The following is a 112395-nucleotide window of genomic DNA, read 5'->3' on the forward strand; positions in this document are numbered from 1 at the left end:
AGACTAGGTATAGGCCCCATTCCCCGTTTTGGGAAGCCCGCAGCGGCTTTTTCAGCCGCCGCACCCTGCTTTTCGCCTCAGAGGAGAGTGGCCGGGCCTGAGTTCTCCTCGGCAACGGCCGATCTTAACCAGAGTCGTTCACGGCGACGTGACAGAGCTCCGCTGTAGGAGCGCAAGTAATTCGCCAGACACCGGGCCGCGGCGACTTTCCGGCGACTCCTTAGCCGCGGCCGCGATACGGCGCGACGCCCTGGTCCGGCAACCACAGGCCTTCCGGCGCAGGCCCGCTCTGCCAAAAAACGTCGATGGGAATTCCTCCCCGCGGATACCAGTACCCTCCGATCCGCAGCCACTTCGGCGCCAGCTCTGCGACGAGACGCCGCCCGATGGCGACGGTGCAGTCCTCGTGGAACGCCCCATGGTTGCGGAACGAGGCGAGGTAGAGCTTCAGCGACTTCGATTCCACCAGCCAGGCGTCCGGCAAGTAGTCGATGACGATGTGGGCGAAGTCCGGCTGCCCCGTCACCGGGCACAGGGAGGTGAACTCCGGCGCCGTGAAGCGCACCAGGTAGGCGGTGTCGGCATGTGGATTGGGCACGCGCTCCAGCACGGCCTCCTCCGGCGAGGCGTAGCCGCGCACGTCTCGGCCGAGCTGGGTCAGGTGGGTCTCTTCCATGCCGGGGCCTTTAGCCGCTACAGGTTGGGGCAACAACAGGAGGGGACGATATGGCCGGGCGCGACTTCGAAGGCATGGTGGTGGTTGTGACCGGCGCCTCGACCGGCCTTGGTCGCTCCATCGCCGTCCAAACCGCCGAGCAGGGTGCGCAAGCCGTCGTCGTCAACTACGCCCGCTCCGTCGACGAGGCCCAGGAGACCGCCCGCCAGGTGGAGGCGCACGGGGCCAAGGCGGTGCTGGCGCCCGGCGACGTGGCGATAGACGACGACTGCCGCCGGATCGCGGCCGCGGCCGAGCCCTTCGGCCGCATCGACGCCCTCTTCAACAACGCCGGCACGACCACCTTCGCCGCCCACGGCGACATGGACGCCGTCTCCGCCGACGACTTCCTGCGGCTCTACGCCGTGAACGTCGTGGGCGCCTTCCAGATGGTCCGCGCCTGCCGCGCCCTGTTGGAAGCCGGCGAGCGGCCCGGCGCCGTGGTCAACACCGCCTCCATCGCCGGCGTCACGGGCATCGGCTCCTCGGTGCCCTACGCGGCCTCGAAGGGCGCGCTGACCACCATGACCCTGTCCCTGGCCCGCGCGCTGGCGCCCCGGATCCGCGTCAACGCCGTCTGCCCCGGCTTCATCGACACCCCCTGGTTCGGCAAGGGCCTGGGCGAGCAGGGCGCCGACCGGGTCCGGGCGAACGCCGCCGCCTCCACGCCGCTGAAGGTGGCCTCGGGACCGGACGACATTGCCGCGGCGACCATCTTCCTCGCCTCCCCCGCGTCGCGACACGTGACCGGCGAGACCCTCCTCGTCGACGCCGGCAGCCACCTGGGCTACGCGGCCCGCGTCGCCCGCTAACTGCACAATTGCGGGGCGCCCGGCCCCGCCCCCGCCCAATTTCGGGTCACCTGCCGTCTCTTCGGACCCCGGGGGCGCCGCTTCGTTGCTCAATCCCTGCGGCCCGCGACCATTCCCTCCGCACAGGCAAGCCCAAAGGGCGCCGGATCGAAGGGGATAGACCATGAAAGCTCTGAAACTCGCGCTGCTGGGGGCTGTCGGCGCCCTGGCCATGGGCGGCGCCGCGCAGGCCCAGGAGGAAGACTCCGGTCCGGTCTCCCTCAGCTTCAACGTGGGCGCCGCCACCGAGTACGTGTTCCGCGGCATCAGCCAGACCGACGAGGAGCCGCAGATCTTCGGCGGCGTCGACGCGACCATCGGCTCGATCGGCTACGCCGGCGTCTGGGTGTCCAACGTCGAGTTCAACAACGGCACCGAACTGGAGTTCGACGTCTACGGCGGCATCAAGCCGGCCCTGGGCGCCGCCACCCTCGACATCGGCTTCATCTATTACGGCTATACGAACCAGCCCACCGGCCCGAACGAAGACTTCTGGGAAGGCAAGCTCGCCATTTCCGCCCCCGCGGGCCCGGCGACGATCGGCGCGGCCGTCTTCTACTCGCCCGAGTTCTTCGGAGAGACGGGGAACGCCACCTACCTGGAAGCCAACGCCGCCATGCCGCTCGGCGACAGCAAGTTCAGCGTCTCCGGCGCGGTGGGCCGCCAGTGGGTGGAAGTGGGCGTCGATTACACCACCTGGAACGTGGGCCTGGGCTTCGCCCTGACCGACAACATCGGCCTGGACCTGCGCTACTGGGACACCGACGAGAGCGACGCCCTGGGCTATCTGGCCGAAGGCCGGGTGGTGTTCGGGGTGAAGGCCACCTTCTAGCACACGCGGAAGACGCTGTTTTCGCGCAACAGGCGAGCCGCCGCGGCCCCCCGCGGCGGCTTTTCCCATTGCCCCCGGAGCCCGCCGTTTCTAGGGTCGAACCAAGCCCCGGCGAGGGCCAGGCTTCCGGGGCTTCGAACTCTGGGCGACCCCCGCCAAGTTTCATTGGCGGATCAGGCGCTTAAGGTCTATGTCGCCGCATCGTAACGTGACCGGAGGTCGGCCCATGGAGCGGATGGCGTTCCGCGTCCAGACCATCGTCGCCGACCTGGTGATCGCCGCGGCGGCGTTCGCGCTCGCCTATGTGGTGTCGCCGGTCGACCTGCCGACCTTCCGCCCGGACGGGCTGCCGGCGATGAATTTCGCCCAGCTCACCGTGCTCTACGCTGCGATTGCGGGCATCTTCACCCTCCTGTTCCGCCGCGAGCTTTCGCCGTGGCGCTACACCTCCATCCCCGACGCCCTGGTGCTGGCGCGGATCGCGCTGCTCAGCGTCGGCGTGTTCCTGCTCGCGGTCTTCGTGCTGAACCGCGCCCAGAGCCTGCCCCGCTCGACCCTGGTCATGGCGCCGCTGTTCCAGATGGTGGGCTCCATGGGGCTGCGGATCCTGCGCCGGGCGATCCACGAGCGCGCCCTGGTGGCCCTCTCGCCGCTGAAGGGGCCGACCGCACGGAGCCCGTCCCTGCTGCTGATTGGCCCGCCCTCGCTCGCCGACACCTACCTGCGCGACGCCTCGCGCAGCCACGAGCGCGCCTTCACCCCGGTCGGCATCGTGGGCCTCGACCCGCGCGACGTGGGCCAGCAGGTGCGCGGCGTCTGCATCATCGAAAGCCTCGAGAACCTGGACGCGGCGCTCGCCGACTTGCGCCGCTGGAACCGCTATCCGCGCGCCATCCTCTTCCTCGAGGAGCCCGCGCGGCTGAAGGGCCTCACCGCCGAGCAGCTGGGCCGTCTGAAGCAGGACGGCATCCGCCTCCTGCGCCTGCCCTCCATCGTCGAGCTCGGCCAGCACGACAGCCTCACCCCCCTGCCGATGCGAGACATCGCCATCGAGGAGCTGCTGGCCCGCGATCCGATCGAGCTGGACCGACACGCCATCGCCGGCCTGATCCGCGGTCGCCGGGTGCTGGTCACCGGCGCCGGCGGCTCCATCGGCGCCGAGCTGTGCCGCCAGGTTGCCGCCTTCGACTGCGCGCACCTGACCCTGGTGGACTATTCCGAACCCTCGCTGTTCGCGATCGAGCGGGAGATGGGCGACGAGTTCCCGCACATCTCGCGCTCCACCGTGCTCTGCGACGTGCGCAACGCCACCCGGCTAACCTCGGTCTTCCGGGAAGAGGCGCCGGACCTCGTCTTCCACGCCGCGGCCCTGAAGCACGTGCCGCTCATGGAGCGCCACCCGTCCGAGAGCGTGCTCACCAACGTCATCGGCACCCTCAACGTGACCGAGGCCGCCAAGGCCTGCGGGGCGGCGCACATGGTGCTGATCTCCACCGATAAGGCCGTCGACCCGACCAACGTCATGGGCGCCACCAAGCGCCTGGCGGAGGCGCTGATCCAGGCCCAGCAGACCACCGGCGACGGCACCCGCTTCTCGGCCGTCCGCTTCGGCAACGTGCTTGGCTCCGCAGGCTCGGTGGTGCCGATCTTCAAGTCCCAGATCGAGCGCGGCGGCCCGGTGACGGTCACCCATCCCGAGATGGAACGCTTCTTCATGACCATCCCGGAGGCGGCCCAGCTGGTGCTGCACGCCACCGCCACCTCCGCCGAGGGCGAGCGCCGCGATGCGCGCCTGTTCGTGTTGGAGATGGGCGAGCCGGTGAAGATCATGGACCTCGCCCGCCAGATGATCGCGCTGTCCGGCCGCAACGACGTGGAGATCCAGCTCACCGGCCTGCGGCCGGGCGAGAAGCTCACCGAGGCCCTGTTCGACGAGACCGAGCGGGCGATCCCCTGCGCGCCCAACGTGATGGAGGTGGTCGCCGGCGGCGCGCCGCGCATCACGCCCGACCACATCTCGCGGCTGGAGGCGCTCGCCACCCTCGGCGAGACCGGCGACCTGCGCCGCGCCCTCTTCGACCTGGTCTCGCAAATCCGCGGCGAAAAGGCCGAGAAGCCCCAGCCCAAGCCCGACCTCCGCGTCGTCGCCAGCCGTAGAGCCAGCGAGCAGCCGTAAGCGCGCTGGACGCGAGGTCTATTTGGCCACGAACGAAGAAGGGCCGCACCTTGGGTGCGGCCCCTCTCGTCATCAGGCTGAAGCTGAAACCTACTCCGCTGCCGCCATGGCCGGGGCCTTGGCCTTGCCGAGGCGTTCCACGAGGGCCTCGTACTCGGCCCAAAGCGCCTTGGGCGTGCGGTCCCCGAACTTCTCGTAGAACGGCGGGATGAGCGCCGCTTCCTGGCGCCAGATGTCGCGGTCGACGGTCAGCAGCAGGTCGAGCTGGTCGTCGGTGAGGTCCAGGCCCGAGACGTCCAGGCTGCCCGGCGCCGGCAGGCGGCCGATCGGGGTGTCCACCGCCTCGGCGCGGCCTTCCAGCCGATCGACGATCCACTTCAGCACGCGGCTGTTCTCGCCGTAGCCCGGCCAGACGAACTTACCGCGCTCGTCCTTGCGGAACCAGTTGACGAAGTAGATCCGCGGCAGCTTGGCCGGGTCCTTCGCCTTGGCGCCCATCTCCAGCCAGTGACCGAAATAGTCGCCCATGTTGTAGCCGCAGAAGGGCAGCATCGCGAACGGATCGCGGCGCAGCTCGCCGATGGCGTTCTCCGCCGCCGCCGTGCCTTCCGAGGCGACGTTGGAGGCCATGAACACGCCGTGCGCCCAGTCACGGGCCTCGTTCACCAGCGGCACGGCCGACGCGCGGCGGCCGCCGAACAGGATGGCCGAGATGGGCACGCCCTTGGGGTCTTCCCACTCGCCCGCGATCACCGGGCACTGGGCGGCGGGGACCGTGAAGCGGGCGTTCGGGTGCGCGGCGGGGGTTTCGCTCGCCGGCGTCCAGTCGCGGCCCTGCCAGTCGGTCAGGTGCGCCGGGGGCTCGGCCGTGAGGCCTTCCCACCAGACGTCGCCGTCGTCGGTCAGCGCCACGTTGGTGAAGATGCAGTTGCCATGGAGGGCGGCCACCGCGTTCTTGTTGGTCTCGTCGCCGGTCCCGGGGGCCACGCCGAAGAACCCGGCTTCCGGGTTCACCGCATAGAGCCGGCCGTCCTCCCCGAAACGCATCCAGCAGATGTCGTCCCCGACGGTCTCGGCCTTCCAGCCCTCTAGCGTGGGCTGCAGCATGGCCATGTTGGTCTTGCCGCAGGCGCTCGGGAAGGCGGCCGCCACATAGTGGGTCTTCTGCTCAGGCGAGGTGAGCTTCAGGATCAGCATGTGCTCGGCGAACCAGCCCTCGTCGCGGGCCATCACCGAGGCGATCCGCAGCGCGAAGCACTTCTTGCCGAGCAGCGCATTGCCGCCGTAGCCGGAGCCGTAGGACCAGATCTCCCGTGTCTCCGGGAAGTGGACGATGTACTTGATCTCGTTGCAGGGCCACGGGACGTCCTTCTTCCCGTCGACCAGGGGCACGCCGACCGAATGGACGGCGGGCACAAAAAAACCGTCCTCGCCGAGCTGGTCGAGGGCGGCCTGGCCCATCCGCGTCATGATGCGCATGGATACGGCCACGTACGGGCTGTCGGTCAGCTCCACGCCGATGGCCGAGATCTTCGAGCCCAGCGGGCCCATGCAGAACGGCACCACGTACAGCGTGCGGCCGCGCATGCAGCCCTTGAACAGGTCCTTCAGGTCCGACCGCATCTCCGTCGGGTCGAGCCAGTTGTTGGTGGGGCCGGCGTCTTCCGGCTTCTCGGAACAAATGAAGGTGCGGCTCTCGACGCGCGCCACGTCCTTCGGATCGGACGCCGCATAGAAGGAGTTCGGGCGCTTGGCCGGGTTCAGCCGCTTCAGCGTGCCCGCCGCCACGAGCTCGTCGGTCAGCTCGTTCCACTCGCCCTCGGAACCGTCGCACCAGCGGACGCAGTCCGGCTGCGTGAGCTCCGCGATCTGGCGCACCCACTCGACGAGTCGGGTGTGTTTCGTCGGCGCGGGCTCAAGTCCCGGGACGATCCTATCGCTCATTCAAAAAAACTCCCTGGCCCCGTGATCTGCCGGGCCCCCACCGGTCCCCCGCGCGATCCAACTCGTGAAAAGACGTCATAAATGCAGAACGCGCGCCTGCCTACCGCGCGCGCCCTGGCCCACTGCTGGGTCGTCGGCTAAACGCACGAAATCCCCTTTGGATCAGCCGTTTGTGATCACATCCGCTCGACCTTTGGGTCTCCTGGGGAACTTTTGGCCGAATCGCGGCGGCGGGACTCAGGAGCCGCTTTCATCAGAAGAACACCTTGCGGAAGCTGACCCGGACCGTGCGGCCCAGCGGGTCGAGCAGGTCCGGCTGGAAGTTCAACGGGGTCGCCCCGGTCGCGTCGCGGACCTCCTGGCGGCTGTCGAACAGGTTGTCGACGGTCAGTGTCAGGCGGGCGCCGCGCAGCCAGGTATGGCGCCGGGCGAACGGCTGCTGGCCGAGGTCGGCGAACAGCCGCAGGTTCACCCGCGTGGTCTCGGAGAACCTGAGGTCCTGCCCGCCCAGGAGGCCGCGCACCTCGGTTGCGCTCTGCCAGCGGGCGGTGAGCCGGGCGCCCAGCCCGTTGCGGTTGACCGCGGCTTGCAGGTCCACCTGGTGCCGCGGCTGACCGCCCGCGCCGCCCGCGGCCGAGCCGCCCAGGAAGTCGAGCGGCGCGAGGCCGGGTCGGATCACGATCTCGTCCTGGAGCCGCAGCGTGTGGAAGAGCCCGACCTGGATCGAGCCCCCGCCGAACCCGCCGCCGCGACCGCCAAAGCCGCCGCCGGGCCCGAAGCGGCCGCCGCCCGGGCCGCCGCCGCCGGGGAAGCGCCGACCCCCGCCCTCCGCGCCGGCGCCCGGAGGCGTCTGGCCGGCCTGCGGCGCCTGTCCGGCCTGAGCTGGCTGGGCGCCTGCCGGAGGCTGGCCCTGGGCTTCGCGCTGCCGCCGGCGATCGCCCGGCGCCGCCTGCCCACCGGCCGCGAAGCGACCCTCGAAGCCGGGCGGCGGCCGGGTGTTGCGCAAGGGCCGGCTGTAGTTGAAGCCCCAGCGGACCTCCTCGCGCGCCTGGCGGTCGAAGTTCACCGGGCGCACGTCGATACGCACCAGCTGCCCGCCCTCCCGGATGATCCGGCCGGGGAACGCCTGTTCGATCTCCGCCGTCGGCTCGGGGAAGGAGGCGATCAGGTTCTCGGTGCGCGAGCGCGTCCAGTCGGCGCGGAAGGTGAGGTCCCGCTCATCCCACGGCTTCCAGGTGAGGCCCAGCTTGAAGACGCGCCGGCTGTCGGCCTGCAGCGCCGGATTTCCGCCCTCGATCCGGGTGACTTCCACCGTCCGGCCCAGGACGTAGTCGAACACCCGCACGTTGGGCGTCTCGATCTCCGGATCGCCGAGCTGCTGGATGGTCGGCGCGCCGTCCTCCTGGGTGACCGAGGCGATGATTCGCAGGGGCTCTATCGGCGACCAGTTGACGCCTGCGCCCACCGTCCAGAGCGTCCCGAAGTCCGAGAGCTCGGCGACCTCCGCGTTGAAGTTCAGTGACAGGTTGCCGAGCGCCTCGAGCGTCCCGTTGCGCCGGCTGGCGATCGGCACGTCCACATTGCCCTGCAGCCGCCCGAGGCCCCGCGACAGCTCCACGGAGCGCTCGAGGCCGCTGCGCAACGACGAGCTCTCCACTCGCCGCGCATCGAGGCCGGCCGTCACCGAGGTGCGGACCTCTCCGGCTGGCAGCTCGAACAAGGCGCCGGTGAACAGCAGGTCCGCATCGCCCGACGTGACGACCGAGTGCGTCAGGTCCAGCGGTCGGTACAGCAGCAGGTCCGCGGGCGCCGCCGCGAACGGGTTCACCGTTCCGGCGTTCACCGCCGCCTGCAGCCCGCTCACGTCCAGGCCCCGCTCGGTGATGGTCTGGTTGTCGCTCCGGTCCGCGTTGGCGGTCAGCGTCCACTGCCAGCCGGAGACCGCCCCGCGCATCGACATGCCGAAGTGCGCGCCCCAGCTGTCCAGGGTCCGGGTCAGCGGCTCCAGCCGCGCAAAGCGCTGCACCGCCACTGGCCCCGCGAAGGGGGAGAATGGGCCGCCGGCGGGCGCGATCAGGGTGGTGCGCGGCAGGCCGAGCCAACTCTCGATCTCGCTGGCCTCCAGCGTGCCGTTGAGGGTGAGCGAGACCCCGTCGCCCAGCGGCCGGCTGAGGATGGCGTTCAGCGCCGCCTGGGTCTGCGGGCGCAGCAGGGTTCGGTACGGCGCCTCGTCGGTGGTCGTGAACGGAGTGGCGGCGAAGCCGGCCAGCGTCGGCGCCCCGGCCGGGATGCCCACGGCCGTCAGCGGCTGCCCGGCCAGCGCCGACAGGGCCGGATCGATCTCGGCGCCGAACGACGGCGCGGTGACATTGCCGGAGAGGCTGGCCGGCGCCCCGCCGGTCCGGAGCACGTCTCGCTCGCTCTCCAGCAGGGCGTTGGCGCCGCTGACCTTGAGGTCGAGCTGCAGGCGGGTGTCGCGCTGGATCCGCAACTGGTTGACGTCGGCGTCGTAGCTCTCGCGGCCGCCGGCCGTCGCGACCCGCGCCCCCGCCTCGACGGTCGTCGCCCGGAAGCGGCGGCGCAGGACGAAGTTCACCACCCGCTGGTCGGCGCGGTAGCCGTACTTCAGCGCCACCTCCTCCGGCAGGATGTCCACCCGCAGGATGGCTTCCGGCGGCAGGTCGCGGATCTCGGCGAAGGAGGAGATGCGCGCGCCGTTCACCAGCGTCACCGGCCGCCCCCCGCGTCCACGGCTGGAGCCGATTTGCGGCTCCAGGGCCTCCAGCAGCTCGGCCACCGAGCTCGCGCCCAGCGCGCGGATCTCGCGGGCGTCCAGCGTGATCTCCGGCGGGATGTCGCCGATCGCCGAGCCGATGGGAGGCCCGCCCGCGGCCACCACCACCAGCTCCTCGACCTCCACGTCCTCGGTGACCTCGACGTCCACGTCGTCGGGATCGGGCCGTGGCGCGGGCTGGGCCTGGGCCGCCCCGGCGATCAGCAGCGAACCTGCCGCGAATAGCGCCCAGCGGGCGCTTCGCCACGTGCGTTCAGCCAAGTGAGGTCTCCCCTGCCGTGGGCCGGCATTTCGGTCTGGGCTCTAACTCTCAAGCTTGCATTCGGATCACGGCGCCGGTTTGGCCCGATTGTTTCAGGCCTGGAGCAGACCCATGGACTCCAGCTGCGCCCGCAGCGGCTCCAGCCGCTCGGCGTAGGCGCGCCAGGCGCCGATCCCGCGGGTGTTGATCGGCTGCTGGAGCTGCACCATCGAGATCGAGCGGGCACGCCCCGCAGCTTCGTGCGGCCGCAGGCAGGCGGCCTCGAACGGCAGGCCGCAGGCGTCCAGCAGCCGGCGGATGTGCGGCTCCGGATCCCTCGCCAGAGCCTCGTAGTCCACATCCGCCCAGCTGTGGCCGAGCACGCTGCGCCAATGGTCCGTTAGCCGCCGATAGTGTGCGTAGTGCGCCGCCAGGTCGTCGAGGCTGTAGGACCAGTGGAAGTCGCGCTGGAACAGCTGCCGGTAGCAGCCGAACAGGTTGTCCATCGCGCCCCGGTCCAGGTGCACGATCACCGCGTCCGGGAGGGCGCGCGCGATGGCGCCTGCGTAGAGCCAGTTCTGCGGCAGCTTGTCGACGGTCACCGCGGCGCCGGGCGCGAGACGCTGCACGATCTCTCGGTAGCCCTCTCCCACCGCGCGCCAGTCGACGCGGTCGAGGCGGGAGGCGACGTCGGCGTCGACGTAGGTCTGCGGCGCCGCGCCCAGCTGACCTGCGACCAACGCGCCAAACGTGCCGAGCTCGCCCAGGGCCGACACCCGGCTGTGCGCCGAAAGGATCCGTTCCACCAGGCTGGTGCCGGAGCGCGGCAGGCCGACCACGAAGATCGGGCGCGGGACGCGGGGCTTGGCCGGGCTGCTCGTCGGCGGCTCCGGGAAGGCGCGCTGCAGGGCCGTCACCAGTTCGGCGTCCGCGGCGTCCGCCCATGGATAGACCCGCCGGGCCTCGTCGGCCGCCGCCTGCAGCGCCGCCCAGGCCTCGTCGCGCCGCTCCAGATCGTCCAGCTCCTTGAAGAGCGCATAGCCCAGCCGCGCCCGCTCCAAGCGCGGCGCCGCGCCCGCCAGCGCCGCGCGCAGGCGCTCCACGTGGTTGGCTTCCGAGGTCCAGCGCTTGAGCGTGGTCAACACGGCGTGGGCCTCGGTGAAGCCGGGGCGCAGGGCGATCGCCCGCTCGCAGGCCGCCTCCGCCGCGTCCAGCTCCCCCAGCGCCCGGCGCACGATGGCGAGGTCCAGCCAGACCTCCGGCCGGCCGGGCTCGAGCGCCGCCGCCCGCTCCGCCAGCGGCGCGGCGGCTTCCGGCGCCTCCAGCGCGTCCAGCAGGGCCGCCAGCCGGCCGGAGAGCCGCGGCTCGGCCTCAATGACGTCGGCGGCGGCGCGGGCCAGCTCCAGGGCCTTGGCGCGCCGTCCGAGCTCCAGCAGCGCCGAGGCGCGGTCGACGTCCAGGCGCAGGCCCAGCGCCGGGTCCGCGATCAGCCCGCGCGCCTTGCCGAGGCTCTTCTGGAAGTCGTCGATGTCGCCCGCCGCCCGCGCCACGTCGGCGCGCATCAGCCACGGTTGCGGCGACTTCGGCTGTGCCGCGGCGGCGGTCTTGATCGCCCGGCGGGCGTCGTCGAGCCGGCCCTGCAGCAGGGCGGCGCGCGCCTGCGCCACCGCCGTCTCGAAGCTGGGAGGCTGGGTCACGCCGCCGGGGTTAGCCGATCCCCCGCGGCCGGTCGAGCCGCAGGCCTACTGGTAGGCGACGGTGACGGGCACGTGGCCGGCGTAGGCGCCGCTCTCCACGGTGGACGGGATCTCCAGGCTGCCGGTCACCTCGATCTGCTTGGCGCCGAACTGGCCGCTCGTCCCGCTGAGCGTGTCGGTGGTGGACGCCTCGGGGCTGAGGGTCAGCTGGCGGTTCGCCCCGCCGCCGGACTTGGTGAGCGTCACCGAGGGCGGGAGGGTGATGGTGAAGGTCCGCCCGCCGTCGCCGCCCACGTCGAACCGCGCCGAGCTCGAGCCTGCGCCGATCAGCTCGCCGCCGGCCCCGCCCGAGGCGCTGCGCCCGCCGCCGGGCTCGATGGTGACCTCCAGGATGCCGGAGGTCGGCTTCAGGATGGTCCCGAACGAGATGTCCGAGACCTTGCTGACGTAGATCTCCTGCAGGTTGATCAGCTCGACGCTGGCCGTGGCCGTCGCGTCGGCCGCGGCCGCCTGGCCGCCTGCGCCCAGCAGTGCTGAGGCGGCCGCCGCCGCGATGACATGTCTATGCGCCAAGCTCTCACCCCTCCCGAAGGGACGCCCCGTATACCGGTGCAATCTCAGCAGGGAAAGGTGAACAGGTGGTCGCACGACCTCCGCGTGCGGAGGATCGCGCCCCGGTCGTGGTCCTACTCGTCGGGGCGCCGCGCGACGCGCACCCGCACCTCCACCCGCCGCCCTTCGCGCAGCAAGGTCAGCGCCAGGTCCGACCCTGGCGGCGCGCCGGCCACCGCCCGCATCAGGTCACTGGAGCCCTTCACCGGCTGGGCGCCCACCGCGGTGACCACGTCGCCCACCCGCAGCCGTCCCGTCGCCGGTCCGCCCTGCGCCACGTCGGCGATCACCGCGCCCCGCTGCCCCTGCAGCCCCAAGCGCATCGCCAGCGCCGGCGTGAGGTCGCCGACGCCCACGCCCAGATATCCGCGGGTAACCCGTCCGTCGCGGATCAGCTGGCGCACGACGCTCTCGGCGGTGTCCGCCGGGATCGCGAAGCCGATGCCCACCGAGCCGCCGGTAGGCGAGAAGATCGCCGTGTTCACCCCCACCACCCGCCCCTGCAGGTCGAAGGATGGCCCCCCGGAGTTGCCGCTGTTTATGGGCGCGTCGATCTGCAGGAAGCTGACATAGGCCTCGCCGATCTCGCGTCCCCGAGCCGAGACGATGCCGGCGGTGGCCGTGCCGCCCAGGCCGAAGGGATTGCCCACCGCCACCACCCAGTCGCCCACCTCCGGCAGCGCCTGGCGCGCGAAGCTCACGAACGGCAGGCCACCGGCGTCGATCTTCAGCACTGCCAGGTCGGTCGGCGGGTCGCGCCCCACCAGCCTGGCGGGGAACTGCCGGTCGTCGGCCAGCGTCACCACGATCTCGCGGGCGCCCTCCACCACGTGGTTGTTGGTCACCACATAGCCGTCGCCGCTGATGATGAAGCCGGAGCCGGCGCCCCGCTGCACCGGGGTGGCGCCGATCGGCAGCCCCGGGAAGGGCGAGCCGCCCTGCCCCACCGCCAGGGTGTCGATAGAGACCACCGCCGGCGAGACCTTGCGTACGATCGGCGCGAAGGAGCTGGGCGCGTCGCCCGCCGGCGTGGCGATGGCCGGGACCTCGATGGCCCCCTTCTCCAGCGGCGCGGCCGGCGCCGGTTCGCGCTGCTCGCAGGCCGCCAGCATCGTCGCCAGCCCCGCCATCACCGCCGCCGCAATCCGTCGCCTCACGGAACCCTCCGTCGCTCGCCTTCGGGTCACTTAGGACGTGGGGGGCCCGGGGACCATGGGTCGCCCGCGCGATAGGCCCAAAAGCAGTGCGGGCCGCAGCTTCCCCAGCGCGGCCCGCACGTCTCTGATGCCGCTCTCCTCGGCTTCCCCGAAGCCGCCGGCATTGTCGATGTAACGCCGCCGAGCGCGCGGACCCCCCACCCGCTGCGGCGGGTTGGCGCAGTTTTGGAAAATCGGGCACACCTTGAACCCGTGTCCGAGCCGCCACCCGAACCGCGACAGCCGCCCGACGAGAGCGATCCCCTTGTCGCGGCTTACCTTTCCCGGCGGTCCAACCTGGTGCGCTTCTTCGCCGCCCGCACCGGCTCGGCCGCTGCGGCGGAGGACCTCGCCCAGGAACTCTACCTGAAGCTCGCCGGCCGGCCGCAAGCCCCCGACGCCGAGAACCCTGTCGCCCTCATCTACCGCATCGCCACCAACCTGATGCTCGACCGCGCTCGCGGCGAGACCCGCGCGGCGGCCCGCGACGGCGCCTGGAGCCGCGAGGCCCGCACCCGCCTGGGCGCCGACGAGGTGGCCGAGGAGCCCGCCGCCGACGAGGCGCTCGCCTCCCGCCAGCGCCTGGCCCAGCTGGTCGACGCCGTCGCCGCGCTGCCGCCGCAGATGCAGCGCGCCTTCCGCCTCCACAAGCTCGACGGCCTCAGCCACGCCCAGACCGCCCAGGCCATGGGCCTCTCGGTGAAGTCCGTGGAGAAGCACATCTCCGCCGCCCTCAAGGCCCTCACCGCCAGGCTCGGCCGATGACCTTCCCTCTCGACGCGCAGCGGGAAAGTAATGCCGACCGCGTGGCGCGCAGCCTCGGAAGGTTCTACCGTGAATTGCGCGATGCCCGCTGGGGGGCTGCAGGCCACGGCGGCGTCTTACGATACGGAGAGGCGCATCTGCGCGTACGGCTAGGTGATGATCGGTAGTTCGGCACACGACGAAGCGCGGCTCGAAGCAGCCTGCGACTGGATCGTCCGGCTTCAGGCCGGAGACGCCGGGGACGCGCTCGGCTTCGACGCCTGGCTGGCCGAGCCCGCCAACGCGCGGGCCTACGACGCCGCCCTGGCCGTCTGGACCGAGTACGGCGCCAACGCCGCCGCCGTCGGCGAAGCCCTGCGAAACCGCAGCGTCCGTGCCGCCCCCACCCGCCGCGCCTGGTTCGTGGGCGGCGCCATCGCCGCGGCCCTCGCCGCCGCCGCCGTCATCCTCCCGCAGCTCCAGGCCGCTGATCCCGCCGCGCAGCCCTTCCAGACCGCCCGCGCCGAGCGCCGCTCCGTGGACCTGGCGGACGGCTCGCGGATCTACCTCAACGCCGACACCGCGCTCACCGTCACCCTGGCCAAGGACGAGCGCCGCGTGACCCTCGACCACGGCCAGGCGGTCTTCGAGGTCGCCGCCGACCGCAACCGCCCCTTCGTCATCGCCGCGGGCGACCGCCTCGTGCGCGTCGTCGGCACCCAGTTCGACGTCCGCCGCCGCGACGGCCGCCTGGCCGTCACCGTGGCCGAAGGGGTTGTCGAGGTGCGTCCCGTCGAGGGCGCCAAGGGCTCCGCCTTCCGCCTGACGCGCGGCGAGCGGCTGGAGCACCAGGAAGGCGTCGCCGGCGCCCGGGTCGTCGCCGCCGCGCCGGACGAGGTGCTGGCCTGGCGCAGCGGGCGGCTCGTCTACCGCGCCCGGCCGCTCTCTGAGGTGATCGCCGACCTGAACGCCCACTTCGACACCCCCATCCGCATCGAGGACGCCGCGCTCGCGGCCACGCCAATCTCCGGCGTGCTGATCCTCGACGACCAGGACGCGGTCATTCGTCGCCTGGCCTTGCTGGTTTCCGCTGAGCCGGTACGTTCCGGGTCGGGCGTGGTCTTGCGGCGCTAAAGACCCAAGCGGCCCTGGGGTTGGGGGCGATTCCTAAGGTTCGGCATCTGACGTCGCTAGCCGGCGGGGCGGCCCTGAGCCTGCTCGCCTGCCTGCGAGCCGAGGCCGCGGAGCCGAGATTCCGCCTCTCCATCCCGCCCAAGCCCTATGCCGACGCCCTTATCGACCTGGGCCTGCAGGCGCAGGTCTCCATCGTGGGCGTCGAGGCCTGCGGCGTCGCCGGCCAGGCCGGCCTCAGAGGGGCCTACACCCTCAGCGCGGCGTTGACCCGGCTCACGGCGGGCGCCCCCTGCACGTTCCGCATCGTGGACCCCCGCACCGTGCGGATCGGCACGCGCGCGCCCGAGCCGGCGGTGAGCGAGCCCGTGCGGCCCACCACCTTGGTCGGCGAGGTGCTGGTCACCGCCACCAAGCGCCCGGCCCTGGTGGGCAGCCTGCCCGCCGGCGTCAGCGTCATCCCGCAGGGCCAGATCGAGCTCACCGGCGCGGCGGACCCCTCCCAGACCACCGCCCAGGTCGCGGGCGTGCTCACCACCAACCTGGGGCCTGGCCGCGATAAGTTCCTGGTTCGGGGTATCTCCGACGGCGCCTTCACCGGGCGGGCGCGGTCCACCGTCTCCACCTACCTCGACGACACGCCGATCAACTACAACGCCCCCGATCCGGCCCTGCGGCTGGTGGACGTGGACCGGATCGAGGTGCTGCGCGGGCCGCAGGGGGCGCTCTACGGCTCGGGCGCGATCAGCGGCATCTACCGGATCGTCACCCGCAAGCCCGAGCTCGGCCGCCTCGGCGGCGGAGCAGCCGGCCTCGTGGCGGCCACCGACGGCGGCGACCCGAGCTACGAGGCCGAGGGCTACGTCAACGTCCCCCTCCTTTCCGACCGCGCGGCGCTGCGGCTGGTGGGCTACCACGAGGTCCAGGGCGGCTACCTCGACGACGTGAACCTGCGCATCTCCAACGTCGACCGCGTGCTGCGGGAGGGCGGGCGGGTCGCCCTGCGCCTCGACCTCTCGCCCGCCTGGCGCGTGGACCTGTCCGCCATGGGCCAGCACCTGCGCTCCAGCGACACCCAGTACACCACCGCCACCCAGACCCGGGACCAGCGCGCCAACCGGGTGCGCGAGGCCCACAAGAACGACTTCGCCCAGGCCGGGCTCACGGTGAGCGGCGAGTTGGGCGAGGTGGGGCTATCCTCCTCGCTGGCCTTCGTGCGCCACATCTTCGCCAGCCACTACGACGCCTCGGCGGCGCTGGTGAACCTGGGCTTCAGCGACCAGGGCGTGGCCATCTACATCGATCGGGCCGCGGTCGACATGTGGGTGCAGGACCTCGTGCTGCGCTCGCTCGGGACCGGGCGCTTCAGCTGGCTCGCCGGCGTCTATCTCGCCGACACCGACGAGCACACGCCCGGCACGTTCCGCCACCAGGTCTCCGGCGCCGCCACCCTGGCCACCATCTATTCCGAGGCGCGCCACAGCCGCCTGAGCGAGCTCGCCCTCTACGGCGAAGGCAGCTGGGCATTCGCCCCGGGCTGGAGCGCCTCGCTGGGCGGTCGGCTCTTCGAGAACCGCGTGCGGACATCGTCGCAGATCGTCGCGGTGGCGCCCTTCGCGTCGCGCGCCAGCGACAACAGCCGGCGGTTCCGCGGGCTGTCGCCGAAACTGTCGGTGCAGCGGACGTTCGACAACGGCGACCTGGTCTACGCCCTCTATTCCGAGGGGCACCGGCCCGGCGGCTTCAACTCCAGCGGCTTCTTCCCGATCCGGCCCAGCCGGCTGGAGTTCAACCCCGACCGGCTGCGCAACTACGAGGTGGGCGCCAAGCTGCGCCTGCTGGACCGTCGGCTGGGCGTCCGTGCAGCGGTCTATTACGACCTCTGGGACGATATCCAGACCGACCAGTACCGCGCCGTGGGCCTCTCCTATACGGCCAATGTAGGCGATGCCCGCATCCTCGGGCTGGAGGCGGAGGTGGGCTACGACTTCGACTTCGGCCTGTCGCTGCAGGCCAATGTGATGCTGGCCAATTCCGACCTGACGCGGGTCAATCCCGACTTCCCGCTGGTAAATGCCGCCGCGCCGCCGATGCCGATCATCGACGAGTTGCCCGGCGTCCCGAAGAGCTCCGGCGGCCTCCTGGCCATCTACGAGCGCGGCCTGCCCCGCGGCCTGACCCTGCGGCTGGCCGGCGAGGCGGGCTACGTCGGGGCCTCGGTGCAGTCGTTCAACGCCGCCCTGCCCACCGCCAGCGGCAACTACGTCAACGCCAAGCTCTCGGCGGAGGTCGCCAGCGAGGCCTGGAGCGCCGGCCTGTTCATATCGAACCCGGCCAACGAGGCGGGCAACACCTTCGCCTACGGCAACCCCTTCAGCCTGAGCCAGGTGCGCCAGGTCACGCCGCAGCGCCCACGCACCATCGGCCTGCGCCTCGCCGCCGCTTTCTGAAAATCGGCGTTAGCCCACTGGGGGGCGCGCCCAAGCGGCGCCGTCATACCGACAGGAGGAGCTGTTCAGTGGTGAGGCTGACCGCGCTCGTCTGCGCGCACAATCAGGAAGCCCAGCTGTCGCAGTGCCTGCGCAGCCTCTCCTTCTGCGACCAGATCGTCGTCGTCGCCGACCGCTGCACGGATCGTTCCGCCGAGATCGCGCGCCGCCACGGCGCGGTGGTCGTCAGCGGCATCTTCCCCCTGGAGAGCCAGCGCCGCGCCGCCGGCCTTGAGGCCGCCTCGGGCGACTGGATCTTCGAGGTCGCCCCGGACGAGCAGGTCAGCTCTGCCCTCGCCTGGGAAATCCGCGCCACCCTGAAGATGAAGCCGGTCGGCGACTGGTTCGAGGCCCCCATACACAACTACGTCGGCGAGGACCTCGTCCGCTGCGGCTGGACCGGCGGCCTCTCCGCCGTGAAGAGCCCCCGCCTCTACCGCCCCTGGGCCAAAGCCTGGGCCGACCGGCGCGTGGCGCAGGCGACCATGTCCGGCGCGCCCGCCGGCGCCCTGAAGGGCGCGCTGCGCCGCAACCTGGCCGACAACTCCGCCGAACTGGTCCAGCGGCTGAACGCCCTGGCGGCGCTGGCCGCCGAGGACCTTGCCGACGCCCGCCGGCCCGGCGCCCTGCCGGGCGCCCTCTTCCGCGGGCTCCGGGCCTTCGCCGCCGCCTACCTGCGTGCGCAGGCGTGGCGGGAAGGCCGTCTGGGCTTCCTGGCGGCGCTCTGCGGCGCGCTGTACCCGGTGCTCGCCCACCTGCGCGCCTGCGAGGTGATCGAGGCCCGCGCCCGCGCCGCCGCCGTTCCCGTCGAGCATCCGGAAGTGGTGGGCCTCGGCGCCCGCTGACGCTATCCTGCGCGGATGCAGAATGTCCTCCAGGACATCGAACGCGCGCTCGGCCCCGCCGCCCTCGTCACCGGCGACCTCGCCGGCAACCTGCACCTGATCGCCGGCGTCGGCCTGTCCCGCACACCGGAAGAGGTCGCCCTGATGCGGGCGCTGAACACGGCGCGCGATCCCGAAGAACATCCTCAATCCGGGCAAGGTGGTGGGCGAGCACCGGCCGGCTGATCACGAAGGGAGACCGACATGCGTATGCCCCTCATTGGAGCCCTGACGGCCGCGGCGCTGGCGGCCGCCACCGCGGCCTCGGCCCATCACGGCTGGGCCGGCTATCTGGACGAGGAGTTCGAGCTGTCCGGCACGGTGGTCGCAGCGGAGCTGGTCAATCCCCATGGCCTGGTCAAGGTGAGGGCCCAGGGCGGGGTCTGGGACGTGATGCTCGCGCCGATGCCGGCGATCCAGCGGGCGGGGCTGCGGCCGGACGCGCTGCCGGCGGGCGCCAAGGTCACGGCCCGCGGCCATCGCCATCGCGACGCGCAGCGCCTTGAGATGAAGACTGAACGGCTGGTGGTCGGCGGCAAGACCTACGACCTCTATCCCAACCGGGACTAGCGTCGGACCTGCCACTCCGTCTGCGGGAGGTCGACGACGTCGGGATCGGCGGTGCGCCGCAGGCCGAGGCCGGTCTTCGGCATCTCGGCCTTGCCGAAGCGCTTCTCGATGTCCTTCTGCAGGGCGCGCGCGGCCATGAGGTGGCCTGGGAACAGGGTGTCCACCAGCGAGCCCACCAGCCAGATGGTGGAGCTGGCGCTGTCCGCGGCCAGGTAGGCGCCCATGCGGATCAGCGTGCCCTTCGAAGCGCCGGCCTGGATGGCCTCGTGGATCAGTAGGCCCGCGGCGCCCACCGAGTAGACGGTGCCCGCGCCCGGCACCCACGCCAGCACGCCGTCGAGGCCCAGGCCGATGGGCCCCACGCCGACGATCCGGTCGGAGAGGCGGCGGATGCGCTCGGCGATGCGCCAGGCGCGGTGGGCGCGGTCTTGGGTGACGTCCATGGCGGCTTCAACGCCGCGGCTAGCCCCAGAGTTCGGATGACGGCGGTTCCAGCATCGATCCGGTCACCGTCAGGCCGGGCTCCCGGTCCCGGGCAAGCAGCAGCGGCCCGTCGAGATCGGCGACCTTCACGCCCTGCGCCAGGATCATTGCCGGCGCGGCCGCCAGCGAGGTCGCCACCATCGACCCCACCATGATCTCGAACCCGGCCGCCTGCGCCTCTCGTTTGAGGGCGAGCGCCTCGGTGAGCCCGCCCGCCTTGTCGAGCTTGATGTTCACATAGGCATAGCGGCCGCGGCAGGCGGCGAGCTCGGCGCGGGTGTGGAGGGTCTCGTCGGCGCAGAGGGGGACGGGGCTGTCGTAGCCGTCCAGCTCCGCGTCGTGGCCGGCGGGCAGCGGCTGCTCGATGAGCTGGACATCGAGGCGGGCGAGCTCCGGGGCTAGGCGCTGCAGGTCGTCGAAGCTCAGGGCCTCGTTGGCGTCGACGACGAGGCGCGTCTTCGGGGCGGCGGCGCGCACGGCTTCGACGCGGTCGAGGTCGTCGGGCCCGCCGAGCTTAAGCTTCAGCATCGGGCGGCGCGCTTCGGCGCTGGCAGCGTGCGCCATCTCCTCCGGCGAGCCGAGGCTGATCGTGAGGCAGGTCTTCACCGGGTCGAGGCGGGAAAGCCCCGCCAGCGTCCAGGCGCGGACGCCCTTCTGCTTGGCCTCGAGGTCCCACAGGGCGCAGTCCAGCGCGTTGCGGGCGGCGCCGGGCGAGAGGATGTCCTGCAGCCTGTCCCGCGAGATTTCGCGCGGGACTTCGGCCAGCTGCGCCAGCACGCCGTCGACGGTCTCCCCATAGCGGGCGTAGGGCACCGCCTCGCCGCGCCCGACGTGAGCGCCGTCGGCGATCTCGACGACGACAACCTCGGCCTCGATCTTGGCGCCGCGGGCGATGACGAAGGCGGCCGCCAGCGGCCAGCGCTCGGCGCGGGCTGAGATACGCCTCAGGCCATGTCCCCCGCGGCGGCGTCGATCAACAGGAAGAGCCGGCCGCCGGGGCTCGCCAGGAGCTCGGCCATGGCGAAGCCTTCGGGGTCCTTCACCGCCGCGTCCTGCACCAGCGGCTGGTAAGCCGAGAGGTAGCCTTCGACGCGCCGGCGCAGGTCGTCGTCGCCGGCGAGCCGGCGCGATATCCGGCGGGTGGCGGCGGGCGCCAGGCGGCGGACCACCTTGCGGGCCCCCTCCATATCGCCGGTCTGCACGGCGGCGGCGACCTCGTCCACGCGGGCCTTGAGAAGCAACTTTGCGGGGTCCACGCCCATCTCGCCGAGCTCGGCAGTGAGCTTCTTCTCCAGGGCGGCAGGATCGGCCTCGCCGCCGTCGATGGAAGCCAGCAGGTCCTTCCAGCCCCACCCTTCGTTGTCCTTGGCTGCGGCGGCGGGCGGCGGCCCGCCGGCGGCCTCGAACACCTGGCTGAACTCCTCGTCTGTGGCGGTCGGCGTGAGCTTCAGGCGCGGACGCAGACCCAGGCGTTGGGCGAGCGGGGTCTCGGCGGCGGCGGGCTTGGCCGCCTTGCCGGCCGGAGCGGGGGCCGGCTCGACAAGGTCGTCCAGTTCGAGGTCCGGCTCCTCCGCCTCAGGCTCGGGCGCCGGCGCAGGCGGCGGCTTCGGCACATAGGCGGCCGAGAAGCTGGCCATCGGTGCGCGCTGGACGGGCGGCGTGGCCGGTGGGCGCGGCGGCGGCGAGGCGGCCGCGAGCGGCGGCGGGGCGGCGGCGGCGGAGCCCATGAGCCGGACAGCCTCGCTGAGCATCTCGAAGTTGCGGCGTACGCGCTCCTGGAAGGCGACGTCGATCGCCTGCGCCTCCTCGGCGGTGCGGCGGGCGGCGTCCATCAAGGCGTCGATGCCGTGTTCCACCGCGCTCCTCACCGCGTCCACCTGGCCACGCGCGGCGACCGGCAGGCTGGCGGCGCGGGCCTCCAGTTCGCCCATCATAGCCTCGAGCTCGGTGAGCGTGGCGCGCGCCGCGGCCGCGCCCTCGTCGAGCCGCCGGGCGGTGGCCGCGCCGGCCTCGTCGACCATCTTCGAGGACTGCTCCACCAGGGCGCGCGCCTCCTCCAGCCGCTTCTCGAAGACCTCGTTGGCCTTCTGGCCAGCGGTGAAAGCGGCTTCGGAGAGCTGGTCCACCTGCTCGCGCGCGGTGGTCGCGTGGCGGGCGGCGGCCTCGCGGGTCTCCTCGGCGGCTCGGTGCAAGGCCTCGATGGCCGCGCGGGTCTGCGCCTCCAGCTCGGCGCGCTCGCGGGCGGCGGCCTGGGAGACCGCGTCCAGCGACTGCACCGTCGACTGGCCGAACTCCTCGCGCTCGGCGCGCGCGGTCTCGGCAAGGTCGCGGAACTGCTCGGCAGCGTCGGCCATCAGGCCCTTCAGCGTCTCGCCGCCCTTGGCCGCCCGGTCGCTCATCTCGGCGGCCGAGAGCCTTGCCTGGCTGATGAACTCGGAGAGCTTGGCGGCATGCGCCTCGGCCTCGGCGGCGAAGGCCTCGTGGTCGCCCCTCAGCGCCTGGGCCAAGGTGATCAGGGCCTGGCGCTGCTCGGACAGGCCGCCTTCCACAGCCCTCACCTGCTCGGCCACGCCGGTTCCGGCGCTCTCGAGGCGGGCGATGTGGCGTACGAGGTCCTCACCCGCGGTGCGGGCGGCGTCGCCAGCCTCCCCGGCGGCGGCCACGAGATCGGCGGCGCGGGCGGCCAGAGCCGATTCGGCCTCCTTCAGCTGGCTTTCGGCCACCTCGGCGGCGTCAGCGACCATGCGGGCCTGTTGGCCGATGGTCTCGGTGATCTTTGCCGCCTGCCCGTCCAGCGACTGCGACAGCGAGCCCTGGGCTTCGCGAAGGCGGGCCTCGGCGCCGGCGGCGGCGTCGGTCACCGCGCGAGCCTGTTCGGAGATGGTCTCGTTCACCTGCGCGGTGTGGGTGTCGAGGGTGCGGGCGAGGGCCGCCTCCGCCTGGCGGATCTGGCCCTCCGCGGTCTCGGTGGCCTGGACGACCGTGCGCGCCTGCTCGGCCACGGCGTCGACGACGCGAGCGGCCTGCACGTCGAGGGTCTGCGCGAGCTGGCCCAGCTCCGCGCGCTCGCGGCCGAGCGTCCCGGCAAGCTCCTGCGCGGTGCGGACGGACGAGCGGGTGGCGTCGACCAAGGTCTCGGCCTCCGCGGCGATGGCCTGGCGCAGCGCCAGCAGGGTCTCGCGGGCGGCGTCGGCGGCCTCTCCGGCGCGCTGGATCTCGTCGCGGATGCCCTGCACCACGTGGCCGCTGCGGGCCGCCGCGGTTAGCGCCGGCGCCAGCATCTCCTCGGCCATGGCTTTGGCGCGCCGGCTCTCGGCGGCGAGCTTCTGCCCCTGCCGGATCATGTAGGCGGCGCCCCAGACGAAGACCGCCGGCCCGATGGCCAGCAGGGCGAACACCCCGATCGCGAAGGCGTCGACGTTGAACGGGGCGATCGCCCGGCGGTAGCCGAATGCGTAGGCGATGGGCGCGAGCGCCCAAAGCACCGAGATCACCAGCGCCAGCAGGTAGATCGGCCAACCGGACGGGGTGGCGTAGGCGCCCTCCGGGGCGGCGGCCTTCCCGGGCCTGCGGGCTACGGGACGCGGCGGGCTGGTGGTCACCTCGCCGGCGAGCGGCGGCGGCTGCAGCGGCGCAGCCGGCGCGGCCTCCGCGGCCGGGGCGATGAGCGGCTCGGTGGGCGCAGCCTCGCGGAGAGGCTCCGCGGCGTCCCCAGACGCCCCGAAGTTCGTCGGCGCCTGGCGTCTACGGATCGTCATGCGGCCGTCCTTCCACTCCCGCGGGCGGCCGAAATGCGGCGTCCGCGCCCCCAACTTGCGCTACCGCCTAAGGATTACCCACGATGGAGGCCGACGCAAACCGGCTTGGCCGCAGGACTACAGGATCCAGTCTCCCGCGCCGATTTGCCCCGGCCCGACGCCGACCACGTGGATGATGTAGTTCGGCCAGACCGGGTTGCCGCCAGGCCCATCGTGGTCGAACAGCACCTTGGTCCCGCCGGCGTCATCCGAGATCAGCTTCAGCCAGCCGTCGGCGAAGGGGTTGGAGCCGGTGTAGCCCGCCGCGTCCAGCATGGCCGAGACGTCGATCTTGTCGGCGCCCGCCTGGAAGTCGCGGATCTCGGCCGGCGCCCAGTTCTCCGCACGGAACTCGAAGTGGTCTGCCCCGCCGCCGCCGACCAGCACGTCCGAGCCGCGGCTGGAGATGAGGGTATCGTTCCCCGCCCCGCCGTTGAGGGTGGAGCCCGGCCCCGGCGAGGTGACCACCACGCCCTCGCCTGCAGGGGGCGGCGGTGGGGGCGGAGGCGGCGGGGGCTCGCCGGACCCGCCGCCGGTGAGCTGCGCCCACGTGATGGTGCTGGGCTGGTAGCTCCGCCCGTCGGTCACGCCCTTTAGGTCGATGATGAAGGTTCCCCACTGGTCGGCCGTCCCGCGGCCGTCGCTGTCGAGGTAAACCCAGGTGTTGCCGCCGCCGCCGGTCACCAGCCGGATGTAGCCGTCAGCCACCGGGTCGGAGCCGGTGTAACCCACATCAGCCAGCGCGCCGGACAGGTCCAGCCGATCGCTCCCGAGCGCGAAATCGGTGACGGTCGCGTTGCTCCAGGGGACGTCGGCCCAAGCGAACTTGTCCGCCCCGGAGCCGCCAGTGAGCACGTCGGGCCCGCGGCTGGCGTTGAGCGTGTCGTTCCCCGAACCCCCAGTCAGTGTGGAGCCCGGCCCGGGCGAGTTGATCACCTGGCCCCCGGAGGGCGGCGGCTGGGCGGCGTCATCGTTGAGAATGTCCCCGCGCGCAGCCGACGGGCCGAGCGTGCCGCCGGTGACGTTCTGCAGGTTGATCGTGAAGCCCTCGTTTGGCTCCACCGAGCTGTCGCCCACTACGGCGATGTCGATGAACTTCGAGGTCTCGCCCGGGGCGAAGGTGAGCGTCCCGGCCGGCATGGTCCCGCCCGAGAAGTCGGCGGCGTCGGCCGGCGCGCTGCCGGCGCCAAGGACCGAGTACTGAACGGTCGTCTGGCCGCTGGTCTCGCCCTGGCGGTTCACCGTGAACCGCATCGTCGTGACGCCGCTCGAGCCTTCGTTCTGCCCGAGGTAGTTGCTCGTGTAGAAGCCGACAGACGCCTGGGGCGGAGGCGGCGGGGGCTCGCCGGACCCGCCGCCGGTGAGCTGCGCCCACGTGATGGTGCTGGGCTGGTAGCTCCGCCCGTCGGTCACGCCCTTTAGGTCGATGATGAAGGTTCCCCACTGGTCGGCCGTGCCGCGGCCGTCGCTGTCGAGGTAAACCCAGGTGTTGCCGCCGCCGCCGGTCACCAGCCGGATGTAGCCGTCAGCCACCGGGTCGGAGCCGGTGTAACCCACATCAGCCAGCGCGCCGGACAGGTCCAGCCGATCGCTCCCCAGCGCGAAGTCGGTGACGGTCGCGTTGCTCCAGGGGACGTCGGCCCAAGCGAACTTGTCGCCGCCGCCGCCGCCAGTGAGCACGTCGGGCCCGCGGCTGGCGTTCAGGGTGTCGTTTCCCGCACCGCCGGTGAGGGTGGAGCCCGGACCCGCGGAGTTGATCACCTGGCCCAAACCGCTCGGGGCCTGGGCCACCTGTATGCGCAGGAAGGCGCCTGTGGCTTGCGTTCCCCACGAGGCATCGCCGCTCTGAACGGCGTATTGCCAGACGTCCTCCCCCGCGGTCGCGCCCGGCTTCAGCTGGTAGCTGTAGCTGCCGTCCTGCTGGACCGTGAGCGTGCCCCGCGTGGTCTCGGTGTTGCCGACGCTCAGCAGGCGGAAGCCGTCGGCGCCGCGGTCGTTGGCGAACAGGTTGCCGGTCAGCGTCGTCGTCGAGCCCGCCTGGATGGTGCGGCTGTCGTCCACGGCGACCACGCCGTCGTCGATGATCTTCACCCCGAAAGCGTTCTGGATGAGGTCGCCGTCGGCATCGACGACCTTGACCGTCTCGGAGTAGTTCGTCTCGCGCTGGCCGCCCTGGTTCAGGGCGTTCTGCAGCGTATAGCTCAGGTCGAGTCGCTGGGCGGCGGTGTCATAGGTGACCGTCATGCGCCCGGAGCCGAAGTTGTAGGAGACCGGGCCGGCGTAGACGCCGTTGGTCACGATGCTGTTCTGGCCGACCCAGAGGTCGTCCACGCCGTCGGCCGCGTCGACCAGGATGGAGGCAGTCTTCGTCAGCGCCGCGGCGTCGGGCGCCGTGCCCTTGGCCAGGTTCGCCTCGTTCACCGTCAGCACCGGCAGCGTGGTCGAGCCGTCGGCGCCCTTCAGCACGGGCGAACTGTCCCCTGGCGTGGAGGCCGCAATGGTGAGCGTGAACGGCTGCGAGACCTGGCTCTGGTAGCCGGCCTTGTCGTAGGCGATGGCCGTGAAGCTGTAGGTCCCCGGCGCCAGCTGCGAGGAGGTGATCGACAGCGTGGAGCCCGACCCCACGACACCCTGGCCGACGAACTCGCCGTTGGCGAACAGCTTCACGGGCTCGCCGACGGTGGAGCTGGCGTGCGGCGGCGCGCTGGGGTGGCCAGGCGACACGCCCGGCGGCGGCGGCGGCGGCGGCTGCCAGGGATTGCCGTCATTGTCGACGATGAGGTTGAAGGTGGGGGTCGCGTCGTCGGTGGTCGCCCCGTTGGTCATGGTCCCGTGCTGGGCGCCGCCGTCATCCGAGGCGCTCTCGATCGACGGGGCGCGCGGCGGGGTGGTGTCGATGCGGACGCGGTGGTCGGCGGTCCAGGCGCCGGTGTACGGCGAGCCGCCGTTTTCGTACCGGATGGCAGCCTGGATGTCCTGGTACCAGTCGGCGCCCGACATGTCCTGAAGGCTGGGCGCGGGGGCAACCACATAGCCGGCGGCGATGTCGGCAGCGGTGAGCACCGTCAGGGTCTCGCCGCCGCGGTAGTCCGAGTGCAGGACGAGCTTGTCGCCCGCCTGGGCGCCGGCGCCCGCGATCGACACCTTGACGGTGAGCTGAGTGTCGTTGGTGAAGCCCAGGTCCGGCACCGGACCCGTCTGCGGCCCAACGTCGTCGACTACCTCCAGGATGGTCGGGGCCGGGCGGTTGGAGACGGTCAGGCGAACACCAGGGTTGCCCGAGCCGCTGTTGCCGGCGGCGTCGCGGCTCAGCAGGCCGAACACGTGCTCACCATCGGAAAGCGGTTCGGTCGTGAAGCTGAAGTTTACGCTGTAGGGATTGAGCGCTTGCTCGGCGTTGAGCACCAAGAGCGGGCCCACCGGGTGGCCGTCCACCGTGAATTGGAACGTATCGCCTTCGTGGTAGGGCCCCTGGAAGCTACCGCCGGAGAGCGGCGACCAGCGGAGCTCGACGGTGTTGTCGCTGGTCACTCCGCCGCCAGCCGGGGCGTCGGTCTGGTAGTGCACGCCGGCGCGGGGCGTCTCCAGATCGAAGCGGAGGAACCAGTGATCGGACACCGGGCTGGATCCGCCGGCAGCGTAATTCACCAGCGTGGTGAAGCTGCCGTCCCCATACTTGACCCCCGGCGACATCTCGACAAAGCCGGCGGCGACGTGGTCAGCGGTTAGAACGACGGCGGTGTCGTAGGTCCCATAGCCGCTGGAGCGGGCGTTGGAGCGTAGCACGAGGGTGTCGCCCGCCACCGCGCCCGAACCCCCGAGCGAGATGCGGATGACGGGCTCGGCGTCGTTGGTGACGCCCCCGTTCGGGATGGACTGCGGCGGTTGGCCGTCGGGAACGACGTCATCGATGACTTGGGTGATGGTTGGCGCGGACGGCACGGGACAGCTCCCCAGCTAGCGGACAGGCGCGCGCAGCCGCCTCTCCAGCCGGCCGAGCCACGACCAACCGACGGGGATTTTAGAATGTTCCGTATGGAGCCGGCGCTGCCGTGACGGCGCGCGCTAGGCCTTGAGGATCCGAGCCTTGGGTTGGTCGGGGCAGTCTTCCGCCGGCGCAGACAGCTTGTCCGAAAGCTTCTCGAGCTTGCGCTGCGGCGTGCGGGCGACGGTGCGCTCGACGACGGGAGTCGGCCGATCGAGCCTGGGCGTGTCGATCTGGACGCCGAAATGCGAGAAGGCGACGGCCGAGGAATGCACCACCACGGAGGCGACGATTTCCGTCAAAGTCGTCATTGCGAAGCCTCCCTGAGGCCGGTGCGATTCCGGCTACCGTCGTTATAGAAGAACCTGGGCCGTGCCGCGACGGCTGCCAGCGTGAAATTTTCGCAATGTTGCGGTCGGATCAGGACAGGCGGATGACACGGGCGTCTGCGAAGCCCGCGTCCACCACCTTGCGGCGCAGGGCCTCGGCGCGGCTAGCGTCGGCGGGGGCGTGCAGGCTGACCCGGTAGAGCGTGCGCTCGCCGCTCTGCACGACCTCCACGGCCGCGGGCCCGGCGGCCTTCAGCATGACAACGGCGCGCTCGGCGTTCTTCCGCTCCGCGAAGGCGCCCGCCTGCACCCGCCAGGCGGCGAGCGGCGGCGGCGGCAGGAAGGCGGAGCGCAGCTTGGGGAGCGGCTCGGCGGCGGCGAGGCGCACCGGCTCCTGCGCCGGCGCAGGAACAGGGGCCGACGGCGGCGTCGCGGGCGCCGCGGCGGCGAGTTGGACGTCGCGCTTGGCAGGCCTTCGCGCCGCCTGCCGGGTGTCGGGCCGCTCGCGATAGACGACGACCGGGCCGGCGTAGCGGACGCGCACCGCAAGCGGCCTGGCGGGATCGGCGCCCAGGGCGGCGGCGGCGTCGCGGCTGAGGCTGATCAGGGCGCCGCGCAAGGGCGCGCGCTGCTCCACCCGCACCTGCACGGTGGCGAAGGTCTGGACATTGGTGACGCTGACGATGGACGGGATGGCCAGCGGTGCGTCCGCGGCGATCACCGCGGTGGGCATGGCAGGCTCCGCAGCCTTTCCGCGCCGGAAGACGCGGGCGACCCAGGCGCCGAGGCGGCCCTTTTGCCGCGCCGAGCCATGCCAGGCGGCGGTCCCGGTCTTGGCGAACTGCGGCGGCTGCACGGGTGCGTACCAGGCCCCGCCGGAACCAGGGTAGGAGGAGCTGCCGGCCCGAAACAGGCCGCGGACGCCCGCGCCGGTGGGGGTGGGGCCGTTCGTCGCCGCGCACGCGGACAGGGCCGCGCACCCCGCAACGGCCGCGATCAACAACGCCGCTACCTGGCCCACCCGGACGCCGGGCATCAGCAGTCCCCCGCGACAACTCGCCGCCCGTCAGGATGGGCGGCGAAGGTTTTGTTAGTCTTAACAATAGCTTGGCGGGCCCTACTTCCACCTAGCGTTGTTTGTTGACGAGAGGCGGGCGCATGCCGCGTACATGGCCGAGACAACCTCTGTTTGCAGAAAGACAACCGCCAGCGACGTTGTCGGCGACGCCGCCCGCCGTTCGTCCTAGAAGCGAAGAGGCCGACCACCGGCCAGCAGAAGGGAGCGAGTTCGATGCGCGTGATGGTTCTGGTGAAGGCGACCGCCGACAGCGAGGCGGGCGCTATGCCGTCGACGGACCTCCTGGAGGCCATGGGCAAGTACAACGAGGAGCTGGTGAATGCCGGCGTCATGCAGGCCGGCGAAGGCCTGCACCCGTCGGCGCGCGGCAAGCGGATCGCCTTCGACGGCCCGAACCGCACCGTCATCGACGGCCCGTTTTCGGCAACCGGCGAGCTCGTGGCCGGCTTCTGGATCTGGCAGGTGAAGGACCTGGACGAGGCTGTCGCCTGGGCCAAACGTTGCCCCAACCCGATGCCGGGCCCCAGCGAGCTGGAGCTGCGCCCGATTTTCGAGAACGAGGATTTCGGCGACGCGCTCACGCCTGAGCTGTTGGAGCAGGAACAGCGGCTGCGAGCGCGGGCCGGCGGCGCCTGATCAGGCCGCGAGCGAGCCCCGGAAGCTGGCGCCCTCGTGCGCCAGCAGCCACTCCTTGCGCGGCAGGCCGCCGCCGTAGCCGGTGAGGCTGCCGTTGGTCCCGATCACCCGGTGGCAGGGGACCACCACCGCCACCGGATTGGCGCCGTTGGCCAGCCCGACGGCGCGCACGGCCGACGGCCGGCCGATCCGCTCCGCCAAGCCGCGGTAGCTGAGCGTCTCGCCGGCCGGGATGGTGCACAGCGCCTCCCAGACCTTCAGCTGGAACGCCGTCCCGGACGCGCGCCAGGGCACCGCCCCCAATGCGCGCGCGTCGCCCGCGAAATAGGCCTCGAACGGGCCGCGGACCGGGGCGGGCGCCCTGCCCTCCTCCAGCCGCGCGTTCGGATAGTGGCGGCCGATCCAGCGGCGCATGGCCGCCTCGTAGTCCGTCCAGTTGAAGGCCCGGAGCATCCCGGCCTCGTCGGTGACCAGCAGCGCCGTGCCGATCGGCGTGGCGAGGCGGTCGAGCGTTAGGGTCTCAGGCTGCGCGGCGGGCATCGGTCTTCTTCCTCGTGAGGATTTCTTTGGCTTTCGGGGGCTGGACCGCGTCCGCGGCCCACAGGTGCTGGGCCGCGTAGGCGCGCCACGGCCGCCATGCTTGCGAGCGGGCGAGCAGTTGCTGCGGCGTCGGCCGAGCCCCGGCCTCGTCGGTGAGCGCCCGGAGCAGGCCGATGTCGGCATGCGGGAAGGCGTCCGGCTCGCGCAGCTCGCGCAGCGCGATGTACTGGGCCGTCCACTCGCCGACGCCGGGCAGGGCCGACAGCGCGGCGATGGCGCTCTCCAGGTCGGCGCGGGGCGTGAAGATCGTGGGGTCCGCGGCCACGGTGCGGGCCAGCGCCTCCAGCGCCGCCCCGCGCGACCTTGGCATGCCGAGGGCGGCGATGTCGGCCCCGACCAGCCGCTCCGGCGTTGGGAAGACGCACGAGAGGCCGAGGGCGGCGGCGGCCGGATCGTCGATCGGTTCGCCATAGGCTTCCACCAGCTTGGCGGCGAGATTGCGCGCGGCAGTGACGGTGATCTGCTGGCCAAGGATGGCGCGCACCGCGAGCTCGAACCCGTCCCAGGCGCCGGGCGCCCGCAGGCCCGGGCGAGCCGCCACCAGGGGCGCGAGCGCCGGGTCTTGGCTGAGATGGTCTCCGATGAGCCCGGGGTCGGCGGTGAGGTCGAAGACGCGGCGGATGCGGGCGATCACCGCTGGCAGGGCGTGCACCTTCGGGAAGCGGATCTCCGCCACCAGGTAATCGCCCGCCCCCGGCGTGACGATCACGACGCCGCGGGCTCCGTCGACGGCCAGGGTGCGGGCGTAACGGCGCGGCGCGACGGTCTCGACGCCCGGAATGGCGCGGGCGGCCAGGAAGCCGATGATGCCGTCCCAGTCGTAAGGCGCGCGATAGGGCAGGCGCACGGTGATACCGCCGGCCGCGGCGGTCACGTCGGCCGCGTGGCTGCGGCGCAAGAGGCTCGGGGCGCGGCCGAACAGCTGCTGGAAGGTCTCATTGAAACGCCGCACGCTGCCGAAGCCGGACGCCAGCGCCACCTCGCCCATCGGCAGGTGGGTCTCGTGGATCAGCTGCTTGGCGAGCAGGACGCGGCGGGTCTGGGCCACCGCGACGGGTGAGGCGCCCAGGTGCTGCTTGAACAGGCGCCGCAACTGGCGCTCGCCGACGCCAAGGCGCCCCGCGAGGCTGTCCACGTCACCGGCGTCCAGCGCGCCGGATTCGATCAGCGCCAGCGCCCGCGAGACGGTGTTGGAGGTGCCCCGCCAAGCGCCGAGGTCCGGCGAGCTCTCGGGCCGGCAGCGCAGGCAGGGGCGGAAACCCGCCTCCTGGGCCGCGGCCGCGGTCGGGAAGAAGGTCATGTTCTCGGCTTTTGGCGTGCGCGCCGGGCAGACCGGGCGGCAGTAGATCCCCGTCGTCTTCACGCCCGCGAAGATGCGCCCGTCGAACCGCGGATCGCGGGTCAGGAAGGCTCGGCGGCAGGCTTCGAAATCCATGTCCATGCCGCTGAGGATGGGCGCGCTGGTCCGCGGAGTCTCGCGGTTTTCGGACACTCATGGCGGCGCACTGGCGGTTTTCGGACCGGATGCCCGGTGGCCGCCGCCCGGTTGGCCGCAGTCCCGGCCTCTGTATATGATCGCCGATCAGCAGGGGCGCGCGGCTTGAGCAGCATCCACGACATCGCCGCCAGGCCCAAGCGCAGTAACGCCGACCGCAGCGCCGCGACGCGGGAGAAGATCCTCTCCGCCACGATCGAGTGCCTGCATCAGGTGGGCTACCACCAGACGACGACTGTGCTGGTGACCGAGCGGGCGGGCGTGAGCCGCGGGGCCATGCTGCACCACTTCCCCAGCAAGGCCGAACTGATGATCGCGGCGATGGAGTACATCCGCTGCCACATGGGCCAGGCGCACGCCGCCCAACTGACCCCGATCCGCAACGACCGCCAGCGGTTCGCCGCCCTCGTCGACATACTGTGGGGCGAGTACAGCCATCCGGTGGGCTTGGCGCGCATCGAGCTGCTGCTGGCCTCGCGCAGCGACCCGGTCTGCGGCCCGCGCTTCGCCGCCCTCACCGTCGAGCTCGACCGCCGGCACAAAGACAGCATCTGGCCGCTCGCTCAGCGCCTGGGCTTCACCGACCGCAGGCGGGTCGACGCCATCGTCCAGCTATACGCCGCAGCTATCCGCGGCCTCGCCATCGACGCCCTGCAGCCGGAGATGCGGGGCGGCGTCAACGCGGCCGTCGCCCTGCTCCACGACACCATGCTGGCCTGGGCGGACCAGCATGGCGGCGCCGAACAGGACTAGCGGGCCGCGGCCTGGGCCGGCCGCGGGGGAACGTACTTCGGCAGCTTGGCGGCCGCCTGTACCGCCGGCGCCTCGCCGAACACCGCCACCTGGTCGCCGGAGGCCGTGTAGGCCGGCCACGAGAAGCCGCCCGCGCAGGGGATCGAGTTGCCGACCGGCTTGGCCTTGGCGAAGGCCACCCAGCAGGAGTGGATACGCTCCGAGACCGCCCGGTCGTGGTCGGTCACCCGGCTCAGCCCGCCCGTCGCCGCCGTGTTCAGGCTGGCGAAGACGTAGGGGATTTCGGCCGAGTGCGGCGCGCCGTTCGGCTGCTCGGTCTTCCGCCAGGCCGGCACATAGGCGAACTGGTAGAGGAACGAGGGCGCGCCGTCGGCGGCCTGCTGCACGACGGCCAGCGCCGGCTCCTGGCCGCCCTCCCCGTTGTTAGTGCCGACGATCAGCGGCACATCGATCTCCGTCCCAGCCTTGAGTGCATCGACGGTGGCCATGGTGCGGAAGCGGCCGTCGACGACAGCGCCGGTGCCGGAGCGCGCCGCCTGGGTGGTGACGAACTTGTCGGCGGGGACGGCGCGCAGCTGCTCGACAGTGGCGGCGGCTCCGGGCAGACCCACCGCCTCGGCGATCTTCGCGCCGGCGGCCTCGGCGTCGGCCAGCGACTGGCCGGGCCGCAGCGCAGCGCCGGAGTGGATCACCGCCTTGTGGTAGAGCCCCTTGGCGCTGGGCACCGACAGCAGGCTGGTGACCATCGCCCCGCCGGCGCTCTGGCCGAACAGGGTGACGTTCTTCGCGTCACCACCGAAGGCCTTGATGTTGCGCTGGATCCACTGGAGCGCGGCGACGGCGTCCATCAAGGCGTAGCTGCCCAGCGGCTCGTTCGGAGCCGCCGCCTTGGTCAACGCCGGATGCGCGAAACCGCCCAGCGCGCCTAGGCGGTAGTTGGCGGTGACCAGGATCACGCCGTCGCGGGCGAAGGACGTGCCGTTGTAGGCGCCCAGGTGGGCGCCACCGAGGTAGCCCGCGCCGCCGTAGAGCCACAGCATGACCGGAGCGTTCTTCGCGTTCGGGGGGACCCAGACGTTCAGGTAGAGGCAGTCCTCGCTGGTGGCGCCGGAGACGCCGCCGCCATTGGCGCGGCCGTCCGCGTTGATCGGCTGCGGGCACGGCAGCTGGAATTGGGTGGCGTCGCGGACGCCCTGCCACCGCGCCGGCGTCTGGGGCGGTTTCCAGCGAAGGACGCCGACCGGCGGCTGAGCGAAGGGGATGCCCTTGAAGACGTTCACGCCGTTCTGCGACGCGCCGACGAGCCGGCCCGTGTCGATCACGGCCCGCGGCGGCTCGGCGGCGGACGCGCCGCCGGCGATCAGGATCAATGCGGACGCAAGTCCGGCCACGGTCTTCATGGATGCCTCCCTTGGATCTTCCCGTCTTCGCGGCTGTTGGCGTGAGCTTACAGTCACGGCTGACGGATATCGAGGGGGGGCAAGACGTCGGAAACCCCTTTGTGGCACAAGGCGCGCTGAAGACGGGGGAACGAGCCGATGGCCGGCGTCATCTACCTCTTGAACGGGCCGAACCTGAACCTGCTGGGCCAGCGGGAGCCGGAGATCTACGGCTCCACGACGCTCGCTGAGGTGGAGGCCCGCTGCCAGGCCGCCGCCGAGCGGCATGGCTTCAGCCTCGTCGCGCGGCAGACGAACCGCGAATACGAGATTATCGACTGGCTGCAGGAGGCGAGGACGGAAGCGGCCGGGATCGTGATCAATCCGGCGGCCTTCTCGTACCACTCGGTTCCGATCCTCGACGCCATGAAGATGTGCCCCTGCCCGATCGTCGAGGTGCACATCTCCAACATCCACCGCCGCGAGGAATGGCGGGCCCGCACCCTGCTCTCGCAGGCCGCCACCGGCACGATCAGCGGCCTGGGGGTCGCGGGCTACGCGCTCGCCATCGACTACCTGGTGGGGGCGCTCGCCTAGAGGGCCGCGGCCAGCCGCTTGTCGCGAGCGATCGAGATCGAGGCGACGATGTGGGCGACCACCGTCAGCACGATGATCGGGATGAGCCAGGCAAAGCCCACCGCCAGCGAGTTGTCGCCGTGTTCCGGCTTCATGGCGTCGGAGATCCGGCCCACGTAGACCGGGCCGATGCCGAGGCCGACGATGTTCAGGATGAACAGCAGCACGGCGCCGGCCATCGTCCGCTGACCCGGTGGGACGGCGTTCTGCACCACCGTCAGCGCCGGGGCCAGGTAGGTGGTGTTGAGCAGCGCCGGCACGGCCATGAACACGAGGGCGAGCTGCCAGGTCGGCGCCCAGAGCATCAGGATCCAGAACGGGATGGTGATGGCGAAGCCGATCGCCGGGACCCAGGCGAACCAGCGCCGGTCGCGCTTGGCGAGCTTGTCGACCAGCCATCCGGCCGCAAAGGTCCCGATGATGCCGGTGACCCCCAGCATGATGGCGTAGAAGTCCGCCACCTGGGTCAGCGTCATGCCCTTCACCCGCATCAGGAACGGCGGGTTCCAGCTCAGCGCGGCGTAGCCGACGAAGGCGGAGAGCGCGCTGGAGACCGCGGTCAGCACCAGGGTCCGGTTCGAGAAGAAGGCGGCGACCGAGGTGAAGATCGGCGGCGGGGGCTCGTGCTCCTTGCCGTCGATGTGCGGGTCGAGGCCGCCGCGCTTTGGCTCCTTCACCACGAACAGCATCACGATGGCGAGGATGATGCCGGGGACGCCAAGGGCGAAGAAGGCCGTCTGCCAGCCGTAGGCGGCGGCGATCCGGCCCGCGGCGAAGGCCCCGAGCATCGAGCCCACCGGCACGCCCAGGGAGTAGAGCGCGAGGCCCGTGCCGCGCTTCTCGGGCGGGAAGTAGTCGGAGATCAGGCTGTAGGAGGGCGGCGAGCCGCCGGCCTCGCCGACACCTACGCCCATCCGGTAGAGCGCCAGTTGGACGAAGCTGGTGGCCGTGCCGCAAAGCGCCGTGAACAGACTCCAGAGCGCGCAGGCGCCCGAGATGATCCACACGCGCCGGCCGCGGTCGGCCATCCAGGCCACGGGAATCCCAAAGGTCGTGTAGAAGGCCGCGAACGCGATGCCGCCCAGCATGCCGAGCTGGGTGTCGGTGAGGTTGAGGTCCTTGCGGATCGGCTCGGCCAGGATCGAGATGATCTGCCGGTCGAGGAAGTTCAACGTGTAGATGAGCGCCAGGAAGATGGCGACGAAGTAGCTGTACCCGCCCACCGTCCCACGGCCGGCCACACCTTGTGCGCTCATTGCAAAGCTCCCCCCGACTGGGACGCCGCCGGTTGCTCCGGCTTCAGCGCGCCCCTTACCTTGCCGTCATCTATGCACGCCGGTCCCGGGATCGCCAAGGCCCGCCTCCCACCGGGTCGAGAAGCCGACGCAAGTGGGCGTGCGGTCTGAACTTTCCGGCCGGCTGTGCTAATCGGAATCCCGGGCCGGGGGGTTCTCGATTCAGGTCGCGCGGGAGCCGGGATGATTCGTCGACACTGCAGGAGACTGGCCGGACCGGCTGCCATGCTGTCTGCCTCAGTGCTGGCGCTGGCCGCGGTCGCAAGCCCGGCGCTGGCCGACGTGCAGGGCGAGGAGAACGCCGACCAGGGCGTCGCCCGCGAGCTCGGCGAGCTGTCCATCGACGAGCTCTCCCAGATCAGCATCACCTCGGTTTCGAAGCGTCCGGAGGCGCTCAGCCGTGCGGCCTCGTCCGCCTATGTGATCACCCCCGACGCGATCCGCAGCGCCGGCGCGCTGACCATCCCGGAGGCGCTGCGGCTCGCGCCGAACCTCGAGGTGATGCGCATCGATGCGCTGGACTACTCCATCACTGCGCGCGGATTCGCCGGCTTTGAATCGGCCAACAAGCTGCTGGTCCTGATCGACGGCCGCAGCGTCTACACGCCGCTGTTCTCCGGCGTGGACTGGGACCAACACCACGCCCTGCTCGAGGATCTCGACCGCATCGAGGTGATCAGCGGACCCGGAGGCGTGCTTTGGGGCGCCAACGCCGTCAATGGGGTCGTCAACGTCGCCTCGAAGAGCGCCTTCGACACCCAGGGACTGCTGGCGGCCGTCAACGCCGGCACGCTCGACAGCGACCTGCGCCTGCGCGTCGGGCGGCAGATCGGCGACGTCGGCGCGGGGCGGGTCTACTTCACCGCCTTCCGGCGCGGCGACCTGAAGCTGGCCGACGGCGACAGCGCCAGCGACGGGTGGGACGGCTGGCAGGGGGGCTTCCGCACCGACTGGGCCGGCGACCGCGACACCTTCACGATCCAGGGCGACATCCAGGACAGCACGATCGACGAGAGCCTAGGCGCCATGGGCGGCTATGTCCGCGGCGGCAACCTGCTGGGGCGCTGGACGCGGCGGCTCGGCGAGCGGTCGGCTCTAGAGTTCCAGGCCTACTACGACCAGATCGAGCGCGAGGCGCGGCTGATCCATGACGAACTGCGGGTCTGGGACGTGCAGGGCCAGCACTCGTTCTCGCTCGGCCGTCACAACGTGGTCTGGGGCGCGGGCTACCGGATCACGCGCGATGAGTTCCGGACCCTCTCCGATCCCCAGCTGCTCTCGCCGCCGAAGCGGCGCGTCGACATAGGCAACGTCTTCGTCCAGGACGAGATCGCGCTCAGCCCCGAGCTGATGCTGACGCTCGGGCTCAAGCTTGAGACCAACACCTTTACTCGGGCCGAATGGATGCCGAACGTGCGCCTGGGTTGGCAGGTCACGAACCGACAGTTCGTGTGGGGAGCCGTATCCCGGGCGATCCGCAACCCGTCGCGGATCGAGCGCGACTTCACCCTGCCTGGGGTCGTCGAGCCGGGGCGGATGGGCTCCGAGAAGCTCGTCGCCTACGAGCTGGGATATAGAGGGCGGGTAACCGACCGGTCGAACGTGTCGGTGTCGCTGTTCTACCACGACTACGACCAGCTCCGGACGAACGAGTTCTCCGGCCCGGGCGGGCAGCTGCCGATCTTCGTGGGCAATACGCTCGAGGGCGAGACTTACGGCCTCGAAGCCTGGGCCGACATCCAGGTGGCCGACTGGTGGCGGGTCAGCGTCGGCGGCGCCGTCCTCGAGAAGCACTTCCGGCTGAAGCCCGGCAGTCTCGACATCTCGCAGTTCGAGGCGACGGGCGCCGACCCCGGCTACTGGGCCAAGGCGCGCTCGCACTTCCGCATCACGGAGCGGCTGTCGCTCGACGTCGGCGCGCGGATCTACGACGAGGTCCCGCGCCTGAACATCGCCCAGTACGTCGGCACGCGGGGCTACGTGGAGGCCGGCGCCCGGCTCGCCTGGCAGGTGACCGACCAGCTGGAGCTGGCGGTGACCGGGCTCAACCTGCTGCATGACCAGCATCCCGAGGCGAGCGAGGCCCGCCGCACGGAGGTCCCGCGCAGCGCCTTCATCTCCTTGCGCTGGACACGCTGACTTGATCCGAGCGCTGGCCCATCACCTGATCGCCGCGCTGGCCGCAATCGCCGTGGCCGCCGCGCCGGCCTCGGCCGCGGGCCAGGGCCGCTCGATCGAGTTCGCGGTGAAGGCGGCGTTCCTGACCAAGTTCGCCGCCTTCGTCACCTGGCCGGCCGGGGGAGGCCCCGCTGCGATCTGCGTCGTCGGCTCGGATCCGTTCGGTGGGCGGCTCGAGCAGGCCGTCCGGGGCCAGCCGGGGGTGACGATCCGCCGGCTGACGGAGGTGGACCGTAGTTCGGGCTGCCATGTGGTCTACGCGGCAGGCTCCTCGCGCCAATCGGTGGCCGAGGCCCTGCAGGCGGTGCGCGGCTCGCCCGTGCTCACGGTCACCGACGCCGCGCAAGGTGGTGCGCGCGGGATGATCCACTTCGTGGTGTTCGAGGACCGCGTCCGCTTCCACATCGACGCTGGCCAGGCTGCCCAGTCGGGGCTGACGATCAGTTCCAAGCTGCTCAGCCTCGCGCTGTCTGTGAAACGATGAAGCCGCGCGGCCCGGAACTGACCGACCGTCGGCAGCTGAACCTGGCGTGGCTGGGGGCGGTGGCGCTGCTGGCCGCCGGGATACTGCTGGGAGCGCAGGCGGAGCGGGGTTATCGCGCCCAGGCGGTCCGGGCTGCCTCGGTGCAGGCGGACCTGCTGGCGACCAGCCTGACGGCGGCGCTGGCCTTCGACGACCGGCCGACCATGCGCGAATACGTCGATGCGCTGAGGGTGAACCCGCGTATCGCGGCGGCCGCGGTATACGACCTGCAGGGCCGGCCGCTGGTCACCTATCGCCGCCGAGATTCCCCCGCGCCGCCCGCCCGGCTGAAGGCGCCGCTGGCGGGCTATCGCGGCGGCGTCGTGAAGGTGACCACGCCGGTGGCCGAGCAGGAGGCGCGCCTCGGCACCGTCTATGTAGAGACCGCCCGCGAGCCGCTGTCCGCGCTCCTGGCCCGTCACAGCGCGCTCGGGCTGCTGACCCTCATGGCCTTCCTGCTGCTGGGCGTGCTCACCCGCGCGGCGTCCCAGCTGCAGCGGCGTGCGGGCGAGCTCGGCGAGGCCAACGCCCGGCTCACCTTTGAGATGCGCGAGCGCGCCCGCGCCGAGGAGGCCCTGCGCCAGAGCCAGAAGATGGAGGCGCTGGGCCAGCTCACCGGCGGCATCGCGCACGACTTCAATAACCTGCTGCAGGTGGTCCAGGGCGCCTTCGAGCTGATCCGTCGCAAGCCGCAGGACCACGCAAAGGTCGCAGCGTGGGCCGGCAACGGCCTGCAGGCGGCCGAGCGAGGCGCGAGCCTGACGCGCCAGCTGCTCGCCTTCTCCCGCGCCCAGAAGCTGGAGCTGCGGACGTTCAAGATCGGCGAGCTGGTCTCCGAGATGGGCGATCTGCTCACCCGCACCATCGGCGGCGAGATCGAGTTGGAGTTCAAGCTGGCCGACGAGGGCGTGCCAGTCCTCTCCGACCGCACCCAACTGGAGCTCGCGGTGCTGAACATGGCGATCAACGCCCGCGACGCCATGCCGGAAGGCGGCAAGCTCACGATCGCGACGCGGGTGGTCGAGGTCCCGCCCGACCATCCGGTGCTGCCGGAAGGGACCTATGTGGAGCTGTGCGTTTCCGACACCGGCTCGGGCATGTCGCCGGAGGTCGCGGAACGCGCCTTCGATCCGTTCTTCACGACAAAGGGCGTCGGCAAGGGGACGGGCCTGGGCCTGTCGCAGGTCTACGGCGTCGCGCGGCAGGCGGGGGGCGGCGCGCAGATCGAGAGCGAGCTCGGCCGCGGCACCTCGGTGCGGCTGTTCCTGCGGCCCTCGGCGGAAGCGCCGGCCGAGAATGCGCCCCAGGCGCGCCAGCGCGAGACGCCGATCGTCGCGGTCGCGCCCGCGACCGTGCTCGTGGTCGACGACGACGCCGACGTACGCAACCTGGTGAAGGACACCCTCGAGATGCTCGGCTACCGCGTGCTCACCGCCGATGGCGGGCCGGCGGCCCTCGACCTGCTGGACCGCACGCGGCCGGACCTGATGCTGATCGACTTCGCCATGCCCGGCATGAACGGCGCCGAGGCCGCGGGCCTGGCGCGCCAGAAGTGGGCGGAGATGGCGATCGTCTTCGCCAGCGGCTACGCCGATACCGCCCAGGTGGAGGACGCCCTCGGCGGCGGCGCGGTCATCCTGCACAAGCCCTTTGACATGGACGAGCTGGCGCGGACTGTCGCCGACGCGCTGCGCCCCGCGCCCGCCCGCGCCTAGCGGCGCAGCGGCACGACCTTGCCCGAGGCCTCGGCGTCGCCCAGCGCCGCCGCGACCTTGCGCGCCAGCTCGTCGTCGCGGAACGGCTTCTGGATGATCCGGTCCTCGCCCACGTCGCGCAGGGCCTTCAGGTCGGCGTAGCCGGTGATGAACAGCACCGGCAGGCCAGGCCGCATCTCCACCGCCCGACGCGCGGCGTCGACGCCGTTCATGCCCGGCATGGCGTAGTCGGCCAGCAGGATGTCGACCGGCTGGTCGGTCCGCAGGATGTCCAGCGCCGCCCCGCCGCTGCCGGCCTCCAGCACCCCGTAGCCGAGCTCGACCAGCATGGCGGCGGTGATCTCGCGCACGGCGGAGTCGTCGTCCATGACGAGCACGGTGCGCGCCGAAGCGCGCGCGGCGGGCGCCGCGGCCTTGGCGGTCGGCTCGCGCCGGGCCGCGCCCGCAGCCTTGGGCAGGTAGACCTGGACCGTCGTGCCCTCGCCCAGGCGGGTGTCGATCCGCACGCCGCCGCCCGACTGCTTGGCGAAACCGTAGACCTGGGCAAGGCCCAGGCCGGAGCCCTTGCCAATCTCCTTGGTGGTGAAGAACGGCTCGAAGGCCTTGGCCAGGACCTCCGGCGTCATCCCCTGCCCGGTGTCGCTGACCGACAGCACCACATAGTCCCCCGGCGCAGGCTCCTCCGGCCGGCTCGGGGGCTGCGACAGGGTGACGTTCAAGGTCTCCACCGTGAGGCTTCCGCCCACCTCCATCGCGTCACGGGCGTTGATCGCCAGGTTCAGCACGATCAGCTCGATCTGGGTGGGGTCGACGAGCGCCGGCCACAGACCCGGCTTCAGCACCGTCTCGATGCGCACGCTGCCGCCCATGGTGGACTGCAGGAGGTCGCGCATGCCCGCCACGGTCTCGTTGAGGTCGACCGGCTTCGGCTCCAGCTTCTGGCGGCGCGAAAAGGCCAGCATTTGGGCGGTCAACTTGGCGCCGCGCTCGGCGGCGGTGCGCATGTGGCTGATGCGCTCCTTCACCGGCCCGTCGATGCCCGCCTTCGCGAGCGACTTCTCCACGAAGCTGATGTTGCCGAGGATCACCGTGAGCAGGTTGTTGAAGTCGTGGGCCACCCCGGAGGTGAGCTGTCCCACCGCTTCCAGCCGCTGCATCTGGCGAAGGGTGGCCTCCACCCGCTCGCGCTCCTCGATCTGGGCGGCGAGCTCGCGGTTGCGCTCGGCCAGCGCCTCGGCCGCGGCCTTCTCCTCGGTGATGTCGCGGCCCACCGTGTAGAAGGCGTCACCTTCCGGCACCGCAATCCAGGAGATCCAACGCCAGCTGCCGTCGGCATGTCGCAGCCGGTCCTCGAAGCGTTCGACCACGCCGCCCGCCTTGAGGCGTTCGATGACCTCTGCGGCCGGCTCGTGATCGTCGGGGTGGATCAGCAGGCCGAAGTTGCTGCCCACGAGCGCGTCGGGATCGTAGCCCAGCATGGTCGACCAGGCGGGGTTCACGCGGATGAAGCGTCCGTCGAAGCTCGCCACCGCGAACAGGTCTCGCGACAGCCGCCAGATGCGGTCGCGCTCGGCGGTCCGTTCGGTGACCTGGCGCTCCAGGTCGCCGGTTAGAGCGCGCAGCGCCTCGCGCGCCTCGCGTTCCTCGGTGATATCGCGCACGATGCCGACGAAGCGCGTGCAGACCCCGTCGTCGAACTGGGCCTGGCCGTGGCTTGCGATCCAGCGCACCGTCCCGTTCGGAGCGACCGTACGGAATTCCTCGCGGAAGGCGCCGGTGGCGTCGGGCGTCCACGTGGTCGCCGCCTCCACCGCGGTGTGGAGGCGCGCCCGGTCGTCTGGGTGCAGCCTCGCGACGAACCCGTCGTAGCTGACCTCCGCCTCCGGCGGCAGGTCGAACAGGGCCTTCGTCCGCTCGTCCCAGCTCAGCTCGCCGGTGCGCGGATCGAGGTCCCAGATGCCGAGCTCTGCGCCCTCGATGGCCAGCCGCGCGCGCATCTCGCTGGCGTGCAGCGCCTGCTCGGCGCGCTCACGGTCGGAGCGCTCGCGCGCCTGGTCCAGCGCCCGCTCCACCGCTGTCGCGAGGCGGGCGAGGTTGCGCTTCATCACATAGTCCGTGGCGCCGCGCTTCAGCGCATTGGTGGCGAACTCCTCGCCCACCACGCCCGATACGAAGATGAAGGGGATGTCCGGCTGCAGGGCGCGGGCGATGTTGAGGGCCGACAGGCCGTCGAAATCGGGCAGCGAGTAGTCGGCAAGGATCACCTCGCACGTGCCCTCCTCGAGGGCGGCGACGAACTCGCGCCGGTTCACCACCCGCTTCAGCGAGAACTGCACCTCGGCCTTGGTAAGGTGGGCGGCGAGAAGCTCGGCGTCGATCTCGCTGTCCTCCAGCAGGAGGATGCAGATCTCCCGTGAGGCTGGGCGTCCGCCAGCGTCAGGCATCGGAGGCGCTCCGGGGCGGGGGCTCGTTGAGGATCGCCCAGAACATGCCGAGGTCCTGGATCGCCTCGAAGAAGGCGTTGAAGTCGACCGGCTTCACGACGAAGGCGTTCACGCCCAACTCGTAGCTCTTCACCAGGTCGCGCTCCTCGCGAGAGGAGGTGAGCATCACCACCGGGACCTGCCGCTGGCGCGGGTCGGTCTTGACCTTCTCCAGCACCTCCAGGCCGTCGACCTTGGGCAGCTTCAGGTCGAGCAGCACCACCGCCGGATCGCCCGGCAGCCGGTCGGCGTGCTCGCCGCGGCGATAGATGAAGTCCAGCGCCTCGGCGCCGTCGCGGGCCACCACGATGTCGTTCGCCAGCTGGCACTTGGCCAGGGCCGCCAGGGTGAGCTCTAGGTCGCGGGGATTGTCCTCGACGAGCAGGATCGGCCTCAAGTCAGCCACGCGAACGATCTCCTTTGGGGGCGCTCTCGCGCTTGGGTAGGGTGAATGTGAAGGCGGCGCCCTCGCCGACGACGGCGTCGGCGGAGATGGTCCCGCCGTGGCGCTCGACGATGCGCTTGCAAAGCGCCAGGCCGATGCCGGTGCCCTCGAACTCCTCGGCCCGGTGCAGGCGCTGGAACACCCCGAACAGCTTGTTCACGTAGGTCATGTCGAAGCCGACGCCGTTGTCGCGCACCGTGTAGCTGACCAGGTCGCCGAGTTCCTCGCCTTCGACTGTGATCACCGCCTTTGGCCGCGGGGCGGTGTACTTCACGGCGTTCTGCAGCAGGTTCTGGAAGACTTGGCGGATCATCGCCGCGTCGGCCCAGGCCGGCGGCAGCTTGCCGATGCGCCAGTCGATCTCGCGGCCGGCGGTGTCCGGCTCCATCGAGCGCCGGACCTCGGTCACAAGCTTGCCCATGTCGATCCTGTCCTTCGACAGGCTCGTGCGGCCGAGCTGGGAGAAGTTGAGCAGGTCGTCGACCAGCCGGCCCGCGGACAGGGCCGCATCCTGGATGCTCTGCAGGTAGTGCTTGGACGTCAGGTCCAGGCCCCGGGCGCGGTCGGCGAGCAGCTCGGCATAGCCCACGATGTGCCGGAACGGCGCCCGCAGGTCGTGCGAGATCGAATAGGAGAAGCTCTCCAGTTCCTTGTTCGTCCGCTGCAGGCGCTCGGTGAGCTCCGCCCGCTCCTCGGCCTGGCGCAGCACCACGTTCTGGATCGCGCTGCGGAAGCCGGTGGCCGTCTCCACCTCGGCGCGGGACCAGGGCGCCGAGCGCAGCCGGACCTGCTCCTTCCAGGCCTCGAACGAGCGGCGCGGATGCAGGCGCGCCGACCCCACCTCCATCGGCTTGTGCGGGTCGCCGCCCCACTCGATCGTGCGCACCAGCTCGGGCCGGAACCACATCACATAATCGGGGTGCAGCCGGGAGATGGAGATGGCCAGCACGCCGCTGGCGGTCGCCGCATAGCGCTCGGCCTCCGGCAGCAGCTCGGCGATGGAGTCGGCCACGACCACGTCCTCGCCGGTCTGCTGCAGCCGCAGGGCCAGCCGGCGGATGTCGGCGGCGGGCGGCGTCAGGCCGGTGGTGAGCACCTCACCGTCCCGCACCACGGCAGCGCCCCCGGCGCGGGTGAGCTCGGTCCAAAGCCCGGCGTTCTCCATCAGGCCAGCTTGGAAGGTCGGCGCGACGGTCAGGCGGGCCAGGAGACTGGTTTCCACCTGGTTGAGCGACAGGCGCTCGGTGGTGCGGTCGGCCTGCTCGCGCGCCTCGATCTGCAGCGACAGCACCTGGCCGACGATATCGCAGGCCGTGCGAACCTGGGCGTTTACCTGCCGCGGGGCCTTGGAGTGGCAGGAGACCAGGCCCCACAGCTCCTTGCCCACCAGGATGGAGATCGACATCGACGAGCCGGTCCCCATGTTGCGCATGTATTCGAGATGCACCGGTGAAACGCTGCGCAGCGCCGCGTGCGACAGGTCGAGCGGCCTGCCGTCGACCGGGCTCAGCGCCGGCTCGATGGGCGACGGCGTGTACTCGGAGCTGGCGATCAGCCGGATACGGTTCTGGACGTAGAGCTCGCGGGCTTGCGCGGGGATGTCCGACGCCGGGAAGCGCTGACCGCGGTAGGACGGCAGCACGCCGTCCCCGTCCTCCGCCAGCACCACGCCGTCGCCGTTCTCCTGGAAGACGTAGAGCATCACCCGGTTGAAGCCGGTGATCGCCCTGACCTCGCGCACCGCCGCCTCGCCGATGCCCTGGATGTCCGCGGCGGAGCCGATCGCCTCCAGGAACAGCCGCAGGCGCGGGTAGAGCCCCTCCAGCGTCTCGCTCTCGGAGCGCGGCGGGTCCTCGAACTCCAGCACCACCCCCTGCGGGGTGATGTGGCCGAAGACCTGCAGCACGAAAGCGCCGACGGTGACCGTACGCAGGAACAGCGGGTCCTGGGTCGCCAGCCAGCGGCGGAGCTCCGTGACCAGCTGCAGCGCCTCGGGGATGTCGAGCAGGGACTGGCCGGGCTCGACCACCAGGCCCGAGATCTCCGACAGGTTGGCGCTCGCCTGCAACCGGCCGAAGCGCTGGGGATCGACCACCAGCAGCGCGCCGTGCGGCTGGATCCCGCCGGGAATGCGGATCGGCTCGGCCGCGCAGGCCTCCAGGTCGATCGCCCCAGGCGCCTGCGACAGGGTCTCGCTCACGCGCAGAGCCAGGCCTGGAGGGTTGCGAAGGTGCGCTGCGCGCCGCGGGCGGCCAATTCGGGCTCCGGATCCCGTTCCTCCGCCCAGGCCCAGAAGCCGCGCCACATCTCGCCCGTGCGCCGGCCGTAGGGACTGAAGTAGCTGAGTCCGCCTTCAGGAACCCAGTCGGCGCCGGCCAGGGCCCGGTTGATCAGCTGCCCGCCGAGGGTCGAGCCCTCCAGCACATAGATCGAGCCCACCGCCTCGTCCGGATCGTCCGCCAGGGCCGCCGCCGCCTGGCACAGCGGCAGGGCGTCGATCTCGGCCGCCGTGCGTCCGAGCGCGCCGAGGTCCCGGCGGAGCTGGGGCAGCCGGGTGCGGGGGCCGTAGAACGCGAGGAACTCTGGACGCTGGCGGATAGCCTTCTCCCACACCACGTGGAAACCGTGGAAACCTTCCAGCACCGTGAGGAAGCGTCGTCTGTCGGGTTCTTCACTTATGATGGAAAGAGCGGCCTCAAGTTGTGCGTGAGCGGCCGCCGTGGTCGCCCTGAGGTAGGTCGCCAATTCCACTGGTTTTCGGGCGCGCGCAGCAGTCAGGAACGGCAAGGCAAGACTCGTCACGGGCGGAACATATCCTGTTCAGCCCCCGCCCGACTGCCCGGATGAAAGAGGAAAGCAGCGGGCGGCGCAAGGCCCCGCCGGACCTGTGTCGACACCTGACAGAGGAGCGGAGGGTTCCCCGCCGCGTCATAAGATAACAGCTGGAACACCGAAGGCGCCACTCAACTTATCCGATCCTGAATTCGTGTCGTAACCATCGCGGCGAGCCTGTTTTCGCCGTCTTTTCTGAAGGCTGGGACTTGGACACCTTGGAACTCTGGGGCGGTCATGAGTGCACCGTCAACCGCATCCGCAACCGCTATCTCGACCAGACGCTGCTGTCGGGACACCAGGACCGCATCTCGGACATCGGACTTTTTGCGGACCTGGGCCTGACGACGATCCGCTATCCCGTGCTGTGGGAGCGGGTGTCGCCTCGTCGCCCGGACGAGCGGGACTTCAGCTGGTCGGACCGGCGCCTGCACGAGATCGCCCGCCATGGGATGCGCCCGATCGTGGGCCTCACCCACCACGGCAGCGGCCCGCACTGGACCAGCCTGGTGGATGACGAGGGCTTCGCCTTGGGCCTCGCCGACCATGCGCGGGCGACCGCCGAGCGCTACCCGTGGGTGCGTGACTGGACCCCGGTCAACGAGCCTCTCACTACCGCCCGGTTCAGCGCCCTCTACGGCATCTGGTACCCGCACACGACCAACGAAGGCGCGTTCTGGCGCGCCCTGCTGAACGAGATCGACGCCACCCGGCTCTCCATGCGCGAGATCCGCCGCGTGAACCCGGAGGCCCGGCTGATCCAGACCGAGGACCTGGGCTTCTGCCACGCCACGCCGCCGATGCAGGCGCAGGCCGACTACGAGAACGAGCGGCGCTGGATCACCTGGGACCTGCTCTGCGGGATGGTGACGCCGGAGCATCCGCTCTGGGCCAGGCTCTGCGCATGGGGACTGGAGGACCGGCTGCGGGTTATCGCGGACGATCCCTGCCCACCCGACGTGCTGGGCTTCAACCACTACCTCTCCAGCGAGCGGCTGCTGGACCACCGCGTCGAGCTCTATCCACCCACGCTGCGCGGCGGCGACGGCCCCGGGCCCTACGTCAATATCGAGGCGGTGCGCACGGTCACCGGCGGTCCGCTTGGCGTGCGGACCCTGCTCAACCAGACCTACGAGCGCTACGGCCGGACCATCGCCATCACCGAGTGCCACAACGGCTGCACCCGCGAGGAGCAGATGCGCTGGTTCGTGGAGACCTGGCGCGCAGCCGAGGCGGCGCGCGGGGACGGCGTGCCGGTGCAGGCGGTCACGGCGTGGGGCCTGCTGGGCTCCTTCGACTGGAACCGGCTGCTGGCCGAGGAAGCGGGCCACTATGAGGTGGGCGTTTTCGACCTGCGCGGCGGCAAGCCGAAGCCCACGGCCATGGTCCCGCTGCTGAAGGACCTCGCCGCCGGCCGCACCCCGAGCCATCCGGCGCTCAAGGGCCTGGGTTGGTGGCGACGCCAGGACCGCTTCTTCGAGCAGGTGATCGACCTGCCGGAGCCTTGCGCCCGCCACACCCCGCCGGAGCCGGACCTGGAGGCCGCCCGGCCGCTGCTGATCGTCGGGCCCGGCTGCGCGCGGGTCGAAGCCCTGGTGCACGCCTGCGAGCTCCGCCACCTGGCGCACCGCGTCGTGAATGTCGGCGCCGGCGAAGGGGAAGCCGCTCGCGAGACGCTGGCGGCGCAGCTCGCCGAAACCCAACCCTGGGCCGTCGTCAACGTGACCCCTCATGCCCGCGACGCAGTCGCCGCGGCGGCGCGGGAAATACCCGTCGTCACCTGGCTGAGAGGCGCCATGGACGGGCGCCGCCCCGGGCGGCGCGAGCTGCTGGTCGCCACCGAGGACGCCATCTCTCATCGCGACCTACAGGCCTTCGCCCACGAGGCGCTGGAAGCCCTGCGGGACGGCCGCACGTTCCGCGCCGCGTCCAACCGCACGGCGCCGGGGCTGTACCTGCCCGACGCCGCGCACACGGTGCTCGACCTGCTGATCGACGGCCATGCGGGTGCAGTGCGGCTCGCCGCGCCGCCGAGCCTCACCTGGGCCGAACTCGCCTGCCTCATCGCCCGCGAAGGCGGATTGGACTTCTACCGGGTGGAGCCGGTCAGCGTCGGCGCCATCGGCCGCCGGCCCTCCCGGGCGCCTGCCACGACGGACGCCGTGGAGCTGGTCCTTCCGAGCCTGACCAGCGCCGCACAGCGGGTGGTCGCGGGCTGGAAGCTGCTTACCGCGGGCCGCACCACCTGCGCCCTGGAGAGGGACGAGGGCGACGCGCTTCGCCATGCCGCCGAGTGAGCGCCGCCGCCTGACGCTGGCCTGCGCGCTCGCGGCAGCCCTTGCGGTCGCGGACGGCGCCTTAGCCGGGCCGCCGAGCCCGATCACCGGCGGCGAAGCCGATTATCGCCCGCTGGTGGACGCGGCGCGGGGGTCGACCTTCGTCCTGCTGGGCGAATCCACCCACGGGACCCGCGAGTTCTACCGGGAGCGCGCGCGCATCACCGAGCAGCTGATCCGCGCTGGCGCCGTGCGGGCCATCGCCATCGAAGGCGACTGGTCCGGCGCCGAGCGGCTCAACCGCTACCTGCGCGGCCAAGGCGAGGACCGTACGGCCGAGGCCGCGCTCTCCGGCTTCGACGAGTTCCCCACCTGGATGTGGCGCAACGCCGAGTTCCGCGACTTCGTCGAACGGGTGCGGGCGATCAACCTGGCGCGTCCGGCCGAGCAGCGGGTGGGGATCTACGGATTGGACGTCTACGACTTCTTCGACGCCGCGGACGCGGTCACAGCCCGGCTGGCGACGCTCGAACCGGCGACGGCGCAACGGGTCCGCAGCCACTACGGCTGCTTTGGCCGGTTCCGCCGCTCCGCCGACCGCTATTCTGAGGCCGTGCGCGGCGGCCGGACCTGCCGGCGGCAGGCCGAACAGGCGCTGGCCGAGGTGGAGCGGATCGCGCCCGTGCTCGCCGACGAAGAGGCGCGGTTCGCCCTGCGGCGCGCCGCGGCCACCGTGGTCGCCGGCGAGGAGTATTTCCGCATCCAGCAGGCCACCGGCTATTCCTGGAACGCCCGCGACCGACGGATGGCGCAGGCCGCCGCCGAGATCGCCCGCCACGCCGGCGGCGGCGTGGCCATCTGGGCCCACAACACCCACGTGGGCGACGCCCGCCACACCTCCCAGCGGCAGCAGGGCGACGTAACCCTGGGCCAGCTCCTGCGCGAGCGTGGCGGCGCCTTCCTGGTGGGTTTCCTCACCTACGAGGGCGAGGTTACGGCCGCGGAGCTCTGGGGCGGCAAGCCGCGGACCTTCGCCGTGCCGCCAGCCGCGCCGGAGAGCCACGAGGCGCGGCTGCACACCGAGGGACCGGCCGACGCTCTGCGGCTCCTTCGCGGCGAACCTGCCCGCCCGCGGGCGCGGGAGCGGGCCATCGGGGTGATCTTCAATCCCCGCCGTGAGAGGCAGTCACATTACATCGACGCCGTGCTCGAGCAGCAGTTCGACACTGTGGTGTTCCTGGACCGCACGAGGGCCGTCACCCCGCTGCCCCGCTGACCACATCTGCTGATCAGGCCTAGAGATTTCCTGGGGCGGGCTCGCCTTGCGCGGGCCGGGGGGTTCCCCTAACTGACCAGCGGGGCCGATCCGGCCGCCCATCCGGGCGGGCGGAGTTTTTCTGATGTTGTAAGGTCCCGCCCATGGACGCCCGCGTCGCGCCCGCCCGCCTGTCGATCGAAAGCGCCCCGTCTCCACAGATGCTGACCCACCTGCAGCGCCTCGAAGCGGAGAGCATCCAGATCATGCGCGAGGTGGTCGCCGAGTGCGAACGGCCGGTCATGCTCTATTCGATCGGCAAGGACAGCGCCGTGATGCTGCACCTGGCGGCGAAGGCCTTCTATCCCTCCAAGCCGCCCTTTCCGCTCCTGCACGTGGACACGACTTGGAAGTTCAAGGCGATGTACGAGATGCGCGAGCGCATGGCCCGCGAGCTCGGCTTCGAGCTGCTGGTGCACAAGAACCCCGAGGCCGAGGCCCGCGGCATCAACCCCTTCGACCACGGCCCCCTGCACACCGACATGTGGAAGACCGAGGGCCTGAAGCAGGCGCTGGACAAGTACGGTTTCGACGCGGCCTTCGGGGGCGCGCGGCGCGACGAGGAGAAGAGCCGCGCCAAGGAGCGCATCTTCTCGTTCCGCTCGGCCCAGCACCGCTGGGACCCGAAGAACCAGCGCCCCGAGCTCTGGCGGCTCTACAACGCGCGCAAGAACCCCGGCGAGAGCATCCGGGTGTTCCCGATCTCCAACTGGACCGAGCTGGACATCTGGCAATACATCCACCTGGAGAACATCCCGATCGTACCGCTCTACTTCTCGGCGGAGCGGCCGGTGGTGGACCGTGACGGCACGCTGATCATGGTCGACGACGAGCGGATGCCGCTGCGCGACGGCGAGACCCCGCAGTTGAAGTCGGTGCGCTTCCGCACCCTCGGCTGCTACCCGCTGACCGGCGCCGTCGAGAGCACCGCGGCCACCCTGCCCGAGATCATCCAGGAGATGCTGCTCACCACCACGAGCGAGCGGCAGGGCCGCAAGATCGACCACGACCAGGCCGCGTCCATGGAGAAGAAGAAGCAGGAGGGCTACTTCTGATGGCCCACCAGTCCGACCTCATCGCCGAAGACATCGAGGCCTACCTCCATCAGCACGAGCACAAGTCGCTCCTGCGGTTCCTCACCTGCGGCTCCGTCGACGACGGCAAGTCGACCCTGATCGGGCGGCTCCTCTACGACTCCAAGATGATCTTCGAGGACCAGCTTGCGGCCCTCGAGGCTGACTCCAAGAAGGTCGGCACCCAGGGCGGCGACATCGACTTTGCCCTGCTGGTTGACGGCCTGGCCGCCGAGCGCGAGCAGGGCATCACCATCGACGTGGCGTACCGGTTCTTCTCGACCGACAAGCGCAAGTTTATCGTGGCCGACACGCCGGGCCACGAGCAGTACACCCGCAACATGGTCACCGGCGCCTCCACGGCCGACGCCGCCATCATCCTGATCGACGCGCGCAAGGGGGTGCTGACCCAGACGCGGCGGCATTCGTACCTGGTGAGCCTCCTGGGCATCCGCCACGTGGTGCTGGCGATCAACAAGATGGACCTGGTGGACTGGTCGAAGGAGGTCTTCGACACCATCGTGGCGGAGTACCGCGAGTTCGCGGCCCAGATTGGCCTGACCGAGTTCACCGCCATCCCGATGTCGGCGCTGAAGGGCGACAACATCACGGAGGCCTCGGCGAAGGCGCCCTGGTACTCGGGCCCGCCGCTGATGCGCTGGCTGGAAGATGCCCCGGTCGAGGACGACCTGCGCGAGCAGCCCTTCCGGATGCCGGTGCAGTGGGTGAACCGGCCCAACCTCGACTTCCGCGGCTTCTCCGGCTTCGTGTCGTCCGGCGTGGTGCGTCCGGGCGACCGGGTAAAGGCCCTGCCGTCTGGCCGCGAGAGCACCGTGGCTCGCATCGTCACGATGGGCGGCGACCTCGACGAGGCGGTGGCTGGCCAGTCGGTGACCCTGACGCTCCAGGACGAGATCGACGTCAGCCGCGGTGACGTCCTGGCCGCCGCCAAGGCCCCACCCGCTGTGGCGGACCAGTTCGAGGCGACCCTCGTCTGGTTCGACGACGAGGCGATGCTGCCGGGCCGGCCCTACCTGCTGAAGCTGGGCGCCCGCACCGTCGGGGCCCAGGTCACCGAGCCGAAGTACAAGGTCAATGTGAACACCCTGGAGCACCTAGCCGCCAAGCGCCTGGAGCTCAACGAGATCGGGGTGGTGAACCTCTCCACCGACGCGCCACTGGCCTTCGACGCCTACGCCGAGAACAAGGACCTCGGCGGGTTCATCCTCATCGACCGGATCTCCAACCGCACGGTCGGCGCCGGCATGCTGCACTTCGCGCTGCGGCGGTCCCAGAACATCCACTGGCAGGCGCTGGACGTCTCCAAGCAGGCGCGCGCGGCCCAGAAGGGCCAGACGCCGCGGGTGGTGTGGTTCACGGGCCTCTCCGGCGCCGGCAAGTCGACCATCGCCAACATGGTCGAGAAGCGGCTGCTCGCCGACGGCAAGCACACTTACCTGCTGGACGGCGACAACGTCCGCCACGGCCTCAACAAGGACCTGGGCTTCACCGAGGAGGACCGGGTCGAGAACATCCGCCGCGTTGGCGAGGTGGCCAAGCTGATGGTCGACGCCGGCCTGATCGTGCTCACCGCCTTCATCAGCCCGTTCCGGGCGGAGCGGCGGATGGTGCGCGAGCTGATGGGCGAGCGGGAGTTCGTCGAGGTGTTCGTCGACACGCCCATAGTAGAGGCCGAGCGCCGCGACGTGAAGGGGCTCTACAAGAAGGCCCGGGCGGGCGAGCTGAAGAACTTCACTGGCGTGGACAGCCCCTACGAGCCGCCGGAGAACCCGGAGATCCGGATCGACACGACGAAGACCTCCCCAGAGGAGGCCGCCGAGCTGATCTTCCAGTGGCTGGAAGCCGGCTTCGATCCCGGCATCTAGGCCTTCAGAACTCCAGGACGATCTTGCCGAAGTGCTCGCCGGCGCGCATCGCCTCGAAGGCGGCGCGGGCCTCGGTCCACGGGTAGACCTTGTCCACCACCGGCTTGATGCGGTGCAGTTCGAGGGCGCGGCACATGCTTTCGAACATGTCGCGCGAGCCGACCGACAGGCCCTGGAGCTTGGCCGAGTTGCCGATCAGGCTGGCGGGGTTGAAGGGCTCGCCCGGCCCGGCCACGACGCCGATGATCGCGATGTGGCCGCCGATCTTCACCGCGCGCATCGACTGCTGGATCGTGCCGCCGCCGCCGACCTCCATGATGAAGTCGGCCCCGCGGCCGCCGGTCGCCTCCCGCACCGGCTTCGACCAGTCCGGCGTGGTCCGGTAGTTCACCAGGTGGTCGGCGCCGAGCGCCTTCGCCCGCTCCAGCTTCTCGTCAGAGGACGAGGTGATCAGGGTCCGCAGCCCCGCCGCGTGGGCGAACTGCAGGCCGAAGATCGAGACGCCGCCAGTGCCCTGCAGCACCACGGTGTCGCCGGGCTCCAGCCGCCCGTCGTGGAACAGGCCGCGCCAGGCGGTGAGCGCCGCGCAGGGCAACGTGGAGACCTCGTGGTCGGAGAGGAACTCGGGGACCTTCGAGAGGCCGTCCTCGTGGAAGACGCCGAGTTCGCGGCCGGCGCCCGGAATCGGGTGGCCCAGGGCCGAGCCCAGCTTCTCCAGCGTCGGGGGGCCGCTGACCCAGTTCTGGAAGAACAGCGTCGCCACCCGGTCGCCGACCGCGACGCGGGTGACCCCCTGCCCCACCGCCTCGACCACGCCGCAGCCGTCGGAGAAGGGGGTGATCGGGCCGGCCGTGGGCGGGCCGCGGCCGTACATGCCCTGGACCATGAGCAGGTCGCGGAAGTTCAGCGACACCGCGCGCATGCGGACCAGGACCTCACCCAGGCCGGGTGAGGGGTCAGGGACCTCCACCACCTTCACCTGGTCGAGGCCCCAGGGTTCGGAGACGTTCAGCGCGCGCATGGCCGATCATAGGCCCCCGCAGCCGCGGCTCGGCAAGCCTGACCCGACGTGAGCCCGCCGGATGTTACACGCCGCGTCAGGCCTAGTTGAGCGAGTCAGGGCGACAACTCTCGAGGTCGGTTAAGCTATTGATTGTGCTTGTCAAAGAACGTCTACAGTATAGCGCAAAGGCGCTATTCTGGCGAGGAATAAGCGCGGCTGATGGCGGCGAGCCGCAGGGCGCCGAGCAGGCCCACCACCGACATGGCCGCCATCAGCAGGTAGCCCTGGGCGCCGACGCGGTCGAAGAGCCAGCCGGAGGCCATGGTGGCGAGGCCGGCGAGCACGCCTGAGGAGAGCGCCGAGTTCAGCGACTGGGCGGCCGAGGCGTTGGCCGGCGTGGAGTAGCGCTGCACCAGCTGCAGTGAGGCCATGAAGGTGGCGGCGAAGGTGAGCGTGTGGAGCGCCTGGAGAGGGAAGATCAGCCAGAGGGGTGGGGAGAAGGCGAGCACCGTCCAGCGGAAGACGGAGGCGCCGGCGCCGATGAGCAGGAGGCCCATCGGCCCTATCCGGCGGCGCCACGGCTCCAGGAACCAGAGGAAGCCGATCTCCACGGCGACCGCGAGGCCCCAGAGGATGCCGGTGAAGTCCTCGGCGATCCCCTGCCGCTTCCAGGTGAGCGCCGAGAACGAATAGTAGAAGACGTGGGCCGACTGGATGAGCCCGGCCGAGCCCACGGCCAGCATGAAGCGCGGGTCGCGCAGCAGGCCGTTGATCCCCGCGAACCGCTCGCGGACGGAGAAGTGCGCGCCCTCGTCGTGGACGGTGTCCGGCGGCAGGAGCAGGCGGGCGCCGAGGCTCGCGGACGCCACGGCGGCGACCATCCAGACCAGCACGATCTCCGGCGACCCCCGCGCGAGCAGCCAGCCGACGCCGACGTTGCCGACGATGAAGGCCGCCGAGCCGATGCCCCGCGGCCAGCCGTAGTTGAAGCCGTCCTGGGTGGCGCGCCGCAGCACCAGCACGTCGGTGAGCGGCTGCAGGGTGGCGTACATGGAGGACGCCGCGAACCACACCAGCATCCAGCCGCCGAAGCCCCAGGGCAGCGCCATGAGCGCGTAGAGCCCGGCCACGGCCGCGCCGATGAAGATCAGCGCGGTGCGCCTGAGCTTGAAGCTGTCCGCCCAGACCGCCAGCAAGGGCGCGGTGAACACCCGCGCCAGCATCGGCAGCGACAGGATCAGCCCGATCTGGGCGCCGGACAGCCCGCGGTGCTCGAACCACACGGGCAGGTAGGGCGAGCTCGCCCCCGTGCCGATGAAGATGGCCGAATAGTAGAGGCCCAGGCGGACGGGCAGCGTCATGGCGGACGATTATACGGAGTCGCCGCGGTTGCCGTCCCACCGGGCGGGCGTAATGTCTGAACAACGATAAGGGAGGCGGCGGATGGCGGGTGCGAACAGCCGGGACCGGCAGCTGCGGGAGCGGGCGCAGGCGGTGATCCCGGGCGGGATGTACGGCCACCAGTCGGTGGGGCTGCTGCCGGACGACTATCCGCAGTTCTTCGAGAGGGGCGAAGGCGCCCACATCTGGGACGCCGACGGCAAGCGCTACCTCGACTTCATGTGCGCCTATGGGCCGAACCTGTTCGGCTACGCGAACCCGGAGATCGACGCGGCCTACGTGCGCCAGCTCGGCGCGGGCGACACGCTGACGGGCCCGACCGGCCTTATGGTCGAGCTGGCGGAGGCGCTGGTGGGGATGGTCAGCCACGCCGACTGGGCGATGTTCTGCAAGAACGGCACGGACGCGACCTCCATGGCGCTGGTGGTCAGCCGCGCGCACACCAAGCGGAAGACGGTCGTCAGGGCCAAGGGCGCCTACCACGGCGCGGCCGCCTGGTGCACGCCCAGGCCCGCGGGCGTGATCGAGACCGACAGGTCGCACCAGATCTTCTACGATTACAACGACGTCGGCAGCCTGGAGGCGGCGGTGGCGCAGGCCGGCGACGACCTGGCCTGCATCTTCGCGGCGCCCTTCAAGCACGACGCCTTCATCGACCAGGCCGAGCCCGACCCGGCCTATGCGCGCCGCGCCCGGGAGCTGTGCGACGCCACGGGCGCGCTGCTGGTGGTCGACGAGGTCCGCGCCGGCTTCCGGCTCACCCGGGACTGCTCGTGGACCAAGCTCGGCGTGCAGCCGGACCTGTCGAGCTGGGGCAAGTGCCTGGCCAACGGACATGGACTCTCGGCCCTGCTGGGCAACGACAAGGCGCGCCAGGCGGCGGCGTCGATCTACGTCACCGGCTCGTTCTGGTACCAGGCCGCACCCATGGCCGCGGCGCTGGAGACGTTGCGGCTGATCCGCGACACCGACTATCTGGAGCGCATCACCGCGCTCGGCGAGCGGTTGCGCGGAGGGCTCGCCGAACGGGCCAAGGCGGCGGGCTTCGGCTTGCGCCAGAGCGGCCCTGTGACCATGCCGCTGTTCCTGTTCGACGACGACGCGGACCTGCGGAAGGGCTTCTGCTTCGCCTCCGAGATGCTGGCCCGCGGCGTGTACATCCACCCCTGGCACAACATGTTCCTCTGCGCGGCGATGACCGAGGCCGACATCGACGAGGCCCTGGCCGCCGCCGAGGGCGCGTTCGCCGCGCTGAAGACGCAGGTCCGCGACCTCGCGCCTGTCGAGAAGCTCGCCTTCCTCTCCGCCGGAGCCCGCTGATGGACGACTATTCCGAGTACGACGGCCTCGGCCTTGCCGAGCTGGTCCGCAAGAAGCAGGTCACGCCGGCCGAGCTGGTGGAGGCCGCGATCGAACGCATCGAGCGGCACAACCCGACGCTGAACGCCGTGGTCTACAAGGGCTACGACGACGCGCGGAAATGGGCCGCCGGCGACCTGCCCGACGGCCCGTTCAAGGGCGTGCCGTTCCTGATCAAGGACCTGGGCATCCAGGTGGCGGGCTGGCCGCGCACCCACGGCAGCCGCTTCGCCAACGTCGTCGACGCCGAGGACACCGGCCTGACCCGCCGCTACCGGCAGTCCGGGGTGGTCCCGCTCGGCAAGACCAACACGCCCGAGTACGGGATCACCGGCACGGCGGAGGGCCAGCGCCTGGGCGCCTGCCGCAACCCCTGGAACCCCGACCACATCTCCGGCGGCTCGTCGGGCGGCGCGGCCGCGGCGGTCGCGGCCGGCATCGTGCCGCTGGCGCACGCCTCGGACGGCCTGGGCTCGATTCGCATCCCGGCGGCCTGCTGCGGGCTGGTGGGCCTGAAGGTCACCCGCGACCGCAATCCGAACCTGCCGGACGCGTTCGACTACACGCTCGGCAACGTGGTGGACCACGTGGTGACCCGCACCGTGCGCGACAGCGCCGCCATGCTGGACGCCACCGGCCATCCGGAGCCGGGCTCCCCCTATCCGCCCCCGCCCAAGGCGCGGCCCTACATGGAGGAGATCGAGACGAGCCCGGGGCGCCTGCGGATCGCCTGGTCGTGGGAGACGCCGTCGGGGCGGCCGATCAACCCGGAGATCCAGGCGGCGCTGGAAGCGACGGCGGACCTGCTGAAGGGTCTCGGCCACGAGGTGTTCGAGCGCGGGCTGGGCATCGACTACCGGGCCCTCTACGCCAGCCGCGGACCGGCGGCGGCCGCCAACTTCGCCTCGGGCATGGAGCGCCTGATCGCCGAGGTCGGGCGCGAGCCGGAAGAGGACGAGCTGGAGCCGCTGACCTGGTCGATCCTGAAGGCCGGGCGGCGGCAGGCGGGCGCGGACGTCATGCGCTCGCTGCAGGACACCCGGATGCTGAACCGCCGGACGCTGGCGGCCTTCGAGGACATCGACGTCTACCTGTGCCCGGTTCTGGGCGAGCCGGTGCCGGAGGTGGGCTTCATCGACCCGGTGAACCTGGAGCCCAAGGAGGTGAACCGCCGCCAGGGCCGCATCTACCCCTACACCCCGCCGTTCAACTATTCCGGCCAGCCGTCGATCTCGTTGCCGCTGCACATGGATGCGAAGGGCCTGCCGATCGGGATGATGTTCACGGCCAAGTACGCCGACGAGGCGACGCTGTTCCGGCTGGCCGCGCAGCTGGAGAAGGAAGCCCCCTGGAAGGACCGGCGGCCGGCGATCTACGGATGAGCCGCGGCTGGCTGGTGGCCGCAGCCCTGCTGGGGCTGGCTAGCGTGGCGTTCGGCGCGTTCGGCGCGCATGGCGTGGCCGATCCGAAGGCGCAGGAGTGGCTGCGCACCGGCGCGGTCTACGGCTTCGTCCACGTGCTGGCGGCCTTCGCGGCGGAGCGGTTCGGGGCGCGGTGGGCGCAGGGCTTGTTCGTGGTGGGCGCGGCGATCTTCGCCGGGACGCTGTGGGCCATGGCGATGGGTGGCCCGCGGGTGCTGGGCGCGGTGACGCCGGTGGGCGGGCTGAGCCTGATGGTGGGATGGGGGCTGATGGCGTGGCGCGTGGCGCGGCGGCCAGATCCCTGAGTGTCACCCCGGTTTAGGCGCAGCCGAAGACCGGGACCCATAGACGCTGGAGCACCAGGAGAGGACGCGGCTGCGCCGCGCGATATCGCCACGATTGGTGTTCATGGGTCCGGTCTTTCGCTTCGCGGAAACCGGGATGACACCTTAGTGGGAAGGCGCCTTCCTTGGCAGGGCCATGAGGTGCAGGGCTGCAGCGGAGCCCGCCATCGACAGCAGCATCACGATGGCCATCGGACGAGGCGTGCCGTCGTGGAAGATGCCGGCCAGGGCCGAGGCGCCGGCGCCCGCGGCGAAGGCGAGGCCGCCCTGCAGGGCCGAGATGGAGCCTGCTCGCCTGGGGTCCACGCTCAGCGCGCCGGCCATGGTGTTGCCCTGGATGAAGCCGTAGGTCGCCAGCAGGGCGAACAGCAGCGGCAGCACGGTCCACATGCCGCCGAGGCCGGTCACCGCCACCAGCGTCAGCGCGCCCGCGAAGCCCACCGCCACCAGGCTCGATCTGGCCAGCACCTGGTCGGGCGTGCGGCGGCGCAGGAGGTGGCGGTTCACCTGGTTGGCGCCGATCACGCCGGCCGCGTTGAGGCCGAACACCCAGCCGAACTGGGCCGCGGGGATCTTGTAGATCTGGATCAGCAGCTCCGGCGACGAGGAGATGTAGGTGAACAGCGTCGCGCCGTTCAGCGCCCCGGCCAGGCCGTAGCCCAACAGGCGGCGCTGCTTCAGGAGCTCCGCATAGGCGCGCACCGGGTGCTCGGAGCGGGCATGCGCCGCGGTCTCCTCGGAGCGGGACTCCGTCATCCGGAACCAGGCCGCGAGGCCGACGGCGACGCCGAAGGCCGCCATGAACCAGAAGATCAGCCGCCAGCCGCCCACCGCCAGCAGCAGGCCTCCGCCGAGCGGCGCCAGGATCGGGGCCAGGCCCATGATCAGCATGAGCAGGCTGAGCATGCGCGCGGTCTCGGTGTGGTCGAAGCGGTCGCGGACCACGGCGCGGGAGACGACGCCGCCGGCGCAGGCGCCCAGCGCCTGGACGAAGCGGCCGACGATCAGCTGTTCCGGCGTGGTGGCGAGCGCGCAGGCGGCCGAGGCCGCGATGAAGATCGCCGTGCCCACCAGGATCGGGCCCTTGCGGCCGAGCCGGTCGGAGGCCGGACCGTAGAGGAACTGGCCGAGCGCCATGCCGGCCAGGAAGGACGAGACCGTGGCCTGGGTCTGGCTGGCGGTGGCCCGCAGGTCGCCCCCGATGGTGGGCAGGCTCGGCAGGTACATGTCGATGGCCAGCGGACCCATGGCCGTCAGCGAGCCCAGGAGGATGACGAGGCCCCAGGGCGTTCGGTCGGGTTTCGAGGCGGCGGAGGTCACGGGCGACAGCTAGGGGCTTGGGGAGCCCACCGAAAGGCTTCCGCGGCGAGAACGTTTCCGCCCCTGGTCTTTTGCGGCAATGGTGACGGCCGCAGAGGGAGGCCGCCGATGTCCGCGCTCGAGACCATGATGCCGCCGGTGCAGCACGCCTCGGTGAACGGGGTGGAGCTGGCCTACTACGAGGCGGGGCCGCGCACGGGCACGCCGATCGTGCTGTGCCACGGATTCCCGGAGCTGGCCTTCTCCTGGCGCCATCAGATCAAGGCGCTGGCCGACGCCGGCCGCTGGGTGATCGCACCGGACCAGCGTGGCTACGGGTTGTCTTCCCGGCCGGAAGCTGTCGCGGACTACGACATGGCGCACCTGACCGGCGACCTCGTCGGGCTCCTCGACCACCTGGGCGCGGAGAAGGCGGTGTTCTGCGGCCACGACTGGGGGGGCATCGTCGTGTGGCAGCTGCCCCTGCTCCATCCGCAGCGCGTGGCCGGGGTGATCGGGCTCAACACCCCCTTCATGCCGAGGCCGCCGGCCGACCCGATCGCCATCTTCCGGGCGCGCTTCGGCCCGGACATGTACATCGTCTGGTTCCAGACCCCGGACGAGCCCGAACAGGTGCTGGGCGCCGACGTCGAGAAGACCATGCGCTTCTTCATGCGCAAGCCGCGGGCGCTGCAGGCGGCGGCGCAGCCGGCGGAGGGCGGCTCGACCTTCGCCTTCAAGGAGATGCTGGCCAGGTTCGACCCGAGCGACGAAGGCGCCCAGTTCCTGCGGCCCGACGAGCTGGCGGTGTTCGTGGAGGCGTTCCAGCGCACCGGCTTCGGCGGCGGGGTGAACTGGTACCGCAATTTCACCCGCAACTGGGAGCAGGCCGAGGGGACCCTTCAGCGGATCGACGGCGTTCCCTGCCTGATGATCACCGCCGAACTTGATGCGGTGCTGACCCCGGCCATGGCCGAGCACATGCCGCTGGTGGTGGGCGACCTGGAGATGCACATGGTGAAGGGTTCCGGCCACTGGACGCAGCAGGAGAAGCCGGAAGAGGTGAGCGGGCTCATCCTTGACTGGCTCGGCCGCCGTTTCCCGCAGTAGGTTGGCGCCCATGGAACGCAGCACGCCCCCGCCCGCCGTCTCCGCCCCCGGACACCGGCGCGGGCTGTTCCCCGAGAGCGAGGCCTTCGCCTCTGGCTGGCTGCCCGCCGCGGGCGGGCACGAAATCTACTATGAGGAATGCGGCAAGCCCACCGGCAAGCCCTGCGTGATCCTGCATGGCGGGCCGGGCGGGGCGATCAACCCGACGATGCGCAGGTTCTTCGATCCGTCGAAGTGGCGGATGGCCCTGTTCGACCAGCGCGGCTGCGGCCGCTCGCGGCCCAACGCGAGCCTGGAGGACAACACCACCTGGGCGCTGATCGAGGACATCGAGCGGCTGCGCGAGCACCTCGGCGTCGAGAAATGGTGCGTGTTCGGCGGCTCGTGGGGCTCGACGCTGGCGCTGGCCTACGCGATCACTCACCCGGAGCGGGTCGAAAGCCTGGTCTTGCGGGGCATCTTCCTGCTCACCAAGCGCGAGCTCGCCTGGTTCTACCAGGACGGCGCCTCGATGCTGTTCCCGGACGCCTGGGAGCGCTTCTGCCGGCCCATCCCGGAGGCCGAGCGCGGCGACATGATCAGCGCCTACCACAAGCGCCTGACCCACCCCGACCGCCGCGTCCAGGCCGAGGCCGCCGCCGCCTGGAGCCAGTGGGAGGGGGACACCATCTCGATCCGCGGGCCGGAGGCCCGCCCCTCGAAGTTCAACGAGATCGACTTCGCCATCGCGTTCGCCCGCATCGAGTGCCACTTCTTCGCCAACCTGGGCTTCTTCGGCCAGAAGGGCGGCGACGGGGACGGTTGGATCCTGCGGAACGCCGAGAAGATCCGCCGCATCCCGGGCTGGATCGTGCAGGGCCGCTTCGACGTGGTGACACCCATGGAGGCGGCCTGGAAGCTGAAGACCGCCTGGCCGGAGGCCCGCTTCGAGGTGGTCTGGGACGCCGGCCACGCCTCCACCGAGCCGGGGATCGTCGACGCGCTGGTCCGGGCGACGGACCAGGCCTTCAACGTCTGAGGCGGCGGTGAGCCGCTCGGCGATCGTCCGCAGCTATCTGAAGGCCATCGAGCTGCGCAAGGACGTGCTCGGTTTCTACGCCGACGACATCGTGCAGGAGGAATTCCCCAACCGCCTGTCGCCGAACGGCGCCACGCGCGAGCTCGCCGACCTGAAGGCGGCCGGCGAGAAGGGCCGAGACGTGATGCGCTCGGAGATCTACGAGATCGTCAACCTGGTGGAGGCCGGCGACACCGTGGCCGCGGAGATCATCTGGCGCGGCGTGCTGGCGATCGCCGTGCAGAACCTGAAGCCGGGCGACGTGATGAAGGCGCGCTTCGCCGTCTTCTTCGAGTTCGAAGGGGAGAAGATCCGCCGCCAGCGCAACTACGACTGCTTCGAGCCCTTCTAGAGCAGCGAGCCCTTGCCGCTGGCGACCTCGTTGTAGCGGTGCACGCGCACGCTGGAGACCAGGCCGAAGCCGATCATCACCGTCAGCATCACCGTGCCGCCGTAGGAGAGCAGCGGCATCGGCACGCCGACCACCGGCGCCAGGCCCATGACCATCGCCCCGTTGATCAGGACGTAGAGGGTGAAGGTCGCCGTCGTCCCCGCCGCCGCCAGCCGCCCGAAGTGGCTGTGGCTGATGTAGGCGGTCCTGAGCGCCATGAAGATCACCGCGGCGTAGAGGATCAGCACCGAGGTGCAGCCCAGGAAGCCGAACTCCTCCGCCAGGGTGGCGAAGATGAAGTCGGTCTGCTTCTCCGGCAGGAAGTTGAGCTGGCTCTGCGAGCCCAGGCCGTAGCCCTTGCCCAAGAGGCCGCCGGAGCCCAGGGCGATCATCGACTGCAGGCTGTGATAGCCGGTGCCGGACGGGTCGCGCTCCGGGTGGAGGAAGTTGAGCACCCGCTCGCGCTGGTACTCGTGCATGACGAACATCACGAACGGCGGGACGACGGCCAGGAAGGCTAGCGCGCCGCCGGCGATGATCCGCCAGTCGAGCCCGGCCAGCACGATGATCGCCGCCCCGGTCATCAGGATCAGCATGGCGGTGCCGAGGTCCGGCTGGTGGGCGACCAGCAGCACCGGGGCCATCAGCATGGTGGCGGGGATCAGCAGCTTCCAGGAGAGCCTCGCGGTCTCGGCCGAGGCGGAGTGGTAGAAACGAGCCAGGCCCATGACGATGCCGAGCTTCATGATCTCCGACGGCTGGAAGCTGAACGAGCCGATGGCGAGCCAGCGCTGGGCTCCCAGGCGCGTGTCCCCCACCGCCTCCACGGCGACCAGCAGCAGGAGGCCTACGGCGTAGATCGGGTACGACAGCGCGAACCAGACCCGGATGTCGATCATCGCCAGGCCGATCATCAGCGCCAGGCACAGCGAGAAGCGCATCACGTGCTTGGCCGCCCACGGATCCCACGAGGAGCCCGCGACCGAGAACAGCATCACCGCCCCGGCGCCGGAGATCAGGCACAGGGTCAGCACGAAGATCCAGTCGATCTCCGACAGCTTGACGATCAGGCGGTCGCGTTCACCCGGACGCGTGAGGGCCGAGACGGTCATGCCGGGCCCCGCGTCGCAGGCGGCGCGGCCGGCGCCGGGCCGGAGGCCGGCACGGTGGTCGGCGGCGCGATGGCGGGGGCGTCAGGCACCAGGTCGGTCTCCGGGTCGGGGACCATCTCCGGCATCGGCAGCGGCCGCTGGATGCGGGCCATGAGCTCGGGGTCCTTAAGCAGCGCCACGCGCATGATCTCGCGGGCCCTGGGCGCGGCGGCGGCCGAGCCGCCCATGCCGTGCTGCACGATGACCGCGATCGCATAGCGCGGCTGGTCGATGGGGGCGAAGGCCACGAACAGGCCGTGGTCGCGCAGCCGCCAGGGGCCGCCCTTGCCGCGCGGCATGCCGGCCTTGTAGCTGTAGACCTGCGCCGTGCCGGTCTTGCCGGCCATCAGGATGTCGCCGAGGCCCAGCTGGCTGGCCACGTAGCCGGTGCCGCCCGCCTCCGTCACCGCCGCCATGCCGTCGCGGACGTAGTTCAGGTGGTCCTGGGTGAAGGGCAGGTCGGGAACGGCGTTGCCGGGGGGCAGCTCCTTGCCCCCGATGGAGCGGATCAGCCGCGGATTGAGCGCCTTCTTCCCGTTCGCCAGCCGGGCGGTCATCACCGCCAGCTGCAGGGCGTTGGCGGTCAGCATGCCCTGGCCGATGCCGTAGGAGAGGCTCTCCCCGGCGTGCCACTTGGGGTCCTTCTTGCGGTACTTCTTCACCCACTCGGTGTCGGGGACCGTGCCCTTCTTCTGGCCGGGAATGCCGATGTCGAAGGTCTGGCCGAAGCCGAACGAGCGGGCCACCTTGGCGATGCGGTCGGGGCCGACGCGCAGGGCCACGGAGTAGAAGTAGACGTCGCAGGAGTTCTTGATCGCGTCGCGCATGTTCTGCGCGCCGTGGCCGCCCTTCTTGTGGCAGCGGAAGTAGCGGCCGCCGAACTGCATGCCGCCGCCGCAGACCACGCGGGAGTCCGGATCGATGCCGGCCTCGAGCGCCGCGAGCGCCGTCATGGTCTTGAAGGTGGAGCCCGGCGGGTAGGTGCCGGACAGGCACTTGTCGAGCAGCGGCTTGCGCTCGTAGTTGGCCAGCGCCCGGTACTCGGCGCCCTGCAGGCCGCGGACGAACTTGTTGGCGTCGAACGAGGGGCCGGAGAACATGCACAGGATGTCGCCGGTGCGGCAGTCCATCATCACCGCGCCGCCGCTCTCCTGGCCGAACACCTCCATGGCGCGGTTCTGGACGTCGACGTCGAGGGTGAGCTGGATCTCCTTGCCCGGCACGGCGGGGATGTCGCCGTTCGGGTCGTGGCGCACCTCGCGGCCGTTGGCGTCCACCTCCACCTTCTTCGCGCCGGGCCGGCCGCGCAAATCGAGGTCGAAGGCCTTCTCCACGCCCTGCTTGCCGATCCGGAAGCCCGGGTGGAGCATGATCGGGTCGGCGTTGGGGCCGGTGGGCTCGATGTCCACCTTGTTCACCTTGGCCACGTAGCCGATCACGTGGGCGAAGGCGCCGCCGTGCGGATAGAAGCGCACCTCCGCCATGTCCGCCTCGACGCCCTTCAGCTCCGGCGCGCGGACGTTGATGGCCGAGAACTGCTCCCAGCTCATGTCCTCCATCACCGACACGGGCGAGCGCTTGGGGGCGTTCTTGATGTCGCGGACGAGGCGCTTCTGGCGGGCGTCGTCGAGCGGCACGAAGTTGGCGAGGATCTTCAGCGTGGACTCGGGGTCCATGTCCTTGTCGCGCGCCACCAGCAGGCGGAAGTTCGGCCGGTTGGCGGCCAGCACCTCGCCGTTGCGGTCGACGATCAGCCCGCGCGGCGGCGGCACCAGCTTGAAGTTGAACTGGTTCGAGGCCGACATCTTCTCGTACCGCTGGGTCTCCAGCAGCTGCAGGTAGGCCAGCCGGCCGCCCAGGGCGCTGATCCCCACGCCCGCGAACCCGCCGAGCAGGAAGGCCCGGCGGTGGAACACGCCCTGCCGCTCGTTGACGTCGGAGAAGTAGATCGCCGGTTCGGCCATGGACCTAACGGAACCTCACGTCGGCGTCCTCGAACCGTTCGATGAGCCGGTGTGCGAAGGGATAGAGAAGGACTGTGGCGACGAATTGCCAAGCCACGGAAACCAGGCTGGGCTGCGACTTCACGTCCAGCATGATGAACAGGTAGCCGCCCAGCATGGCGGTGGCCGTGACCACGCCGTACCAGCTCCACAGGATGGTGCGGCTCTGCCCGGCCATCATGTTGCGCCCGGCCAGCACCAGGCCGTAGGCGAGCAGCAGGCAGACCGCCCACAGGCCCATCGCCCCGCCCCAGAAGATGTCGAGGAACAGGCCCATCAACAGCACGCAGAAGGGCGCCAGGACGGAGGGGCGGATCACCGCCCAGGCGAACACCGCCGCCATCGGGAAGACCGGCTCCGGCAGCTGCAGGCCGAACACCCGGATCGGGATGCCGAAGAGGATCGTCGCCGCCAACGCCTGGAGCATGGGAATGCCCAGCCAGCGCCAGGGCTCCATGGAGCGGGCGGCGCTCATGGCGAGGGGGTCGCGGGCGGGGCGGCCTTGGGCGCCGGCGCAGCCGCCTTGGGCTGAGGCGTGGCGGCCTTCGGCGCAGGCGTCGTCTTCGGCGCCGGCGCCGTTCCGGCGGCCTTGGGCGCCGGCGTGCCGGTGGTCTTCGGCGCCGGGGTCCCAGCCGTCTTGGGCACGGGCGTCGCGCCAGCCTTGGTCGGCGGCGTGGTTCCGGCGGCAGGCGCAGCAGCGGGCGCAGCTCCGGCCGGCGCGGGCGGGCGGGCTCCGGTCCCGGGCGGGGCGATGGAGTCCGGCAGGACGTTCATCGGCGGCAGGCCGGCGGGCGGCGGCGGGACCTCGGAGTTCTCCAGGCCCTTCTCGTTCACCAGCTGGGTGAAGTCCTCGAACAGCAGGATGCGCACGAAGTCGATGGCGGCGCGGTCCGAGGCCAGCACCACGCGCCAGCGCCCGTCGAGGCCCTTCACCGCCGTGCCGACCGGCAGGCCGCGCGGGAAGATGCCGCCGTCGCCGGAGGTCAGCACCCGGTCCCCCTCCTTCAGCGGGTCGATGCCGCGCAGGTAGTCGAGCCTCGGGTTGGGGCCGCCGTCGCCGGTGAGAATCGCGCGCGCATTGGTGCGGTCGATCATCACCGGGGTGCGCGAGGCGATGTCGGTGAGCAGCAGCACGCGGCTGGCGTTGTCGGTGACGCCGATGACGCGGCCCACCAGGCCGTTCTCGCTCATCACCGGATTGCCGACCTTGATCCCCTTCTCGCGTCCGGAATTGGCCAGGCGGGTGTTGGCGAAGGGACCGCGGCTGTCGGTGACCAGGCGGGCGGCGACCATCGGGATCGGCGGGTCGAGCTTCAGGCCGAGTAGTGTGCGGTAGCGCTCGTTCTCGTCCTTCAGGGCCACGGCCACGTCGCGCCACTGGCGCATGGTCGAGAGCTCGCCCTTCAGGCGGCGGTTCTCGGAGACGGCGAAGAAATAGCCCTGGATGGTCTGCACCCCAGCGCCGGTCCAGCGGCCGGGTGCGGAGAGCGCGTCGCCCACCGGCGCCAGGTAGCGGTCCGAGACGCTACGGGTGGCGCCATAGGCCTCGTTCTGGAAGGTCTCGCGGCGGTCGGCGAGCAGGAAGGAGATCGCGCCGACGGCGGCCACGATCAGGGCCACCGCCGCCGTCCAGGTCAGCGGGACCTTCAGTTCACCGAGCTGATTGTCCCGTAAGGACACCTACCGCCTCGTCTTTCCGCAGGTCTGCGACAGCCCCCCGTCGCCCCGGGATGAGTCTGCTCGCGAGAGCCTAGGCTAGCGTGGATTCGAGGACGCCCTTCATCCATTTCGGATGTTCGAGCACCTTGCCGCACCCCAGGGCCACGCAGCTCAGCGGGTCGTCGGCGACGGTCACCGGCAGGCCGGTGTGGTCGCGGATCTCGGCGTCCAGGCCGCGCAGCAGCGCCCCGCCGCCGGTCAGCATGATGCCCTTGTCGGCGATGTCGGAGGCGAGCTCCGGCGGGGTGGCTTCCAGCGCCATCTTCACGGCATCGACGATCTGGCCGACCGGCTCGGAGAGCGCGTCCGACGCCTGCTTCTCGGAGATCCGCACCTCGCGGGGCACGCCCTGCATCAGGTCGCGGCCCTTGACCTCGATGGACAGGCCCTCGCCGTCGGCGGGGGCCCGGGCGGTGCCGATCTCTTTCTTGATCCGCTCGGCGGTGGTCTCGCCGATAAGCAGGTTATGGTTGCGGCGCATGTAGCTGATGATCGCCTCGTCCATCTTGTCGCCGCCGACGCGGACCGAGCGCGAATAGACGATGCCGGAGAGCGAGAGCACGGCCACCTCGGTCGTGCCGCCGCCGATGTCGACAACCATCGAACCGGTGGGCTCGTGGATCGGCAGGCCGGCCCCGATCGCAGCAGCCATGGGCTCGTCGATCAGGCCCACGCGGCGGCCGCCGGCATTCAGGCAGCTGTCGTTGATGGCCCGGCGCTCCACGGCGGTGGCGCCGGACGGCACGCACACGATCACCTTGGGGTTCACGAAGCCCTTGCGGTTGTGAACCTTGCGGATGAAGTACTTGATCATCTCCTCCGCGACTTCGAAGTCGGCAATGACCCCGTCGCGCATGGGGCGGATGGCTTCCATGTGGCCCGGCGTGCGGCCCAGCATCTGCTTGGCCTCGATGCCCACGGCGTGGACGACCTTGCGGCCGCCGACGTTGCGCAGCGCCACAACCGAGGGTTCGTTCAGCACGATCCCCTTGCCCTTCATGTAGATCAGGGTGTTGGCGGTGCCGAGATCGATGGCGATGTCGTTGGAGATCGCGCCGAAGAGGGAAGAGATCATGCAGGGCCCTGGAGCAGGAAGGGGGCGGAGAAGTCCGGTCCGCCTGGCTCCCCGAGGCGACCCGAACTGCGCCGTAGACTGCGCTGAGTCGCTAGGAATTGCCTGGCAGGTTCATGCCCCTGTGCCCCGCTCCTTTGCTGAATTCAAGGCTTAAAGAGCACTGTGCGCTTTCGCGTCGCGCGCGAGTTCCTGCAAAGCTACGCGTCACGCTCCGGCCGCATTTTCGCGCCTCGCGATTCCCCGGCTTTTCAAGCCGCTTCGTCGCCGAGCAGCAGCGCGCGTGCATGGGGCAGCGCCAGCACCGCTTCCGGGGCGCCTTCCGCGACCACCGCGCCTCCCTCGAGCACGAGTATCCGGTCAGCCAGCCGCGCCACCTCCTCGATGTCGTGGCTGACCAGCAGCATGGGGATAGAGAGCCCCTGCCGCAGCGCGGCGATCTCCGCGTGCAGGCGGGTGCGGGTGCGGCGGTCCACCGCAGAGAACGGCTCGTCCAGCAGCAGCACGGCGGGGTCGCGAGCCAGGGCGCGTGCGATCGCGACCCGTTGCCGCTGGCCGCCGGAAAGCTCCGCGGGCTTGCGCCGCTCGAGCCCCTCCAGGTGAACCCGGGCGAGAAGCCCCGCTGCCGCGTCCCGGCGCTCCGCCGCAGGCCGGTGCCCCAGGGCCAGGGCGACGTTCTGCAGCGCCGTCAGGTGGGGAAAGAGCGCGTGCTCCTGGAACACCAGGCCGACCCGGCGGCGGTGGGAAGGCAGGTTCACGCCGTGATCGCCGTCGAACCAGACCTCCCGCCCGACCGAGATCCGTCCCGAACCGACCCGGTAGAGCCCCGCCAGCGCGCGCAGCAGGGTCGTCTTGCCGGCCCCGGACGGCCCCACCACGCCCAGCACCTCGCCCGGCGCACAGGCGAAGGATAGGTCCAGCGGGATCGGCGCCGCCTGCCGCAGGCGCACCTCGAGGCCCTCAGCCATGGCGGCGGCCCACCCGCGCCGAGAGCCCGTGCACCACGGCGATGGCGGCGACGGAGAAGGCCAGCAGGGCCGCGCTCATCGCCCCGGCCGCGGCCGTGTCGAACGCCTGCACGCGGTCGTAGATCGACAGCGCCAGGGTCCGCGTCTCGCCGGGGATCGAGCCGCCGACCATCAGCACCACGCCGAACTCGCCCATGGTGTGGGCGAAGGTGAGCGCAAGCCCGGAGAGCACGCCGGGCCACGCCAGCGGCAGCTCGACGCGCCAGAAGGTCCGCCAGGGCGACAGCCCGCTGACCCACGCCGCCTGCCGCACGTCCGGCGGCAGGGCCTCGAACGCCCGCTGCATGGGCTGGACGGCGAACGGCAGGTTGAAGATCAGGCTGGCGGCGAGCAGGCCCTCGAAGCTGAAGGCCAGCGGATGGCCGAAGGCGCGCGTCCAGGCCTGACCGAGGGCCGAGTTCCCGCCCAGGGCGGTCAGCAGGTAGAAGCCGAGCACGGTGGGCGGCAGGACCAGCGGCGCGGCCACCGCCGCCTCGACCAGCCCTTTGCCCGGAAAGCGCCGGAACGCGAGCGTCCGGGCGAGCACGACGCCCAGCGGCAACAGGACCGCCGCGGTCCAGCCGGCCAGCTTCAGCGAGACGCGGAAGGCCTCCCAGTCCATCGGCGTCAGCGCTTCGGCAGGGCGAAGCCGTATCGCGCGAAGATCGCCCGCGCCTCCGGCCCATGCAGGAATCCGTAGAACGCCCTGGCGGTGGGGCTCGCCCCCTTCAGCAGCACCGCGCGCTGGCGCAGCGGCTGGTGCCATTCGGCCGGCAGCAGGACGAACGTCCCGGCGCCCTTGACCGCCGCGGTGGTCGCGAGCGAGAGCGGGATGATGCCGGCCTGGGCCGAGCCCGAGGTGGCGAACTGCGTCGCCTGGGAGACGTTCTCGCCCAGCACCAGCCTGGGCTCCACCGCGGCCCAGACGCCGGCGTGCTGCAGCGCCTCGCGGGCCGCGCGGCCGTACGGCGCATGCGCCGGATTGGCGATGGCGAGCTTCTTCAGCCGCCCGTCGCGGGCCGCCGCCGCCAGGTCCCTAAGCCGGCCGTCGGCGCGCACCGCCGAACCTCTCGGCGTGAAGACCCCGATGCGGCCGACCGCGTAGAGCTCGCCGGCCCCCTCGGTTCGTCCGGCCCGCTGGAGCTGGGCGACGTAGGCCTCGTCGGCCGAGAGGAAGACCTGGAACGGGGCGCCGTTTCGGATCTGCTGGGTGAAGGCGCCCGACGAGCCGAAGGTCAGCCGGACCGACTGACCCGTCTTCCGCTGGAAGGCGGCGGCGACCTCCGGCAGGGCCGCCTGCAGGTCGGAGGCCGCGGCGACCGGCGGGCCGTCCTGCGCCCGGGCCAGGGGCGCGATCAGCAGCGCGGCGGCCATGGCAAGCAGCAGGCGCATCATTCCACCGCCAGGATCACGTGCGGCGCCTTGATCAGGGCAGTGACGGCGTCCCCCGGCTTCAGGTCGAGCTGGGCGGCGCTCTCGCGGGTGATGGTCGCGGTCAGCGTCTTGCCCTGGCCGATCTCCAGGGTCACCTCGCTGTTCACGGGGCCGTCCTCGCGAGCGAGAAGGCTGCCGGTGATCTGGTTGCGGGCGGAAGTCATCAGCCCCTCGCCCTTGGCCAGCACGATGAAGCTCGACTTGATCAGGGCGATCGCGGGGCTGCCGACCGCGAGGCCGAGGTCGGCCACGCTGCCCCGGGTGATGACGGCGACGATCTCCACGCCGTCCGCGACCTGCAGGGTCACTTCGGCGCTGACCGCGCCGTCGCTGATGCGGGACACGGTTCCGCGAAGCGCGTTGCGCGCGCTCGTCCTCATGCCCAGGCTCCAGATGTCGGCGATCACGCCCTGCTCGAGCCGTTCGACGGTGCGGGCGAGCTCGTCCTCGACGCGGCGGAAGGCGGCGATCAGGGCCTCCCCCCGCGGTGTCAGAGTGGCGGCGCCGCCCTGCCGTCCGCCAGCGTGGGCGGCGACCAGGGGCTGGTCGAAGAGGTTGTTGAGCGCCTGCACCGCGTCCCAGGCGCCCTTGTAGGAGAGGCCCAGCCGCTCGGCCGCGGCGCGGATGGAGCCCAGCTCGCCCACCGCCTGCAGCAGGGCGATGCGCTCGGCGCCGACGCGCGCGCCTTCGCCTCGGCGAAGGGTGACGGCGGCGTGCAGCGCGGACATGGGCGTTATGTAGCTGAACTACATAACGCCGTCACCCCATGGAGCGGCGCCTCATGCCGGCGAGTTCGCGGAACAGCAGCACGGCGCCGAGGGACAGCAGCGCCGGAAGCACCCCCCAGCCGGCCCAGGGCCACCCCATGGCGAAGAGAGCCGTCGCCGCGCCCAGCAGCATGCCGAGGAAGAGGCCGCCGAGCGCCACCACCCAGTTGCCCCCGCCCCGCCGGCGGAACTCGCTGCGCTTGCCCGGGGTCTGCCACCACAGGTGCATCAGCGCGCTGGCCACGACGCAGGCGGCGCTGCCGAGCGTCGCCGAAAGGCCGGCGACCGGCTCCAGGACGATCAGCGGCAGCAGGAAGGGGGCGAGCAGGACCGCCACCGGCAGCACGGCCGCCGCGAGCTTGCCGCGTCCGACCTGGCCTTCGGCGGCCGGGGCCGACTTCAGCAGGTCGGGCGCGTCCTCGGCCGAGACGGTGATCCACGCGAGGCTGCCCGCCACCTGCCCGGCCATGAGCACCAGGCCGGCCGCAGCGCCGGGGATGGCGAGGCGGTTCTCCTGGCCCGCCTCCCGCAGCAGCAGGAAGCCCAGCGGCAGGAGGTAGAGCACCCGCAGCAGCACCTGGGTGATCAGCGCCGGGTCGCGCGCCAGCAGCCGCAGCTCCTTGCGAAGGGTGGCGGCGTACACCCCCTCGGCGAAGGCGCCGGCGAGCCCCGCCCGCCGCGTGCGCCCCCCGGCTCCCGCGCCTGCCGCCGCAGCGGCGTCGGCGGCGAAGCGCGGTCCCAGCCAGGCGTTAGCCGCCGCGAAGAGGGCAAGGCCGCCGGCGAGTAGCGCCGCCAGCGGCAGCGGGTCGCCCGCCGCGGCCCGCAGCGGCCAGTCGAGTCCGGGCAAGGCGCGGACCGCAGGGTCGGCCGCGCGCCGCGCGACCATGGCGTAGAAGCTCTCCGAACCGGCCTCGCCCAGCAGGGTGCGCAGCTGGGTGGCAATGAAGAACGCCGCCCCGATCAGCGCCGCCATCACCTGCGCAACCGTGCGGGTGCGCCGCGGCCCCAGCAGGCGGAACAGGCCGGCCGACAGCAGCAGGCCGACGCCCGCCGCACCCAGCGCCAGGGCGAGCAGGACCACCAGGGCGGCCAGCCATTCCGGATGGCCCATCACCGCGATGCCCACAAGCGGCCCGCCGACGAAATAGGCGAAAGTCCCGAACACCCCCAGCGCCACCCCAAGGAAGCGCACGCTCATCACGTGGCGGGACGGGAACGGCGAGGAGAACAGCAGGTCGAGGTCGTTGCGCTCGTAGAGGGCGTCGACGGCGGCGGCGAGCGTCTGCGAGAGCATCAGGGTGAAAACGGCGACGAGGCTCACCGCCACCACCGCGCCCGCAGCCGGAAATGCGGTGACGTCGACCTTGCGCAGCACGAACCCCAGGGGCACGCCGACGGCGCCCAGCAGGAGCAGCGGCGGGAGCGCGCTGAGCCACAGGCCGAGTCTCGCCCACTTGCGGTTGCGCCGGCTGAACTGGCGGCGCCACATCAGCCGCAGCTCGTGCCGCAGCAGCCAGAGCGTGGAGCCCGGAGCGGCGATCACGCCGCGGTGCCCTGCCCTTCGGCGGTGAGCTCCAGGAACACGTCCTCCAGGGTGGCGCGCGCCTCGCCGGTGCGGGCGCGCAGCTCCTCCAGCGTGCCTTCGGCCAGCAGCCGGCCGTGCTGGATGATGCCGATCCTGTCGGCCATCCGCTCGGCCACCTCGAGGATGTGGGTGGTCAGGATCACCGTGGCGCCGTCGCGGACCCGCTGCTGCAGCAGGTCCTTCACCTGGCGGGCGACCGCGGCGTCGAGGCCGGTGAGCGGCTCGTCCAGGATCAGCAGGCGGGGCTCGTGGATGAGGGCGCCGGCCAGGGCGGTCTTCTGCTTCATGCCGCGGGAGAAGCCCTCGCAGCGTTCGCCGCGGTTCTCCCACAGGCCCAGCCACTTCAGCAGCTCCTCGGCGCGGGCCCGGGCCGTCCTGGCGTCCACGCCCCAGAGGCCGGCCACGAACTCCAGGTACTCCATGGGGTGGAGCCGGTCGTAGAGCAGCGGCTCGTCGGGGGCCCAGGCGATCAGCTGCTTGGCCGCGGTGGGATCCTTCAGCGCATCGACGCCGAACACCTCGATGGCGCCGCCGTCCGGCTTCAGCAGGCCGGCGACCATGCGCAGGGTGGTGGTCTTGCCGGCGCCGTTGTGACCCAGCAGCGCGTAGAGCTCGCCCGCGCGGACCTCGAAGGCCAGGTCGTCGACCGCCCGCTTGGCGCCGAACGCCTTGGTGAGGCCGCGGATGGAGAGCGCATGGGTCATGGCCTAGTCGTGGCCGGCTTCGCGCGAGCGGGCAAGCCGGCTCAACCGAGGGCGGTGGCCACCACGCCCACGGCGGCGAGCGCCCCGCCGACCCACTGGCGCAGCGACAGCCGCTCGTTGAACAGCCGCCGACCGGCCGCCGCCGCGATCGGGGCCTCGATGACGCCGACGGCCCGCACCGGGCCTGCCGGCGCCAGCGCCAGGGCGGCGAACCAGCAGGCCGAGGCCGCCGAGCCGAAGAACCCCGCCGCCAGCGACGGCTTCCACGAGGCGGCGACCGCGCGCAGCGCCGCCGGCCGGGTGAGCGCCAGGGTCGCGGTGAGCACCACCGTCTGCAGGGACTGGGCGACCACCACCGCGGCGGCGGCCGAGAACAGCGGGTGCGCCGGGTCGAACGCCAGCCCCGCCTGCCGGTAGCCGTTCAGCGCCACCGCGAAGGCCGCGCCCGACGCCAGGCCCAGCAGGGCTCCGGGCAGCGCGCCCGCCGTCTGCCCGCGCTTTGGCCACGAGAGCACCACCAGGCCCGCGGTGGTGAGCGCGATGCCGCCCCAGGCCTGCGCCGACAGCCGGTCTCCGAGCACGGCCCACCCCATCAGCGCCGCGATCGGCAGCGAAGCCTGCTGCATCATGGTCGCGACTGCGAACCCCGACCGGTGCATGGCCAGCAGCAGGGCCGCGGTGGCGCAGACCTGCGCGAGCGCGCCGGCGCAAGCTCCGAGCCAGAACCGGACGCTGGGCTCAGGCGCCGCCGCCGGCGTCAGGGCCCAGACCACCGCCAGGATCGCCAGGGAGAACGGCAGGCCGAACAGGAACCGGACAAGCGTGGCGCCCCACGGCCCGGCGTCGCCGACCAGCCCCCGCTGCAGGGCGTTGCGCGCCACCTGCAGCGGCGCGGCCGCGGCCGTGAGGAGGATCCAGAGCATGTGAGTGCGGCGCGCGCGAGCGCGCGCCGGGCCCTAGAACCCGCTCGCGATGGCGTTCGGCGCGCTCTTCTCCTTGCGCGCGAAGAGGTTGTTGAGCGCGTTCACATAGGCCTTGGCCGACGCCGTCAGCGTGTCGGTGTCCGCCGCCTGCCCCGTGGCGATCCGGCCGTCCTCCTCCAGGCGCACCGAGACCTGCGCCTGGGCGTCGGTCCCTTCGGTCACCGCGTGCACCTGGAACAGGCGCAGGATGGCCTCGTGCGGGATGACGTTGTGGATGGCGTTGAACACCGCGTCGACCGGGCCGTCGCCGGTGGCGTTGGCGGACTTCTCCTCGCCGTCGATGGTGACCGTCAGGAAGGCCTCCTGCGGCCCCTCGGTGCCGGCGATGACCCGCAGGTGCTTCACCTGCACCTTGTCCGCGGCGCTCGCCAGCGCATCGTCCACCAGGGCCACGATGTCGTCGTCGAAGACGTGCTTCTTCTTGTCGGCCAGGTCCTTGAACCGCTGGAAGGCCTCGTTCAGGGCGTTCTGGCCCAGCTCGTAGCCCAGGTCCTTCAGCTTCTCGCGGAAGGCGTGGCGGCCGGAGTGCTTGCCCATCACCAGGTTGGATTCCACCTGGCCGACGTCCTCCGGCTGCATGATCTCGTAGGTGCCGCGGTCCTTCAGCATCCCGTCCTGGTGGATGCCGCTCTCATGCGCGAAGGCGTTCTTGCCGACGATCGCCTTGTTGAACTGCACCGGGAAGCCGGTGATCGCCGAGACGTAGCGGCTGGCGCGGTTGATGTGCTGGGTCTCGACGCCGGTGAAATAGGGCAGCCGGTCGCCGCGCACCTTCAGCGCCATGACGATCTCTTCCAGGGCCGCGTTGCCGGCCCGCTCTCCGATGCCGTTGATCGCGACCTCCACCTGCCGCGCGCCGGCCTGCACGCCCGAGAGGCTGTTGGCCACCGCCAGGCCCAAGTCGTTGTGGCAATGGGTGGAGAAGATCACCCGGTCCGCGCCGTCGACGTTCTCGATCAGGTCGCGGAAGATCTCGGCGTATTCCGACGGGTAGGTGTAGCCCACGGTGTCGGGGATGTTGATCGTGGTGGCGCCCGCCTTGATGGCGGCGTCCACGCAGCGGCGCAGGAAGTCCTGCTCGGTGCGCGTGGCGTCCTGGGCCGACCACTCCACGTCGCCGCACAGGTTGCGCGCGTGCGTCACCGACTTGGTGATCATCTCCAGGATGTCTTCCTGGCTGGCGCGCAGGATGTGGTCGCGGTGGCTGGGGCTGGTGGACAGGAAGGTGTGGATCCGCCCCCGCTTGGCCTTGCGGATCGCCTCGGCGCAGCGGTCGATGTCGGCGGCGCCGGCGCGGGCCAGGCCGCAGACGGTGCTCTCGGTGACGATCTCGGCGACCGCGCGCACGGCTTCGAAGTCGCCGTTCGAGGCGATCGGGAAGCCCGCCTCGATCACGTCGACCCGCATCTCTTCGAGGATCTTCGCGAGCTCGATCTTCTCTTCCAGCGACATGGACGCGCCCGGCGACTGCTCGCCGTCGCGCATGGTGGTGTCGAAGACGATGACGCGGTCGCGCTCGCTGCGGGGCGCTTCGGATACGGGGACGATCATTTCGAGGATCTTTCGCGGAGGTTTCGTCGGGTCGGGCGAAGGGTCGGTGAAGCCCCTGAGCGCCCGCCGCGAAAGGCTCGCGGCCTAACGGGTCGCCCAGGGGCGGCTAAGCCCCAGCGAAAGGAGAAGCAGGCTGTCGAGCCGCGTGGTCATGGCCGCTTGGATAGCGAAACGGGCCGTCTGCCGCAAGTAAGTTGCGCAAAGCGCGGCCTTAGGCCGCCTGTTCGGCAAGAACCTTGCGCACGGCGGGCCGGGCGCGCACCCGCTCGCGGTGCTCGAACACCTTCGGGAACTGCCGGCAGTCGACCCCGTCGCCCTCCAGCCAGTCGGCGATGGTGAAGAGGTAGCCGTCGGCGACGGTGTACTGCTCGCCCATCACCCAGGGGCCCTTCAGGTATTCGGCCTCGATCAACCTGAAGCAGTCGGCCTCGTTCTGGGCGACCTTGCGCCGCATGTCCTCGAACGAGCTCTCCTCGCTGGCCCAGCGGTAGCCCCGGTGCTTGTGGGCGTGGGCCACGTGTACGGTGGAGGCTAGGTAGCTGTTGAGCGCCTGCATCTGGGCGAAGCCCCAGGGGTCTTCCGGCGCCAGCCGGGCTTCGGGATAGGCCTGGGCGACATAGGCCAGGATCGCCACGTTCTCGGTCAGCACGCCGCGTTCGGTCACCAGCGCCGGCACCCGGCCCTTCGGATTGACCGCCAGGTACTCCGGCGCGCGCTGGTCGCCGGCCGCGGTGCTCATGCGCACGACCTCGTAGTCCGCGCCGGCCTCCTCCAGCGCAATCAGCGAGGCCAGCGAGCAGGATCCTGTCGAATGGAACAGCTTCAGCATCACGCCTCGTCCTCGCGGGCCTTCAGCCACTTGCGGGCGTACCAGCCGATCACCAGCCACAGCGCGCCGATGCCGGCGATCAGCGCGATGTGCGAGCGGCCGCCCTCCCCCTTCAGCACCTGGATGATCGAGTTCCCCGCAAAGGCGGTGAGCGCGATCTTCGGGATGATGCCCAGCGCGGTGCCGAAGGCGAAGTCGCGCATCCGCATGGGCGTCACCCCGGCGGCCATGTTGACGACGATGAAGGGCGCCGACGGCACCAGCCGCACGATCAGGCTGGCGAAGAAGCCGTTGCGGCCCACCAGCTCCATGAACTTGCGCAGGCCCTCGCCCGAGAACGACTTCAGCGTCCGCGCGCCCGCCACCCGGCCGATGTAGAAGCCGATCATCGCCGAGACCATGGTCCCGATCCACGAGTAGGCGAACCCCGCCATCGCCCCGAACGCCACCACCGCGGCCGCGATCAGCATGAACTGCGGTATGCCCACGAAAGCCAGCAGGGCGAAGGCCGCCACCGCCACCGGCAGCGCCCATGGCCCGACCCCGGCCCCCATCCACTGCTCGACCGCCGCCTCGCCGTCGAAGCCCAGGAACTGGGCCCCGAACAGGAACACCACGCCCACGCCGCCGAACAGGACGAACGAGACCATGAGCGCGCGCCACGCCTGGGCGTCCATGTTCGACAGGAACTGCAGGATGCGGCTCATTGCGGCTGAGGTCGCCGATTGCGCGGGGACGGTCAAGACGACCGCGCCATTGCATTGTTGCGTGTTGCGTTCTTACGCAACATGGGCAAATTTGGGGGACTATCTGAAGAGAGAGTTCGCAGTGACCGCCTACGTCTTCGAAACCATCACGCCGGACGAAGCGATGACGATCCGGCCTGAGGACACGCTGGAATTCCGCTCCGCGCCGGCGAGCGCCATCGGCGTGACCTACAACAGCTCCACGGGCCTGCTGCAGATCGTGACCATCACCATCACGGCGGGTGGCCGGTCGGTGACCTTCAACACCACGGTGGCCGAGGTGAGCCAGCGCGGCGGCATCGTCGCGGCCGACGGCTCGAAGCTGCTGATCGGGGGCGGCGCCGACGACCGGCTGACCGGCGGCCAGGGGGCAGACGGCCTCTACGGCGGCTACGGGAACGACAGCCTGGACGGAGACCTGGGCGACGATCTGATCCAGGGCAACGCCGGCGACGACCTGCTCACCGGGGGCTTCGGCGCCAACGTGCTCTACGGCGGCAAGGGGAACGACACCCTGTTCGCCTCCGACACCGGCGAGACCCGCGGCGCCTTCGCCCACGGCAACCAGGGCGACGACGAGGTCTTCGGCGGCGGCGGCGGCGACACCCTGCTGGGCGGCCAGGGCGACGACCTGGTCGGCGGCCTCGGCGGAAACGACTACATCTCGGGCGACCTCGGCAACGACGAGCTGCACGGCGGGGCCGGCGACGACACCCTGGTCGGCGGCGCGGGCGACGACGTCATCCAGACCGGCGGCGGCGCCGACCTCGTGCTGGCCGGCGACGGCAACGACCGCATCGCCGTCTTCTACAGCGGCGGCGCCACCGTGGACGCCGGCGAAGGCCGCGACACCATCACCAGCGTCTCCCCCGGCCGCGACGTCCTGAAGGGCGGCGAAGGCGCGGACGTCTTCGAGTTCGTGCCCACCACCCGGCCCACCGAGGGCCAGGACGACATGATCCTCGACTGGTCCAGCGAGGACCGCTTCGCCTTCGGCCAGGTGAGCATCTATTCGATCCAGCCGCGGCAGTACTCGGAGTTCACGGCCGGCAGCTACCGCGAGGCGCTCTCCACGGCCAACGAGCACATCATGTTCACCGGCGCGCAGTACGTGGCCGCCCAGGTGGGCTCGGACGTGGTGGTGTTCGCCGACATCAACGGCGAGGCGGCGGACGGCGCCGACATCGCGATCGTGCTGGTGGGCCGCACGCTGACCGACATCAGCCTGGCGAACTTCTAGGCCCGCTGGTCCTACTTCGCGTCGGCTTCCTGCACCCGCGCGCCGGCCAGGATGTTCGTCAGAGCGTAGTTCCCCTCATGGCAGGCGACTTCGTAGATCGCCGCCTTCGTCGCCCGGAACACCGTCTCCCCCTGCACCGGCTGCTTGTAGCGGCCGGGGTTCGACAGGAAGAAGGCGTAGTGCAGCTCCTTCGGCCCGGTGCGGGTGAAGCGCTCGATCACCCTCAGCGTAGAGCGGTCTTCGCCCGGCCCGGGCGGTGTGGTCGCGTCGGCGAAGTTGCGGGTGTCGACGACAAGCGTGGCGCCCTCCCACCAGCCGACCGACTCGCCGTCCCGCGTGCGGATCGACGCAGGCGCGTGAGCCCCGCCCAGCCGCACGATGCGCGCGCTGTTCGCCCGCTCGGTCCGGATCACCACCGCGCTCGCCGTCTGCACGATCTGGAAGCCGTCGTTGGCGCCTCCGGACGACAGCGGCGGCGCGATGCCCGCCAGGCAGCGCTCCCCATCGGGCCGCACCTCTGGCCCCGAGAAATCGCCCCTGGTGCGCGCCTGCCGCGCCCGGTTCCCGGCCTGCGCCTCGGCTGTGAACGGTACGCGGCCGTCCGCCGGCGAGACGATCCACGAGCTGCGCGCCTGGCCGCGGACGCGCATCAGCGGCTCATCGGTCTCCCACCAGTCCGTCTCGTCGCCGCCGACCTCGTCCTTGGCCGCCTCCGGCGGCTTTCCGCGGCGCTGCCGTTCGTAGGCGGCGGCCTCGGCCTCGGGCACGATCAGGGTCTTGAAATCCGCCGGCCGTGCGTAGGGGGTCAGCGTGCTGGTGGTCCAGTCGCCTTCGAGGCTCGGCGCCGGCGCCGCCTGCGCCGCGGCCGCGGAGCCCAACGCCGTCGCTAGCGCTAGGCCGCGCAGCATCCTCCCTCCCCTGCTCTATCGCCCTTGATAGCGGCGCCCGGCCTCGGCGCGCAATGCAGCGGCAAAGGAGCGGCGGCCCACGGTAACCCAGGTCACATCGCCCCCCCGCGCAAGCGCCTAGGGTCCGCCGCATGGGAACCGCCGAACAGTATCGCGCCTACGCCTCGGAAGCCGAGCGCCGGGCCGCCGCCGCCAGGCGACCCGAAGAGCGCGAGGCGCACCTGCAGATGGCCCGCACCTGGCGGCAGCTGGAACAGTCCGTCACCCGCACCCAGAGCGCGTCGAAACCCGCTTAGCCCGGTTCCCCGCCGGGCCGGCTTGGGGTAGACGGGCGCCATGCCAGATTCAGGGTCTCCCATGTCGCTCCAGTCCGCCGCCCTTTCGCGCGTCAAGCCGTCCGCCACCATGGCGGCCGACCAGAAGGCGCGCGAGCTGAAGGCGCAGGGCCGCGACGTGCTCACCCTCGCCGCCGGTGAGCCCGACTTCGACACGCCGGACAACATCAAGGAAGCCGCCATCAAGGCGATCCGCGACGGCAAGACCAAGTACACCACCGTGGACGGCATCCCGGAGCTGAAGGAAGCCATCGTCGGCAAGTTCCAGCGCGAGAACGGCCTGACCTACAAGCCTTCCCAGGTGAACGTCTCGCCAGGCGGCAAGCCGGTGATCTTCAACGCCATGATGGCGACGCTGAACCCGGGCGACGAGGTGGTGATCCCGACGCCCTATTGGGTGAGCTACCCCGACATGGTGCTGCTGGCCGGCGGCGAGCCGCGGTTCGTGCCGACCAGCGCCGCCACCGGCTTCAAGGTGCAGCCGGCGGACCTTGAGGCGGCGATCACCCCGCGCACGCGCTGGGTGCTGCTGAACTCGCCGTCCAATCCTTCGGGCGCCGCCTACACCAAGGACGAGCTGCGCGCCGTCGCCGACGTCCTGCTGCGCCACCCGCACGTGTGGATCCTGACGGACGACATGTACGAGCACCTGGTGTTCGACGACTTCAAGTTCTGGACGATCGCCCAGGTGGAGCCGGCGCTTTACGAGCGCACCCTGACCATGAACGGCGTGTCCAAGGCCTACGCCATGACCGGCTGGCGGATCGGCTACGCGGCCGGACCCGAGCCGCTGATCAAGCTGATGGCCAAGGTGATGAGCCAGTCGACCTCCAACCCCTCCTCCGTCTCCCAGTGGGCGGCGGTGGAGGCGCTGAACGGGCCGCAGGACTTCATCAAGCCGAACGCCTGCAAGTTCCAGGAGCGCCGCGACCTGGTGGTCTCGATGCTGAACCAGGCCAACGGCCTGCGCTGCCCGACGCCGGAGGGCGCCTTCTACGTCTATCCGTCGTGCGAGGGCCTGCTCGGCAAGACCGCGCCCAGCGGCCGGACGATCGGCTCCGACGAGGACTTCGCCAACGAGCTCCTGGAAGCCGAGGGCGTGGCCGTCGTGTTCGGCGCGGCCTTCGGCCTGTCGCCGCACTTCCGCATCAGCTACGCAACCTCCAACGAATGCCTCGAGGACGCCTGCGGCCGGATCCAGCGCTTCTGCGCGAACGTCCGCTGATCGTGCGCGGCGCCGAGCCATGGCGCTGAAGACCGCCTGGCCCCGGCGGCGGCGCAATCCGCCGCCGGCGGGCGTCGCCGCCCAGCCGCCGGGTTTCACCGGCGTGCGCCTCGCGGTCGAGGACGATATCGAGGGGCTGACCAGCTTCTTCAGCGCCACCCCACCGCAGCAGGCGGACGGGACCGAGCGGCTGCGCATCCTGGCGCTGTCCGGCGGCGGCGCCGGCGGCGCCTATGGCGCAGGCGCCCTGGCCGGCCTCACGCGAGCCGGCGCCCGGCCGGTGTTCGACATGGTCACCGGCGTCAGCACCGGCGCCCTGATCGCCCCCTTCGCCTTCGTAGGCCCGGACTGGGACGACCGCCTGGCCGACGCCTACACCGGCGGCGCGCCGGAGTTCCTGGACTTGACGTCATACCGCCGCGGCCAGGCGCTCTACCCGAGCGACCGCCTCGCGGCCCTCGTGCGCCGCTACATCGACGCCGACATGCTGGCGGCGGTGGCCCAGACGCACGCCGCGGGGCGCCGGCTGTTCGTCGCCACGGCCAACCTCGACGCCCAGACCACCTCCATCTGGAACATGGGCGCGATCGCCAGCCACGGCGGCGATGCGGCCCTGACCCTGTTCACCGACGTGCTGGTCGCCTCGGCCAGCCTGCCGGGCGTGTTCCGGCCGAAGATCATCGCCACGGCGGCCGGCGAGGAGACCTACGACGAGATGCACGTGGACGGCGGCGCGATCAGTCCGCTGTTCGTGGTGCCGGAGCCGATGATCCTGAGGCGCGCCCAGCACTGGAACGTCGCCGGCGTCGAGGTCTACGCCCTCGTCAACACCACCCTGCACCCCTACCCGAAGACCACGCCTGTCGGCGCCCTGCCGGTGCTGGTGCGCAGCTTCGAGCTGATGCTGCGGTCCTCCTACCGCGGCGCCCTGCGAGCCGTCGCCGCCTTCTGCGAGATCAACGGCTTCGAGCTCCGCACCGCCAGCGTGCCGTCGGACTTCGGCGGCATGAGCATGCTGCGCTTCGACCGCACCCTGATGACGCGGATGTACGACAAGGGGCTCGCCATGGCCGAGGCCGGCGAGCTCTGGTCGGCTGCGCCATGACGCTCCTGTTCAATCCGCCCGGCGCCAAGCGTCGACCGGACCCCGGACGAAACCTCGTGCGTTAGCTTGGCGACGGAGGCCCCGCGGCGGCATGTCCAACCCCCTGACCATGAAGCTGGAGCAGTTCACCCGCCTGGACACGGCGGAACGGAACCGGCTGGACCAACTCCTCAACTTTCCGACCGAGACCTATGCCCCGCGGAAGGTGATCATCGAGCGGGGCGACAAGGTTCAAAACATCCACCTTGTGCTCAGCGGGCTTGCGATGCGTCGAAAGGAGCTGAGGGATGGGAGCCGCCAGGTGATGGCGTTCCTGATCCCGGGCGATCTCTGCGACGTGGAGGTGTTCGTGCTCCAGGCCATGGACCACGACATCGTGGCGGTCGCCGAGACCACCTGCGTCCTGATTCCGGCCGACACCATGGTGGAGCTGCTCACCGAGTCGTCCAACCTGACCTGGGCGATGTGGTGGGGCACGATGGTGGATTCTGCGATCCTGCGAGAATGGATCGTCGACCATGGCGCCCGCGACGCCCGGGAGCGCCTCGCGCACCTGTTCTATGAGATGCTCGTCCGCTACCGGGTGGTGGGCGCCACCACCGACAACAGCTATCCGTTTCCAGTCACTCAGGAACTGCTGGCCGATGGCCTGGGGCTGACCTCCGTCCACGTGAACCGCGTGTTGCAGGAACTCCGGGCCGAGGACCTCATCGAATTCGAGAACAAGGTCGTGACCATTCCCGACCCCGCTCGCCTGAAGAAGGCCGCCAAGTTCGAAGCCGACTACCTGCACCTCGTGCGGACGGAAGCCCGGGACGGCAAGGTCGCCGAACGCGCGGCCGACCTCGTGCCGATGCAGCGCCAGGCGGTGGTGCAACGTGCGGTGCGACGCGTGAAGGACCGCTTCTCGTCGCAAGATTGAACACCTGCCTGTGCTCTAACATAGGTTAGCGGCCGGCGGGCGTCCCTGGTTGGCTAGATCTTCTGCTTCCAGGCGGCTCTGGCCGCGTCCTTGGTTCGGTTGAGCATCACCTTGTCGTCCTCGACGCGGTCCACCCAGCTCAGCGGCACCATGTGGTGCTTCAGGCCCGCGCCCAGGTCGAGCTTGGACAGCTCGATCTCGTCGCCGACCAGGTGGTCGACCTTGCCCACGTGGCCGCCGTCGGAGCCGATGACCTCCATGTGCTCGTGGATGTCGGAAGGCTGCACCATCACCTGATCACCTCGTCGCTGTCGTGGGCCGGAAACGAGGAAGCCGCGGCCACGGTTGCGCGAGGCCGCGCGCGTGGCATCTTCGGCCAGTGACCGAGCCGATCAATTTCAACAAGGCCCGCAAGGCGCTGCACAAGCAGCAGGCCAAGGCCCAGGCCGCCGCCAACCGAGCGCGCTTTGGGCGGACCAAGGCCGAAAAGGACGCCGAGGCGCTGGCCGCGGAGAAGGCGCGGCGCGAACTGGAAGGCAAGAAGCGGGAGGAGTGAGCCCTCCCCTCACCGGTAGGACCGTAAGGGTTACCCCACAGCCCCGTCGCGCGCCTCGGGCGGGATCGCGTCGTATACGGTGGCCGGCGTGATGTTCAGCCGCCGCCGCGCAGTCTCCAGCGGCTCGGCCATGAGCTGCTCGTAGTCCTCGCCCAGCAGCCAGGCGGCGCGGCGGCCGCGCAGGAAGCCCTGCCAGATGGCCTTGCGGTAGGGATGGGTCGACGGCGAGCGCGAGGCGGCGCCGAGCGCGATCAGCGCCCAGCCGAGGCCCTTGGTCTGGGCGTAGGAGAACGCCACCAGGCAGGCTTCGCCGAGGGCGTCGCGGCCGTAGCCGGAGAGGATGTGCCAGATGTCGTGCACGTCGCGAGTGCGCCGGCCCATCCAGGCGTAGGGGTGCGGCTCCTCGATCTGCGCCAGCCCCTGGCGGCTCACCTCGGCGAGCCCCTCCGCCGAGAGTTGCTCGGAGCGGATGAAGGTGCGGTAGGCGGCGCCGACGGAGCCCTCCGGCAGGCTGTCCAGCCAGGCGTCGTCCATCAGCTTGCGGGCGAACTCCGCCCGCTCGTAGGCGATGCGCCCGCCGTTCGGGGTCGCCAGTAGGCGGTGGTAGGCCTTGGCCGTGGCGCTGCCGTTCAGGGCGCGCATGATCTCGAAGACCTGGGTGGTGTCTTCCTTGTCGGCCAGCAGCCGGCGCAGCGCCTTCAGCGCGTGCGCCCAGTCTAGCTTCGGCGCGCCGTTGCGGGGACGGCGTGCGGCGTCGATCGTGTCGGCGGCCATCGCCATGGGAGAATCCACCTCTGTCGAACCAGCTTCGGCTGTAAAGATGACGCCCCCGTCAACTTTTTTCAAGCCCGCTTTGATCCCGGCGCGTTTCCGGGCGACAACGCCGCATCATGCGCGCCCTGCGTAAACGCTCCGTTCTGCTGGCCGGCCACGCCACCTCCATCGCCCTGGAGCCCGAGTTCTGGGCCGTGCTGGAGCAGATGGCGGCCGCGCGGAACACCAGCCTGGCCGGCCTCATCGCCGCCATCGACGGCGAGCGGGGCGAGCGGGCGCTCGCCTCCGCCTGTCGGGTGGCGGCCCTGAGGTTCGCGCAAGGCCCCTAGGGCTTGTCGGGCGCAGGCTGGTTGGGGCCGTTGACAACGCCGGCGGGGGTCGCGGGCGCATCGCCGTTGGCCGGCGCCGCGGGCATGATCGACGGGCCCTCCGCCTGCGTCGGGTGCGTGCCGCCCTGCGGCGTCACGTCCTGGCCGTTGCGCTGGACCATCATGATCACGAACCAGCCCACCAGCAGGGCCAGCACGATCCACACGAGCGGCGGGATCCTGCGGCCGGTCTTCGGTGTGGTGGCGTTGCGCTGGTCGGTCATGGTCTTGTCCCTCGTTTCACATCAGGCTCCGGAGTCGAGCAGGCCGATGGCCAGGACGAAGGCCGCGACCACCAGCAGCCCCAGGATCCCCCAGAGCAAAGGCGGCACCTGCGGTCGTCGTTCATCCTCGTCCCGGCGCATCGGCATCCTCCCCTTCGCTCGCCTGTCATTTCGGTCTTGGTATCGGCGCGTCCGGCAGGCGCGGCGCGTCGGGCAGCTTGGGGACGAGATCGGCGGGCCGCGGCGCGGCCAGGTCGGCGTCGGCCGCGCGGTGCGCGTTGCGCCACCCGACCCACACCAGCCCCAGCACCACGAGCACCGCGAGCGCGATCACCCACGGCGCCCAGGACGGCATCGGACGTCTGACGCTTTCGGCCACGAGGAGTTCCCCTGCTCCGGAAGGGAAACGGAGCGGGCGCGGCGAAGTTCCTGAAACAAGCTTGGCTGTAGCGTCAGGCCGCCCGCGACGCTCCGAACTGCACCTTGTGCGCCGCGGCCTCGATGCCCCGCTTGAACCCGAGCGGGTCGGCGATCCGCGGGAAGCTGATGGTCGAGACCCCGGTGCCGGTGACGCTCACGGTGCCGTAGTTGAGCATCCGCCCGAGCACGCTCTGCTCCACGTTGATAGTCTCTATCTTCTCCAGCCGGTGCTCGACCACGGTCCGGCCGATCAGCCCGGTCTTGTGGATCAGACGCCGGTCGGTGGCGACCAGGTCGGTGCTCTTCTGGCCCAGCCAGATGGCGATCATCCAGGGACCGGTCAGCACGATCCCGAAGCCCAGCGTCGCCAACGTCCAGAACACCGGCGCGACGTAGCAGGTCCAGTGGAACTCGGCCCGCGCCGCGACGGTCTCGCCCGGCGCCAGCACCTCGTCGACGTAGGACTTCAACATGGCGGACCCTCCGACGCCCGCGACGCTAGCAGGGCCGCGCCCCGGCGCAACGGCATCTTCGCCGCAGCCGGATTGCTGCTAGGCTGGGGCCATGTTCGCCGACCTGCCGCCCGCGCCGCCGCCGATGACCGCGCAGGAGCAGTCCATGGTCATGTGCCTGAGCGTCGCCACGACCCTGCGCCGCGAGGACGTCGGCCGCCGGCTCTGGCGCGTCTATCTCGGCCGCCTGCGCAATCGCGACCCGATGCGCGACTGGGCCAGCCAGGCCAGGCCGCTCACGGAAATGCCGTACGGCGAGTTCATGGCCCACCTGCAGCGCTGCAATGCTGGCCTGCAGCCGCGGCGGCGAAGCGGCGACTGAAGACCGCACGCCGCGAGGGGAACGCAGCGCGAACACCTGGCTGTCCTCCCCGCCTTCCCATGTTAGACAGCCTGCCATGCCGCCGTCCGAATCCTTCGAGCCCCCCGCCCCGCGCGTGAGCGACCTCGCCCGCGCGGACGGCGGGCCGGCGCGCGACTACCTGCAGGGCCTGAACCCCGAGCAGCGGGAGGCCGTCGAGGCCACCGAAGGCCCCGTGCTGGTGCTGGCCGGCGCGGGCACGGGCAAGACCCGCGTCTTGACCACCCGGCTGGCGCACATCCTGGCCACCGGCCGTGGGCGGCCGTGGGAGCTGCTGGTCGTCACCTTCACCAACAAGGCCGCGCGCGAGATGCGCGAGCGGATCACCCACATCATCGGGCCCCAAGCCGAGGGGCTGCGCTGGCTGGGGACCTTCCACTCCGTAGCCGCCCAGATCCTGCGACGGCACGCCGAGCTCGTCGGGCTGAAGAGCAACTACACGATCCTGGACGACGACGATCAGGAGCGCCTGATCAAGCAGATCCTCGAGGCCGAGAACGTCAACACCAAGCGCTGGACGCCCCGCGCGCTCGCCGGCCTGATCGACCACTGGAAGAACCGCGGCTGGCGCCCCGACCAGCTGCCGGCGGCCGAGAACGCCCAGTTCGACAACCGCGGCCAGGCGCTCTACCGCCTGTACCAGGAGCGGCTGCGCATCCTGAACGCCTGCGACTTCGGCGACCTGCTGCTGCACAACCTGACCATCTTCACGGCCAACCCGGACGTGCTGGCCGAGTACCACGACCGGTTCCGCTACCTGCTGGTGGACGAGTACCAGGACACCAACGTCGCCCAGTACCTGTGGCTGCGGCTGCTGGCGCAGAAGCGCCAGAACGTCTGCTGCGTTGGCGACGACGACCAGTCGATCTATGGCTGGCGGGGCGCCGAGGTGGACAACATCCTGAGGTTCGAGCGCGACTTCCCGGGCGCCAAGGTGGTGCGGCTGGAGCGCAACTACCGCTCGACGAGCCACATCCTGGCGGCCGCATCGGGCCTCATCGCCGCCAACAAGAGCCGGCTCGGCAAGACCCTGTGGACCGAGGCCGAGGGCGGCGAGAAGGTGATCGTCCGCGGCGTTTGGGACGGCGAGGCCGAGAGCCGGCTGATCGCTGACGAGGTGGAGCGCGCCAGGCGCTCGGGCCGCAAGTACCGCGACATGGCCATCCTGGTCCGCGCCGCCTTCCAGATGCGCGCCTTCGAGGAGCGCTTCGTGCTGCTGCAGATCCCCTATGTGGTGATCGGCGGGCCCCGGTTCTTCGAGCGGGCCGAGATCCGCGACGCCGTCGCCTACCTGCGGCTGATCTTCTCCGAGGATGACGACCTGGCCTTCGAGCGGATCGTCAACACGCCCAAGCGCGGGATCGGCGACACCACCGTCCAGAAGCTGCTGCACATCGCCCGGGTGAACGGCGTGCCCGCCAGCACGGCTGCGCGCCAGCTGGTGCTCACCGACGACCTGCCGGCCCGGACCCGCACGGCGCTGGCCAACTTCCTGCGCGACCTGGACCGCTGGCGGCTGGAGGCCGGCCGTATCCGCCACTTCCAGCTCATGGAGACGGTGCTGGAGGAGAGCGGCTACACCGATGCGCTCCGCCTCGACCGCAGTCCGCAGGCCCAGGGCCGGCTGGAGAACCTCAAGGAGCTCGTCAACGCCATGGGCGAGTTCGAGACCCTGCAGGGCTTCCTGGAGCACGTCTCCCTCGTCCTCGACCTCGACAGGTCGTCGGGCGGCGACAGCGTCCAGATCATGACCCTGCACCAGGCCAAGGGGCTGGAGTTCCCGCTGGTGTTCCTGCCCGGCTGGGAGGAAGGCATCTTCCCGTCTCAGCGTTCGATGGACGAGAAGGGCGAGAAGGGCCTCGAGGAGGAGCGGAGGCTCGCCTACGTCGGCATCACCCGCGGCCGCGAGGAGGTCCGCGTCTCCTTCGCCGCCAACCGCCAGGTCTACGGCCGCTGGACCAGCCAGCTGCCCTCCCGCTTCGTGGACGAGCTGCCGATCGCCAACGTGGAGGCCTCGTCTGAGACCGGCTACTACGGCGGCGGCCCCGGCATGCAGCAGCACGGCTCTCGCTGGGACGAGAGTCCCTCCTTCGGAGCAGGATACTCCTCCCCCGGCTGGAAGCGCGCCCAGGCGCAGGGCTACCGCGGCTCCCACCCCGGCCGGCAGCAGGTGATCGAGGGCGAAGGCCGCCTCGTCGCCGTCTCAGAGAGCTCCGCGGCCAGCGACTACAAGCGCGGCGATCGCGTCTTCCACATCAAGTTCGGCTACGGCGCCGTGACTTTCGTGGAAGGCAACAAGCTCACCGTCGCCTTTGAGAAGGCCGGCGAGAAGAAGGTCATCGACAGCTTCGTGGAGCGGGCCTAGCTGTCGCGCCCGCGGCGGAACAGGAAGGTCGCCAGACCCGCCACGATGGCCACGCCGCCGGCGATCATCGCCACGGCGCCGAGGTTCTTAGGCGGCGCGGGAACGCGCTGCAGGGCCTGCCTGGCGCGATTCTTCCAGGCCTCGGCGTGGCTGCCCGGACGTGGCTCTTCCTCGCGACGATCCGCCGGGCCTTCATGCAGCGCCGGCTGCGCGTGGGTCATGGCGTCGGGGGCGGCGTAGGGTGGCGGCGGGGGCGCGGGCATGTCGAGGTCGGCGTCGATCTCGCCGGGCGGCTCCAGCGCACCGGCGGCTTCCAGGGCCGCTGGCGAGATGTCGCTGCGGCGGAAGGTGACCACGCCGGTCGAGGGATCGACATCGCCGGCTTCCCAGCCGTGCTCGGTCCACGCCCTCACATGGTTCTTCTCGCCGTCCCGCCACCAGGCCTTGCCGCTGCGGGCGCCCTTGGGCAGCGGGAAGCCCAGCATTTCCTCGATCTCGGAAAAGCTCGTCTGCCACTGCTGGAAGTCGAAGCCGCGCAGCCGCTCGGAAAGGGGTTGGTACTTGCTCATTTGAGGTCTCCCGCGGCCTCAACGCTCAAATGGCGCAATTGGCGCCACCTTGGCCCTGAACCAACGCGCCCGTCACGCGCTTAGGCCGCGGAACCGGATGATCGAAGACTAAGGCCGTGCAAGTGAAGTCGCTGTTTACCGGAGTTGGCATGGCCGCCGTGGCAGGGCTGCTGCTGGGCGGCGCGATGAAGCCGAACCTGCGCGGCGACGACCGGCCGGAAGGCCCGCAGATCTTCGCCGGCTGGTCCGGGGTGCGCTCCACCGGCCCGTTCGACCCCGGCATGACCTTCGCCGACTACCAGGGCCAGATCCCTGACTATGTGGTCGGCACCGACTGGAAGGCGGCCTACGCCTGGCGCGACGACATCGCCTACGAGCCCGCGCCGGTGCGCGACTATTACGAAGAGAGCCGTGAACAACCCCGGGAGTACGCCCGCTCGGACTTGCGCTGGCAGGAGCCGCCGCGGGCCGAGCCTCTCTACCCGTCGATCAGCGGCGGCGTGGCGTATGAGGCCTCCGCCCGTGTGGCCGAGGCTCCGCCGCCTCCCCCGCCGCCCGAGGAGGCGCACATCGACGATGACGCGCCGCCCGAGGCCACCGGCGACACCTCGCCAGCCGTCTGAGCGCTTCTCCCCTCGCATTCGGTCACGCCCGCCGCTAGACGGGCGCGCATGAGCGAAGACGCCGTCCAGATCACCGCCCGCGGCCCCCGCGCGCAGGCCGAGGCCGCGGCGGCGGCGATCGACGAAACGCCAAGCACCGAGACGGTCACCTACTCCATCCTGGAGGAGGACGAGGACCGCGACGTCTGGCGCATCGACGCCTTCCCGACCTCCGAGGAGGAGCGCCGCGGGCTTATGGAAGTGCTGGGCGGCTTCGGGGCCCTGAGGGTGGCCACCGAGAAGCTCGCCGACGCCGACTGGCTGGCCATGTCGCTGTCGGGTCTGCCGCCGGTGCGGGCGGGCCGGTTCTTCGTCTATGGCGCACACGACCGCGGGCTCGCGCCGCCGTCGAGCGTGAACCTGCGCATCGAGGCCGGAGCGGCGTTCGGCACCGGCCACCACGGGACGACGGTCGGCTGCCTGCAGGCCTTCCACGATCTGCTGCGCGCGCAGAGCTTCCCGAAGGTGCTGGACGTGGGCTGCGGCACCGGCGTGCTGGCGATCGCCGCGGCGCGGACGGGCTCGCGGCTGGCGGTCGGCACCGACATCGACCGCGTCTCCGTGCGCATCGCCAACGAGAACGCCGCGCTGAACCAGGCCACGGCCCATTTCGTCCACGCCTCGGGGCTGGACCATCCGCAGGTGCGCGGCGGCAGGCCCTACGACCTGGTGTTCGCGAACATCTTGGCCCCCCCGCTGGTGGCCCTGTCGCAGGACATCAGGCGGGCGCTGCGGCCTGGCGGGCTCGCCATCCTCTCCGGCCTGCTGCGCACGCAGGAGCGGCGGGTGCTGGCGGCCTACACCTCCAAGGGCTTCCGGCTGGTGCGCCGCCTGCACCGCGACGCCTGGGCGACCCTGGTGCTGCGCCGCGCCTGAAGCGGAACCGCTTCAATCAAATGACGTTTCGCTCCTAACGGCCGAGCTTCGGCCGGCAGGAGCACCGCCATGTCCGACGATCAGGTCGAGCGCACGATCATCACCGACGAGACCGGCGCCGTGCGCCAAGAGGTCGTCCGGGTGCGCGAGAACTCCACCGGCTGGTGGGTCGCCGCCCTCATCGGGCTGATCGCCATCATCGGCGTCTTCTTCGTGGTGACGGCCAACACCGGGACCACCGAGGCCGAGCTGCAGGCCGCACGCGAGCAGGGCATGGCCGAGGCGGCGCTCGCCAATGCCACGGCTGACGCCCAGATGGCCGCGGTGCAGGCCAGCCAGGCCGCCCAGTCGACGATGGACTCCACCGCCCGGGCCAGCGAGATCGCGGCCGCGAACGCCCAGGCCGCAGCCCAACAAGCCGCCCAGCAGGCCGCGCAGACGGCCCAGAGCGCCGCGGAGGCTGCCCAAAATGCGGCGACCAGCGAGCCGCTTCCGGAGTAGTCAGCCGACGATCTTTGCCGCGGCGAGCGCGTCCATCCAGTGGCGCTCGCGGCGCTTGAGCATGTCGTCGCGCCCGAGCCGCGTCAGGTCCTCGTCCTCGATCACCTCCAGCACCTCGTAACTGAAGGCCTCCGCGCCGTACTCGCGCCACGCGGCCTGCAGCGCCTTGTTCACGTGGCTCCCGAGGCGGAGGCTGAAGAAGAGGGAGTTCTGCTGGGCGTGGAGGTTGCGCGACAAGCCCACCCAGGCTTCGCCGCTGGAGGCGCAGCGCACCACGTAGACCCCCGTCGGGATCCTGCGCTCCTTGTAGTCGCGCACGGCGGATCGGCGGCTCTGCTTGTCCATGGCTGCTGGCTACAGAGCACCAAAGAAGCTGTCAATTTGATCCGGGTAAAATAGCCGCTTCAGAGGCTGCGGCCCTTTGCCCTCCGCGCCGGGACGGACTACATCCAACCCATGCGCCAGACCTTCGACGAAAGCACCGATCCGTCCTTCGGGGCCAAGCACGTGCCCCTGATCCGCCAGGCCATGGCCGAGCAGGGCCTCGACGGCTTCCTGATCCCGCACGAGGACGAGCACCAGAACGAATACCTGCCCGCCGCCAACGATCGGCTGGCCTGGGCCACGGGCTTCACCGGCTCGGCCGGGGCCGCGGTGATCCTGAGGGACAGGGCCGCCGTCTTCGTGGACGGCCGCTACACCATCCAGGTCCGCGACCAGGTCGACCAGAGCCTCTTCGAGATCCGCGATCTCGTGGACGGCGGCGTGCCGGCCTACCTTGAGCAGGCCGCCGCGCCCGGCCAGGCGATCGGATACGACCCGCGCCTGCACAGCCCCGACGCGCTCTACCACCTCAAGACGGCCGCCGCGAAGGCGGGCGCCGAGCTTCGGCCCGTCACGCCCAATCCGCTCGACAAGGCCTGGGGCGAGGCGCGCCCACCGCAACCCACCGCCCCTGTCGTGCCGCACCCTCTGGAGTACGCCGGCGAGGACTCTTCCTCCAAGCGCCACCGTATCGGTGAAAGCCTGGCCGCCCGGGGCGCCGAAGCCGCGGTGATCACCGCGCCCGCCTCCATCGCCTGGCTGTTCAACATCCGCGGCGGCGACGTCATCCGCTCGCCCCTGCCGCTGGGCCAAGCCGTGCTGAACGCCGACGGCTCGGCGCGGCTGTTCCTGGACCCGCAGAAGGTAACCCCGGAGCTGCCGGCCTGGCTCGGCAACGAGGTCCGCCTCGAGACCAGCGAAGACCTGCCCCAGGCGCTCACCGAGCTGCGGGGAAAGCGGGTGGTTGTCGATCCCGCCCAATCCGCGTCCTGGTACTTCGAGGCGCTCAGCGGCGCCGGCGCCGAGGTGCTCCGCGGCGACGACCCATGCGCCCTGCCGCGGGCCTGCAAGAACCCGGTCGAGATCGAGGGCACGCGGCGCGCCCACGCGCGGGACGGAGCGGCGCTGTCGCGCTTCCTCCACTGGCTGGCGACCGAAGGCCAGGTCAACCCGCCGGACGAGATCGAGGCGGTCACGAAGCTGGAAGGCTTCCGCGAGGAGACCGGCGCGATCAAGGACCTCAGCTTCGACACCATCGCCGGCGCGCTGGGCAACGGCGCCATCTGCCACTACCGTCCGACGCGGAAGAACAACAAGCGGGCCACGATGGGCAGCCTCCTGCTGGTGGACTCCGGCGGCCAGTACCTGGACGGCACCACCGACGTCACCCGCACGGTGGCCATCGGCGAGCCCACGCAGGAGATGCGCGAGCGGTTCACCCTGGTGCTGAAGGGCCACTTGGCGCTGTCGCGGGTGATGTTCCCCGCCGGCACCACCGGCTCGGCGCTGGACGCCCTGGCGCGCGTGCCGCTGTGGAGCCATGGGCTCGACTACGACCACGGCACTGGTCACGGCGTCGGCTCGTACCTGGGCGTCCACGAAGGCCCGCAGCGGATCTCCAAGGCGCCGAACACCGTCGCCCTGCGGCCGGGGATGATCGTCTCCAACGAGCCGGGCTACTACAAGGAAGGCGAATACGGCATCCGCATCGAGAACCTGCAGGTGGTCACCCAGCCGCAGGAGATCAAAGGCGGCGAGCGCCCCATGATGGCGTTCGAGGCCCTGACTCTCGCGCCCATCGACCGGCGGCTGGTCGTCAAGGAGATGCTCACCGACGAGGAGCGCCACCAGTTCGACGCCTACCATGCCCGCGTGCTCGGCGTGGTGGGCCCCCAGGTGCCGGCCGACGTCCGCGCCTGGCTGGAAGAGGTCTGCGCCCCGCTGTGACCCGATGAGCGAGGCCCCCAACGCGGCCCAGGTCGCCTACTGGAACGAGTCCGCCGGGCCCGTCTGGGCGCAGTCGCAGGCCGCGCTCGACCGCCAGCTGGCGCCGCTCGGGCGGGCCGGCATGGCCGTGCTGGCGCCCGGTCCGGGCGAACGGATCCTCGACGTGGGTTGCGGGGCTGGGGAGACGACGCTGGAGCTGAAGGCAGCGGTCGGCCCTGGCGGCGCCGCGACGGGCGTCGACATCTCGCGGCCGCTCCTGAAGATCTCCCGCCGGCGCGCCGAGGGGTTGTCCGGGGTTGAGTTCGTGGAGGCCGACGCCCAGACCCATCCGTTCGAGCCGGGCGCATTCGACGCGGTGTTTTCCCGCTTCGGCGTCATGTTCTTCGCCGATCCCCAGGCCGCGTTCGGCAACATCCGCAGGGCGATGAGACCGGGCGGCCGACTTGCCTTCGTGTGCTGGCGGCCCCCGACCGAGAACCCGGTGATGACCTTGCCCATGGTGGCGGCCCTGCCCCTGCTCCCGCAGCCGCCCCAGCCGCCGGAACCGGGCGCGCCGGGGCCCTTCGCCTTTGCCGACCCGGAACGCCCACGCAGCATCCTGGAGGCCGCAGGCTTCCAGGACATCGCGATTGCGCCCCACGACGAGAAGGTCGGCGGCGGCGACGTCGAGGCCACCACGGAGCTCGCCATGAAGATCGGCCCGCTCGGCGCCCAGATCCGCGAGCACCCTCACCTCGCCGCGGCGGTCCGTGAGGCCGTTCGGCACGCGCTTGCGCCCCATGCGGGGCCCGACGGCGTGAAGCTCGGCGCGGCGATCTGGATCGTCACCGCACGCGCTCCCGGTTAGTCAGGCCAGCGCGAGCCCGGCCACCGGACCGCTGACCACCAGGGCGAAGGGCTGCGGGGCGCGCGCCACTGCCTCGGCCGTCACCGTCAGCAGGTAGCGGCCCGCAGGGGCTCCCACGACGCGCAGCACGTGAACGCTGTCGCCGCCGCGATTGCCCGCCTGCCCGCCCGACACCCAGGTGGGGCTCGCTCCGCCGGCGTCGAGGATAGCCGAGAGTGCCCCGGGACGTCCCCGCCGGCCCGGCCAGGCGAGCGCGATGGCCAGGTGCCCCTGCCGCGCCAGGGTGAGCTCCCACTGGATGTGGTCGCCGGCTCCCTGCAGCTGCAATGCCGGCTCCTGGCCGGCGTCGGCGAAGACCATGCGGACGCTCGGATCGGCGAGGTCCGTCAGCCCGGCCGCCGCCGAGCTGTTGGCCAGCGCCGCCGCGATCAGGCTCTCCGATGGCCGATGGCCATGGGTCTCCACGAAGTAGCCGCGCAGGCCCTCGGCGCGTCGCGCGTCCTCTGCCGAAAGCTCATGTATCTCGGCGCTGACCGGGTGACGCATGCGATCCTCCACCACCTGGCGGGCGCGTACGGATGCGGGCCGGGCGGGTATCCCATTCGCCGGTGCGTCCCGCCGGAGGGGTGTGACCCCGGTCACAGCGGCGTCAGGCGCCCACCAGCTCCAGCCACTCGTCCTCGGTCAGCACCTGGATGCCCAGCTCGGCCGCGGTCTTCAGTTTCGAGCCCGCGCCGGGGCCGGCGACCACCAGGTCCGTCTTCTTGGAGACCGAGCCGGACACCTTGGCGCCCAGCCGCTCGGCCTGGGCCTTGGCCTCGTCGCGGGTCATCTTCTCCAGGGCGCCGGTGAAGACCACGGTCTTGCCGGCGACGGCAGTGTCGGTCTTCGGCTTCTCGGCGTCCTGCACCTGGAGCTGCGCCTTCAGGTCCTCGACCATGGCGCGGTTGTGGTCCTCGGCGAAGAAGGCGGCGGCTGCCTCGATCACCGCGCCGCCGATCTGGTCCATGTCGTCCAGTTCCTGCACCGCCTCGGGGTCGCGATCAGCGACCTTGTCCATGGCCGCCAGGAAGGCCTCCGCAGTCCCGTAACCGCGGGCCATCACCACCGCCGTGGTCTCGCCGATGTGGCGGATGCCCAGGCCGTAGATGAAGCGGTCGAGGCTGATGGTCCGGCGGGCCTCGATGTTCTTCAGCAGGTTGCCAACGCTGGTCTCGGCGAACCGCTCGAGGGCGAGCAACTCATCCTTCTTCTCGTGCAGGCGGAAGATGTCGGCCGGGGAGGTCAGCCAGCCCTTCTCGACGAACAGCGACAGCTGCTTCTCGCCCAGCCCCTCGATGTCGAAGGCGCGGCGGGAGACGAAGTGGCGCAGGTGGGCGAGCTTCTGGAACGGGCAGGCGAACTCGCCGGAGCAGCGGCGCACGACCGTCTCGGCGCCGGCGTGGGTGGTCTCGCGCACCACCTCCGTGTGCAGCGGGCACGGGCAACGGCGCGGGAACTCGTAAGGGGCGGCATCCTTCGGCCGCTCCTCCGCCACAACGCTGAGGATCTGCGGGATCACGTCGCCGGCGCGCTGCAGGATCACGGTGTCACCGACGCGCACGTCCAGGCGGGCAATCTCGTCGGCGTTGTGCAGGGTGGCGTTCGTGACCACCACGCCGCCGACGGTGACCGGCGTCAGCCGCGCGACGGGGGTCAGCGCGCCCGTGCGGCCGACCTGGATGTCGATCGCCTCCAGTACGGTGCGGGCCTGCTGCGCCGGGAACTTGCGCGCGACGCCCCAGCGTGGGGCGCGGGAGACGAAGCCCAGCCGCTGCTGCCAGTCCAGCCGGTCAACCTTGTAGACGACGCCGTCGATGTCGTAGCCGAGGTGCGGGCGGGCGGCCTCCATGTCCCGGTAGGCGGCGAGCAGGCCCGCCGGCCCGGACACGCACTGGCTCTGCGGCGTCACCTGGAAGCCCCACGCCTTGAGCAGGTTGAGCGCCTCCCACTGGCTCTTCGCGAACGGCTCTGACACGTGGCCCCAGGCGTAGGCGAAGAACTTCAGTGGCCGGCCCGCCGTGACCTTCGGGTCGATCTGGCGCAGGGAGCCCGCGGCCGCGTTGCGCGGATTGGCGTAGGTGCGGCCGCCGGAGGCCTCGGCCTGGGCGTTCAGCTGGGCGAACTCCTCGTGGCCCAGGTAGACCTCGCCGCGAACCTCAATGACCTCGGGCCAGCCGGAGCCGGACAGCCGCTTGGGGATCTCGCCCACGGTGAGCACATTGGCCGTGACGTCCTCACCGACCCGGCCGTCGCCGCGGGTGGCGGCGCGGACCAGCCGGCCGGCCTCGTAGCGGATCGAGCAGGAGAGCCCGTCGATCTTCGGCTCGGCGGTGTAGGCCACTTCCTCATCGAGCCGCAGGAACCGCCGGACGCGGGCGTCGAACTCCAGGGCGTCCTCGTCGGAGAAGGCGTTGTCGAGGCTGAGCATCGGCACGCCGTGCTCCACCGGCGCGAACTGCTCCGAACGCGCGGCGCCGACCCTCAAGGAGGGCGAGTTGTCCCGGACCAGGTGCGGGAAGCGGGCCTCGATGGCGGCGTTGCGCAGCTTCAGCGCGTCGTACTCGGCGTCCGAGATCGTGGGCGCGTCTTCCTGGTGATAGCGGATGTCATGCGCGGCGATCTCGTCGGCGAGTTGCGTGAGCTCCTCGACGGCCTCGGCCTCGGTCAACTGTTCGACGGGTTTCACCGGGCCTATTTAGCGGCTCAGGCTCACGCGTCCATCAGGGCGCGGGCGGCGGCGCGGGCGGCGTCGGTGACCTCGGCGCCGGCGAGCATCCGGGCGATCTCCTCTTCGCGGTCGGCGGCGGAGAGGGCTTCCACCACGGTACGAACCCGTTCGCCCTCGCCTGCCTTGGCGATCCGCCAATGCGCCTCGGCGCGGGCTGCGACCTGAGGCGAGTGGGTGACCACCAGAACCTGGCCCTGGCCGGCCAGGCGCTTCAGGCGCAGGCCGACGGCGTCGGCGACGGCGCCGCCGACCCCCTGGTCGACCTCGTCGAAGATCATCAGCGGCTGTGGACCGGCGCCGCGGCCAGCGAGCGCCGCCTTCAGCGCCAGGGCGAAGCGCGCCAGTTCGCCGCCCGAGGCGATGGCGCCCAAGTCGCCGAACGGCGCGCCCGGGTTGGTGGAGATCTCGAAGGCGACGCGGTCGACGCCGGCGGGGCCGGCGCGCGCCTCGTCGAGGGGCTCGACGGCGACGCGGAAGCGGGCCTTGTCCAGCTTCAGGGGCCCCAGCTCGGCCATCACTGCCATGGCGAGCGCTTCGCCGGCGGCCTTGCGCCCGGCGGTGAGCTTGGCGGCGGCGGCGAGGTAGGCGTCACGCGCCGCCTTCAGCTCGGCCTCGGCGGCCTTCAGGTCGTCTTCGGAGGTCTCGACCGCCCGCAGACGCTCGGCCATGCGCTGGCGGACCAGCGGCAACTCCTCGACGCTGACGCCCAGCTTGCGGGCCAGGCCCCGGAGGTCGAAGAGGCGCTCCTCGGCCTTCTCCAGCCGGTCCGGCTCGAACTCGAAGGCCTCGGCGGCGGAGTCGATGGCCGCCTCCGCCTCGTGGGCCTCCACCAGCACCCGATCGAGCGCGGCCGACGCCTCGGTGAGCCTGCGCACGGCGGCGGTCCCCTCCCCCGCGCCGGCCGCCAGCGCCCGCTCGCGCGCCCGGTCGAGGGCCCGCACGGCGCCGGCCACGCGGCCGGAGAGGCCGTCGAACACCTCGCGGGCGCCTGCAATGTCGCCCAGCGCCTTCTCGGCCGCGCCCAGCACCGCGCGCTCCTCGGCGAGGTCGGCCTCCTCACCCTCGCGGGGGTCAAGGCGGTCCAGCTCGGCCAGGCGCAGGCTCAGCTCCTCGACGTCGGCGGCAGCCCGCGCCACGGTCTCGCGCAGGGCTTCGACCTTGTCCTTCGCGGCCCGCCAGGCGCGCCAGCCCTCGCCGACCGTGCCGGCCAGAGCCTGCAGGCCGCCGAACCCGTCGAGCATTGGGCGATGGGTGCGGGCGTCCAGCAGGCCCACGGTCTCGTGCTGTCCGTGCACCTCGAGCAGGGCCTCGCCGATCTCCTTCAGCACGCCGACGCCGGTGGCCTGGTCGTTGACGAAGGCGCGGCTGCGGCCGTCCGCGGCGAGGGTGCGGCGAAGCACCAGGTCCTCGTCGCGGGCGTAGGAGAGGCCCTTTTCCTCCAGCAGCTCCCAGACGGGATGCCCCGGGGCCGGGGCGAAGACCGCGGAGACCACCGCCTGCGAGGCGCCGCGGCGCACCAGCCCGCTGTCGGCGCGGGCGCCCACGGCCAGGCCGAGGGCGTCGAGGATGATCGACTTGCCCGCCCCGGTCTCGCCGGTGAGCGCCGTCAGGCCCGGACCGATGGACAGGTCCAGGGCCTCGATCAGCACCACGTCACGGATCCAGAGCCCGATCAGCATGGGTGCGAAGATCGCCGGAATCGCGGCTTTCGGAAAGGGTTTTGTTCTACTTTGGTTCCGGCGCGGCGGCGACGGCGGGAGCGGGGACCGCGGCCGGGGGTTTCACCGTCTCGCTTTTGTCGCGGCGGAACGGGATGCGGAAGATCCCGCGCTTGCCGCGCGCCGTAGGCTCCGTCGCCGGGCGCAGGCCACGCGACGTCAGCAGCCTGTAGGCGTCGTTGTACCAGGCGTCGCCCGGGTAGTTGTAGCCGAGCACCGAGCCGTTCCGCTTCGCTTCGTCGAGCAGGCCCAGAGTCAGATAGGCCTCCACGAGGCGGTAGAGGGCCTCGGGCGTGTGGCTGGTGGTCTGGTACTGGTCGACCACGGTGCGGAAGCGGCCCACCGCGGCCAGCGTGTCCCCGTTGCGCAGGTAGTAGCGCCCGATGGTCATCTCCTTGCCGGCCAGCTGGTCGTTGACCATGTCGATCTTCAGGCGGGCGTCGGCGGCGTATTCCGTGTTCGGGTAGCGTTGCACCACGTCGCGAAGCGCGGCGAGCGCCTGACCCGTCGCAGCCTGGTCGCGGCCCACGTCGACGATCTGTTCGAAGTAGCAGACCGCCTTGACGTAGTAGGCGTACGAGGCCGCCGGGTTGCCCGGATAGAGCTGGATGAACCGCTCGGCGTCGGCGATCGCCTCGGCATAGTCGTTGGCCTGGTAGTGGGCGTAGGCCTGCATCAGGATCGCGCGGCGCGACCACTCCGAATAGGGGTGCTGGCGCTCCACTTCCTGGAAGTAGTCGACGGCCTGCAGCCACAGACCGCGGTCCAGCCGGTCGGCGCCGGTGGCGTATAGCAGCTCCACGGGGCGCTCTTCGTAGAGGAGCCGGGGCTTCTTCTGCTTGCCGGCGCATCCGGCGAGGGCGATGGCGCAGACCCCGGCGACCAGCACCGGGCGAGCCCACGAATTGCGTAGCAAGGACACCTTCACCTCAAAGGACCAACGCGCGCCCCCACGCGAAGCATCGCTTCTACACCACGCCGCATGCGGCGCAAACGGAAGCGCGGTCGCAGCGGCCGCTAGAGCGTGGTGCGCATCCGCTCGAGCTGCTCCTCGTGCGTGGCTTCCGGCTTCGGCAGGCCGATCTGGTCGCAGATCATGTCGGCGAGCGACGGCAAGACGCTGCGCTCCTGGCGGTGGCTGTCGCCCCACAGGTCGGCCCGCATCAGCGCCTTGGGGCAGTGCAGGAACGCCTCGCGCACGGCGATCCGCAGCACCGCCTTGGGCGGCTTGCCGAACTCCACGAAGCTGTCGGACAGGGCGGCGTCCTCGACCAGCTCTGCGCGGCCGCTGACCCGGTAGATGTCGTCGATCCCCGGGATCATGAACATCAGCCCCACCTCGCCGCTCTCGGCGATGTTCTTGAGGCTGTCGATGCGGTTGTTGCCGGGCCGGTCGGGCAGGAAGAGGGCCTTGCCCGCCGCGTCCACCTTCACGAAGCCAGGGGCCCCGCCGCGCGGCGAGACATCGACGCCGGCCTGGCCGACGGAGCCCAGCACCAGGAAGGGCGAGAGTTCGATGAAGCGCCGGCCGTGCGGGTCCACGTGGTCGATGGCCTTGGCGACGGTGGTGGGCTTCGGCGGCGCGTAGAGCCGCGTCAGCGCATCCTGCATGGTCTCGGACATGGCGGCCTCGATGTTACACGCCGCGTCAGGCCTATTTGCACCACCCGGCGCGACAACTCTCGACGATGGCTACAGACTTGAATTCACTTGTGAAAGATCATCTCCACAAGTGTACACGCGAGCCGCCCGAGCGCCAAAAACTACTAGACCGCCTCCGCGAGCTCTTCGACGAAGGTCTGGACGCGCCAGGCGTTCGGACGCGCCACCAGGGCGCGGACCAGCTGGTTGTTGATGGCGTGGCCGGCCAGCTCGCCCTCGAAACGGCCGAGGATCGGCATGCCGAGGACGTAGAGGTCGCCGATGGCGTCCAGCGCCTTGTGGCGGACGAACTCGTCGGGACGGCGCAGGCCTTCCGGGTTCAGCACCCGGTCGCCCTCGATCACCACCACGTTCTCCAGGCTGCCGCCGCGGGCCAGCCCCATGCTGCGCAGGGCCTCGACCTCGTGCAGGAAGCCGAAGGTGCGGCAGTCGGCGAGCTCGCGCCGCCAGGTCGCCTCGTCGACCGCCATGTCGATCGACTGGCGGCCGATGACGGCGGTCGGGAAGCGGATCTCGAAGGCGACCTCGAAGCCGTCGGCGGGTTTCAGCGCGGCGCGCTTGTCGCCGTCGACGACCTCGACGCTCTCCAGGATCTCCATGAAGCGGCGGGGCTGCTCCTGCATGCGCTTGCCGGCGCGGTCCAGGATGCGCACGAACGGCCAGGACGAGCCGTCCATGATCGGCATCTCGGGCCCGTCGAGCTCGACCACGGCGTTGTCGATGCCGGCCATGACCAGCGCGGCCATCAGGTGCTCGATGGTGGAGACGGTGACGCCGGCGGCATTGGCGATGACGGTGCCGAGCTGGGTCTTAACGACCGACTCCGCCGTGCAGGGCACGCGGTTGTCGCGGTCGGTGATGTCGGTGCGGACGAAGACGATGCCGCTGTCGGCCGGCGCCGGGCGCACGGCGACACGCGTGTAGGCGCCCGTGTGCACGCCCACGCCCGCGAACAGCGCGGGCGCGCGAACGGTGTGCTGGAAGGCGCCGTGCTGGAATGCGTCTGCGGCCAAGGCTCGAACCTTCTTCAAGTCAATTCAGGTCGGCTCGAACGCCGAGGTATGCCCCAGTTGCCGGATAAGGGCTTCGCCGCGCCGCAGCAAAGCACTTCCCGTTACGCAATGTTTCGGATTGGGACGGTTAACACCGTGTTCGCGGCAGATGACTTTTCGAACGCCGTTGCGCAATGCGTTGCGGGGCCGCACCAGCCGGCGCGGCCCCGCTTCGATGACGCAGAAAGAGTAGTCTTTTTCGTCAGTTGGCTAGCCGGCGGAGAAAGGACGGGATCTCCAGGTCCTCCCCCTGTTCGGCGACTTCCTCGGGCGCGGCGGCCTCGACCGGCTGGGCGCCGCCGCGGACCGGGACCGGCCGGGGAGCCGGCGCCGGAGCGTCGTAAGAGGGACGCCGGCCGCCGAACAGGCTCATGAAGCCGCGCCGGCGGGGCTCATAGGGCTCGGCGAACAGCGGCGCGTCGTCGGCTTCCTCGTCGACGGCCGGGTCGACGATGCGGGTCACGGTCGGCTGCGGCGCCTCGGCGACGGCCGGAGCGGCGAAGATGTCGCCCTGCTCTTCCTCCGCGTCGAGGCTGAGGACGGGCTCGGCCACGGCCTGCGCCATGACGGGCTCAGGCGCGGCGATCGGCGCGGGCGGATCGACGACCAGCGGCAGGGCCCCGGTGTTGGCGCGGCGCTCGATCTTGGGCTCGATGGCGGCGATGGAGGCGCCGTCCATCCCGGTGGCGACCACCGACACGCGGATAACGCCGTCGAGCGCCGGGTCGAAGGCGGCGCCGAAGATGATGTTGGCTTCCGGGTCGACCTGCTCGGAGATGCAGTTGGCCGCCTCGTCGACTTCCAGCAGGGTCATGTCGAGGCCGCCGGTGACGTTCACCAGCACGGCCTTGGCGCCCTTCAGGGACACTTCGTCGAGCAGGGGGTTCTGGATAGCGTTCTGGGCGGCCATCAGGGCGCGGTCGTCGCCCGTCGCCTCGCCGGTGCCCATCATCGCCTTGCCCATCTCGGTCATGACCGTGCGGACGTCGGCGAAGTCGAGGTTGATCAGGCCGGGCAGCACCATCAGGTCGGTGATGGAGCGGACGCCGGAGTGCAGGACCTGGTCGGCCATGCCGAACGCCTCGGCGAAGGTCGTCCGCTCGTTGGCGACGCGGAAGAGGTTCTGGTTCGGGATGACGATCAGCGTGTCGACGTAGCGCTGCAGCTCCTGGATGCCGGCGTCGGCCAGGCGCATCCGGTGGCGGCCTTCGAAGTGGAACGGCTTGGTGACCACCCCCACCGTCAGGATGCCGCGCTCGCGGGCGCACTTGGCGATGATGGGAGCTGCGCCGGTGCCGGTGCCGCCGCCCATGCCGGCGGTGATGAACACCATGTGGGCGCCGTCGAGGTGCTCGCCGATCTCCGGGATCGACTCCTCGGCCGCGCTCATGCCGACCTCAGGATGGGCGCCGGCGCCGAGGCCTTGCGTCACCTGCACGCCGAGCTGGATGCGGCGGTCGGTCTTGGCGAACTGCAGCTGCTGGGCGTCGGTGTTCGCGACCACGAACTCCACGCCTTCCAGCCCCGCCTCGATCATGTTGTTGACCGCGTTGCCGCCGGCGCCGCCGACGCCGAACACCACGATCCTGGGCTTCAGTTCTGTCGCCCGCGGCGCTGAAAGTGCGATTGCCATGAGAACCCTGCGTCCTTCCGAGACCGGCCTTTGCGCTGGCACGACCCGCCCGTGCAGCGCCTCGTTTAAGGATGGGTTTACTAAGCCGCCGACACCCTTAATCGAGGGTTAACCGCATACCTTGAGTCGGAAGTCCGTCGACCGCGGCGACAGGGAAAATTCCGCTTCTTCCACAGGGACTCAGCCGGAAGCGAAATTGCTGCGGCGGGATGTCTCGCAACTCGAAGCTGGGCCGTTAAGGGCGGCGCGCAACTGCTGGTTTCGCGCGCCGTGGGACTACCCGTTGGGCGTCAGCGCGACGAGCGCGAATAGCCGGCCTTCAGTGTCCGACAGGCGCCACCCGCGATAGGCGAAGACCCGCCCCGCGCGGAAGTCGGCGGCAACCCTGGAACGCAGCCGGGCGAGCGCCGCGGCGCTCCAGTCCCCGGGCATCAGGGCGGCGCGGAGCCGCGCGGCGTCCCGCGCTGCCGGGTGCGCCGCGAGGTAGGCGTCTCCAATCCGTCGCGCCCCTTCGGGATCGACCGTCGCCGCCGCAGCGGCGGCCGGGCACGCGGCGAGCGCGGCCAGCGCGGCCAGGACCTGTCTGCGGTCGATCATGCCGCTCTCCGGAGGTGCAGCCTGAGGTGGTCCGACAGCCGCATGGTCATCGCCAGCAGCGTAAGCGTCGGATTGCCGATGCCCGACGTCGGGAACACCGAACTGCCGGCAACGTAGAGGTTGGAGACACCGTGGACCCGGGAGTTGGCGTCGACCACGCCTTCCGCTGGATCGGCGTGCATCCTGGTGGTCCCCATGTGATGGCGCGAAGCATTGGCGAGGGCGACGAACTGCGGCCGCTCCATCGGGAAGCACACCCGCCCGACGCCGGCGGTTGCGAGCTCCCGCGCGAAGGCCGCAACCTGGCCTTCCAGGGATCGCCACTCGGCGGCTGTGTAGCGCCAGGCCAGGCGTATGCGCGGCATGCCCAACGCATCGGCGCCAGAGCCGAGCGTGATGCGGCTGTCGGGGTTCGGGAAATGCTCGCTCATGAAGAAGCCGTAGAGCTGCTCCCCCTCCGCAGGAGCGGCGCCGTCCACGCCGCTCGCCACTGCCGAAATAGCGCTCACTTCGGGGCGCACGGGTGGACGCTGGTTGGGGGCGATGCGGCCCAAGGTGAAGGTGGCGTTGCCCAGCCGCCCCTGCCGCTGCGCCGCAAGTGTCGGCGCCAGCACACAATGGCTCTTGTTGTCGAAGCCGCTGGTGTAGAGGGACAAATCCCGGGCTCGGGTCACATAGACCCCGGACATCAGTCCCTGTTGCGCGTCCGTGACGCCATAGGTCATGTGGCCTTGGAAGAAGCGGCCGACCAAGTCGGCGCGATTGCCCACCCCCGCCTTTTCGGCACCGTTCGAGGCCAGCAGCAGCCGAGCGTTTTCGATCCCTCCGGCGGCGAGCACATAGGCGCGGCCTCGCGCAGCATGCCGCCGGCCGTTCAGGCAGGCGATGTCCAGCCGCTCGATCGCCCGCCCGTCCTGCGCAAGCTTGATCTCGGTGACGTTGGCATGAAGCCAGACGGTGATGTTCGGCGCCTCGAACGGCGCGGTGCGGAAGCGATCGAAGCCCTCCGGATCGTTGACGGCAGACATCCGCGAGTAGTGCCGCGGCGCGGAGAAGATCCGCCCCCCGCCCTCGGTGGGCAGCTCCGGCCGCGCGGGTTCCTGCAGGCTTGTCTCGCCGGGCGGAAAGTGCGGCACACCGAGCAGGTCGCTGGCGCGGTCGTAATAGGGCTGCATCTGCCGGCGTGTCACCGGCCAGCCGCTCCTGGAGATCCAGTCGCGCTTGGCGAAGTCGGCGGGGTCGAGCGCCACGCACTTGCCGCCCCAGATCATGCCTGAGCCGCCCAGCTGCCGCCGCCGGCCCTGGTAAAGGTGGTCGCTGAACGGGCGGTCCGCATTGTCGGGCCCGGAGATCACCGCCTCGCCCTTGCACAGGTCCTGGGTGGCGGCGTCGAAGTCGCGGCCGCCGCTCTCGATGAAGGCCACGGTACGGTCGGAGCCGGCCCACTCGCGGGCGATGGCGATGCCGGCCATGCCGGCGCCGATCACGACCAGATCGGCCACGATCTCGCTATCGCCCGGGAGCTCCCGGGCGTCGATGAAGGGCATCGTCGCCTCCTGTCGAGGGTTAGCGGCGTGCGCCGCGGCTACGCAGGTAGTCGGCCACCTGCTTGTTGGCGGCCATCTTCAGCGGGGACCGCGTCTCGCCCGGTAAGTTGCCGGAGGGCACGGCGAGGCTGGGGTCGGCGCCCCGATCCACGAGGAACCTGACCATGGCGAGGTGGCCCATCCGAGCCGCGTTGATCAGCGGTGTCTCGTCGTAGAGCACGAAGCCGTTCACGTCGGCGCCGCCGGCCACCAATCGGGTGGCGATGTCCAGCCGGCCCTCGCGCGCCGCGACGATCAGCGGGCTACCGTCGCCGGTCACCTCGGCGTTCACGTCCGCGCCGGCTTGGATCAGGGCATCGACCGCAGCGCCATCTCCGGCCGACGAGGCCTCGACCAGGCTCTTCCCAAGCGCGACACGGCTCGCACCCGCCGGGACCGGCGCGGCGTTGCGCGCCGCCTCCGGCCGCTCGGCGGTCCAACCGCTGCTGGATGCTCGAGGCGCGAGCGGCTTCGCGACCGGCTGCGGCGGCTGCGCGGCCCAGGCGGCGACGCCTGTCGTCAGGCTGAGCGCCGCGACCAGACCGAGACCGGCGACGCGGCGGAAGGCCGAGGGCCCCTCCTGCGCCAGCAGGGCGATACGCAGCCTGAGAGGATGCAGGCCGGCGGCTGGCCAGTTGCAGCCCAGCGGCGGGGCGACGGGCGACAGCTGGGTCTTCAGCATCGCCTCGGCGTAGCTGCGCCGGGCCTGCGGGTGACGGGCGACGACGGCGGCGTCGCAGGCGAGTTCCTGGTCGATCCTCAGCCGGCGCGCCGCCGCATGGACGAGTGGGTTGAACCAGTTCAGCGCCTGCAACAGCGCGACCGCAGCGTTCACCAGGTGGTCGCCGCGGCGCAGGTGGATCTCCTCGTGGGCCAGCACCACCGCCCGCTCCTGCAGACTGAACTGCGCCTCGAAGTCTGCGGGCAGCACGATGCGCGGCCGCAGCGTCCCCACGAGGGCCGGACCCACGCCGCGGGCTTCCGCCCGATAGACACCGCCCTCGAACCTTAGTCGTCCGAGCGCGCGGCTGAACCGGCGCTGCCGCCATCCAAGGACGGCCAGGGACGCGACAGCCCCGGCGATCCAGAGGCCGAACAGCGCCGGCGCCGGATTCCACGCGGCGTCGGGCAGCATCCCAGGCGCGGCGTCGAAGCCGGCCCAGGTCGGCTCGGCGCCCATCGCGGCGAGGAAGGCAGGCGCGTCCACCAGCACGCGCCTCGCCGGCAACACGCTGGTCAGCGCGGCGAGCGGTACGGCGAGCCAAAGCGCGTAGGCCGCCTCGGCTCCGAACCGCCGGGCCATCGTCGTCCGAAGGGCGATGACCAGCAGGATGGCCGCGCCTGCGGCGACGTTCACCCGCAACAGAACGGGCAGGATCTCATCGACCATTGTCGATCTCCCGGATCAGGCGCTTCAGCTCGGCGAGATCCTCGTCGCTCAGCTTCTGGCGTTCGGAGAAATGGCTGACCAGCGGCGCGAGGCGGCCGTCGAACAGCCGGTCCAGCAGGCCCTGGCTCTCCGCCGCGACGTAGTCCTGGCGCTGCACCAGCGGCCGGTAGAGGTAGCGTCGACCGTCGCGCTCGGCAGCGACGGCCTTCTTCTTCAGGAGGCGGTTGATCAGGGTCTTCACGGTGCCCTCGGCCCAGCCTTGAGCGCGGCCAACCTCGGCGAAGATCTCCTCAGCCGCCAGGGGCTCGCGGCGCCAGAGCGCCTCCATCACCTGACTCTCGGCCGCGCTGATGCGCATCGTTTACACCCGTATTTGATGCATAACGTCTACGCTCGTAAACGATCAGGTCAAGGCGTCGCGACCTTAAGCTTTCGCAATGTGCGAAGTTACAGGTTCTCGCGGAGCCAGGCGGCGGCCTTGGCGACCGGGTTGGCGCGGGGGTCCAGCGGCTCGCGGCGCAGCTTGGCGGAGTGCAGGGCCTTGGCCGAGACCGCCTCGCGCGGGCCGAAGGCGGCGCGGTGCAGGATGCCGGCGGCGGCGGTGAAGGCGGGGCCGGAGGCTGCGTCGGCCAGGTGCGGCACACGGCGCGGACGGCCCAGGCGCACGGGGCGGTCGAAAACGCGCACAGCCACTTCGCGGACGCCGGCGAGCTGGCTCGCGCCGCCGGTGAGCACCAGGCCCGCGCCAGGCTCGACGGGGGCGCCGGAGGCCTTCAGCCGGTCGCGCAGCAGCTCCAGCGTCTCTTCCACGCGCGGCGCGATGATGCCCTTCAGCAGGGACCGCGGCGCGATGACCGGGCCGGCGCCCGGGTCGTCGCCGCGCGGCGGCGCCTCGATCATCTCGCGGTCCTCGTTGGCCGAGGCAATCGCCGAGCCGTGCAGGGTCTTGATCCGCTCGGCGCCGGCGATGGAGGTGGAAAGCCCGCGCGCGATGTCCTGGGTGACGTGCTGGCCGCCAACGGGGACGGTCTCCACGTGCACGAGGCTGCCGGAGTTGAACACGGCGGCGGATGTCGAGCCGCCACCCATGTCGATGCAGACGCTGCCCAGGTCCATCTCGTCTTCTTCCAGCGCGGCGAGCGCGGAGACGAAGGGCGCGGCGACCACGCCGTCGAACTGCAGGTGGGCCCGCTCGACGCAGGCGCCCAGCGTCTGGAACACGGCCTCGGAGACGGAGACGACCAGCAGCTCGACGCCGAGCGTGCGGCCGAACATGGCTCGCGGGTCCTTCACGCCCCCCTGCCCGTCCACGCTCCAGGCGATCGGCAGGATGTGGGCGGCTCTACGGCCCGGCAGCTTGATCTGCGACAGGGCGTGGTGGATGGCGCGGACGAGGTCGTTGTCGGCGATGGGGCGCGCGCCGATGGAGACGCGGCCCGCCACGCGGGTCGACGTCAGCTGGCCGCCGGCGGTCGCCACCGTCACGCCCTGCACGTTCACGCCCGCGACGTTCTCGGCCCGCTCCACGGCCTGGGCGATGGCCTCCGAGGCCTCGTCGAGGTTCACGATCGAGCCGCCGCGGATGCCGCGCGACTGCACGTAGCCGACGCCGGCCGCGGTCAGCGTCCGGTCGCCGCGACGCACCCCGTCCGGCTTCATGATGAAGCAGGTCACCTTCGAGGCGCCCAGGTCCACGGCCGCCACGACCGGCGGACGCGACAGCGCCTTCTTCAGCCCCTCGCGGCTGTCCTTCCCGGCTTCTGCTCGGGGAGCGGTTTTCAGCATCTCCTTCGCCTTACCCACTCACGCCCCCTGCGCCGGCAGTTCGCCGGGCGGGGCGGTCTCACGCGGCCTCACGGCCACCACGTCGGGGTTGCGCAGGTCGATGCGCGCAAACCCCAGCTCCAGGATCCGCGAGCGCTGGTCCAGCTGTTCGAGCTGCATCAGCGCCTCTTCCTCGCCGACGGCGGGAAGCTGGATCAGGCCGCCGTCCTTCATGCGAAGGTCCCAGCGGCGGTTGTCGACACGCACAAGGGCGTCCATCTGCTGCATCATCCGCGGCCGTTGGGCGAGGACAGGCAGGATCTGCGGGGCGTGCTCGGCGCCGCCCGCGCCCACCACCAGCGGCAGGTTCGGGAAGCGGCCGGGATCGGCCTCGGGGATCGGGTTGCCGGCGGCGTCGATCACGACGGTCTTGCCGCCGTGCTGCCAGACGGCCAGTTGCTTGCGCTCCACGACGGCGATGACGAGCGTGTCGGGCAGCAGGCGCACGACGCGCGCTTCCTTCACCCAGCCCACCTGCTCCACCCGCTCGCGCACGGTCTCCAGGTCGAGACCCAGCAGTGGCTGGTCCTTGTAGACCTGGGCGGCGGCGACGATGTCGGGCGTCGCCATCTTCGAGGCGCCCTCGACGTGGACGGCGGCGAGGCGGAAGCCGGCCTGGCCGAACTTGCCGTCGATGCCAGCGCCGATCGCATGCGCCAGCTTCTCGCCGCGGTGGCCGGTGGCGAGCACGCCAACGAGCGCCAGGACCAGGACGGCCGCGCCCAGCAACAGGCCCTGCTTCGGGGAGAGGCCGCCGCCTAGGGCGCGCGGCGGAGCGGCCGGCGCGCTGCGGCGAGCCGAGGGACGCTTTCCAGAGCTCGGGGGCGCTTTGGCCCGGGGTTTCGCTTCAGTTCGCGTTCCCCCCCGCACTGCCGCGGGCATAAGCGTCCTCCGTGATCCAAAGCACCAACTGGTCGAATCCCACGCCCTGCGCCGCCGCCTGCTCCGGGACGAGCGAGGTGGGCGTCATGCCTGGCTGGGTGTTGACCTCTAGAAGGACCATGATGTCGTTAATGTCGTCATAACGCAGGTCCGACCGCGTAACGCCCCGGCAACCAAGAGCCGCGTGCGCCATCTCCGACATTTTCAATGCCTTTTCAAACGCATGCGGCGGAATCCGGGCGGGGACGATGTGCTGGGACCCACCTTCCGCATATTTGGCTTCGTAGTCGTAGAACTCGTGATCGGTAGTAATTTCGGTAACCGTCATGGCCTTGCCGTCCATCACGCCGACGGCCAGCTCCAGGCCGCGGATGAACGGCTCCACCAGCACCTCGTCGCCGTAGGTCCAGGACGGGTCCGCGATCTGGGTCGGCGGGCCGTTGGAGCCCTCGCGGACGATGAACACGCCCACGGAAGATCCTTCGGCATTGGCCTTGGCGACGTAGGGCGGCGGCATGACGTGTTCGCGGGCCACGTCAAAGCGGTTGAACAGGCCTCCGCCCGGCACCTCGACGCCGGCCGCCGCCAGCACGGCCTTCGACTTGGCCTTGTCCATCGCCAACGCCGAGGCCAGCACCCCGCAGTGGGTGTAGGGCAGGTTCAGCGTCTCCAGCACGCCCTGGACGCAGCCGTCCTCCCCCCACTCGCCATGCAGGGCGTTGAAGCAGACGTCCGGCTTCAGTCGGCTGAGCACCTGGGCGATGTCGCGGCCGGCGTCGACGCGGCTGACCTGGGCGCCCAGCCGCTCCAGGGCGTCGGCGCAGGCGGCGCCGGAGACCAGGCTCACCTCCCGCTCCGACGAGATGCCCCCCAGCAGGACGGCGACGTGGTGTCCGGAGAGAGGCGCGGCCATGGGGAGGTCTCGAGGCTGGAGGTGGCTCAGGGGGCCGATCCTCTACGCCATTCCTTGGGAATCCGTGACTGCGGCTGCTGACAAAAGGCTGTCAGGAGGGGCGGCCTACACAGGTGGCGAGGGAGAACCGACATGACCGCCGCCGCCCACAAGCCCCGCCCGCACGTGGCCACCGTGCTGGACGAGGTCCCGACGCCGCCCTGCGCCCGCCTGCTGGGCTGGCACGTGCTCGACGTGAACGCCGCCCAGGGTTGGATCCGCATCGGCTTCGAGGCCAAGCCGGAGTTCACCAACCCTGCGGGCTTCATCCAGGGCGGGTTTCTCTCGGCCATGTTGGACGACACCATGGGCCCGGCGGTGTTCGTGCACAGCGAGGGCGCGCTCTACACGGCGACCATCGACTTCAACGTGAGCTTCCTGGCGCCGGCCAAGGTCGGCCCGATCGTCGGCGAGGGGCGGGTGATCAAGCTCGGCAAGACGGTGGGCTTCGTGGAGGCCTATCTCTGCGACGCCGAGGGGGAGATGATCGCCCACGCCACCTCCACCGTGCGGCTCGTCCCGGCGGAGAAGGCGCTCGGCTAGTCGGGGAAGTGGGCGCGGGCGAGCGCCTGGAGCTCGGCCTCCGGGAGGTCCGCCTTGCTGGCGACCGCCCAGAGATCGAGGAACGGGCGCCGGCGCTTCGCCGCGACCTTGAGAAAGCCCGCGGCGGTGAGCGCGTTCACGAGCGTCTGCAGCGTGAAGCCGCAGCGGTGGGCCATGTAGACCTGGCCGCGCGCGATGGCCGCGCCGTGGCCGTAGAGGATGTCCATGGCCGAGATGGGCCCGGCCGGCGAGGTGTAGAGCGGCTCCGTCAGCCTGCCTCCGGCGACGAAGTTGGCGACCATCTGCAGGTCGGGACAGGTGATCACCACGAAGCCGTCGGGCTTCAGCACCCGCTGGAACTCCGCCAGCGCGGTCGGCACCTCGTGGATGTAGAGGTGCTCGATGTTGTGGCTCGAGAAGATCGCGTCCACCGAGCCGCTGTCGACCGGCGACATGTCGGTCATGTCGGCGATGACGTCGGGCTGCACGTCCGGGCTGATGTCGAGGCGCACCTCCGTCCACTGCGGCCCGTTGAAGCCTGCGGTGGTGCGGTCCTTCCGCTTCTGGCCGCAGCCGACGTGGAGGAAGGTGGGCATGGTCAGTACGGAAAGTGCTGGGCCGCGAGGTCGCGCAGCTGCGGCTCGGCCATCGGAGCCCTGGCGGCCAGGGCCCACAGGTCGAAGGCGTAGGCGCGGCGCATGACGCCGACGCTGGCGAACCCCGCCTGGTTCAGCACCTGCTTCAGGAGCGTCTGGGTAAAGCCGCACTTGTGGGCCATGTAGGTCTTGCCCTGCACGAGCGACCGGCCGTAGCCGAACAGGACGTCGTGCGCCGAGATGGGCCCCGACGGCGAGGTGTAGAGCGGCTCGTGCAGCTCGCCCTTCGCCACCCGCTCGGCCACCGCCTGCAGGTCGGGGCAGTTGATCACCACGAAGCCGTCGGGCTTCAGCACGCGCCGGAATTCGGCCAGCAGCGCCGGCACTTCGTGGAAGAAGACGTGCTCCACGTTGTGGGCCGAATAGATGGCGTCGGCGAAGCCGTCGGGCACCGCCGACATGTCGAGCATGGAGCCGATGATGTCCGGCTCCACGTCGGGGTCGATGTCGAGGCGGACCTCGTCCCAGTCCGGCGTGGCGAAGCCGCGTGTCGTGTCCGCCTTGCGCAGCGTCCCGGAGCCGACATGCAGGAAGAGCGGCATCAGCCGGGCCTGCCGATGCGCTTGATCTCCCACTCGAGCTCGACGCCGAACTTCGCCTTCACGTCGGCGCGGACCGCCTCCCCCAGGCCTTCCAGGTCGGCGGCGGTGGCCTCGCCGCCGTTGATCAGGAAGTTGGAATGCAGCGGCGAGAACATCGCCCCTCCATAGGGCCTGCCGCGCCAGCCGGCCTCGTCGACCAGCTTCCAGGAGGAGTGGCCCGGAGGGTTCTTGAAGGTCGAGCCGCCGGTCTTCTCGCGGATCGGCTGGGTCTTCTCGCGCCGCTCGGTGATCTCGGCCATGCGCGCGGTGATGGCGGTGGGGTCGTCAGGCCGGCCCTCGAACTCCGCGCGGGTGACGACCACGCCCTCCTCCGAGCCCCAGCCGTGGCGGTAGACGAACTCGCCGGGCTTATCGTAGCTGACGGGCTCGCCCCTGCGGTCGAGGCCGTGGGCGCGGACGCAGACCTCGCGGGTCTCGGCGCCGTAGCAGCCGGCGTTCATGGCCACAGCCCCGCCCACCGTGCCGGGGATGCCGGCGTAGAAC

Annotated in this window: 104 protein-coding genes (1 of these 104 cut by a window edge); 40 read left to right on the top strand and 64 right to left on the bottom strand. The window is 71.0% G+C overall.

Translation table 11 applies throughout. The features are described 5' to 3' along the window. Window positions 1–220: 220 nt before the first annotated feature. Complete coding sequence (queF, locus tag VIL76_RS08620; protein ID WP_332044612.1) at window positions 221–676, bottom strand: preQ(1) synthase; 456 nt, start codon at window positions 674–676, stop codon at window positions 221–223. Between the two features lie 50 nt (window positions 677–726). Here queF and VIL76_RS08625 point away from each other — a divergent pair, with 50 nt between their 5' ends. The 3 genes from VIL76_RS08625 (at window position 727) to VIL76_RS08635 (ending at window position 4574) form a co-directional block, all read left to right on the top strand. Further along, window positions 727–1527 carry an SDR family NAD(P)-dependent oxidoreductase gene (locus VIL76_RS08625; RefSeq protein WP_332044613.1) on the top strand — a complete coding sequence of 267 codons (801 nt, stop codon included), beginning with the start codon at window positions 727–729 and terminating at the stop codon, window positions 1525–1527. Between the two features lie 163 nt (window positions 1528–1690). Then, window positions 1691–2398: a TorF family putative porin gene (locus VIL76_RS08630; RefSeq protein WP_332044614.1), complete on the top strand. Its 708-nt coding sequence runs from the start codon at window positions 1691–1693 to the stop codon at window positions 2396–2398. Between the two features lie 226 nt (window positions 2399–2624). Further along, window positions 2625–4574 carry a nucleoside-diphosphate sugar epimerase/dehydratase gene (locus VIL76_RS08635; protein WP_332044615.1) on the top strand — a complete coding sequence of 650 codons (1950 nt, stop codon included), beginning with the start codon at window positions 2625–2627 and terminating at the stop codon, window positions 4572–4574. Between the two features lie 90 nt (window positions 4575–4664). Here VIL76_RS08635 and VIL76_RS08640 read toward each other — a convergent pair whose 3' ends face one another. From VIL76_RS08640 to VIL76_RS08660, 5 genes are all read right to left on the bottom strand, one after another. Further along, the gene (locus tag VIL76_RS08640; RefSeq protein WP_332044616.1) at window positions 4665–6518 is read right to left on the bottom strand and encodes a phosphoenolpyruvate carboxykinase (GTP); all 1854 of its coding nucleotides are present in this window, start codon (window positions 6516–6518) and stop codon (window positions 4665–4667) included. Window positions 6519–6771: 253 nt separating this feature from the next. After that, window positions 6772–9573, bottom strand: coding sequence for a TonB-dependent receptor (locus tag VIL76_RS08645; RefSeq protein ID WP_332044617.1), 2802 nt, complete (start codon window positions 9571–9573; stop codon window positions 6772–6774). 93 nt (window positions 9574–9666) lie between these two features. Next, window positions 9667–11250 carry a tetratricopeptide repeat-containing sulfotransferase family protein gene (locus VIL76_RS08650; RefSeq protein WP_332044618.1) on the bottom strand — a complete coding sequence of 528 codons (1584 nt, stop codon included), beginning with the start codon at window positions 11248–11250 and terminating at the stop codon, window positions 9667–9669. A gap of 45 nt (window positions 11251–11295) precedes the next feature. Then, window positions 11296–11823 carry a DUF4402 domain-containing protein gene (locus VIL76_RS08655; RefSeq protein ID WP_332044619.1) on the bottom strand — a complete coding sequence of 176 codons (528 nt, stop codon included), beginning with the start codon at window positions 11821–11823 and terminating at the stop codon, window positions 11296–11298. A 113-nt stretch (window positions 11824–11936) separates the two neighbouring features. Beyond that, window positions 11937–13019, bottom strand: a complete 1083-nt coding sequence (locus VIL76_RS08660) for a S1C family serine protease (RefSeq protein WP_332044620.1) — start codon at window positions 13017–13019, stop codon at window positions 11937–11939. Window positions 13020–13271: 252 nt separating this feature from the next. On the opposite strand from VIL76_RS08660, the gene VIL76_RS08665 reads away from it, so the two are divergent. The 6 genes from VIL76_RS08665 to VIL76_RS08690 all read left to right on the top strand — a co-directional run bounded on the left by VIL76_RS08665 (window position 13272) and on the right by VIL76_RS08690 (window position 18876). Then, the gene (locus VIL76_RS08665; protein ID WP_332044621.1) at window positions 13272–13823 is read left to right on the top strand and encodes an RNA polymerase sigma factor; all 552 of its coding nucleotides are present in this window, start codon (window positions 13272–13274) and stop codon (window positions 13821–13823) included. 156 nt (window positions 13824–13979) lie between these two features. Then, window positions 13980–14936, top strand: a complete 957-nt coding sequence (locus tag VIL76_RS08670) for a FecR family protein (protein WP_332044622.1) — start codon at window positions 13980–13982, stop codon at window positions 14934–14936. A 20-nt stretch (window positions 14937–14956) separates the two neighbouring features. After that, entirely contained in the window at window positions 14957–17383 is a 2427-nt protein-coding gene (locus VIL76_RS08675; RefSeq protein WP_332044623.1) for a TonB-dependent receptor, read from the top strand. Between the two features lie 71 nt (window positions 17384–17454). Then, entirely contained in the window at window positions 17455–18267 is an 813-nt protein-coding gene (locus VIL76_RS08680) for a glycosyltransferase family 2 protein (protein WP_332044624.1), read from the top strand. 15 nt (window positions 18268–18282) lie between these two features. After that, window positions 18283–18492, top strand: a complete 210-nt coding sequence (locus VIL76_RS08685; RefSeq protein ID WP_332044625.1) for a hypothetical protein — start codon at window positions 18283–18285, stop codon at window positions 18490–18492. Between the two features lie 18 nt (window positions 18493–18510). Then, window positions 18511–18876, top strand: a complete 366-nt coding sequence (locus tag VIL76_RS08690) for a DUF6152 family protein (protein WP_332044626.1) — start codon at window positions 18511–18513, stop codon at window positions 18874–18876. Here VIL76_RS08690 and VIL76_RS08695 read toward each other — a convergent pair. From VIL76_RS08695 to VIL76_RS08720, 6 genes are all read right to left on the bottom strand, one after another. Then, on the bottom strand, window positions 18873–19319 hold the full coding sequence (locus tag VIL76_RS08695; RefSeq protein WP_332044627.1) for a DUF4112 domain-containing protein: 447 nt from the start codon (window positions 19317–19319) through the stop codon (window positions 18873–18875). The genes VIL76_RS08690 and VIL76_RS08695 overlap by 4 nt on opposite strands. 19 nt (window positions 19320–19338) lie before the next feature. Beyond that, window positions 19339–20307 (bottom strand): N-acetyl-D-Glu racemase DgcA, encoded by a 969-nt coding sequence (gene dgcA / locus VIL76_RS08700; RefSeq protein WP_332044794.1) that lies wholly within the window; start codon window positions 20305–20307, stop codon window positions 19339–19341. Continuing rightward, a complete protein-coding gene (locus VIL76_RS08705) occupies window positions 20304–23117 on the bottom strand; it encodes a polar localization protein TipN (RefSeq protein WP_332044628.1) in 2814 nt (937 codons plus the stop codon). The genes dgcA and VIL76_RS08705 overlap by 4 nt, the downstream gene beginning before the upstream one ends. Before the next feature lie 117 nt (window positions 23118–23234). Further along, window positions 23235–27098, bottom strand: coding sequence for a M10 family metallopeptidase C-terminal domain-containing protein (locus VIL76_RS08710; protein ID WP_332044629.1), 3864 nt, complete (start codon window positions 27096–27098; stop codon window positions 23235–23237). 123 nt (window positions 27099–27221) lie between these two features. Next, on the bottom strand, window positions 27222–27452 hold the full coding sequence (locus VIL76_RS08715; protein ID WP_332044630.1) for a hypothetical protein: 231 nt from the start codon (window positions 27450–27452) through the stop codon (window positions 27222–27224). 109 nt (window positions 27453–27561) lie between these two features. Further along, window positions 27562–28506, bottom strand: coding sequence for an SPOR domain-containing protein (locus VIL76_RS08720; protein WP_332044631.1), 945 nt, complete (start codon window positions 28504–28506; stop codon window positions 27562–27564). A 255-nt stretch (window positions 28507–28761) separates the two neighbouring features. On the opposite strand from VIL76_RS08720, the gene VIL76_RS08725 reads away from it, so the two are divergent. After that, on the top strand, window positions 28762–29184 hold the full coding sequence (locus VIL76_RS08725; RefSeq protein WP_332044632.1) for a YciI family protein: 423 nt from the start codon (window positions 28762–28764) through the stop codon (window positions 29182–29184). Here the strand turns inward: VIL76_RS08725 and VIL76_RS08730 are convergent, their stop codons facing one another. Then, the gene (locus tag VIL76_RS08730; RefSeq protein ID WP_332044633.1) at window positions 29185–29724 is read right to left on the bottom strand and encodes a methylated-DNA--[protein]-cysteine S-methyltransferase; all 540 of its coding nucleotides are present in this window, start codon (window positions 29722–29724) and stop codon (window positions 29185–29187) included. Further along, window positions 29705–31276 carry an AlkA N-terminal domain-containing protein gene (locus VIL76_RS08735; RefSeq protein WP_332044634.1) on the bottom strand — a complete coding sequence of 524 codons (1572 nt, stop codon included), beginning with the start codon at window positions 31274–31276 and terminating at the stop codon, window positions 29705–29707. Before VIL76_RS08735 ends, VIL76_RS08730 begins: the two co-directional genes overlap by 20 nt. A 108-nt stretch (window positions 31277–31384) precedes the next feature. Between VIL76_RS08735 and VIL76_RS08740 the strand changes: the two genes are divergently transcribed. Then, a complete protein-coding gene (locus VIL76_RS08740; RefSeq protein WP_332044635.1) occupies window positions 31385–32032 on the top strand; it encodes a helix-turn-helix domain-containing protein in 648 nt (215 codons plus the stop codon). On the opposite strand, the gene VIL76_RS08745 is transcribed toward VIL76_RS08740, so the two are convergent. Then, a complete protein-coding gene (locus tag VIL76_RS08745; protein ID WP_332044636.1) occupies window positions 32029–33432 on the bottom strand; it encodes a carboxylesterase/lipase family protein in 1404 nt (467 codons plus the stop codon). The two genes, VIL76_RS08740 and VIL76_RS08745, sit on opposite strands and share 4 nt — an antisense overlap. A 138-nt stretch (window positions 33433–33570) precedes the next feature. On the opposite strand from VIL76_RS08745, the gene aroQ reads away from it, so the two are divergent. Further along, window positions 33571–34008 carry a type II 3-dehydroquinate dehydratase gene (gene aroQ, locus VIL76_RS08750; RefSeq protein WP_332044637.1) on the top strand — a complete coding sequence of 146 codons (438 nt, stop codon included), beginning with the start codon at window positions 33571–33573 and terminating at the stop codon, window positions 34006–34008. Here aroQ and VIL76_RS08755 read toward each other — a convergent pair. Beyond that, complete coding sequence (locus VIL76_RS08755) at window positions 34005–35303, bottom strand: MFS transporter (RefSeq protein ID WP_332044638.1); 1299 nt, start codon at window positions 35301–35303, stop codon at window positions 34005–34007. The two genes, aroQ and VIL76_RS08755, sit on opposite strands and share 4 nt — an antisense overlap. A 264-nt stretch (window positions 35304–35567) precedes the next feature. Here VIL76_RS08755 and VIL76_RS08760 point away from each other — a divergent pair, with 264 nt between their 5' ends. Genes VIL76_RS08760 through VIL76_RS08770 form a run of 3 tightly spaced genes read left to right on the top strand, consistent with a single transcriptional unit; the run spans window position 35568 to window position 39758 of the window. After that, window positions 35568–37481 (top strand): TonB-dependent receptor plug domain-containing protein, encoded by a 1914-nt coding sequence (locus VIL76_RS08760; RefSeq protein ID WP_332044639.1) that lies wholly within the window; start codon window positions 35568–35570, stop codon window positions 37479–37481. A 1-nt stretch (window position 37482) separates the two neighbouring features. Beyond that, window positions 37483–38004, top strand: a complete 522-nt coding sequence (locus tag VIL76_RS08765; protein ID WP_332044640.1) for a YfiR family protein — start codon at window positions 37483–37485, stop codon at window positions 38002–38004. Continuing rightward, window positions 38001–39758 carry a response regulator gene (locus VIL76_RS08770; RefSeq protein ID WP_332044641.1) on the top strand — a complete coding sequence of 586 codons (1758 nt, stop codon included), beginning with the start codon at window positions 38001–38003 and terminating at the stop codon, window positions 39756–39758. Before VIL76_RS08765 ends, VIL76_RS08770 begins: the two co-directional genes overlap by 4 nt. Here the strand turns inward: VIL76_RS08770 and VIL76_RS08775 are convergent. The 4 genes from VIL76_RS08775 to VIL76_RS08790 are packed head-to-tail and all read right to left on the bottom strand — an operon-like array spanning window position 39755 to window position 45488. Then, window positions 39755–42202, bottom strand: a complete 2448-nt coding sequence (locus VIL76_RS08775; RefSeq protein ID WP_332044642.1) for a response regulator — start codon at window positions 42200–42202, stop codon at window positions 39755–39757. The two genes, VIL76_RS08770 and VIL76_RS08775, sit on opposite strands and share 4 nt — an antisense overlap. Further along, window positions 42195–42647, bottom strand: coding sequence for a response regulator (locus VIL76_RS08780; protein ID WP_332044643.1), 453 nt, complete (start codon window positions 42645–42647; stop codon window positions 42195–42197). Before VIL76_RS08780 ends, VIL76_RS08775 begins: the two co-directional genes overlap by 8 nt. Beyond that, a complete protein-coding gene (locus tag VIL76_RS08785; RefSeq protein ID WP_332044644.1) occupies window positions 42640–44886 on the bottom strand; it encodes an ATP-binding protein in 2247 nt (748 codons plus the stop codon). Before VIL76_RS08785 ends, VIL76_RS08780 begins: the two co-directional genes overlap by 8 nt. Further along, complete coding sequence (locus VIL76_RS08790; RefSeq protein WP_332044645.1) at window positions 44883–45488, bottom strand: biliverdin-producing heme oxygenase; 606 nt, start codon at window positions 45486–45488, stop codon at window positions 44883–44885. Before VIL76_RS08790 ends, VIL76_RS08785 begins: the two co-directional genes overlap by 4 nt. Before the next feature lie 239 nt (window positions 45489–45727). On the opposite strand from VIL76_RS08790, the gene VIL76_RS08795 reads away from it, so the two are divergent. The 4 genes from VIL76_RS08795 to cysN all read left to right on the top strand — a co-directional run bounded on the left by VIL76_RS08795 (window position 45728) and on the right by cysN (window position 52068). Next, window positions 45728–47815, top strand: coding sequence for a family 1 glycosylhydrolase (locus tag VIL76_RS08795; protein WP_332044646.1), 2088 nt, complete (start codon window positions 45728–45730; stop codon window positions 47813–47815). Then, window positions 47802–49070 carry an erythromycin esterase family protein gene (locus VIL76_RS08800; RefSeq protein WP_332044647.1) on the top strand — a complete coding sequence of 423 codons (1269 nt, stop codon included), beginning with the start codon at window positions 47802–47804 and terminating at the stop codon, window positions 49068–49070. Before VIL76_RS08795 ends, VIL76_RS08800 begins: the two co-directional genes overlap by 14 nt. Window positions 49071–49213: 143 nt before the next feature. Beyond that, on the top strand, window positions 49214–50164 hold the full coding sequence (gene cysD / locus VIL76_RS08805) for a sulfate adenylyltransferase subunit CysD (RefSeq protein ID WP_332044648.1): 951 nt from the start codon (window positions 49214–49216) through the stop codon (window positions 50162–50164). Next, window positions 50164–52068 carry a sulfate adenylyltransferase subunit CysN gene (cysN, locus tag VIL76_RS08810; RefSeq protein WP_332044649.1) on the top strand — a complete coding sequence of 635 codons (1905 nt, stop codon included), beginning with the start codon at window positions 50164–50166 and terminating at the stop codon, window positions 52066–52068. The genes cysD and cysN overlap by 1 nt, the downstream gene beginning before the upstream one ends. Before the next feature lie 4 nt (window positions 52069–52072). Here the strand turns inward: cysN and VIL76_RS08815 are convergent, their stop codons facing one another. Continuing rightward, window positions 52073–53089, bottom strand: coding sequence for an NAD(P)-dependent alcohol dehydrogenase (locus tag VIL76_RS08815; protein ID WP_332044650.1), 1017 nt, complete (start codon window positions 53087–53089; stop codon window positions 52073–52075). A 173-nt stretch (window positions 53090–53262) separates the two neighbouring features. After that, a complete protein-coding gene (locus tag VIL76_RS08820) occupies window positions 53263–54432 on the bottom strand; it encodes an MFS transporter (protein WP_332044651.1) in 1170 nt (389 codons plus the stop codon). An 82-nt stretch (window positions 54433–54514) separates the two neighbouring features. On the opposite strand from VIL76_RS08820, the gene VIL76_RS08825 reads away from it, so the two are divergent. The 3 genes from VIL76_RS08825 to VIL76_RS08835 are packed head-to-tail and all read left to right on the top strand — an operon-like array spanning window position 54515 to window position 57557. Further along, entirely contained in the window at window positions 54515–55792 is a 1278-nt protein-coding gene (locus VIL76_RS08825; protein WP_332044652.1) for an aminotransferase class III-fold pyridoxal phosphate-dependent enzyme, read from the top strand. Continuing rightward, window positions 55792–57213 carry an amidase gene (locus VIL76_RS08830; RefSeq protein ID WP_332044653.1) on the top strand — a complete coding sequence of 474 codons (1422 nt, stop codon included), beginning with the start codon at window positions 55792–55794 and terminating at the stop codon, window positions 57211–57213. Before VIL76_RS08825 ends, VIL76_RS08830 begins: the two co-directional genes overlap by 1 nt. Continuing rightward, window positions 57210–57557: a DUF423 domain-containing protein gene (locus VIL76_RS08835; protein WP_332044654.1), complete on the top strand. Its 348-nt coding sequence runs from the start codon at window positions 57210–57212 to the stop codon at window positions 57555–57557. The genes VIL76_RS08830 and VIL76_RS08835 overlap by 4 nt, the downstream gene beginning before the upstream one ends. Window positions 57558–57701: 144 nt before the next feature. Here the strand turns inward: VIL76_RS08835 and VIL76_RS08840 are convergent, their stop codons facing one another. Next, window positions 57702–58916 carry a multidrug effflux MFS transporter gene (locus VIL76_RS08840; protein ID WP_332044655.1) on the bottom strand — a complete coding sequence of 405 codons (1215 nt, stop codon included), beginning with the start codon at window positions 58914–58916 and terminating at the stop codon, window positions 57702–57704. Window positions 58917–59024: 108 nt separating this feature from the next. Here VIL76_RS08840 and VIL76_RS08845 point away from each other — a divergent pair, with 108 nt between their 5' ends. Genes VIL76_RS08845 through VIL76_RS08855 form a run of 3 tightly spaced genes read left to right on the top strand, consistent with a single transcriptional unit; the run spans window position 59025 to window position 61414 of the window. Next, window positions 59025–60005: an alpha/beta hydrolase gene (locus VIL76_RS08845; RefSeq protein ID WP_332044656.1), complete on the top strand. Its 981-nt coding sequence runs from the start codon at window positions 59025–59027 to the stop codon at window positions 60003–60005. A gap of 10 nt (window positions 60006–60015) precedes the next feature. Next, on the top strand, window positions 60016–61023 hold the full coding sequence (gene pip, locus VIL76_RS08850) for a prolyl aminopeptidase (protein ID WP_332044657.1): 1008 nt from the start codon (window positions 60016–60018) through the stop codon (window positions 61021–61023). A 7-nt stretch (window positions 61024–61030) separates the two neighbouring features. Beyond that, the gene (locus VIL76_RS08855; RefSeq protein WP_332044658.1) at window positions 61031–61414 is read left to right on the top strand and encodes a nuclear transport factor 2 family protein; all 384 of its coding nucleotides are present in this window, start codon (window positions 61031–61033) and stop codon (window positions 61412–61414) included. Here VIL76_RS08855 and rodA read toward each other — a convergent pair. The 15 genes from rodA to VIL76_RS08930 form a co-directional block, all read right to left on the bottom strand. Continuing rightward, complete coding sequence (gene rodA / locus VIL76_RS08860) at window positions 61411–62565, bottom strand: rod shape-determining protein RodA (protein ID WP_332044659.1); 1155 nt, start codon at window positions 62563–62565, stop codon at window positions 61411–61413. The two genes, VIL76_RS08855 and rodA, sit on opposite strands and share 4 nt — an antisense overlap. Continuing rightward, window positions 62562–64568: a penicillin-binding protein 2 gene (mrdA, locus tag VIL76_RS08865; protein ID WP_332044660.1), complete on the bottom strand. Its 2007-nt coding sequence runs from the start codon at window positions 64566–64568 to the stop codon at window positions 62562–62564. The genes rodA and mrdA overlap by 4 nt, the downstream gene beginning before the upstream one ends. 4 nt (window positions 64569–64572) lie before the next feature. Further along, window positions 64573–65082, bottom strand: a complete 510-nt coding sequence (locus tag VIL76_RS08870) for a hypothetical protein (protein WP_332044661.1) — start codon at window positions 65080–65082, stop codon at window positions 64573–64575. Beyond that, window positions 65079–66287, bottom strand: coding sequence for a rod shape-determining protein MreC (gene mreC / locus VIL76_RS08875; RefSeq protein WP_414695422.1), 1209 nt, complete (start codon window positions 66285–66287; stop codon window positions 65079–65081). The genes VIL76_RS08870 and mreC overlap by 4 nt, the downstream gene beginning before the upstream one ends. 70 nt (window positions 66288–66357) lie before the next feature. After that, complete coding sequence (locus VIL76_RS08880) at window positions 66358–67401, bottom strand: rod shape-determining protein (RefSeq protein ID WP_012522835.1); 1044 nt, start codon at window positions 67399–67401, stop codon at window positions 66358–66360. Window positions 67402–67649: 248 nt separating this feature from the next. Beyond that, complete coding sequence (locus tag VIL76_RS08885; protein ID WP_332044662.1) at window positions 67650–68366, bottom strand: ATP-binding cassette domain-containing protein; 717 nt, start codon at window positions 68364–68366, stop codon at window positions 67650–67652. Beyond that, window positions 68359–69027 carry a molybdate ABC transporter permease subunit gene (gene modB, locus VIL76_RS08890; protein WP_332044663.1) on the bottom strand — a complete coding sequence of 223 codons (669 nt, stop codon included), beginning with the start codon at window positions 69025–69027 and terminating at the stop codon, window positions 68359–68361. The genes VIL76_RS08885 and modB overlap by 8 nt, the downstream gene beginning before the upstream one ends. A 5-nt stretch (window positions 69028–69032) precedes the next feature. After that, window positions 69033–69800, bottom strand: coding sequence for a molybdate ABC transporter substrate-binding protein (gene modA, locus VIL76_RS08895; protein ID WP_332044664.1), 768 nt, complete (start codon window positions 69798–69800; stop codon window positions 69033–69035). Continuing rightward, window positions 69797–70567: a TOBE domain-containing protein gene (locus VIL76_RS08900; RefSeq protein ID WP_332044665.1), complete on the bottom strand. Its 771-nt coding sequence runs from the start codon at window positions 70565–70567 to the stop codon at window positions 69797–69799. Before VIL76_RS08900 ends, modA begins: the two co-directional genes overlap by 4 nt. Window positions 70568–70598: 31 nt before the next feature. Next, entirely contained in the window at window positions 70599–72149 is a 1551-nt protein-coding gene (locus VIL76_RS08905) for a hypothetical protein (protein WP_332044666.1), read from the bottom strand. Further along, a complete protein-coding gene (locus tag VIL76_RS08910) occupies window positions 72146–72895 on the bottom strand; it encodes an ABC transporter ATP-binding protein (RefSeq protein ID WP_332044667.1) in 750 nt (249 codons plus the stop codon). The genes VIL76_RS08905 and VIL76_RS08910 overlap by 4 nt, the downstream gene beginning before the upstream one ends. 41 nt (window positions 72896–72936) lie before the next feature. Beyond that, complete coding sequence (locus VIL76_RS08915; protein ID WP_332044668.1) at window positions 72937–73818, bottom strand: DMT family transporter; 882 nt, start codon at window positions 73816–73818, stop codon at window positions 72937–72939. Between the two features lie 33 nt (window positions 73819–73851). Beyond that, the gene (locus VIL76_RS08920; RefSeq protein ID WP_332044669.1) at window positions 73852–75429 is read right to left on the bottom strand and encodes a 2-isopropylmalate synthase; all 1578 of its coding nucleotides are present in this window, start codon (window positions 75427–75429) and stop codon (window positions 73852–73854) included. 211 nt (window positions 75430–75640) lie between these two features. Then, on the bottom strand, window positions 75641–76258 hold the full coding sequence (locus tag VIL76_RS08925; protein WP_332044670.1) for a glutathione S-transferase family protein: 618 nt from the start codon (window positions 76256–76258) through the stop codon (window positions 75641–75643). Next, the gene (locus tag VIL76_RS08930) at window positions 76258–76965 is read right to left on the bottom strand and encodes a TVP38/TMEM64 family protein (RefSeq protein ID WP_332044671.1); all 708 of its coding nucleotides are present in this window, start codon (window positions 76963–76965) and stop codon (window positions 76258–76260) included. Before VIL76_RS08930 ends, VIL76_RS08925 begins: the two co-directional genes overlap by 1 nt. A 121-nt stretch (window positions 76966–77086) precedes the next feature. On the opposite strand from VIL76_RS08930, the gene VIL76_RS08935 reads away from it, so the two are divergent. Beyond that, window positions 77087–78244, top strand: coding sequence for a hypothetical protein (locus tag VIL76_RS08935; RefSeq protein WP_332044672.1), 1158 nt, complete (start codon window positions 77087–77089; stop codon window positions 78242–78244). Window positions 78245–78255: 11 nt separating this feature from the next. On the opposite strand, the gene VIL76_RS08940 is transcribed toward VIL76_RS08935, so the two are convergent. Then, entirely contained in the window at window positions 78256–79152 is an 897-nt protein-coding gene (locus VIL76_RS08940; RefSeq protein ID WP_332044673.1) for a hypothetical protein, read from the bottom strand. Between the two features lie 131 nt (window positions 79153–79283). Here VIL76_RS08940 and VIL76_RS08945 point away from each other — a divergent pair, with 131 nt between their 5' ends. The 4 genes from VIL76_RS08945 to VIL76_RS08960 all read left to right on the top strand — a co-directional run bounded on the left by VIL76_RS08945 (window position 79284) and on the right by VIL76_RS08960 (window position 82739). Then, window positions 79284–79448 (top strand): hypothetical protein, encoded by a 165-nt coding sequence (locus tag VIL76_RS08945; protein ID WP_332044674.1) that lies wholly within the window; start codon window positions 79284–79286, stop codon window positions 79446–79448. A 61-nt stretch (window positions 79449–79509) separates the two neighbouring features. Then, window positions 79510–80712, top strand: a complete 1203-nt coding sequence (locus tag VIL76_RS08950) for a pyridoxal phosphate-dependent aminotransferase (protein ID WP_332044675.1) — start codon at window positions 79510–79512, stop codon at window positions 80710–80712. 19 nt (window positions 80713–80731) lie between these two features. Continuing rightward, window positions 80732–81817, top strand: a complete 1086-nt coding sequence (locus VIL76_RS08955) for a patatin-like phospholipase family protein (protein ID WP_332044676.1) — start codon at window positions 80732–80734, stop codon at window positions 81815–81817. A gap of 91 nt (window positions 81818–81908) precedes the next feature. Further along, entirely contained in the window at window positions 81909–82739 is an 831-nt protein-coding gene (locus tag VIL76_RS08960) for a Crp/Fnr family transcriptional regulator (RefSeq protein WP_332044677.1), read from the top strand. Between the two features lie 53 nt (window positions 82740–82792). On the opposite strand, the gene VIL76_RS08965 is transcribed toward VIL76_RS08960, so the two are convergent. Further along, window positions 82793–83029, bottom strand: coding sequence for a DUF2171 domain-containing protein (locus VIL76_RS08965; protein WP_332044678.1), 237 nt, complete (start codon window positions 83027–83029; stop codon window positions 82793–82795). Between the two features lie 89 nt (window positions 83030–83118). Here VIL76_RS08965 and VIL76_RS08970 point away from each other — a divergent pair, with 89 nt between their 5' ends. Beyond that, window positions 83119–83295, top strand: coding sequence for a DUF4169 family protein (locus VIL76_RS08970; RefSeq protein ID WP_332044679.1), 177 nt, complete (start codon window positions 83119–83121; stop codon window positions 83293–83295). A gap of 30 nt (window positions 83296–83325) precedes the next feature. Here the strand turns inward: VIL76_RS08970 and VIL76_RS08975 are convergent, their stop codons facing one another. After that, entirely contained in the window at window positions 83326–84075 is a 750-nt protein-coding gene (locus tag VIL76_RS08975; protein ID WP_332044680.1) for a Coq4 family protein, read from the bottom strand. Between the two features lie 110 nt (window positions 84076–84185). On the opposite strand from VIL76_RS08975, the gene VIL76_RS08980 reads away from it, so the two are divergent. After that, window positions 84186–84398: a ribbon-helix-helix domain-containing protein gene (locus tag VIL76_RS08980; RefSeq protein WP_332044681.1), complete on the top strand. Its 213-nt coding sequence runs from the start codon at window positions 84186–84188 to the stop codon at window positions 84396–84398. Here the strand turns inward: VIL76_RS08980 and VIL76_RS08985 are convergent. The 4 genes from VIL76_RS08985 to VIL76_RS09000 form a co-directional block, all read right to left on the bottom strand. Further along, on the bottom strand, window positions 84395–84661 hold the full coding sequence (locus VIL76_RS08985) for a hypothetical protein (protein ID WP_332044682.1): 267 nt from the start codon (window positions 84659–84661) through the stop codon (window positions 84395–84397). The genes VIL76_RS08980 and VIL76_RS08985 overlap by 4 nt on opposite strands. A 21-nt stretch (window positions 84662–84682) precedes the next feature. Then, window positions 84683–84808, bottom strand: a complete 126-nt coding sequence (locus VIL76_RS08990) for a hypothetical protein (RefSeq protein ID WP_332044683.1) — start codon at window positions 84806–84808, stop codon at window positions 84683–84685. Window positions 84809–84827: 19 nt separating this feature from the next. Beyond that, window positions 84828–85040, bottom strand: coding sequence for a hypothetical protein (locus VIL76_RS08995; protein WP_332044684.1), 213 nt, complete (start codon window positions 85038–85040; stop codon window positions 84828–84830). Between the two features lie 73 nt (window positions 85041–85113). Further along, on the bottom strand, window positions 85114–85554 hold the full coding sequence (locus VIL76_RS09000; RefSeq protein ID WP_332044685.1) for a PH domain-containing protein: 441 nt from the start codon (window positions 85552–85554) through the stop codon (window positions 85114–85116). Between the two features lie 91 nt (window positions 85555–85645). Here VIL76_RS09000 and VIL76_RS09005 point away from each other — a divergent pair, with 91 nt between their 5' ends. Both VIL76_RS09005 and VIL76_RS09010 read left to right on the top strand, forming a co-directional pair. Beyond that, entirely contained in the window at window positions 85646–85915 is a 270-nt protein-coding gene (locus tag VIL76_RS09005) for a hypothetical protein (protein WP_332044686.1), read from the top strand. Window positions 85916–85991: 76 nt separating this feature from the next. Next, window positions 85992–88319 (top strand): ATP-dependent helicase, encoded by a 2328-nt coding sequence (locus tag VIL76_RS09010; protein WP_332044687.1) that lies wholly within the window; start codon window positions 85992–85994, stop codon window positions 88317–88319. Here the strand turns inward: VIL76_RS09010 and VIL76_RS09015 are convergent. Then, window positions 88316–88888, bottom strand: a complete 573-nt coding sequence (locus tag VIL76_RS09015) for a DUF7662 domain-containing protein (protein ID WP_332044688.1) — start codon at window positions 88886–88888, stop codon at window positions 88316–88318. The genes VIL76_RS09010 and VIL76_RS09015 overlap by 4 nt on opposite strands. A gap of 149 nt (window positions 88889–89037) precedes the next feature. On the opposite strand from VIL76_RS09015, the gene VIL76_RS09020 reads away from it, so the two are divergent. The 3 genes from VIL76_RS09020 (at window position 89038) to VIL76_RS09030 (ending at window position 90927) form a co-directional block, all read left to right on the top strand. Continuing rightward, window positions 89038–89511, top strand: coding sequence for a hypothetical protein (locus tag VIL76_RS09020; protein ID WP_332044689.1), 474 nt, complete (start codon window positions 89038–89040; stop codon window positions 89509–89511). A gap of 48 nt (window positions 89512–89559) precedes the next feature. After that, entirely contained in the window at window positions 89560–90426 is an 867-nt protein-coding gene (locus VIL76_RS09025) for a 50S ribosomal protein L11 methyltransferase (RefSeq protein WP_332044690.1), read from the top strand. Window positions 90427–90495: 69 nt separating this feature from the next. Continuing rightward, window positions 90496–90927, top strand: a complete 432-nt coding sequence (locus VIL76_RS09030; protein WP_332044691.1) for a hypothetical protein — start codon at window positions 90496–90498, stop codon at window positions 90925–90927. Here the strand turns inward: VIL76_RS09030 and VIL76_RS09035 are convergent, their stop codons facing one another. After that, a complete protein-coding gene (locus VIL76_RS09035) occupies window positions 90928–91272 on the bottom strand; it encodes a GIY-YIG nuclease family protein (RefSeq protein ID WP_332044692.1) in 345 nt (114 codons plus the stop codon). Between the two features lie 111 nt (window positions 91273–91383). Here VIL76_RS09035 and VIL76_RS09040 point away from each other — a divergent pair, with 111 nt between their 5' ends. Next, window positions 91384–93198: an aminopeptidase P family protein gene (locus VIL76_RS09040; protein WP_332044693.1), complete on the top strand. Its 1815-nt coding sequence runs from the start codon at window positions 91384–91386 to the stop codon at window positions 93196–93198. A gap of 4 nt (window positions 93199–93202) precedes the next feature. Continuing rightward, window positions 93203–94045: a class I SAM-dependent methyltransferase gene (locus tag VIL76_RS09045; protein ID WP_332044694.1), complete on the top strand. Its 843-nt coding sequence runs from the start codon at window positions 93203–93205 to the stop codon at window positions 94043–94045. On the opposite strand, the gene VIL76_RS09050 is transcribed toward VIL76_RS09045, so the two are convergent. The 14 genes from VIL76_RS09050 to VIL76_RS09115 form a co-directional block, all read right to left on the bottom strand. Continuing rightward, window positions 94046–94591, bottom strand: coding sequence for a hypothetical protein (locus VIL76_RS09050; protein WP_332044695.1), 546 nt, complete (start codon window positions 94589–94591; stop codon window positions 94046–94048). 103 nt (window positions 94592–94694) lie between these two features. Next, on the bottom strand, window positions 94695–96773 hold the full coding sequence (ligA, locus tag VIL76_RS09055; protein WP_414695423.1) for an NAD-dependent DNA ligase LigA: 2079 nt from the start codon (window positions 96771–96773) through the stop codon (window positions 94695–94697). Between the two features lie 23 nt (window positions 96774–96796). Then, window positions 96797–98494 (bottom strand): DNA repair protein RecN, encoded by a 1698-nt coding sequence (gene recN / locus VIL76_RS09060; protein ID WP_332044696.1) that lies wholly within the window; start codon window positions 98492–98494, stop codon window positions 96797–96799. Between the two features lie 46 nt (window positions 98495–98540). Continuing rightward, window positions 98541–99449: an outer membrane protein assembly factor BamD gene (locus VIL76_RS09065; protein ID WP_414695424.1), complete on the bottom strand. Its 909-nt coding sequence runs from the start codon at window positions 99447–99449 to the stop codon at window positions 98541–98543. A 101-nt stretch (window positions 99450–99550) separates the two neighbouring features. Then, on the bottom strand, window positions 99551–100156 hold the full coding sequence (locus VIL76_RS09070; RefSeq protein ID WP_332044698.1) for an MSMEG_1061 family FMN-dependent PPOX-type flavoprotein: 606 nt from the start codon (window positions 100154–100156) through the stop codon (window positions 99551–99553). A 143-nt stretch (window positions 100157–100299) separates the two neighbouring features. Further along, window positions 100300–101208 (bottom strand): UDP-3-O-acyl-N-acetylglucosamine deacetylase, encoded by a 909-nt coding sequence (gene lpxC, locus VIL76_RS09075; protein ID WP_332044699.1) that lies wholly within the window; start codon window positions 101206–101208, stop codon window positions 100300–100302. 241 nt (window positions 101209–101449) lie between these two features. After that, the gene (gene ftsZ, locus VIL76_RS09080; protein WP_332044700.1) at window positions 101450–102880 is read right to left on the bottom strand and encodes a cell division protein FtsZ; all 1431 of its coding nucleotides are present in this window, start codon (window positions 102878–102880) and stop codon (window positions 101450–101452) included. 276 nt (window positions 102881–103156) lie between these two features. Continuing rightward, window positions 103157–103477: a hypothetical protein gene (locus tag VIL76_RS09085; RefSeq protein WP_332044701.1), complete on the bottom strand. Its 321-nt coding sequence runs from the start codon at window positions 103475–103477 to the stop codon at window positions 103157–103159. Further along, the gene (locus VIL76_RS09090; protein WP_332044702.1) at window positions 103474–105024 is read right to left on the bottom strand and encodes a GMC family oxidoreductase; all 1551 of its coding nucleotides are present in this window, start codon (window positions 105022–105024) and stop codon (window positions 103474–103476) included. Before VIL76_RS09090 ends, VIL76_RS09085 begins: the two co-directional genes overlap by 4 nt. Window positions 105025–105043: 19 nt before the next feature. Then, window positions 105044–106453, bottom strand: a complete 1410-nt coding sequence (locus tag VIL76_RS09095; RefSeq protein WP_332044703.1) for a M56 family metallopeptidase — start codon at window positions 106451–106453, stop codon at window positions 105044–105046. Continuing rightward, window positions 106443–106811, bottom strand: a complete 369-nt coding sequence (locus VIL76_RS09100; RefSeq protein WP_332044704.1) for a BlaI/MecI/CopY family transcriptional regulator — start codon at window positions 106809–106811, stop codon at window positions 106443–106445. Before VIL76_RS09100 ends, VIL76_RS09095 begins: the two co-directional genes overlap by 11 nt. 89 nt (window positions 106812–106900) lie before the next feature. After that, complete coding sequence (ftsA, locus tag VIL76_RS09105; protein ID WP_332044705.1) at window positions 106901–108238, bottom strand: cell division protein FtsA; 1338 nt, start codon at window positions 108236–108238, stop codon at window positions 106901–106903. An 18-nt stretch (window positions 108239–108256) separates the two neighbouring features. Further along, on the bottom strand, window positions 108257–109159 hold the full coding sequence (locus VIL76_RS09110; protein WP_414695425.1) for a cell division protein FtsQ/DivIB: 903 nt from the start codon (window positions 109157–109159) through the stop codon (window positions 108257–108259). Beyond that, window positions 109125–110072: a D-alanine--D-alanine ligase gene (locus VIL76_RS09115; protein ID WP_332044707.1), complete on the bottom strand. Its 948-nt coding sequence runs from the start codon at window positions 110070–110072 to the stop codon at window positions 109125–109127. The genes VIL76_RS09110 and VIL76_RS09115 overlap by 35 nt, the downstream gene beginning before the upstream one ends. A gap of 132 nt (window positions 110073–110204) precedes the next feature. Between VIL76_RS09115 and VIL76_RS09120 the strand changes: the two genes are divergently transcribed. After that, the gene (locus VIL76_RS09120; RefSeq protein ID WP_332044708.1) at window positions 110205–110654 is read left to right on the top strand and encodes a PaaI family thioesterase; all 450 of its coding nucleotides are present in this window, start codon (window positions 110205–110207) and stop codon (window positions 110652–110654) included. On the opposite strand, the gene VIL76_RS09125 is transcribed toward VIL76_RS09120, so the two are convergent. The 3 genes in view from VIL76_RS09125 to murB are tightly spaced (at most 2 nt apart) and all read right to left on the bottom strand, a layout consistent with a single transcriptional unit that may run on beyond the window. Next, window positions 110651–111250 carry a class I SAM-dependent methyltransferase gene (locus VIL76_RS09125; RefSeq protein WP_332044709.1) on the bottom strand — a complete coding sequence of 200 codons (600 nt, stop codon included), beginning with the start codon at window positions 111248–111250 and terminating at the stop codon, window positions 110651–110653. The two genes, VIL76_RS09120 and VIL76_RS09125, sit on opposite strands and share 4 nt — an antisense overlap. Window positions 111251–111252: 2 nt before the next feature. Beyond that, window positions 111253–111852 (bottom strand): class I SAM-dependent methyltransferase, encoded by a 600-nt coding sequence (locus tag VIL76_RS09130; protein ID WP_332044710.1) that lies wholly within the window; start codon window positions 111850–111852, stop codon window positions 111253–111255. Further along, window positions 111852–112395 carry the 3' portion of a UDP-N-acetylmuramate dehydrogenase gene (gene murB / locus VIL76_RS09135; RefSeq protein WP_332044711.1) on the bottom strand. 356 nt of this gene lie beyond the right edge of the window, so the window shows 544 of its 900 coding nt (coding positions 357–900); the start codon falls outside the window, past its right edge — the gene reads right to left on this strand; the stop codon is at window positions 111852–111854. The genes VIL76_RS09130 and murB overlap by 1 nt, the downstream gene beginning before the upstream one ends.

Source organism: Phenylobacterium sp., assembly GCF_036563285.1.
In the GTDB taxonomy this organism is placed as follows: domain Bacteria; phylum Pseudomonadota; class Alphaproteobacteria; order Caulobacterales; family Caulobacteraceae; genus Phenylobacterium.

What these genes read in the sequence shown, in the direction of transcription:
- VIL76_RS09035 (WP_332044692.1), bottom strand. Translation starts at nt 91,272, where the DNA reads ATGGACAAGCAGAGCCGCCGATCCGCCGTGCGCGACTACAAGGAGCGC.
- VIL76_RS08815 (WP_332044650.1), bottom strand. Translation starts at nt 53,089, where the DNA reads ATGCGCGCGCTGAACGTCTCCGAACCCTGGGGCCTCGACCAGGTGAAG.
- VIL76_RS08870 (WP_332044661.1), bottom strand. Translation starts at nt 65,082, where the DNA reads ATGAGCGCCGCCCGCTCCATGGAGCCCTGGCGCTGGCTGGGCATTCCC.
- VIL76_RS09085 (WP_332044701.1), bottom strand. Translation starts at nt 103,477, where the DNA reads ATGATCGACCGCAGACAGGTCCTGGCCGCGCTGGCCGCGCTCGCCGCG.
- VIL76_RS08925 (WP_332044670.1), bottom strand. Translation starts at nt 76,258, where the DNA reads ATGCTGAAGCTGTTCCATTCGACAGGATCCTGCTCGCTGGCCTCGCTG.
- VIL76_RS09070 (WP_332044698.1), bottom strand. Translation starts at nt 100,156, where the DNA reads ATGTCCGAGACCATGCAGGATGCGCTGACGCGGCTCTACGCGCCGCCG.
- VIL76_RS09100 (WP_332044704.1), bottom strand. Translation starts at nt 106,811, where the DNA reads ATGCGCATCAGCGCGGCCGAGAGTCAGGTGATGGAGGCGCTCTGGCGC.
- cysD (WP_332044648.1), top strand. Translation starts at nt 49,214, where the DNA reads ATGGACGCCCGCGTCGCGCCCGCCCGCCTGTCGATCGAAAGCGCCCCG.
- cysN (WP_332044649.1), top strand. Translation starts at nt 50,164, where the DNA reads ATGGCCCACCAGTCCGACCTCATCGCCGAAGACATCGAGGCCTACCTC.
- VIL76_RS09125 (WP_332044709.1), bottom strand. Translation starts at nt 111,250, where the DNA reads ATGCCCACCTTCCTCCACGTCGGCTGCGGCCAGAAGCGGAAGGACCGC.
- rodA (WP_332044659.1), bottom strand. Translation starts at nt 62,565, where the DNA reads ATGACCGTCTCGGCCCTCACGCGTCCGGGTGAACGCGACCGCCTGATC.
- VIL76_RS08770 (WP_332044641.1), top strand. Translation starts at nt 38,001, where the DNA reads ATGAAGCCGCGCGGCCCGGAACTGACCGACCGTCGGCAGCTGAACCTG.
- VIL76_RS09050 (WP_332044695.1), bottom strand. Translation starts at nt 94,591, where the DNA reads ATGCGTCACCCGGTCAGCGCCGAGATACATGAGCTTTCGGCAGAGGAC.
- VIL76_RS08950 (WP_332044675.1), top strand. Translation starts at nt 79,510, where the DNA reads ATGTCGCTCCAGTCCGCCGCCCTTTCGCGCGTCAAGCCGTCCGCCACC.
- modA (WP_332044664.1), bottom strand. Translation starts at nt 69,800, where the DNA reads ATGATGCGCCTGCTGCTTGCCATGGCCGCCGCGCTGCTGATCGCGCCC.
- VIL76_RS09045 (WP_332044694.1), top strand. Translation starts at nt 93,203, where the DNA reads ATGAGCGAGGCCCCCAACGCGGCCCAGGTCGCCTACTGGAACGAGTCC.
- ftsZ (WP_332044700.1), bottom strand. Translation starts at nt 102,880, where the DNA reads ATGGCAATCGCACTTTCAGCGCCGCGGGCGACAGAACTGAAGCCCAGG.
- VIL76_RS08945 (WP_332044674.1), top strand. Translation starts at nt 79,284, where the DNA reads ATGGGAACCGCCGAACAGTATCGCGCCTACGCCTCGGAAGCCGAGCGC.
- VIL76_RS08985 (WP_332044682.1), bottom strand. Translation starts at nt 84,661, where the DNA reads ATGACCGACCAGCGCAACGCCACCACACCGAAGACCGGCCGCAGGATC.
- VIL76_RS09110 (WP_414695425.1), bottom strand. Translation starts at nt 109,159, where the DNA reads ATGCCCGCGGCAGTGCGGGGGGGAACGCGAACTGAAGCGAAACCCCGG.
- VIL76_RS08685 (WP_332044625.1), top strand. Translation starts at nt 18,283, where the DNA reads ATGCAGAATGTCCTCCAGGACATCGAACGCGCGCTCGGCCCCGCCGCC.
- VIL76_RS08900 (WP_332044665.1), bottom strand. Translation starts at nt 70,567, where the DNA reads ATGTCCGCGCTGCACGCCGCCGTCACCCTTCGCCGAGGCGAAGGCGCG.
- VIL76_RS08715 (WP_332044630.1), bottom strand. Translation starts at nt 27,452, where the DNA reads ATGACGACTTTGACGGAAATCGTCGCCTCCGTGGTGGTGCATTCCTCG.
- VIL76_RS09000 (WP_332044685.1), bottom strand. Translation starts at nt 85,554, where the DNA reads ATGTTGAAGTCCTACGTCGACGAGGTGCTGGCGCCGGGCGAGACCGTC.
- VIL76_RS09030 (WP_332044691.1), top strand. Translation starts at nt 90,496, where the DNA reads ATGTCCGACGATCAGGTCGAGCGCACGATCATCACCGACGAGACCGGC.
- VIL76_RS08630 (WP_332044614.1), top strand. Translation starts at nt 1,691, where the DNA reads ATGAAAGCTCTGAAACTCGCGCTGCTGGGGGCTGTCGGCGCCCTGGCC.
- aroQ (WP_332044637.1), top strand. Translation starts at nt 33,571, where the DNA reads ATGGCCGGCGTCATCTACCTCTTGAACGGGCCGAACCTGAACCTGCTG.
- VIL76_RS08960 (WP_332044677.1), top strand. Translation starts at nt 81,909, where the DNA reads ATGTCCAACCCCCTGACCATGAAGCTGGAGCAGTTCACCCGCCTGGAC.
- recN (WP_332044696.1), bottom strand. Translation starts at nt 98,494, where the DNA reads ATGCTGATCGGGCTCTGGATCCGTGACGTGGTGCTGATCGAGGCCCTG.
- VIL76_RS08705 (WP_332044628.1), bottom strand. Translation starts at nt 23,117, where the DNA reads ATGACGATCCGTAGACGCCAGGCGCCGACGAACTTCGGGGCGTCTGGG.
- VIL76_RS09090 (WP_332044702.1), bottom strand. Translation starts at nt 105,024, where the DNA reads ATGCCCTTCATCGACGCCCGGGAGCTCCCGGGCGATAGCGAGATCGTG.
- ftsA (WP_332044705.1), bottom strand. Translation starts at nt 108,238, where the DNA reads ATGCTGAAAACCGCTCCCCGAGCAGAAGCCGGGAAGGACAGCCGCGAG.
- VIL76_RS08975 (WP_332044680.1), bottom strand. Translation starts at nt 84,075, where the DNA reads ATGGCGATGGCCGCCGACACGATCGACGCCGCACGCCGTCCCCGCAAC.
- VIL76_RS08845 (WP_332044656.1), top strand. Translation starts at nt 59,025, where the DNA reads ATGTCCGCGCTCGAGACCATGATGCCGCCGGTGCAGCACGCCTCGGTG.
- VIL76_RS08910 (WP_332044667.1), bottom strand. Translation starts at nt 72,895, where the DNA reads ATGACCCATGCGCTCTCCATCCGCGGCCTCACCAAGGCGTTCGGCGCC.
- VIL76_RS08880 (WP_012522835.1), bottom strand. Translation starts at nt 67,401, where the DNA reads ATGATCTCTTCCCTCTTCGGCGCGATCTCCAACGACATCGCCATCGAT.
- VIL76_RS08690 (WP_332044626.1), top strand. Translation starts at nt 18,511, where the DNA reads ATGCGTATGCCCCTCATTGGAGCCCTGACGGCCGCGGCGCTGGCGGCC.
- VIL76_RS09025 (WP_332044690.1), top strand. Translation starts at nt 89,560, where the DNA reads ATGAGCGAAGACGCCGTCCAGATCACCGCCCGCGGCCCCCGCGCGCAG.
- VIL76_RS08965 (WP_332044678.1), bottom strand. Translation starts at nt 83,029, where the DNA reads ATGGTGCAGCCTTCCGACATCCACGAGCACATGGAGGTCATCGGCTCC.
- VIL76_RS08625 (WP_332044613.1), top strand. Translation starts at nt 727, where the DNA reads ATGGCCGGGCGCGACTTCGAAGGCATGGTGGTGGTTGTGACCGGCGCC.
- VIL76_RS08775 (WP_332044642.1), bottom strand. Translation starts at nt 42,202, where the DNA reads ATGCCTGACGCTGGCGGACGCCCAGCCTCACGGGAGATCTGCATCCTC.
- VIL76_RS08830 (WP_332044653.1), top strand. Translation starts at nt 55,792, where the DNA reads ATGGACGACTATTCCGAGTACGACGGCCTCGGCCTTGCCGAGCTGGTC.
- VIL76_RS08695 (WP_332044627.1), bottom strand. Translation starts at nt 19,319, where the DNA reads ATGGACGTCACCCAAGACCGCGCCCACCGCGCCTGGCGCATCGCCGAG.
- VIL76_RS08670 (WP_332044622.1), top strand. Translation starts at nt 13,980, where the DNA reads ATGATCGGTAGTTCGGCACACGACGAAGCGCGGCTCGAAGCAGCCTGC.
- VIL76_RS09010 (WP_332044687.1), top strand. Translation starts at nt 85,992, where the DNA reads ATGCCGCCGTCCGAATCCTTCGAGCCCCCCGCCCCGCGCGTGAGCGAC.
- VIL76_RS08725 (WP_332044632.1), top strand. Translation starts at nt 28,762, where the DNA reads ATGCGCGTGATGGTTCTGGTGAAGGCGACCGCCGACAGCGAGGCGGGC.
- VIL76_RS08755 (WP_332044638.1), bottom strand. Translation starts at nt 35,303, where the DNA reads ATGAGCGCACAAGGTGTGGCCGGCCGTGGGACGGTGGGCGGGTACAGC.
- VIL76_RS08745 (WP_332044636.1), bottom strand. Translation starts at nt 33,432, where the DNA reads ATGAAGACCGTGGCCGGACTTGCGTCCGCATTGATCCTGATCGCCGGC.
- VIL76_RS09130 (WP_332044710.1), bottom strand. Translation starts at nt 111,852, where the DNA reads ATGCCGCTCTTCCTGCATGTCGGCTCCGGGACGCTGCGCAAGGCGGAC.
- VIL76_RS08940 (WP_332044673.1), bottom strand. Translation starts at nt 79,152, where the DNA reads ATGCTGCGCGGCCTAGCGCTAGCGACGGCGTTGGGCTCCGCGGCCGCG.
- queF (WP_332044612.1), bottom strand. Translation starts at nt 676, where the DNA reads ATGGAAGAGACCCACCTGACCCAGCTCGGCCGAGACGTGCGCGGCTAC.
- VIL76_RS08990 (WP_332044683.1), bottom strand. Translation starts at nt 84,808, where the DNA reads ATGCCGATGCGCCGGGACGAGGATGAACGACGACCGCAGGTGCCGCCT.
- VIL76_RS08720 (WP_332044631.1), bottom strand. Translation starts at nt 28,506, where the DNA reads ATGCCCGGCGTCCGGGTGGGCCAGGTAGCGGCGTTGTTGATCGCGGCC.
- VIL76_RS08760 (WP_332044639.1), top strand. Translation starts at nt 35,568, where the DNA reads ATGCTGTCTGCCTCAGTGCTGGCGCTGGCCGCGGTCGCAAGCCCGGCG.
- pip (WP_332044657.1), top strand. Translation starts at nt 60,016, where the DNA reads ATGGAACGCAGCACGCCCCCGCCCGCCGTCTCCGCCCCCGGACACCGG.
- VIL76_RS08955 (WP_332044676.1), top strand. Translation starts at nt 80,732, where the DNA reads ATGGCGCTGAAGACCGCCTGGCCCCGGCGGCGGCGCAATCCGCCGCCG.
- VIL76_RS09115 (WP_332044707.1), bottom strand. Translation starts at nt 110,072, where the DNA reads ATGGCCGCGCCTCTCTCCGGACACCACGTCGCCGTCCTGCTGGGGGGC.
- VIL76_RS08885 (WP_332044662.1), bottom strand. Translation starts at nt 68,366, where the DNA reads ATGGCTGAGGGCCTCGAGGTGCGCCTGCGGCAGGCGGCGCCGATCCCG.
- VIL76_RS08915 (WP_332044668.1), bottom strand. Translation starts at nt 73,818, where the DNA reads ATGCTCTGGATCCTCCTCACGGCCGCGGCCGCGCCGCTGCAGGTGGCG.
- VIL76_RS08820 (WP_332044651.1), bottom strand. Translation starts at nt 54,432, where the DNA reads ATGACGCTGCCCGTCCGCCTGGGCCTCTACTATTCGGCCATCTTCATC.
- VIL76_RS09040 (WP_332044693.1), top strand. Translation starts at nt 91,384, where the DNA reads ATGCGCCAGACCTTCGACGAAAGCACCGATCCGTCCTTCGGGGCCAAG.
- VIL76_RS08635 (WP_332044615.1), top strand. Translation starts at nt 2,625, where the DNA reads ATGGAGCGGATGGCGTTCCGCGTCCAGACCATCGTCGCCGACCTGGTG.
- VIL76_RS08835 (WP_332044654.1), top strand. Translation starts at nt 57,210, where the DNA reads ATGAGCCGCGGCTGGCTGGTGGCCGCAGCCCTGCTGGGGCTGGCTAGC.
- VIL76_RS08730 (WP_332044633.1), bottom strand. Translation starts at nt 29,724, where the DNA reads ATGCCCGCCGCGCAGCCTGAGACCCTAACGCTCGACCGCCTCGCCACG.
- VIL76_RS08640 (WP_332044616.1), bottom strand. Translation starts at nt 6,518, where the DNA reads ATGAGCGATAGGATCGTCCCGGGACTTGAGCCCGCGCCGACGAAACAC.
- VIL76_RS08930 (WP_332044671.1), bottom strand. Translation starts at nt 76,965, where the DNA reads ATGAGCCGCATCCTGCAGTTCCTGTCGAACATGGACGCCCAGGCGTGG.
- VIL76_RS08980 (WP_332044681.1), top strand. Translation starts at nt 84,186, where the DNA reads ATGCGCGCCCTGCGTAAACGCTCCGTTCTGCTGGCCGGCCACGCCACC.
- VIL76_RS08800 (WP_332044647.1), top strand. Translation starts at nt 47,802, where the DNA reads ATGCCGCCGAGTGAGCGCCGCCGCCTGACGCTGGCCTGCGCGCTCGCG.
- mrdA (WP_332044660.1), bottom strand. Translation starts at nt 64,568, where the DNA reads ATGGCCGAACCGGCGATCTACTTCTCCGACGTCAACGAGCGGCAGGGC.
- VIL76_RS09015 (WP_332044688.1), bottom strand. Translation starts at nt 88,888, where the DNA reads ATGAGCAAGTACCAACCCCTTTCCGAGCGGCTGCGCGGCTTCGACTTC.
- VIL76_RS08920 (WP_332044669.1), bottom strand. Translation starts at nt 75,429, where the DNA reads ATGATCGTCCCCGTATCCGAAGCGCCCCGCAGCGAGCGCGACCGCGTC.
- VIL76_RS09120 (WP_332044708.1), top strand. Translation starts at nt 110,205, where the DNA reads ATGACCGCCGCCGCCCACAAGCCCCGCCCGCACGTGGCCACCGTGCTG.
- VIL76_RS08825 (WP_332044652.1), top strand. Translation starts at nt 54,515, where the DNA reads ATGGCGGGTGCGAACAGCCGGGACCGGCAGCTGCGGGAGCGGGCGCAG.
- VIL76_RS09005 (WP_332044686.1), top strand. Translation starts at nt 85,646, where the DNA reads ATGTTCGCCGACCTGCCGCCCGCGCCGCCGCCGATGACCGCGCAGGAG.
- VIL76_RS09095 (WP_332044703.1), bottom strand. Translation starts at nt 106,453, where the DNA reads ATGGTCGATGAGATCCTGCCCGTTCTGTTGCGGGTGAACGTCGCCGCA.
- modB (WP_332044663.1), bottom strand. Translation starts at nt 69,027, where the DNA reads ATGGACTGGGAGGCCTTCCGCGTCTCGCTGAAGCTGGCCGGCTGGACC.
- VIL76_RS09020 (WP_332044689.1), top strand. Translation starts at nt 89,038, where the DNA reads ATGGCCGCCGTGGCAGGGCTGCTGCTGGGCGGCGCGATGAAGCCGAAC.